The organism is Leptospira sp. WS58.C1, from assembly GCF_040833995.1.
GTDB classification, from domain to species: Bacteria; Spirochaetota; Leptospiria; order Leptospirales; family Leptospiraceae; genus Leptospira_B; species Leptospira_B cinconiae.
The window spans coordinates 3,398,487-3,513,829 of the sequence record NZ_CP162137.1 but is presented as its reverse complement, the minus strand read 5'-3'; the positions used below and the strand labels follow the sequence as shown (position 1 = coordinate 3,513,829).

General features: G+C 41.8%; 113 protein-coding genes and 1 riboswitch (2 of these 114 cut by a window edge). Of the genes, 62 read left to right on the top strand and 51 right to left on the bottom strand.

Going from position 1 to position 115,343, the window contains the following annotated elements; translation table 11 throughout:
- The 5 genes from AB3N61_RS16185 to AB3N61_RS16165 form a co-directional block, all read right to left on the bottom strand.
- Positions 1-2,117, bottom strand: the 5' portion of a protein-coding gene (locus AB3N61_RS16185) for an ankyrin repeat domain-containing protein (protein WP_367898089.1). It extends 274 nt beyond the left edge of the window; the window shows 2,117 of its 2,391 coding nt (coding positions 1-2,117); the start codon lies at positions 2,115-2,117; its stop codon lies beyond the left edge, outside the window.
- Positions 2,118-2,121: 4 nt separating this feature from the next.
- Positions 2,122-2,634 (bottom strand): TlpA family protein disulfide reductase, encoded by a 513-nt coding sequence (locus AB3N61_RS16180; RefSeq protein ID WP_367898088.1) that lies wholly within the window; start codon positions 2,632-2,634, stop codon positions 2,122-2,124.
- Positions 2,635-2,752: 118 nt separating this feature from the next.
- Positions 2,753-3,187 carry a hypothetical protein gene (locus AB3N61_RS16175; protein WP_036089320.1) on the bottom strand — a complete coding sequence of 145 codons (435 nt, stop codon included), beginning with the start codon at positions 3,185-3,187 and terminating at the stop codon, positions 2,753-2,755.
- A gap of 56 nt (positions 3,188-3,243) precedes the next feature.
- The gene (locus AB3N61_RS16170) at positions 3,244-4,509 is read right to left on the bottom strand and encodes an acetyl-CoA acetyltransferase (RefSeq protein ID WP_020769382.1); all 1,266 of its coding nucleotides are present in this window, start codon (positions 4,507-4,509) and stop codon (positions 3,244-3,246) included.
- A gap of 18 nt (positions 4,510-4,527) precedes the next feature.
- Positions 4,528-5,838 carry a 3-hydroxyacyl-CoA dehydrogenase family protein gene (locus AB3N61_RS16165; protein WP_367898087.1) on the bottom strand — a complete coding sequence of 437 codons (1,311 nt, stop codon included), beginning with the start codon at positions 5,836-5,838 and terminating at the stop codon, positions 4,528-4,530.
- Positions 5,839-6,239: 401 nt separating this feature from the next.
- On the opposite strand from AB3N61_RS16165, the gene amt reads away from it, so the two are divergent.
- From amt to AB3N61_RS16135, 6 genes are all read left to right on the top strand, one after another.
- The gene (gene amt, locus AB3N61_RS16160; protein WP_036089243.1) at positions 6,240-8,339 is read left to right on the top strand and encodes an ammonium transporter; all 2,100 of its coding nucleotides are present in this window, start codon (positions 6,240-6,242) and stop codon (positions 8,337-8,339) included.
- 148 nt (positions 8,340-8,487) lie between these two features.
- Positions 8,488-8,751 (top strand): hypothetical protein, encoded by a 264-nt coding sequence (locus AB3N61_RS16155; RefSeq protein WP_020769024.1) that lies wholly within the window; start codon positions 8,488-8,490, stop codon positions 8,749-8,751.
- Positions 8,752-9,924: a hypothetical protein gene (locus AB3N61_RS16150; RefSeq protein ID WP_367898086.1), complete on the top strand. Its 1,173-nt coding sequence runs from the start codon at positions 8,752-8,754 to the stop codon at positions 9,922-9,924.
- A gap of 12 nt (positions 9,925-9,936) precedes the next feature.
- Positions 9,937-10,473 carry a metal-dependent hydrolase gene (locus AB3N61_RS16145; protein WP_367898085.1) on the top strand — a complete coding sequence of 179 codons (537 nt, stop codon included), beginning with the start codon at positions 9,937-9,939 and terminating at the stop codon, positions 10,471-10,473.
- 90 nt (positions 10,474-10,563) lie between these two features.
- Entirely contained in the window at positions 10,564-12,078 is a 1,515-nt protein-coding gene (locus AB3N61_RS16140) for a hypothetical protein (protein ID WP_367898084.1), read from the top strand.
- Positions 12,062-12,271, top strand: coding sequence for a hypothetical protein (locus AB3N61_RS16135; protein ID WP_036089242.1), 210 nt, complete (start codon positions 12,062-12,064; stop codon positions 12,269-12,271). Before AB3N61_RS16140 ends, AB3N61_RS16135 begins: the two co-directional genes overlap by 17 nt.
- 83 nt (positions 12,272-12,354) lie before the next feature.
- On the opposite strand, the gene AB3N61_RS16130 is transcribed toward AB3N61_RS16135, so the two are convergent.
- The 3 genes from AB3N61_RS16130 to AB3N61_RS16120 all read right to left on the bottom strand — a co-directional run bounded on the left by AB3N61_RS16130 (position 12,355) and on the right by AB3N61_RS16120 (position 16,341).
- Entirely contained in the window at positions 12,355-14,361 is a 2,007-nt protein-coding gene (locus AB3N61_RS16130; RefSeq protein WP_020769415.1) for a M48 family metallopeptidase, read from the bottom strand.
- Between the two features lie 166 nt (positions 14,362-14,527).
- Positions 14,528-15,397 (bottom strand): heme o synthase, encoded by an 870-nt coding sequence (gene cyoE / locus AB3N61_RS16125; protein WP_020769244.1) that lies wholly within the window; start codon positions 15,395-15,397, stop codon positions 14,528-14,530.
- A gap of 5 nt (positions 15,398-15,402) precedes the next feature.
- Positions 15,403-16,341, bottom strand: a complete 939-nt coding sequence (locus AB3N61_RS16120) for a COX15/CtaA family protein (protein ID WP_367898083.1) — start codon at positions 16,339-16,341, stop codon at positions 15,403-15,405.
- 324 nt (positions 16,342-16,665) lie between these two features.
- Here AB3N61_RS16120 and AB3N61_RS16115 point away from each other — a divergent pair, with 324 nt between their 5' ends.
- The 10 genes from AB3N61_RS16115 (at position 16,666) to AB3N61_RS16070 (ending at position 26,044) form a co-directional block, all read left to right on the top strand.
- Entirely contained in the window at positions 16,666-16,827 is a 162-nt protein-coding gene (locus AB3N61_RS16115; RefSeq protein ID WP_020769045.1) for a hypothetical protein, read from the top strand.
- Between the two features lie 58 nt (positions 16,828-16,885).
- Positions 16,886-17,695 (top strand): SCO family protein, encoded by an 810-nt coding sequence (locus AB3N61_RS16110; protein WP_367899108.1) that lies wholly within the window; start codon positions 16,886-16,888, stop codon positions 17,693-17,695.
- A 26-nt stretch (positions 17,696-17,721) separates the two neighbouring features.
- Positions 17,722-18,747 (top strand): cytochrome c oxidase subunit II, encoded by a 1,026-nt coding sequence (gene coxB, locus AB3N61_RS16105; RefSeq protein ID WP_367898082.1) that lies wholly within the window; start codon positions 17,722-17,724, stop codon positions 18,745-18,747.
- Between the two features lie 11 nt (positions 18,748-18,758).
- Entirely contained in the window at positions 18,759-20,342 is a 1,584-nt protein-coding gene (ctaD, locus tag AB3N61_RS16100; RefSeq protein ID WP_020769330.1) for a cytochrome c oxidase subunit I, read from the top strand.
- Positions 20,329-21,108, top strand: a complete 780-nt coding sequence (locus AB3N61_RS16095) for a cytochrome c oxidase subunit 3 family protein (protein ID WP_020769383.1) — start codon at positions 20,329-20,331, stop codon at positions 21,106-21,108. The genes ctaD and AB3N61_RS16095 overlap by 14 nt, the downstream gene beginning before the upstream one ends.
- A gap of 157 nt (positions 21,109-21,265) precedes the next feature.
- Positions 21,266-21,925: a hypothetical protein gene (locus AB3N61_RS16090; RefSeq protein ID WP_367898081.1), complete on the top strand. Its 660-nt coding sequence runs from the start codon at positions 21,266-21,268 to the stop codon at positions 21,923-21,925.
- Positions 21,926-22,037: 112 nt separating this feature from the next.
- Entirely contained in the window at positions 22,038-22,601 is a 564-nt protein-coding gene (locus AB3N61_RS16085; protein WP_008593510.1) for a CarD family transcriptional regulator, read from the top strand.
- A 41-nt stretch (positions 22,602-22,642) separates the two neighbouring features.
- Positions 22,643-23,911: a PIN/TRAM domain-containing protein gene (locus tag AB3N61_RS16080; protein WP_020769422.1), complete on the top strand. Its 1,269-nt coding sequence runs from the start codon at positions 22,643-22,645 to the stop codon at positions 23,909-23,911.
- 125 nt (positions 23,912-24,036) lie between these two features.
- Positions 24,037-25,635, top strand: a complete 1,599-nt coding sequence (gene pckA / locus AB3N61_RS16075; RefSeq protein WP_020769306.1) for a phosphoenolpyruvate carboxykinase (ATP) — start codon at positions 24,037-24,039, stop codon at positions 25,633-25,635.
- A gap of 142 nt (positions 25,636-25,777) precedes the next feature.
- Positions 25,778-26,044 carry a phasin-related domain-containing protein gene (locus AB3N61_RS16070; RefSeq protein WP_020769229.1) on the top strand — a complete coding sequence of 89 codons (267 nt, stop codon included), beginning with the start codon at positions 25,778-25,780 and terminating at the stop codon, positions 26,042-26,044.
- A 61-nt stretch (positions 26,045-26,105) separates the two neighbouring features.
- Here the strand turns inward: AB3N61_RS16070 and AB3N61_RS16065 are convergent, their stop codons facing one another.
- From AB3N61_RS16065 to AB3N61_RS16050, 4 genes are all read right to left on the bottom strand, one after another.
- The gene (locus AB3N61_RS16065) at positions 26,106-26,822 is read right to left on the bottom strand and encodes a hypothetical protein (protein WP_367898080.1); all 717 of its coding nucleotides are present in this window, start codon (positions 26,820-26,822) and stop codon (positions 26,106-26,108) included.
- Positions 26,823-28,661: a CHAT domain-containing protein gene (locus AB3N61_RS16060; protein ID WP_367898079.1), complete on the bottom strand. Its 1,839-nt coding sequence runs from the start codon at positions 28,659-28,661 to the stop codon at positions 26,823-26,825. It abuts the gene before it with no gap.
- Between the two features lie 74 nt (positions 28,662-28,735).
- Positions 28,736-29,476, bottom strand: coding sequence for a hypothetical protein (locus AB3N61_RS16055; RefSeq protein ID WP_020769387.1), 741 nt, complete (start codon positions 29,474-29,476; stop codon positions 28,736-28,738).
- Positions 29,477-29,515: 39 nt separating this feature from the next.
- A complete protein-coding gene (locus tag AB3N61_RS16050) occupies positions 29,516-30,421 on the bottom strand; it encodes a sigma-70 family RNA polymerase sigma factor (protein ID WP_020769274.1) in 906 nt (301 codons plus the stop codon).
- Between the two features lie 34 nt (positions 30,422-30,455).
- Between AB3N61_RS16050 and AB3N61_RS16045 the strand changes: the two genes are divergently transcribed.
- Together AB3N61_RS16045 and AB3N61_RS16040 are read left to right on the top strand one after the other, a co-directional pair.
- Positions 30,456-31,364, top strand: a complete 909-nt coding sequence (locus AB3N61_RS16045; protein ID WP_367898078.1) for a M23 family metallopeptidase — start codon at positions 30,456-30,458, stop codon at positions 31,362-31,364.
- A 145-nt stretch (positions 31,365-31,509) separates the two neighbouring features.
- On the top strand, positions 31,510-32,574 hold the full coding sequence (locus AB3N61_RS16040) for a histidine kinase dimerization/phosphoacceptor domain -containing protein (RefSeq protein ID WP_367898077.1): 1,065 nt from the start codon (positions 31,510-31,512) through the stop codon (positions 32,572-32,574).
- Between the two features lie 3 nt (positions 32,575-32,577).
- Here the strand turns inward: AB3N61_RS16040 and AB3N61_RS16035 are convergent, their stop codons facing one another.
- Together AB3N61_RS16035 and dnaE are read right to left on the bottom strand one after the other, a co-directional pair.
- Positions 32,578-33,120, bottom strand: coding sequence for a GNAT family N-acetyltransferase (locus tag AB3N61_RS16035; RefSeq protein WP_367898076.1), 543 nt, complete (start codon positions 33,118-33,120; stop codon positions 32,578-32,580).
- A gap of 38 nt (positions 33,121-33,158) precedes the next feature.
- Positions 33,159-36,680 carry a DNA polymerase III subunit alpha gene (dnaE, locus tag AB3N61_RS16030; RefSeq protein WP_367899107.1) on the bottom strand — a complete coding sequence of 1,174 codons (3,522 nt, stop codon included), beginning with the start codon at positions 36,678-36,680 and terminating at the stop codon, positions 33,159-33,161.
- A gap of 528 nt (positions 36,681-37,208) precedes the next feature.
- Here dnaE and AB3N61_RS16025 point away from each other — a divergent pair.
- The 4 genes from AB3N61_RS16025 to AB3N61_RS16010 all read left to right on the top strand — a co-directional run bounded on the left by AB3N61_RS16025 (position 37,209) and on the right by AB3N61_RS16010 (position 40,614).
- Positions 37,209-37,679: a GNAT family N-acetyltransferase gene (locus AB3N61_RS16025; protein ID WP_367898075.1), complete on the top strand. Its 471-nt coding sequence runs from the start codon at positions 37,209-37,211 to the stop codon at positions 37,677-37,679.
- A 148-nt stretch (positions 37,680-37,827) separates the two neighbouring features.
- Positions 37,828-38,637, top strand: coding sequence for an efflux RND transporter periplasmic adaptor subunit (locus tag AB3N61_RS16020; protein WP_367898074.1), 810 nt, complete (start codon positions 37,828-37,830; stop codon positions 38,635-38,637).
- 10 nt (positions 38,638-38,647) lie between these two features.
- Complete coding sequence (locus AB3N61_RS16015; protein WP_020769027.1) at positions 38,648-39,901, top strand: ABC transporter permease; 1,254 nt, start codon at positions 38,648-38,650, stop codon at positions 39,899-39,901.
- Entirely contained in the window at positions 39,898-40,614 is a 717-nt protein-coding gene (locus AB3N61_RS16010; protein WP_020769385.1) for an ABC transporter ATP-binding protein, read from the top strand. Before AB3N61_RS16015 ends, AB3N61_RS16010 begins: the two co-directional genes overlap by 4 nt.
- Positions 40,615-40,644: 30 nt before the next feature.
- Here AB3N61_RS16010 and gatB read toward each other — a convergent pair whose 3' ends face one another.
- Entirely contained in the window at positions 40,645-42,102 is a 1,458-nt protein-coding gene (gene gatB / locus AB3N61_RS16005) for an Asp-tRNA(Asn)/Glu-tRNA(Gln) amidotransferase subunit GatB (RefSeq protein ID WP_367898073.1), read from the bottom strand.
- Between the two features lie 116 nt (positions 42,103-42,218).
- Between gatB and AB3N61_RS16000 the strand changes: the two genes are divergently transcribed.
- Genes AB3N61_RS16000 through AB3N61_RS15985 form a run of 4 tightly spaced genes read left to right on the top strand, consistent with a single transcriptional unit; the run spans position 42,219 to position 44,673 of the window.
- Positions 42,219-42,977: a ParA family protein gene (locus AB3N61_RS16000; RefSeq protein WP_020769041.1), complete on the top strand. Its 759-nt coding sequence runs from the start codon at positions 42,219-42,221 to the stop codon at positions 42,975-42,977.
- On the top strand, positions 42,967-43,698 hold the full coding sequence (locus AB3N61_RS15995) for a hypothetical protein (RefSeq protein WP_367898072.1): 732 nt from the start codon (positions 42,967-42,969) through the stop codon (positions 43,696-43,698). The genes AB3N61_RS16000 and AB3N61_RS15995 overlap by 11 nt, the downstream gene beginning before the upstream one ends.
- Positions 43,699-44,385, top strand: coding sequence for a toxin-antitoxin system YwqK family antitoxin (locus AB3N61_RS15990; RefSeq protein WP_020769406.1), 687 nt, complete (start codon positions 43,699-43,701; stop codon positions 44,383-44,385).
- A 6-nt stretch (positions 44,386-44,391) separates the two neighbouring features.
- Entirely contained in the window at positions 44,392-44,673 is a 282-nt protein-coding gene (locus AB3N61_RS15985; protein WP_020769417.1) for a hypothetical protein, read from the top strand.
- Here AB3N61_RS15985 and AB3N61_RS15980 read toward each other — a convergent pair.
- A complete protein-coding gene (locus AB3N61_RS15980; RefSeq protein ID WP_367898071.1) occupies positions 44,629-45,675 on the bottom strand; it encodes an LIC_10230 family protein in 1,047 nt (348 codons plus the stop codon). The two genes, AB3N61_RS15985 and AB3N61_RS15980, sit on opposite strands and share 45 nt — an antisense overlap.
- A 79-nt stretch (positions 45,676-45,754) precedes the next feature.
- Positions 45,755-46,771 (bottom strand): hypothetical protein, encoded by a 1,017-nt coding sequence (locus tag AB3N61_RS15975; RefSeq protein WP_367898070.1) that lies wholly within the window; start codon positions 46,769-46,771, stop codon positions 45,755-45,757.
- A 135-nt stretch (positions 46,772-46,906) separates the two neighbouring features.
- On the opposite strand from AB3N61_RS15975, the gene AB3N61_RS15970 reads away from it, so the two are divergent.
- The 7 genes from AB3N61_RS15970 (at position 46,907) to mtaB (ending at position 55,081) form a co-directional block, all read left to right on the top strand.
- Entirely contained in the window at positions 46,907-48,280 is a 1,374-nt protein-coding gene (locus AB3N61_RS15970) for an ABC transporter permease (RefSeq protein WP_020769282.1), read from the top strand.
- Between the two features lies 1 nt (position 48,281).
- A complete protein-coding gene (locus AB3N61_RS15965; RefSeq protein ID WP_020769332.1) occupies positions 48,282-48,974 on the top strand; it encodes an ABC transporter ATP-binding protein in 693 nt (230 codons plus the stop codon).
- A 6-nt stretch (positions 48,975-48,980) separates the two neighbouring features.
- Positions 48,981-49,805 carry an ATP--guanido phosphotransferase gene (locus tag AB3N61_RS15960; RefSeq protein WP_367898069.1) on the top strand — a complete coding sequence of 275 codons (825 nt, stop codon included), beginning with the start codon at positions 48,981-48,983 and terminating at the stop codon, positions 49,803-49,805.
- 114 nt (positions 49,806-49,919) lie between these two features.
- The gene (locus AB3N61_RS15955; protein ID WP_020769333.1) at positions 49,920-52,460 is read left to right on the top strand and encodes an ATP-dependent Clp protease ATP-binding subunit; all 2,541 of its coding nucleotides are present in this window, start codon (positions 49,920-49,922) and stop codon (positions 52,458-52,460) included.
- 74 nt (positions 52,461-52,534) lie between these two features.
- A complete protein-coding gene (locus tag AB3N61_RS15950; protein WP_367898068.1) occupies positions 52,535-52,960 on the top strand; it encodes a hypothetical protein in 426 nt (141 codons plus the stop codon).
- Positions 52,961-52,992: 32 nt separating this feature from the next.
- Complete coding sequence (locus AB3N61_RS15945) at positions 52,993-53,781, top strand: tetratricopeptide repeat protein (protein ID WP_020769006.1); 789 nt, start codon at positions 52,993-52,995, stop codon at positions 53,779-53,781.
- The gene (gene mtaB / locus AB3N61_RS15940; RefSeq protein ID WP_367898067.1) at positions 53,762-55,081 is read left to right on the top strand and encodes a tRNA (N(6)-L-threonylcarbamoyladenosine(37)-C(2))-methylthiotransferase MtaB; all 1,320 of its coding nucleotides are present in this window, start codon (positions 53,762-53,764) and stop codon (positions 55,079-55,081) included. Before AB3N61_RS15945 ends, mtaB begins: the two co-directional genes overlap by 20 nt.
- Positions 55,082-55,152: 71 nt before the next feature.
- Here the strand turns inward: mtaB and AB3N61_RS15935 are convergent, their stop codons facing one another.
- Positions 55,153-55,815, bottom strand: coding sequence for a class I SAM-dependent methyltransferase (locus tag AB3N61_RS15935; protein WP_020769297.1), 663 nt, complete (start codon positions 55,813-55,815; stop codon positions 55,153-55,155).
- 177 nt (positions 55,816-55,992) lie between these two features.
- Here AB3N61_RS15935 and AB3N61_RS15930 point away from each other — a divergent pair, with 177 nt between their 5' ends.
- Together AB3N61_RS15930 and AB3N61_RS15925 are read left to right on the top strand one after the other, a co-directional pair.
- The gene (locus tag AB3N61_RS15930) at positions 55,993-57,630 is read left to right on the top strand and encodes a hypothetical protein (protein WP_367898066.1); all 1,638 of its coding nucleotides are present in this window, start codon (positions 55,993-55,995) and stop codon (positions 57,628-57,630) included.
- Complete coding sequence (locus tag AB3N61_RS15925) at positions 57,627-58,778, top strand: tetratricopeptide repeat protein (RefSeq protein WP_020769062.1); 1,152 nt, start codon at positions 57,627-57,629, stop codon at positions 58,776-58,778. Before AB3N61_RS15930 ends, AB3N61_RS15925 begins: the two co-directional genes overlap by 4 nt.
- Before the next feature lie 6 nt (positions 58,779-58,784).
- Here AB3N61_RS15925 and AB3N61_RS15920 read toward each other — a convergent pair whose 3' ends face one another.
- Complete coding sequence (locus AB3N61_RS15920) at positions 58,785-59,750, bottom strand: metalloenzyme (protein WP_367898065.1); 966 nt, start codon at positions 59,748-59,750, stop codon at positions 58,785-58,787.
- A gap of 74 nt (positions 59,751-59,824) precedes the next feature.
- On the opposite strand from AB3N61_RS15920, the gene AB3N61_RS15915 reads away from it, so the two are divergent.
- Genes AB3N61_RS15915 through AB3N61_RS15895 form a run of 5 tightly spaced genes read left to right on the top strand, consistent with a single transcriptional unit; the run spans position 59,825 to position 64,343 of the window.
- Positions 59,825-60,868, top strand: coding sequence for a hypothetical protein (locus AB3N61_RS15915; protein ID WP_367898064.1), 1,044 nt, complete (start codon positions 59,825-59,827; stop codon positions 60,866-60,868).
- Positions 60,865-63,102 carry a hypothetical protein gene (locus AB3N61_RS15910; RefSeq protein WP_367898063.1) on the top strand — a complete coding sequence of 746 codons (2,238 nt, stop codon included), beginning with the start codon at positions 60,865-60,867 and terminating at the stop codon, positions 63,100-63,102. The genes AB3N61_RS15915 and AB3N61_RS15910 overlap by 4 nt, the downstream gene beginning before the upstream one ends.
- A 31-nt stretch (positions 63,103-63,133) precedes the next feature.
- The gene (locus AB3N61_RS15905) at positions 63,134-63,727 is read left to right on the top strand and encodes a tetratricopeptide repeat protein (protein WP_367898062.1); all 594 of its coding nucleotides are present in this window, start codon (positions 63,134-63,136) and stop codon (positions 63,725-63,727) included.
- Positions 63,727-63,930 carry a hypothetical protein gene (locus tag AB3N61_RS15900; RefSeq protein WP_036089237.1) on the top strand — a complete coding sequence of 68 codons (204 nt, stop codon included), beginning with the start codon at positions 63,727-63,729 and terminating at the stop codon, positions 63,928-63,930. The genes AB3N61_RS15905 and AB3N61_RS15900 overlap by 1 nt, the downstream gene beginning before the upstream one ends.
- Positions 63,927-64,343 carry a hypothetical protein gene (locus AB3N61_RS15895; RefSeq protein ID WP_020769186.1) on the top strand — a complete coding sequence of 139 codons (417 nt, stop codon included), beginning with the start codon at positions 63,927-63,929 and terminating at the stop codon, positions 64,341-64,343. Before AB3N61_RS15900 ends, AB3N61_RS15895 begins: the two co-directional genes overlap by 4 nt.
- Here the strand turns inward: AB3N61_RS15895 and AB3N61_RS15890 are convergent.
- From AB3N61_RS15890 to serC, 4 genes are all read right to left on the bottom strand, one after another.
- On the bottom strand, positions 64,305-66,185 hold the full coding sequence (locus tag AB3N61_RS15890) for a hypothetical protein (RefSeq protein WP_367898061.1): 1,881 nt from the start codon (positions 66,183-66,185) through the stop codon (positions 64,305-64,307). The two genes, AB3N61_RS15895 and AB3N61_RS15890, sit on opposite strands and share 39 nt — an antisense overlap.
- A 22-nt stretch (positions 66,186-66,207) precedes the next feature.
- Positions 66,208-66,642: a ribose 5-phosphate isomerase B gene (gene rpiB / locus AB3N61_RS15885; protein ID WP_020769363.1), complete on the bottom strand. Its 435-nt coding sequence runs from the start codon at positions 66,640-66,642 to the stop codon at positions 66,208-66,210.
- 79 nt (positions 66,643-66,721) lie between these two features.
- A complete protein-coding gene (locus AB3N61_RS15880; RefSeq protein WP_020769259.1) occupies positions 66,722-67,297 on the bottom strand; it encodes a hypothetical protein in 576 nt (191 codons plus the stop codon).
- Positions 67,298-67,315: 18 nt separating this feature from the next.
- The gene (serC, locus tag AB3N61_RS15875) at positions 67,316-68,407 is read right to left on the bottom strand and encodes a 3-phosphoserine/phosphohydroxythreonine transaminase (RefSeq protein WP_367898060.1); all 1,092 of its coding nucleotides are present in this window, start codon (positions 68,405-68,407) and stop codon (positions 67,316-67,318) included.
- Positions 68,408-68,564: 157 nt separating this feature from the next.
- Between serC and AB3N61_RS15870 the strand changes: the two genes are divergently transcribed.
- Positions 68,565-70,238, top strand: coding sequence for a P83/100 family protein (locus AB3N61_RS15870; RefSeq protein ID WP_367898059.1), 1,674 nt, complete (start codon positions 68,565-68,567; stop codon positions 70,236-70,238).
- A gap of 82 nt (positions 70,239-70,320) precedes the next feature.
- On the opposite strand, the gene fliE is transcribed toward AB3N61_RS15870, so the two are convergent.
- From fliE to flgB, 3 genes are read right to left on the bottom strand one after another with little or no spacing between them, the layout of a single operon-like run.
- Positions 70,321-70,701 (bottom strand): flagellar hook-basal body complex protein FliE, encoded by a 381-nt coding sequence (gene fliE, locus AB3N61_RS15865; protein WP_020769365.1) that lies wholly within the window; start codon positions 70,699-70,701, stop codon positions 70,321-70,323.
- A 12-nt stretch (positions 70,702-70,713) separates the two neighbouring features.
- Positions 70,714-71,175 carry a flagellar basal body rod protein FlgC gene (gene flgC / locus AB3N61_RS15860; RefSeq protein ID WP_020769017.1) on the bottom strand — a complete coding sequence of 154 codons (462 nt, stop codon included), beginning with the start codon at positions 71,173-71,175 and terminating at the stop codon, positions 70,714-70,716.
- A gap of 37 nt (positions 71,176-71,212) precedes the next feature.
- On the bottom strand, positions 71,213-71,644 hold the full coding sequence (gene flgB / locus AB3N61_RS15855) for a flagellar basal body rod protein FlgB (RefSeq protein ID WP_020769034.1): 432 nt from the start codon (positions 71,642-71,644) through the stop codon (positions 71,213-71,215).
- 109 nt (positions 71,645-71,753) lie between these two features.
- Here flgB and AB3N61_RS15850 point away from each other — a divergent pair, with 109 nt between their 5' ends.
- The 3 genes from AB3N61_RS15850 to AB3N61_RS15840 all read left to right on the top strand — a co-directional run bounded on the left by AB3N61_RS15850 (position 71,754) and on the right by AB3N61_RS15840 (position 73,649).
- Positions 71,754-72,044 (top strand): STAS domain-containing protein, encoded by a 291-nt coding sequence (locus AB3N61_RS15850; protein WP_036089317.1) that lies wholly within the window; start codon positions 71,754-71,756, stop codon positions 72,042-72,044.
- A 100-nt stretch (positions 72,045-72,144) separates the two neighbouring features.
- Entirely contained in the window at positions 72,145-72,549 is a 405-nt protein-coding gene (locus tag AB3N61_RS15845) for an LIC10301 family lipoprotein (protein WP_232420979.1), read from the top strand.
- Positions 72,546-73,649, top strand: a complete 1,104-nt coding sequence (locus AB3N61_RS15840) for a tetratricopeptide repeat protein (RefSeq protein ID WP_367898058.1) — start codon at positions 72,546-72,548, stop codon at positions 73,647-73,649. Before AB3N61_RS15845 ends, AB3N61_RS15840 begins: the two co-directional genes overlap by 4 nt.
- Here the strand turns inward: AB3N61_RS15840 and AB3N61_RS15835 are convergent, their stop codons facing one another.
- From AB3N61_RS15835 to AB3N61_RS15810, 6 genes are all read right to left on the bottom strand, one after another.
- Positions 73,650-74,108: a YbaN family protein gene (locus AB3N61_RS15835; RefSeq protein WP_052005209.1), complete on the bottom strand. Its 459-nt coding sequence runs from the start codon at positions 74,106-74,108 to the stop codon at positions 73,650-73,652.
- A 49-nt stretch (positions 74,109-74,157) separates the two neighbouring features.
- Positions 74,158-75,567: an NAD(P)(+) transhydrogenase (Re/Si-specific) subunit beta gene (locus AB3N61_RS15830; RefSeq protein ID WP_020769001.1), complete on the bottom strand. Its 1,410-nt coding sequence runs from the start codon at positions 75,565-75,567 to the stop codon at positions 74,158-74,160.
- A gap of 7 nt (positions 75,568-75,574) precedes the next feature.
- A complete protein-coding gene (locus AB3N61_RS15825) occupies positions 75,575-75,856 on the bottom strand; it encodes an NAD(P) transhydrogenase subunit alpha (RefSeq protein ID WP_020769315.1) in 282 nt (93 codons plus the stop codon).
- A 64-nt stretch (positions 75,857-75,920) separates the two neighbouring features.
- Positions 75,921-76,628: a 7-cyano-7-deazaguanine synthase QueC gene (queC, locus tag AB3N61_RS15820; RefSeq protein WP_020769242.1), complete on the bottom strand. Its 708-nt coding sequence runs from the start codon at positions 76,626-76,628 to the stop codon at positions 75,921-75,923.
- 3 nt (positions 76,629-76,631) lie between these two features.
- Positions 76,632-77,009, bottom strand: coding sequence for a 6-carboxytetrahydropterin synthase QueD (queD, locus tag AB3N61_RS15815; RefSeq protein WP_020769321.1), 378 nt, complete (start codon positions 77,007-77,009; stop codon positions 76,632-76,634).
- A gap of 115 nt (positions 77,010-77,124) precedes the next feature.
- Entirely contained in the window at positions 77,125-77,274 is a 150-nt protein-coding gene (locus tag AB3N61_RS15810; protein WP_008594055.1) for a hypothetical protein, read from the bottom strand.
- 300 nt (positions 77,275-77,574) lie between these two features.
- On the opposite strand from AB3N61_RS15810, the gene AB3N61_RS15805 reads away from it, so the two are divergent.
- The gene (locus tag AB3N61_RS15805; protein ID WP_367898057.1) at positions 77,575-79,536 is read left to right on the top strand and encodes a methyl-accepting chemotaxis protein; all 1,962 of its coding nucleotides are present in this window, start codon (positions 77,575-77,577) and stop codon (positions 79,534-79,536) included.
- Here AB3N61_RS15805 and AB3N61_RS15800 read toward each other — a convergent pair whose 3' ends face one another.
- Positions 79,537-80,478 carry a cation diffusion facilitator family transporter gene (locus AB3N61_RS15800; RefSeq protein WP_412758415.1) on the bottom strand — a complete coding sequence of 314 codons (942 nt, stop codon included), beginning with the start codon at positions 80,476-80,478 and terminating at the stop codon, positions 79,537-79,539.
- A 93-nt stretch (positions 80,479-80,571) separates the two neighbouring features.
- Here AB3N61_RS15800 and AB3N61_RS15795 point away from each other — a divergent pair, with 93 nt between their 5' ends.
- The 3 genes from AB3N61_RS15795 to AB3N61_RS15785 all read left to right on the top strand — a co-directional run bounded on the left by AB3N61_RS15795 (position 80,572) and on the right by AB3N61_RS15785 (position 83,473).
- Positions 80,572-81,183 carry a uracil-DNA glycosylase gene (locus AB3N61_RS15795; protein ID WP_036089315.1) on the top strand — a complete coding sequence of 204 codons (612 nt, stop codon included), beginning with the start codon at positions 80,572-80,574 and terminating at the stop codon, positions 81,181-81,183.
- Between the two features lie 148 nt (positions 81,184-81,331).
- Positions 81,332-82,288: a YjgN family protein gene (locus tag AB3N61_RS15790; RefSeq protein WP_367898055.1), complete on the top strand. Its 957-nt coding sequence runs from the start codon at positions 81,332-81,334 to the stop codon at positions 82,286-82,288.
- Positions 82,289-82,309: 21 nt separating this feature from the next.
- Positions 82,310-83,473, top strand: a complete 1,164-nt coding sequence (locus AB3N61_RS15785; protein ID WP_367898054.1) for a M48 family metallopeptidase — start codon at positions 82,310-82,312, stop codon at positions 83,471-83,473.
- 139 nt (positions 83,474-83,612) lie between these two features.
- On the opposite strand, the gene AB3N61_RS15780 is transcribed toward AB3N61_RS15785, so the two are convergent.
- The 3 genes from AB3N61_RS15780 to AB3N61_RS15770 form a co-directional block, all read right to left on the bottom strand.
- Positions 83,613-84,539, bottom strand: a complete 927-nt coding sequence (locus AB3N61_RS15780; protein WP_020769073.1) for an alpha/beta hydrolase — start codon at positions 84,537-84,539, stop codon at positions 83,613-83,615.
- A 14-nt stretch (positions 84,540-84,553) separates the two neighbouring features.
- Entirely contained in the window at positions 84,554-85,618 is a 1,065-nt protein-coding gene (locus AB3N61_RS15775) for an alpha/beta hydrolase (protein ID WP_020769012.1), read from the bottom strand.
- Between the two features lie 78 nt (positions 85,619-85,696).
- Positions 85,697-86,410 carry a fatty acid desaturase CarF family protein gene (locus tag AB3N61_RS15770; protein ID WP_367898053.1) on the bottom strand — a complete coding sequence of 238 codons (714 nt, stop codon included), beginning with the start codon at positions 86,408-86,410 and terminating at the stop codon, positions 85,697-85,699.
- 225 nt (positions 86,411-86,635) lie between these two features.
- Here AB3N61_RS15770 and AB3N61_RS15765 point away from each other — a divergent pair, with 225 nt between their 5' ends.
- Positions 86,636-89,020 carry an ATP-binding protein gene (locus AB3N61_RS15765; RefSeq protein WP_367898052.1) on the top strand — a complete coding sequence of 795 codons (2,385 nt, stop codon included), beginning with the start codon at positions 86,636-86,638 and terminating at the stop codon, positions 89,018-89,020.
- Between the two features lie 3 nt (positions 89,021-89,023).
- Here AB3N61_RS15765 and AB3N61_RS15760 read toward each other — a convergent pair whose 3' ends face one another.
- From AB3N61_RS15760 to msrA, 3 genes are all read right to left on the bottom strand, one after another.
- Complete coding sequence (locus AB3N61_RS15760) at positions 89,024-89,569, bottom strand: TetR/AcrR family transcriptional regulator (protein WP_020769320.1); 546 nt, start codon at positions 89,567-89,569, stop codon at positions 89,024-89,026.
- Between the two features lie 3 nt (positions 89,570-89,572).
- Complete coding sequence (locus AB3N61_RS15755; protein ID WP_367898051.1) at positions 89,573-89,956, bottom strand: hypothetical protein; 384 nt, start codon at positions 89,954-89,956, stop codon at positions 89,573-89,575.
- 137 nt (positions 89,957-90,093) lie between these two features.
- Positions 90,094-90,627: a peptide-methionine (S)-S-oxide reductase MsrA gene (gene msrA, locus AB3N61_RS15750; RefSeq protein ID WP_020769121.1), complete on the bottom strand. Its 534-nt coding sequence runs from the start codon at positions 90,625-90,627 to the stop codon at positions 90,094-90,096.
- Positions 90,628-90,746: 119 nt separating this feature from the next.
- On the opposite strand from msrA, the gene AB3N61_RS15745 reads away from it, so the two are divergent.
- Positions 90,747-91,184, top strand: coding sequence for a DUF1564 family protein (locus AB3N61_RS15745; RefSeq protein WP_020769349.1), 438 nt, complete (start codon positions 90,747-90,749; stop codon positions 91,182-91,184).
- Between the two features lie 7 nt (positions 91,185-91,191).
- Here the strand turns inward: AB3N61_RS15745 and AB3N61_RS15740 are convergent, their stop codons facing one another.
- The 4 genes from AB3N61_RS15740 to AB3N61_RS15725 all read right to left on the bottom strand — a co-directional run bounded on the left by AB3N61_RS15740 (position 91,192) and on the right by AB3N61_RS15725 (position 93,657).
- On the bottom strand, positions 91,192-91,617 hold the full coding sequence (locus AB3N61_RS15740; protein ID WP_367898050.1) for a cyclic nucleotide-binding domain-containing protein: 426 nt from the start codon (positions 91,615-91,617) through the stop codon (positions 91,192-91,194).
- A 4-nt stretch (positions 91,618-91,621) separates the two neighbouring features.
- Positions 91,622-92,155, bottom strand: a complete 534-nt coding sequence (locus AB3N61_RS15735; RefSeq protein ID WP_020769184.1) for a Crp/Fnr family transcriptional regulator — start codon at positions 92,153-92,155, stop codon at positions 91,622-91,624.
- Positions 92,156-92,256: 101 nt separating this feature from the next.
- Positions 92,257-92,637, bottom strand: coding sequence for a hypothetical protein (locus AB3N61_RS15730; RefSeq protein WP_367898049.1), 381 nt, complete (start codon positions 92,635-92,637; stop codon positions 92,257-92,259).
- 312 nt (positions 92,638-92,949) lie between these two features.
- Positions 92,950-93,657, bottom strand: a complete 708-nt coding sequence (locus tag AB3N61_RS15725) for a universal stress protein (protein ID WP_020769286.1) — start codon at positions 93,655-93,657, stop codon at positions 92,950-92,952.
- 94 nt (positions 93,658-93,751) lie between these two features.
- Positions 93,752-93,879: riboswitch (cyclic di-AMP (ydaO/yuaA leader) on the bottom strand.
- A 203-nt stretch (positions 93,880-94,082) separates the two neighbouring features.
- Between AB3N61_RS15725 and AB3N61_RS15720 the strand changes: the two genes are divergently transcribed.
- Complete coding sequence (locus AB3N61_RS15720; RefSeq protein ID WP_367898048.1) at positions 94,083-94,973, top strand: GNAT family N-acetyltransferase; 891 nt, start codon at positions 94,083-94,085, stop codon at positions 94,971-94,973.
- Positions 94,974-95,027: 54 nt separating this feature from the next.
- Here the strand turns inward: AB3N61_RS15720 and AB3N61_RS15715 are convergent, their stop codons facing one another.
- Positions 95,028-95,342: a pyrimidine/purine nucleoside phosphorylase gene (locus AB3N61_RS15715; RefSeq protein ID WP_367898047.1), complete on the bottom strand. Its 315-nt coding sequence runs from the start codon at positions 95,340-95,342 to the stop codon at positions 95,028-95,030.
- Between the two features lie 281 nt (positions 95,343-95,623).
- Here AB3N61_RS15715 and hrcA point away from each other — a divergent pair, with 281 nt between their 5' ends.
- The 8 genes from hrcA to AB3N61_RS15675 all read left to right on the top strand — a co-directional run bounded on the left by hrcA (position 95,624) and on the right by AB3N61_RS15675 (position 102,912).
- Entirely contained in the window at positions 95,624-96,652 is a 1,029-nt protein-coding gene (gene hrcA, locus AB3N61_RS15710; RefSeq protein ID WP_020769009.1) for a heat-inducible transcriptional repressor HrcA, read from the top strand.
- A gap of 12 nt (positions 96,653-96,664) precedes the next feature.
- Positions 96,665-97,336 (top strand): nucleotide exchange factor GrpE, encoded by a 672-nt coding sequence (grpE, locus tag AB3N61_RS15705; RefSeq protein WP_020769206.1) that lies wholly within the window; start codon positions 96,665-96,667, stop codon positions 97,334-97,336.
- A gap of 99 nt (positions 97,337-97,435) precedes the next feature.
- Complete coding sequence (dnaK, locus tag AB3N61_RS15700; protein WP_020769113.1) at positions 97,436-99,370, top strand: molecular chaperone DnaK; 1,935 nt, start codon at positions 97,436-97,438, stop codon at positions 99,368-99,370.
- A 7-nt stretch (positions 99,371-99,377) separates the two neighbouring features.
- The gene (gene dnaJ / locus AB3N61_RS15695) at positions 99,378-100,499 is read left to right on the top strand and encodes a molecular chaperone DnaJ (protein ID WP_020768993.1); all 1,122 of its coding nucleotides are present in this window, start codon (positions 99,378-99,380) and stop codon (positions 100,497-100,499) included.
- A 21-nt stretch (positions 100,500-100,520) separates the two neighbouring features.
- Entirely contained in the window at positions 100,521-101,480 is a 960-nt protein-coding gene (locus AB3N61_RS15690) for a Gfo/Idh/MocA family protein (protein ID WP_036089227.1), read from the top strand.
- A gap of 9 nt (positions 101,481-101,489) precedes the next feature.
- Complete coding sequence (locus AB3N61_RS15685) at positions 101,490-102,044, top strand: YqgE/AlgH family protein (protein WP_020769251.1); 555 nt, start codon at positions 101,490-101,492, stop codon at positions 102,042-102,044.
- Between the two features lie 4 nt (positions 102,045-102,048).
- Entirely contained in the window at positions 102,049-102,558 is a 510-nt protein-coding gene (locus AB3N61_RS15680) for a DUF2721 domain-containing protein (RefSeq protein ID WP_367898046.1), read from the top strand.
- A gap of 57 nt (positions 102,559-102,615) precedes the next feature.
- Positions 102,616-102,912 carry a hypothetical protein gene (locus AB3N61_RS15675; RefSeq protein ID WP_367898045.1) on the top strand — a complete coding sequence of 99 codons (297 nt, stop codon included), beginning with the start codon at positions 102,616-102,618 and terminating at the stop codon, positions 102,910-102,912.
- 68 nt (positions 102,913-102,980) lie between these two features.
- On the opposite strand, the gene AB3N61_RS15670 is transcribed toward AB3N61_RS15675, so the two are convergent.
- Positions 102,981-105,521: an ABC transporter permease gene (locus AB3N61_RS15670; protein WP_412758377.1), complete on the bottom strand. Its 2,541-nt coding sequence runs from the start codon at positions 105,519-105,521 to the stop codon at positions 102,981-102,983.
- Positions 105,518-106,237: an ABC transporter ATP-binding protein gene (locus AB3N61_RS15665; protein ID WP_020769294.1), complete on the bottom strand. Its 720-nt coding sequence runs from the start codon at positions 106,235-106,237 to the stop codon at positions 105,518-105,520. The genes AB3N61_RS15670 and AB3N61_RS15665 overlap by 4 nt, the downstream gene beginning before the upstream one ends.
- Before the next feature lie 302 nt (positions 106,238-106,539).
- Between AB3N61_RS15665 and AB3N61_RS15660 the strand changes: the two genes are divergently transcribed.
- Both AB3N61_RS15660 and leuS read left to right on the top strand, forming a co-directional pair.
- Positions 106,540-106,728 (top strand): hypothetical protein, encoded by a 189-nt coding sequence (locus AB3N61_RS15660; protein ID WP_033271995.1) that lies wholly within the window; start codon positions 106,540-106,542, stop codon positions 106,726-106,728.
- Positions 106,729-107,011: 283 nt separating this feature from the next.
- Positions 107,012-109,600: a leucine--tRNA ligase gene (gene leuS, locus AB3N61_RS15655; RefSeq protein WP_367898044.1), complete on the top strand. Its 2,589-nt coding sequence runs from the start codon at positions 107,012-107,014 to the stop codon at positions 109,598-109,600.
- A gap of 138 nt (positions 109,601-109,738) precedes the next feature.
- Here the strand turns inward: leuS and AB3N61_RS15650 are convergent, their stop codons facing one another.
- The 5 genes from AB3N61_RS15650 to AB3N61_RS15630 all read right to left on the bottom strand — a co-directional run bounded on the left by AB3N61_RS15650 (position 109,739) and on the right by AB3N61_RS15630 (position 114,643).
- Positions 109,739-110,824 (bottom strand): LIC10486 family protein, encoded by a 1,086-nt coding sequence (locus AB3N61_RS15650; RefSeq protein ID WP_367898043.1) that lies wholly within the window; start codon positions 110,822-110,824, stop codon positions 109,739-109,741.
- A gap of 38 nt (positions 110,825-110,862) precedes the next feature.
- Positions 110,863-111,597, bottom strand: a complete 735-nt coding sequence (locus AB3N61_RS15645; protein WP_020769003.1) for a hypothetical protein — start codon at positions 111,595-111,597, stop codon at positions 110,863-110,865.
- A 99-nt stretch (positions 111,598-111,696) separates the two neighbouring features.
- On the bottom strand, positions 111,697-113,049 hold the full coding sequence (gene thrC, locus AB3N61_RS15640; RefSeq protein ID WP_367898042.1) for a threonine synthase: 1,353 nt from the start codon (positions 113,047-113,049) through the stop codon (positions 111,697-111,699).
- 3 nt (positions 113,050-113,052) lie between these two features.
- Positions 113,053-114,045, bottom strand: coding sequence for an SPFH domain-containing protein (locus AB3N61_RS15635; protein WP_367898041.1), 993 nt, complete (start codon positions 114,043-114,045; stop codon positions 113,053-113,055).
- A 58-nt stretch (positions 114,046-114,103) separates the two neighbouring features.
- Complete coding sequence (locus tag AB3N61_RS15630; protein WP_052005213.1) at positions 114,104-114,643, bottom strand: LIMLP_15305 family protein; 540 nt, start codon at positions 114,641-114,643, stop codon at positions 114,104-114,106.
- A 166-nt stretch (positions 114,644-114,809) separates the two neighbouring features.
- Here AB3N61_RS15630 and AB3N61_RS15625 point away from each other — a divergent pair, with 166 nt between their 5' ends.
- A protein-coding gene (locus tag AB3N61_RS15625; protein WP_367898040.1) for an acyltransferase family protein crosses the window boundary here: on the top strand, positions 114,810-115,343 show its 5' portion. Its footprint extends 657 nt past the window's final position; the window shows 534 of its 1,191 coding nt (coding positions 1-534); its start codon is at positions 114,810-114,812; its stop codon lies beyond the right edge, outside the window.

Here is a 115,343-nt window from a genome sequence, read left to right as displayed (position 1 = left end):
TGGACAGCCAAATGTAAAGGGGTCATTCCGTCATTTCTCGTCGCACTCGGATCTGCACCTGATCTTAAGAACAATGCACATAACTCGTAGAAACCATGAAGAACCGCTCTATGCAATGGAGTTTCCCCTTCTCCGTTTTTGGAATTCAATTCCGCTCCTATCTGTAAAAGGAAGGCGGATACTTCATAGTATCCGAAACCGGCTGACTTGTGCAAAGGTGTATTGTCCAAATAATCTTTCGTATTCGGATCGGAGCCTCTTAGTACGAATCGATTGATGTCATCTATCTTTCTTTGGCGCACTGATTCAAAAAAATCCGGATCCAAACTTGCGTCGGTTTTGAGGGAACTTCTTACGATCTTTAAGGAGTCCGAGCTGATCAGGATCATATCGCTTTCCGCTAATCTTTGGGCAGCGTTTTTTCCCGAATCCGAATGAGTAGAATTCGGATTTGCCCCTAACTTGATGCAGGTATCCACCTGTGTTTTGGATTTTTTATCGATTCCTTCATGAAGAAGAAGGTCCGCTGTTCCCTGGTCGAATAAATTTTTACCAACCTGAGGAGCTGCTTTTGTCCGGAAATGATTGAAATATTTGATCTGTTCTTCCGAAACAAATTCGGATCTGGCTAAAATTTCCAGGATCTGTCTGAAACCTTCTCCAATTTTTTCGATATGATTTTTTTTGCGTTCCGGGTCCGATTCCAATGCTTCCGCTAAAAATGATCTTTCCAAACTTTGGTACAATCCGGAAAGTTTACTTTGCAAATACGATCTTCCGGTAGTTTCGGAAGTGAGGATCTTTCTTTCCACTCTTGCTTTTAATGCGGAGGATTCGGGCCCTGATCTTAATTTGATAAGCTCGTTTCGAACGGATTTATAATTTAAGATAGCGCCGCTAAAATCGAAGTCCGCATAAAGTCTGTCCCCTTCCTTCTCTTGGAGACCGAAGATCAGAAAATTCAGTTTTTCGATCCGATCATCTAATGCTTTTTCAAATTCTGCCAATCGGAAAGAAGAAGGTGTTTTGGTTATGTATTCTTTTTTGAGCTGTGTATATTCTTCGCTTAATCTCTTTAAAAAAGAGACCTCTCCTCCTTTCTGTGCGGATGAGTCTATTTCTGAGAATTTATCCTTATATATTAGAAAATATGAATTTGAAATTTTGCCTCTGATATTTTTTAGATAGTCGGACATCTCCGATCTGGATCTGTCCGAAAGTCTTTGTTCTAAGGCGTTTAAGGTTTCCCCGTATTCCAAAATCGATTTCTCATAGAGTTTTTCTTTTACCAGGTCGTCCGCTTTGGAAAGTTTAGGCCGGATCGTTTCTATAAAATTTTTCGCGCTCTGGTCCTCTATTTTGAAATTTAAAACATTAATCTCTCCGGTTTTATCATCTTGGACCTTAAAGCTGGGGAATTCTACCTTCTCTACTATTCCAGGGAACGCCGCTGCAAAGTTGATTGCGTATCTTGGATCGATCAGTTTGCGACCGGCTTCCGAGGAATAATAATCGATCTGGTATTCGGGAAACTCCAAATCGAAAGAAGTTTTGATCGAATAAGTGAGCGCCACAGAATCCCTTTTTTGGGATCTTAGATTGATCTTATACCCTTTATTTGAAAGAAAGATAGAACCTGAGATCAGTTCGTCCGCATCGATCGCATCTGCGATCTGTTTCATACAGATCTCGTCGTTACAGTTCAATTTTTGGCTTAGCTCAACTTGTTTTAGAAGTGCCGCCAAAGAATCATCGTCGGCTATATTGAATTTTCCTTCAAAATTTTTTAATATGGAATTGATGATCCCGTTCCTAAATCTACTCTCTAGATATTTTGGCACACCGTTTTCTAATTTCAGTTTATGGACATAGATCTTCCGGACCGAATTTTCTTTCGAAAAAAGTTCCGAACCAGAGAGAAAGAAAATTAAAAAAATACAAGCGACTTTTATAAGGGTGGGCTTAATAAATTCGTTCTTTGTTGGAATTCCAACATTACAAAGATTCAGAATGAAGCTGATCGTTTGAACTTCTACAGGATAAGATTCCCGATTGGAATCCACGATGGTGTTTGCCGTTATTAACTTGGGCCCAGGCTTTACGGAATCGTTTTCCAAAGGATTACCTCTTGTTTTCCAGAATGGAAATCATTTTGGACCAGTTTTCCCGAGTGTATCCGTATTCTTTGAATATTATTTTTTTCTTTTGGACCACCATGCTGGTCGGAGTTCCTGGGAATTCTAAAATTCTCATGCTAGTTTGTAGGCTGTCAAAATATAAAGATGTTTGTTGTTTGATACCAAGTTCGTTCGCTAATTCGGAAACGGAACCTGGATCATCTCCTACAAAAATGATCCAAAGATGTAGTTTTCTTTTTGGATAAGAAGCGTTCCATTTTTTAGAATATTCCAATAAATTAGGTATTTCTTCTTTGCAGGGAGGGCAATCGGAACTGGTGAAATTTAAAATCACTAGATCTTCATCGGGGATTTGGTCGAGTTCTTGGTATAATGTTTTTCTTTCCAAATCCAAGGAATAGAGGGGAATATTGCGGACCTCGCTTTGGTCATTGGGGTCTGCTGCAAGACTCCCGAAAGAAAGTAGTGATATTAGAACCCAAAGGATCGTTTTCATACAATTATTGAAAAGAGGATCTCTCTTTGAAGATTGGACCCTGGCAGGTTAGGATTTACTCCCAAGGTTTTTGGATTTGGAATGAAGTTCTAAAAATTCGGAATGAAACCGGGTGCAGTCAATCTTCTTCGCTTGAGAACGTAAAAACGAAACAAGATAATATGCTTAGAACGGATTGATAGAATACCCAAAGCCAAACCAGTTTTACCGGAAAAGCGCCGGTGAATTGAGAGATTGCTAGAGCAGGGGCGGCAAAAGCGGCAATGGAAAAAATGATCCCTGCAAGAAGTCCGCCAATAAGCCCGTACGGTAATGCCGGTCTAACGAGAGATATTAATATTCCAATGAAGAATACTTCTAATATGTCTGCTACGATGGGTCCGATCCAAAAGACCTGCGACATAGGAACGAAGAAGTTTTTTAGATTCGGATCAAAATAGAAAGTGGAGAATAAAAGAGTTCGAAGAGAAACGGAAGCTACTTCCCAGAAGCCTAGAGCTACGAAGAACCTGAGTAAAAATTGATTCCAATCTTTTGCCGTGCGTAAACCCATATAAACGAAAAGCCCGGGAATACCGGGCTTTTCCATTCTTTTTTTGTAGAAAGAATTTATTTTCCGACTACGAACACGTAATTGGTGGTTGCTGATCCGCCGATATTGAGCATCAGTCCGTTTTTCGCGCCTTCTACTTGGTAATCACCTGCGGTTCCGGTAACTTGTTTGTAGATGTCTAACATCATTCTCACACCGGAAGCACCAACAGGGTGTCCCGCTCCGATAAGTCCACCGGATGGGTTGATCGGTTTTTTACCATGGAAGTCGATCACTCCGTCTTCGATCGCTTCATGTTCCTTTCCTGGTTGAGTGATCCCGAATGCGGAGATCGCTGCATACTCGGAAGAAGTGAAACAGTCATGAGTTTCGAAAACGTCGATGTCTTTAGTGTTCAGACCGGAACGATCGAATGCGTCTTTCACGGTTTGGCGAGTCCAAGGAAGAACCCATTTATCTCCTTTGGATTCGGCAACTTTCGCTTCGAAAGTGATGGGAGCTACTCTATGTCCCCATCCTTTGATCTTAGGATAAGCAGAAAGTTTAGTTCCCTTTTTCTTAGCGAATTCTTCCGCATAATTTTTGTTAGCAAGAACCACTAACGCAGCGCCGTCAGTTACTTGAGAACAGTCGGTGATTGCAAGACGTCCACCCACTGCCATATTGAATTCTCCACCTCTTGCGTTTGCGTGTTCATTGTTCATGAACCAAGAACGGGTTTGAGCTTTAGGGTTACGTTTTGCGTTTGCGTAATTAATTCTGGAAATTTCCGCAAGAGCGCCCATATAACGTTTTTCATCCAACTTATAACGCTCTAAAAGGACGTCTGCGAGTTTTCCGAAAAGTTTAGGGAATGGGAATTGGACTCCCTTCGCTTCTTTTTCGTAATATGCTGCGGTTCCTAAGAAGTCTCCCCCTACGGAAGAAGAAACAGTCTTCATGATCTCCATACCTACAACAATCGCTACATCATAATCTTTGGAGCGAAGTTTGGTTTGAGCCGCATCTAAAGCGACGGATCCGGAAGCACAAGCTGCTTCGTAACGAGCGCCTGGAACTCCGAAGAAACAAGGATCAACTTCAGTTAAAAAAGCGCCCAGATGTCCTTGGACTGCATATTGTTCCGCGTCGAAGTTTCCTACGAAAACACCGATACGATTTTGTTTGTTTAACTTTTTGATTTCGTCGGGAGTAAGACCAACTTTTTCTAGTCCGTCTTGAACGGCTTCCCTGAACAAGGACATGAAGGTTTTTCCTTCTTTAGTCCAGTTACGTTGGAAGTCTGTTTGTTCTCCGCCGAGTACGTAAACTGCATCTTTCATGTAATCTTTCCTCCCTTATTATCCTTTAAAAAGAGAACGAGCGTCTAAAACGTCTTTCAGTTGATAGAAAGGTTTTCCCGCTTTCGCTTTTGCCAATACATCCGGAACAGGAAGTTTAGCCTTAGTGATTAGACTGATTGCTTCTTTTGGTCCGCCTAAGAAGTCTACGAATGCGGATGCTGGAGCCCAGTTAAATCCGGTTCCCATTGCAAGGTCGCTCATTTCTTTGGTTTCTACAACTTCTCCCACGATAGAAAGAGAGTAGCTTACGTAACGAGCTATAAAGTAACGAGCAATGTCCGCTTCCAAACCTTTCGCTTCTTTTACGATATTCATTGCGCCGATATAATCAGCTTCGCCGATCCTGCGGTTCGCTTCTTTGATAAAAGGAATATCGAATTTAGGCACCGGAACATACAGGTCACCTTTGATATCGTAATATAATTTTTCCTTTTTACCGTCAGGAGTTTTAGTCATTTTATAAAGACCTTGTCCGGACTTTCTTCCTAAGTCGCCTTTATCGATCAACTTCTGGAAATAATCGGGAAGTTTGAAGGTAGAATGTGCAGCGTCTTTAGTCATCTCATAGAGGTTGTCTACGATCGCCTTGTGAACATCCAGACCGACGAAGTCCGCAGTGTCCAGAGGAGCCATTGCTCTTCCGGTATAACCGCTCATGATCGCGTCGATAAGTGCAATACCACCTTTGTCGGAATATTCTTCCGCTTTGATAGCAGCTTCGTTGATTAACTGGAATCCGATCCTGTTACCTGCGAATGCCGGAGTATCATTCGTATAAACGACGGCGCGTCCCAGAGTTTTATCCAGGTATTCTCCCAGTTTTTTGGTAACTTTTTTATCGTTTCCTGCATGAGTTACCAATTCGCAGAGGATCATTTTATACGGAGGGTTGAAGAAGTGAGTTCCGTAATAATGTTTTTTACCGTCTTCGTCGAAAGCATCCGCTAAACGAGCGATAGAAAGACCGGAAGACACAGTGGATACGATCGTGCCCGGTTTACGAGCCTTAGCGATCCTTTTGTTGATCGGTTCTTTTACTTCATAACTTTCTGCAACAAGCTCGAAAACCCAATCGGATTCGGAGACAGCTTTTTCCAGGTCTTGGTCATAAGAACCGGGAATTAATCTAGGACGGATTGTGTCCGTTTTGATGGAAGAAATAGCTTTTTCGATCCCTTCTTTAGCTTTGTTAACGTCACGGGCTAACATATAGACTTTTGCCTTACCAAAAGCTGCCACGATAGCTGCGGATCCGGCGCCCATTGTCCCATTTGCGCCAAGAACGGTTACGGTTTTGATTTCCCTCATGGAATTATACCAACATCTCGGTTTTTGTAGAGTTAATCCTTGTTTAAAACAGGCTTTTTAGAGGGAAAGGCTTTTTTCTCCTTCGAAGCCCCTGCTTTAGCCGTTATCTATAAGACTTTGTAGAACGGTCGTTACGTTCGAAATAAACACTGTTCTTCGAAAAAAACGAATTTTCTCTCGAATTTTAAGAAGTTTCGGGGTTTGGAGAAGGGCCCGTAATGCCTTTTACGATTAAAACTCATTTCAGTGGGGGAGGATTTTTGGGGTATTTATCATCCTCTTTGTTACATTATTATGAGTTTTCCCGCTTGCGTCTTGTTAGATTAGATTAAAATGATTCCGATAATTTAGATTAATAAGCGAAACAATTGTAGCAGGAATCATTCGGGGGAACCTTTTCTATGATCTTAGAAAAGAGCTTACTAGATATACTTTGGGTCTTGGTATGTTCAGGACTGGTACTCATTATGCAAGGCGGTTTCCTTGTATTAGAATCCGGACTTACTAGAGCCAAAAACTCAATTAATGTCGCCATTAAAAATATTGCGGACTTCGGAGTAGCCACTCTCCTTTTTTATACGTTCGGATTCGGGCTTATGTTCGGAGTCACATGGAACGGTCTCATAGGAACTTCTTTATTTGCTCCTGTGTTTCCGGAAGGTAAGGCTTGGCCTCCGACTTTTTTCTTATTCCAGCTAGTGTTCTGCGGAACTTCTGCGACGATCGTTTCAGGAGCAGTTGCAGAAAGATTAAAATTCCATTCTTATTTATTCGCCACAGCTCTGATCTCGGGTTTGATCTATCCGATCGCCGGTCATTGGTGTTGGGGAGGAAGTATGACGGATGAAAGTCTTGGTTGGCTGGCTGCTAGAGGATTTCATGACTTCGCAGGTTCCACTCTCGTCCATAGCGTGGGTGGTTGGGTGTCACTTTCTCTTCTGCTTGTAGTGGGTGCTAGAATAGGAAGATTTCCGGAGAATGAGGAACCCAAAGCAGTCACCGGAAGTAATCTCCCAATGGCGATGTTAGGTGGAATTCTCCTTTGGTTCGGGTGGATGGGATTTAATGGAGGGAGTACTTTAGCTTTTAATGAAAAAGTTCCGGGCATTATACTGAACACTATCATCTCTTCCGGATTCTCCCTTATGGTAGCGATGTTATCTGCTTGGTTGATTAAAGGATTTCCGGAAGCGACTGCCCCATTGAACGGTTCTTTGGCCGGTTTAGTCGCCGTCACTGCGGGAGCGGATTGTTTTACTCCGATTCAATCTGCGATCATCGGTAGCATAGCGGGTTCCTTAGTTCTTCCTGCAGAAAAACTTTTAGATAAACTGAAGATAGACGATGCGGTGGGAGCTATCCCCGTCCACTTGATCGGAGGGATTTGGGGAACGATTGCTGTGGGAATTTTTGCGGATCTGAACCTGATCGGTCATAATGTCACAAGAACTTCCCTTCTTCTTACCCAAGTATTGGGTATACTTTCCGTGGGTGGATTTGCATTCGGACTTTCTTTGCTGATCTTTTACCTGATTAATAAATTTTTCCCTCTCCGGGTAGATGGGGACGAAGAAAGAATGGGGCTAAACATTTCGGAGCATAAGGCTACTACGGAGCTGATCGATCTATTCTTAGCCATGGATTACCAGAGAAAGACCGGGGACTTGGCAGTGGATGTTCCTGTGGAACCGTTTACGGAAGTAGGTCAGATCGCTGAACGTTATAATTTAGTTTTGGGAACAGTACGTTCTACACTTGCCGACAATGAAAAAGCAAGGGCGGAAATTGCGGACGCGTATGAAAAGGTGCGTATCGAGCAGGATAAGGCGGAAAAATTACTTCTGAATGTCCTTCCTCACTCCATCGCACAAGAGCTGAAGGCGAATGCCGGGCTTATCGCGGACAGTTATCCGAAAGTTTCTATTCTTTTTGCGGATATCGTGGGTTTCACTAAACTTTCCGCAGTGATGAGGCCCGAGTCCGTAGTACGACTCTTAAACGAAGTGTTCTCTCACTTCGATATTCTGGCAGAAAAGTACGGTTTGGAGAAAATTAAGACGATTGGAGACGCGTATATGGCGGTAGGGGGCCTTCCTCTACCGAATGAGGCGCATCCTTTGCTTGTCGCTCATATGGCTTGGGATATGAAGGAGCTTCTTTCCAAATTCAAACTCAAAAAAATGGGTACGAAACTGCGTATGAGGATTGGGATTAATACGGGTCCAGTAGTTGCAGGTGTCATCGGTACGAAAAAATTCATCTACGATATCTGGGGAGACGCAGTAAATCTTGCCAGTCGTATGGAATCTCACGGTGTTCCGGGAGAAATTCAGGTTACAGAGTCCACTGCAGAACTCATTCGATCCGATTTTGCTTTAACGGAAAGGGGAGAGATCAATGTGAAAGGAAAAGGTTTAGTCAAAACCTTCTTAATCAGCCATCGACTACGTTCTCCTGAAGAGAGATTTACCGATCTAGGATACTCATTCAGCGCAACTTAGAGATAGAAACGAAACATTATGAATCGTTTTAGATTGCTTTAACGAAAGAAAATGAAAAAAGGTTTTACTCTTTTGGCTCTAAGTCTTACGAGTGGAAATTTACTCTAGGAATAACGGAAAGATTCCCCAGATACAAGGAGTATCTACCATGGTAGCTAAGAAGAAAGCAAAGAAAAAAGCCGCACCGAAGAAGAAAGCGGCAAAGAAGAAAGTAGCGAAAAAAAAGGTCGTTAAAGCCACTAAGAAAAAAGCAGTTAAGAAGAAGACTGCGCCTAAAAAGAAAGTAGTTAAGAAAAAAACTGCTCCGAAACCGGCGCCTCGTCCTGCTGCTCCAGTTGCGACCCCAGAACCTACGCCTGCACCAAGCCTGTTCCCAACCGGCGGTTCCGGCGAAGGAGGGAGCAATATCTAATTGCTCTTTTTTCTGAGAAAACTGGTCCCGCTCCCTATTGGGAGCGGGATATTACTCCGCCTTCTACTTTTATTCCTATTTTCTAGTTCCCTATTCAGCCAAAACTCTCCTCCGGTTTACGCAAAAGTACTCTGCGTTAACTCTTCGGAAGGTTGTGAATGTAAGTTTCCTGAAAAGGAGCAAAGTATCCGTGTATTTCACGGAGAAGCCGTTATTTTAGAAGATCCATTCATAAAGTCCGAACAATCAAAGATACGTCGCTCTAAGGATTCCTGTATCTATCCAAGGGCAAATTTGAAACCCCTTGCTTACCAACATACATTTCGGCCCATGCAGACCACTTTGGATCATTCTCCTAAACCTTTAGAAAGGTTTCTCTCCCAAGAAGACCTGGAACGTTTGTCTGAATTCCAACCTACAAGTTTAGGAACCTATTATCCTACCTATTATCATTTGGCATTGGAAGAAGCTTTTCCTGGAACGGAGGTAGCGGCTTATTCTCCTTCCGGAAAAGAGATCGGCAGAGCGTCCGCTACATTCTTAGAACAAGTGCGCTGGGAAGGAAGTGGGATCGCAAAGGATGGAAAGAAGTACCATTTCGCAGGAGAGGGAAAATACGAGCTCTACGATCTGGAATGGGGTTGGGGAGCAGGATACAATTATCAGGTGTTTCCTTACAGAACCTTGGCAGTAAGTTTTAAGGATCTTTGCGAGAAAATCGGGTCTAAAATTTTTTCCTGCAATAAGTCAAAGGTCATCGGCGCGTTGGCGTTTATTCCCAGGATCAAAGAAAAGAGGATCAAAATGCAGAATGGTAAAAGCCACGACGGTTATTTCTGCTTGAATGATACGGGATCACCTCTGTACATCCGAGACGATAGAATGGATATGTTTGTAGGAGTTCACGGAGGAGGAAGTCCTTACCAGCCTCAGGAACTCTCCAGGAACCTGTTCTTAGACGCAGGCATCCACCCTCTTTATCCTTCCGATTGGAAATTATATAGTTCCGAAAAGGAAAGATTTTGGTGTCCTAAGGAAAAACTTCCCCGAAATCCTTTCTCACCTTCCGAATCGGAATGCAAATTGGATTATCATGCCCAGGCTCCTGAGAAGGGAATGGAGATGAGGATCTTTTTCCGTAAAGACGGGAGTTTGGTCCGTTGTAGGACTTGAAATAGATTAATAATGGCTACAATCTTTTCCCACCCAGCGGTTCCAATTTCCCTTTTCTTCTTTTTCGGAAAAAAAAGAATCCCGGTCTTACTTGCGATTTTTGGAATATTTTTCTCTGTTCTTCCAGATTTTGACGTAGTCGCTTTTAAATTCGGGATCCCGTATGAAAGCGATTGGGGCCACAGAGGATTTACTCATTCTATTTTATTCGCGCTGGTAATGTCCTGCATTGTGGCATTCTTCAAGATCAAACTGAAAGTAAGCTGGCTTACTCTCTTTTCATTTCTTTTTGTATCTACGGTCTCTCATGGAGTGTTGGATGCAATGACCACAGGCGGTTTAGGAGTCGGATTTTTGATACCTTGGAGTTCTGAAAGAACTTTCTTCGAGTTCAGGCCGATAAGAGTTTCTCCAATCGGCCCTAGGAATTTTTTTACTGCAAGAGGATGGGTTGTGATCCAATCGGAACTTTTGTATATTTGGGTCCCGGCAATTTTGGTTTCAATTGTGGGAATTGGAATAAGGTGGTTTATTAGAAAAACTGAATAAGAATTCCGATCTAATCGTAAAAAATAGCTTTAAATTTTTCAATTACGGGCGATATTTTATTAGAACGTTATTCGTCCTTTTAATATCTCTATGATAAAGCTGAAATCTTTTTCTTTAAATGACTGGAAAGCACAATTCAAGACTATTATAACAGATTACCCTGGTTTTTCGGTTGGCGATTTGAATGTAAAACAAGGGTTTGAGCGTTTGGAACAGCTTTGGCTGGAAATTAAAGATGAAGCGATTGTTGTCTTTGAATATCCTTATGTAGACCCCCTTTATAGAGATAGCTATTATACATATTATTCCGCAAAACATAGAAGATATGAAAGAGATTGCATTAGGATTCATTTCTTTAATTCTTCTTCAGTCTCAGATCCAGCTGACGGTTCTAAATCATATTTTGGCTTTGTTGTATTGCGACCAACTCCACATCGTTTATTGGGGAGAAGCCATATATCTCCGGAGCTTATGAAACGGAGAGAAAATGCAGAGATATGCTTATCCGAAGTGAAAGTCCAAGTGAGAGGAAAAATTATTTCAAGCGTAGGTTTTCCTTATTCTTCACAAGATTCTCATACTCATACTTGTGCAGAAACTTGTATTTGGTCGGTAATGGAATATTTTTCTCAAAGATATAGAGATTATATTCCAGTCTTGCCTTCTAAAATTCGGAAGGCCCTTGAATCTACGTATCCTAGAAGAAGTCTCCCTTCTGAAGGTCTTACCTCATTACAGATTTCTCGTGCACTGAAAGAATTCGGCTTTGGCAGTATGATTTATAGTATTGGAAGTTCTGAAAATCAAAAGAAAGTCTTTTATGAAACCATATATACTTACGCAGAATCCGGCATACCGCAAATATTAACTGTAAATAATGAAAATATATCTCATGCAGTTGTTTTAATTGGCCATGAAGTTAGATCAGTCGATTCAATTAATCATGCAAACTCCGAAAAATTAAATTTATATAATGGCCAAGAAGTGGATATAATCGACACAGCAAGCATTCCCGGAAAATATATTTTCCAAGACGATAATCATACTCCTTACCAGTTTGCAATGATTGAAAATCCGTTCGAATATTATCAAAGTAATAGTCAGTTTCAAGGAGCGCATGTAGTAAATACTGTAGTTCCTTTGTATCCGAAAATTCATTTGGATGCGATTCGGGCAAGGACTCTTGCAAAGGCAGTTTTAAGGGATAGACGATTTGGTCTTGAGCCAATAAAAGAGCAAGGCCCATTTACTTTTCGATTATTGCTGACGTCCTCAAAATCATGGAAGGGCTTTTGGTTTCCTTTAAAGGATAAATTCGGAAAGTTAGGAAAAGTGTTTTTAGAATTAGCTTTACCGAAGTTCATTTGGCTTGCTGAAATTGGCCTTAAGGAACATTATATATCAAATTCTGATTCGGTAGTAGGCCGAATTCTTATGGATGCTACAGGAGATGAATCATTGAGATCCGTTCTAGCAATACAATATACGAATTCATTATTTTTACTTGACGACCCTTCAAAACCTCAAAGGCTTGAAGAGAGTTTCCCTCCTTCCGTAATGTATCGGAATAATCTTAAAGGAGCTTGGAATGCCTGGAAACACTGATCCAATGGATATGCTTTTTACTAGCGTTATCGAAGAAGCCAAAAATGCCGGAAAGATTAAGGATATTGAACTGGAGGAATTATCCTCGTTAGCTTCTTTGATATATAAAGATATGGAAGAATCTAGAGCTGAATATAAAAATTATTTATCCGAGTCAGAGCGTTCTGCTGGCTCAATAATCATAAATTCTTAATATTTAAAATTAAGAATTTATGATATAGTAAAGCCAAGCCTCGAAAACCTTTCGAGGCTGATTTTAAAAAATCTAAATCAACTTCACTGAACCACTAAAAGGTCAATCTTTCCCCGTTTATTATACTTCACGAAAGCTTTTCCTTTTTCGTAGTAGTCGTGATATTCGCCTTGTTTTCTGAATTTAGAACCCAAAAGTTTTTCCGCAGCAGGTTTAGAAGCGCCTACCGTGATTCCTTGTCCTAAACCGGGGCTAGCATCTCCGACTACATTCACTTGCACTACCGTTCCCATATCTAAAATAAAAGCGGTCTCTTTGTTATCGTATTCGAAATATTCCAAACCGCTTTTTTTATCCGTTTTGATACGTGTAGGTTTTCCCCAGTTTTTTAGAAGATCTTCTAACTTGTCTCCAGGGCCGACGCCACCCACTTTAAACGCATTCACTTCGTTTGCAGGAGTAGGAGCGGTCAGTTCGATGGAATGGATCTTTGCTAATACTTTTGCCCAACCGGAAGTGGAATCGTAATTGGTAAGATAATAATTTGCAAGTCCTTTGGATTTGGGATCCACAGCCGAATAAGATTCTACCAATGCGATATTCAAGATTGGAGTAAAGTTCTCATAGATATAATCCGGATCTACTTGTTGTTTCTGAGCGGTGGATTGCCCGATCGTTCTTAAATACTGAGCGATCTGAGGATTGTTTCCGCTCTGAGAAGCAAGAGTTCTGATCTTTTGATCGATGGACAAGGCGAGACGATTAAAAAGTTCTTTAGCTTCTTCCTTTTTGTCCGTCCAGAATAGAACGACACCCAAGTTATTTGCTAAGGAAACGGTTCCTTCGGCTTGGAATGCTTTGTTGGCAATGCTAACAGCTACGTCTAGATCTTTTTCGTCGGCAGAATACGAAAGTAATACTGCATAGTTGGAGAGGAAGTACGGATCGTCCGTTTTTACGATCACTTCTCTGTATGCTTTGAGGGCACGATTATAAGCGGCCTCGTTTCCCGGAATGATCCTCATAACTGCACGTTTACTCTTATCCGGAGGAAACACCATATTATCTCTGAAAGACGGCATGTCCAAAACCGGTTTTAATTTTAATTCTTCATTGGAAGCGGTTGCCATCCAGATCTTATGCATACAAACTGCGAGTGCTTTACTTAAATAAGTATTTTCCGGAAACTTTTTAAGTCCGTCTTCTAAATTCGATCTGGCATCGTCTAAATTTCTTCCCAGTTGAATATCATCGAAAGTTTTTTCCATCTTAGCCAAGAAGCTGTACAGTTCTTGTTTATCCGTTTTGAGTCTGGACAATCTCTCATTCGGAGAAGGGTGGCTGGAGAAATAATGAGAGCCGATCAATTCAGGTCTGGTTTTATCCGCTTTAGAAGCTGCTAATGCTTCTTTATAAGATTGTTCCACTTCGTTCAAAGTTTGCAGAGTGATCAGCATAAAGTCTCCGCCGTAACCTGCCTTATCCAGTAGAAACAAGCCCGTTTGGTCCGCATCCAACTCTTGCTCTTGTGAAAATTTGCTATTTTCTAAGAATGCTTTTCCGGACGGTTCATCCTTGAGTGCATAAAACTTTTTTACACTGTTAAAAACATGTCTGTTATAGAAGTGAGCTAACTCGTGGGACAATACTCCTGCTATATATCTTTCTCGATGGAAGTCCAACTTTTGAGCTGCATCCGCTTCTTTTTGTTTGATGATCTCATCGAGTGAATCTAATGCACCTGAATGAATACAAAATTGCCCGCCCGCCATGGCAAATGCATTGAAACTTCCTTCCTTTACGATTTTGTAAACTAAAGGAAAAGGAGGGTTGCCGGAATTTTTGGAAAGTTTGCCGAACGCTTTGTCAATAGGCTTCTTCCATCCTTTATGATCCGTAAGCACAGTCTTTGACTTGATCAGATTTGTAAACTGCACGTTACTTTGTCTTACTAACTGTGCATACAATTCCGCGTCGAATTCTCCCGGTTTGTTCTGAGAAAAAATCGGAGAGCCCGAAAGTGAAACTAAACCTAAAACAGCCAAAAGTTTCAGGACATAAGGACGAACCGAGTAAGAAAGATTGATCATGGGAAAAACCTCTGAGGAGAGAAAACTATACGCTCTTAAGCGACTGTCAACTCTGAAAGGTTTAAAAAACGGAGTGAAATTTTTTGCTCGAAAATGGGGGTTTAAAGTAAAGGAAATTTTCTCCTAAATAAATTATATCCGAACCGGATTTGGAAAACTTCTAATTTTAGGCAGGGATGGAATGATCGATTAGGATCAAGATATTGATTAAAAATAAATGCAGAATGCTGAAAAAGAAAAATCCTCTGGCGAATTTAGGCTCAGGATTCTGGAACAATTTTACGGAAAGATAAAGTATAGATATACTCAGCGCCACGGAAGAGACCATATACAACCAACCCATGGAAGGTTCCGCCCAATAGAACGCGATCACGGAGCCGACATACAGAACGGTGTAAAACAGAATAGAGCGTCCGGTCTCCTTCACACCTTTTACAACCGGTAGCATTGGAAAATTTGCGTCGCTATAATCTTCTTTTAAAAAGATGGCAAGAGCCCAGAAGTGAGCAGGTGTCCAAAGAAAGATCATTAGAAATAAGATCCAAGCCGGCAAAGGTAAAGAATTACTAACGGCTGCATAACCGATTAGAGGTCCTACACAACCAGCCACTCCCCCTATTACGATATTCTGATGTGTTCTGGGTTTTAATAATATGGTATAAAGAAAAACATAAGCGAGAAGCGCCGCAAATGCGCATATCGCAGTCAGAAGATTTGCAAAATAATACAAGATCCCGAACGCAGCAAAAGTCATCGCGAATCCCACGATCCAAGCTTGAGTGCCGCTGATCCTTCCTGCAGGGATCGGACGATTTGCAGTCCGTTTCATTTTAGCGTCCCTATCTTTTTCCAAGATCTGGTTGAAGATAAAAGATGCGGAAGACATCAAAAAGGTCCCAAGCATGGTCATAAAAACCAGAAGGGTGCTCGGAGCCGAAGAAGAGCCAAGATATAGACCAGGCACAGCTGTTGCTAACACTAGGGAAGTAACCCTAGGTTTGATCATCTGATTCCAGTCTGAAAGAAAATTATTCATTCTATTTAAGAAACCTTACTCTTAGAAAGCTCGGAAGCTCTTTGGACCCAAACCGCATAAACGGATAAGAAAAGAAGAATGGCCACTCCGGTATGTGCAGCAGTCACTAATTTCGGGAGTTTCATATAGACGTTTACAACTCCCAAGCCGATCTGTATGATCAGAAGAACGATCGCCGTTTTCACGTATTTTTTGGTCTCTTCCGAAAATCCCTTGAATATTCCATAAAGGTTTATTAGAAGAACGTAAAATGCTACTAGATATGCACCCAATCGATGTTGCACTTGGATTTGTATTTTAGGTTCTGGAACGGAAGGGATCCATTCTCCGTTACAGGTCGGGAATTCCAAACAAGCAAGACCCGCGTAGTTGGAACTTACTCTTCCTCCCAAAATGATTTGGAAGAATATCAATAAAACTCCGATCAATAGAGGGATCTGGTCCTTTTGCAATAAACTTTCTTTGGTTAGAAATTCATTCGAATTTGGGAATTTTGTAAGATTGCGAGCCTTGAACGTAGCTGTAACGATACAAAGTAAGAACAGAATAGCATTCAATAAGTGAAGATTTACGGTCGCAGGATCCAAGGAAAGAAGAACAGTCAAACCGCCCAAGGTTACTTGAGAAGCAATCAACAAGATCCCTAGTATAAAATAGCCCAGGAAAGGTTTCCTTAATTCGGGAACGATTGCAGTCCAGATCGTGCCGGCGATAAGAACAATTCCTAAAAATCCGGAATAATATCTATGTCCGACTTCCATAAAAATATTAAAATCGAAGTCCGGAAAAATTTTACCGAAACAAAATGGCCAATCGGGGCATGCGAGTCCGGAATCAGTGGCTCGGACAAGCGGACCATACAACAAGTTTAGAAAAATTAAAACCGAATAAATGACGAGAAAGAGAGAAAACTTTCTAAAATGAGAATAAGTAGAGGCGATCATTCTGTTTTTTCGGAGAATCCGAGCTCTCCTTTACCATACTTGAGCGCGACTGATTTGGGGCAAGAGATTTGATATTTGAAAATTGAAAGGTTCCATTTTGATCTGAGACTAATTCTCATGCAATGTACATTCGATGATTCTAAAGAACGAGCGTTCTGCTATCCCGACCTAAGGATAGAAGCTTTTTATGTCGGTTCTAAACGTCTGAAAGGTCTGAAAAGCAAAAACGCTTTCAAAAAAAGGACAGGTCTCCAAAACTGGTTGGTATCTTTCGCTTTTAACAGAAGTGAAACGTTTTTTTTCTGATACTTTAGGAGTCATTCCATGAGCCAAAACGGAGACCATTACAACAAGGCAGGTTTTTGGACATTCGTGGTCGTATTGGCCGCAAACATTCTTTATTTCGTTTATCTTTCTGCGTTCCACAAAGGTGTTAAAGATTATAACGAAGTAGTTCCTTCTAACACTTCGGCAGCAGCGAAGTAAGGAAAGAAGCCGGGATAGAACGTTGTTCTCCTCCAATCATCCGCAGCATTTTTCTAAAATAGCTGCGGCTTTAATACTTTTATTACCATTCCTATCCGTTTTATCCTTCGATACCGAGAGAGAGTTGCCTGCTCATGCGGTCCCACCCGAACTAGAAGGCGTTGGTCTGGAAGAAAAGTTAGGGAATTATATCGATACCAATCTATCTTTCGTGGATGAACAGGGAAAACAAGTCCGCATCGGCGATTACTTGAAAGAAGGAAAACCTCTTCTTCTTACCTTAGTTTATTATAGATGTCCCACACTCTGCAGTCTTTATTTAAACGAGATCTCAACCGCGCTCAAAGAATTAAATTTAGAAGTTGGAAAAGAATTCAATTACGTAGCGGTGAGTTTTGATCCGAAAGAAAAACCGGATCTGGCAAAAGCGAAAAAAGAAGTATATGTGAAAGATTATGGAAGAGGGGACGGTTCCGGCTGGAGTTTTTTAACCGGAAATGATCCAGAAATAAAGGCATTGTCTTCCAGCCTGGGTTTTACGTACAAATGGAATCCTTATAATGATCAATGGGTGCATGTTTCCGTAGCCTATGTGATCACCCCTGATGGACAAATTTCCAGGTATTTAAAAGGGATGCCAATGGATGAAAGGACCCTGAGATTATCTCTCGTAGAGGCAGGAAACGGTAAAATCGGCGATTTGACTGACAGTGTTGCCCTTTTTTGCTTCCAATTTGATCCATCCAAAAATAGGTATACATTATACGCATTCAATATCATGCGAATCGGCGGTTTTCTTACCGTCCTCGTTCTTGCAGCGTTCTTATTCCGCTTTTGGAAGAAACAAAACTCGTCTAGTACAGTATAAAAAAAGGAAGGAGTGATTTCGATCCGATGAACTGGTTCTCTTTTATTACGGCGACAAGCTTCATGCCGGTTCCAGCGACTAAAGAATCGGGAGATGTAGATAACCTCTATATCTTCCTTCTTGTTTCGGGCCTTATCTCTTTTATCATTCTCATTGGGGGAATGGTAATATTCATTTTCAAGTATAGAAGAAAAACGGAAGATCAGAAAAGTGCGTATATCACGCACAATACTCTTGCTGAGTTCCTTTGGTCATTCATACCTTTCGTGATCATGATGATCATCTTTGCTTGGGGATGGAGTGTATTTCATGATCTTCGCAGAGTCGGAGAGAAAGGTGATGTTGAAGTTCACGTGACGGCTCGTCAGTGGGCTTGGACTTTCAAATACGCAAATGATATCGAGATCAATAGCCCCAGCGACAAAAAGTTAGTGGAGAATGATCCGGACTCTACTCTTCTCAAACCTGAGGTCGTAGTGGTTCCGGTCGGTAAGACCATTCGTTTTATTCTTACTTCCGATGACGTTCTGCATAGCTTCTATGTTCCTGCATTCCGAAACAAAATGGATGCGGTTCCCGGCAGACGGACCACTTTCACTTTTACTCCGATCGAGAAAGGTGACTTCACGGTTTTCTGTACTGAGTATTGCGGAACAAAACACTCGAACATGATGGCTACGATCCGTGTGGTAGATGGGGAGCAATTCGCTCTTTGGCAGTCTGAAAAACTCGCCGGAATGGCTGGCGCTAGTAACAAAGGACCCGCGGAAAGAGGAGAAGCTCTTTTTAAAGGAAGCCTTGGATGTAGCGGATGTCACTCGATCGACGGATCCAGGATTGTTGGACCGACTTTCAAAGGTCTTTACGGTAATAAGAGAGACTTCGCAGACGGATCTTCCGTTGTTGCGGACGATGCTTATATCAAACAATCCATCCTTGTTCCGACTGCGAAAATCGTCGCTGGATTTCCTCCTGCAATGTCTTCTTTCCAAGGAAGGATCAAAGAGGACGAGATCAAGGACATCATCGAATTCATTAAGACGCTTAAATAGGATTACGGACAATGGCCCACGAGCAACATAATTACCTGAATCACCAGAAGGGGATTTGGTCCTGGCTTACGACCTTAGATCATAAGCGTATCGGGATCATGTATTTTATCGCGATCATGAGCTTCTTCTTTTTAGGAGGAGTTTTCGCTCTATTAGTTCGCGCAGAATTATTCACACCCGGAAAAACCCTTTTTTCCGCAGACGTTTACAATAGAATGATGACCTACCATGGAGCCATTATGGTGTTCATGGTAATCGTTCCAGGGATTCCTGCAATTTTCGGAAACTTCGTTCTTCCGATCATGATCGGAGCAAAAGACGTAGCTTTCCCAAGATTGAACTTGATGAGCTGGTATATGCTGATGATCGGTGCTGCGATCACCGGTTCCACTCTCTTCTTAGAAAACGTAGATACCGGTTGGACATTCTACACTCCTTATTCTTCCATTAAAACCGGAATGGGAGTGATCCCGATGGTTCTTGGAGTATTTATTATCGGATTCTCTTCAATCCTTACGGGTCTGAACTTCATTGTAACCACTCATAAGCTGAGAGCGCCTGGAATGACCATGAACAGAATTCCTCTCATGGTTTGGGCCCTTTACTCTACAGCGATCCTGCAAGTATTGGCAACTCCGGTTCTTGCGATCACTCTACTTCTGCTGATTGCGGAGAAAACTCTTGGAGTAGGGATTTTTGATCCTCAGTTGGGAGGAGATCCGGTGCTATTCCAGCACTTCTTCTGGTTCTATTCTCACCCTGCGGTTTATATCATGATCCTTCCTGCGATGGGAGTGATCTCCGAGTTGGTAGCGACTTATTCACGTAAGATCATCTTCGGATATACTGCAATCGCTTACTCTTCCTTAGCGATCGCCGGGGTTTCCTTCTTAGTTTGGGGACACCACATGTTCGTTTCCGGACAATCCGAGTTTGCCGGGGTTCTATTCTCCTTCATCACGATGTTAGTAGGAGTTCCTACAGCGATCAAATTGTTCAACTGGATCGCAACCATGTATAAAGGAAGTATTCGTTTGGATGCTCCGATGTTGTTCGCGATCGGGTTCATGTTCTTATTCACCATCGGTGGATTGACCGGAGTGTATCTGGCTTCTACCGGTATGGACGTTCACTTCCATGATACTTACTTCGTGGTAGCGCACTTCCACTATGTGATGGTTGGTGGAACTCTGATGGCTCTTATGGGAGCATTGATCTACTGGTTCCCTAAAGTGACCGGAAAAATTTATAGCGACTTACTCGGAAGAATTTCCTGGGTCTTTATTTTCTCCGGATTTAACGTAACCTTCTTCCCTCAATTCATTTTAGGAAATATGGGAATGCCTCGTAGATACTACGATTATCTTCCTACATTCACCGAGTTGAACCAAATGTCCACTTTTGGATCTTGGTTGATCGGAACAGGATTCTTGGTCGGACTTTTCGGAGTGTTTCATGCACTTATGAAAGGAAAAGAAGCAGGAAACAATCCTTTCGGAGGAAAAACTTTGGAATGGACCATTCCTTCTCCTCCTCCACACGAAAACTTTGACAAGACCCCAGTACTAACCGGAGGGCCATATGAGTACCGCTAATCACACAGGTGGTTTTCATCACGCACATCATTTCGACAGCGCAGAACATCAATACGAGTCTTCTAAACAAGGGATCTGGTTATTCCTTGTTACGGAAATCCTAATGTTCGGTGGATTATTCGTAGGATATTCCATCTACCATTCTTTGTATCCTCAGGTTTTCCATGCGGGAAGTAAGCAACTTTCCGTTGTGTTAGGTGCGGTGAACACAGTAGTTCTTCTATTCAGCTCCTTCACTATGGCGCTCGGGATCAACTATGTGCAAAGAGGGCTGAAAAATAAGGCGATCATCGCTCTTGCGGTGACAATCGCTTGTGCGGCGATCTTCATGGTCGTAAAATTTTTCGAGTACACTCACAAGTTCCACGTAGGCACAGTTCCCGGTAAATACGCTTACACCGAAGAATTAAACGCTTCCGGTGAGAAGGTAACTAAAGTAGGTGCATTACTTGCAGAAGCTAACAAACTTAGCGTTGCAGAAAGAGAGCACAAACTTCATCTGGACGAAACTGAATACGAACATCTTACCCTTTTAGAAAGAACCAAAAATTGGCCTTTGTTCTTCGGATTCTATTTCGTAATGTCCGGGATCCACGGTTTGCACGTTCTTGCAGGTGCATTTCTTATCTTCTGGGTACTTTTGAAAGTGATCAAAAACCAAGTCGGTCCTGAATACTACACTCCTGTCGAAGGAGTCGGGCTTTTCTGGCACGTGGTCGACTTGATCTGGATTTACCTCTTCCCTCTTCTTTATTTAGTGGGATAAGTTAGAATCAAAAACTGCGATTGAAAGATCGTTGCGAAAAGCCGGGGTTTTTCTCCGGCTTTTTTATTTTTCTCCACAAGACCCGGCTCAAAAAAACTGCAAAGAAACGGCGAATCCTGCCGATATTTGAAAAGAGACTAGTTTTCCCGGACACAATATGCAAAATATAGATTATTCCAGAAGACTGAGACAATCCGGAACCAGAGGACCGGCTCCGCGTCAGGGTGAATCTTTCCCAACCGTGCAAACCATCCAGCATGTGAGAGGGGGAAATTCTCCCATCCGCTCTTTTCCGAGCTCAAGATCCATCTTTCTGGTTTTAGTAGGGGCTATTTCTCTTTTTACGGGTGGGGTAGTGGTCGGTCTCAGATTGGATCAGAAAGAGCAAGCCTTTGCTCAAAACGAAACTCAGTCTTTTTATAATACAGGGAAAAACGTAAGAACCGAGCAATCGGTGGAAGAGAGAGAAAATTCTTCCTCCGAAAACACGAATTCTAACGCAAGCGAACGATCTGCTGAAACTTCCTCTTCCTCCACTTCTAATCGGAATCCAGGACTCAAATATCCCGCTAGATCGGATAAGGAAAATTATTTCCTATCTATCCCGACCGAAGATTCGGTAGAAGCGATGGAAATTGGAAAAAAATTGCTAAGAGCAAGACCTGAGTTCCAAGGAAGATTTTTCAGATCCAAAGACGGAGAATTATTCCTAGGATATTTTTACGGAAAAGAAGAAGCCACCAAGGCTCTGGAATCCATTCGTCCTCTGAATGATCCGATTTTTCACAAAACTTCCATTCACAAACTTCAATTTTGATCCGAATTTTCGGATAAAGTTCAGTCTTGAGCGTTTACTCATTTTTTCCTTGACTTTGCCTCAAAATTTGCTATATTTTTGAGCAGAGTTTTAACGGAAGTCTTAATACTAATTGGCTGGCAAAAAGAAACAATCTGGCTACGATCATGGCGTAGGCGACTACGTCGTATATCCGATCCACGGGGTAGGTGAAATCACCGAAATCGCTAAAAAGGTTATCCTGGGAAAGAAAAAAGAGTGCTACGTAATGGAAATCCAGGGTAGCAAGATGAAGGTGATGATCCCGGTCGATAAAGCAAAGCAGGTCGGAATTCGACCCATTATCGACAAGAAGGATATTAAAAAAGTCATCAATCTACTCAAGAAAGACGAGGTCGATACTGAGGAGGACTGGAAGATCAGGTACCAAAACAACCTGAACAAAATAAAGTCCGGATCGATCTTCGAAGTGGCGGATGTGTGCAGGAATTTATTCCGCAGGGCAAACGGTAAAGAACTGTCCATCATGGAACGTAAATTGTACGAAAGCGCGTACAATCTAGTTAAGATGGAAGTCGCCCTAAGCAAAGGAGTTTCCCAAGAAGAAGCAGGGAATCTCGTGTCAGATGTTCTAGCTAGTACATTCGCTCCGGGAGAAAGAGTTCCCGTGGCAGCAGTCGACATAGACGAAGAATAATTTCCGATAAAACTCGAATCTATTATCAAAGGATTTGAGTTATGGCGTATTTTTATAAAGGTCTAACGGCCGTCCTACTCTCCTTAGTGTCGTTCTTTGTGACGCAAAAACAAACCCAAGAGTTTGTATTCTCAGGCTCCAGTGCGGGGCTTGTACTCGTAATTTCTCTCGTACTTTTGTTCGGTGAAACTAAACTATTTCCAAAACTTCGCGGAGACGTTATTTTTTGTGTAGGAGTGGGTGCTCTTTTGGGCTTCGCACTCGCTTGGTTTATTGGAACGATTATTCGTTTTGAGGAATTGAATCTTGCATTGTATCTGATCCTAGGTCTTTTCGGAGCTAGAGCAGGTAAGTCATTCGCTAAAGAACCTGGCCTTTCCATATTCGGCGGAGGCGGGGGTGGACCTACTTCTCTAGTAGATCCATTCGGCGTGGCTTCCATCGGCAAAGACGAAGTACGGGACAAAATTCTGGATACTTCTGTCGTGATCGACGGAAGAATATTAGATATTGCTGATACACATTTTATCGATGGTCCTCTCATTCTGCCTAACTTCGTGTTAAGAGAGATCCAGCTTATCAGCGATTCTTCCGATCCGATCAAAAGAGCCAGAGGACGTCGCGGTTTGGAGATGTTGAACAAACTCCAAAGAAAAGGTTCCATCGAAGTTAAGATCACATACAAAGATTATTCGGACACTAGAGAAGTGGACGCTAAGTTGATCAAACTTGCTAGAGACACCGGGGGAAAGATCGTGACCAACGACTTTAACCTGAACAAAGTCGCGGAACTCCAAGGAGTAAAAGTCCTTAACCTGAACACTTTGGCAAACGCATTAAAACCTGTCGTTCTTCCTGGAGAAGAATTGGCTATCCAAGTCATCAAAGAAGGAAAAGACGAAAACCAAGGTATCGGCTATCTAGAAGACGGAACAATGGTAGTGATCGAGAACGGCGGACACCTAGTCGGCAAAGAAGTGAAGGTTACTGTCACTTCTATCATCCAGACTGCTGCCGGAAAAATGATCTTCACCAAGGCTAACGGAAACGGTGGTGGCGGTAGCTTCGATAAAGGCGAGAGAGCTCCCGAAAAAGAAAATCGCGGTAAAGGCGATCGTGGCGGAGAAGATCGTGGAAACAGATACGATCGTGGGGACCGAGGAAACGAGGAAAGAGGGAATCGTAAAGATTACCAAAACAAAAACCAGAACCGCGGTAATTACCAAGAAAGAGGCGATCGAAACGAGAGTAGAGGTGAAGATTTCGGGAATCGTAAAGATTTCCAAGATCAGCAGCAACAACAGCAATAAGCGGTCGCTAAAGAGACAGAATGCGGGTCGTATTTAGGAATTGCCTCAAAATTCGACCCGGTTCCGAATTGACGGTATCCTGACCCGAAAAAAAATTGAAATACGATCTCAATAAGGAGAGCCAAATGCAGGCCCAGACGCAAGTGAAGGGACTGAAGGAGCTCGGTATAGAGCCCTCCGAAGTCTTCCATAACCTTTCATACGACGAAATTTTCGAACACGAAAAGAATAACGGGGAAACGGTCCTTTCCTCTAACGGAACCATGATGGTGGATACCGGTATTTTTACCGGACGTTCTCCAAAAGATAAGTACTTCGTAGACGAACCTTCTTCTAACAAGAATATCTGGTGGGGTCATATCAACTTTAAAGCCTCCGAAGCGGTTTTCGAAGAGCTTTATCAGAAATGTGTAAATTACCTGAGCGGAAAAAAACTCTATGTATTCGACGGATACGCTGGAGCAAACCCTGAGACCAGGATCGGTCTTCGTGTAGTTTCCGAAAAAGCTTGGCAGCACCATTTCTGTACTAACATGTTCATTCGTCCAACCAAGGAAGAGTTAGCAAATCTTCTTCCTGAATTCACTATCATCAACGCTTGCGGAGTGAAGAACGAAAAATACAAAGAGCATGGCCTGAACTCGGAAGTATTCGTAATCTTCAACCTGGCAAAAAAACTCTGCATCATCGGCGGGACTGAATACGGCGGAGAAATGAAAAAAGGTATCTTCTCCGTAATGAACTATAAGTTACCGTTGCAGGGAATCGTTTCCATGCACTGTTCCGCGAATATAGGGAACAAAGACGGAGACACCGCGTTGTTTTTCGGGCTTTCCGGAACAGGTAAGACTACTCTTTCCACTGACCCTAACCGTAAACTGATCGGAGACGATGAGCACGGCTGGGACGATAACGGAATTTTTAATATCGAAGGCGGTTGTTACGCGAAAGTGATCAACCTAGATCCTAAAACGGAGCCTGAAATTTTCGAAGCGATTAAAAGAGACGCTCTTTTAGAGAACGTGGTTTACGACGAAAAAACGAAAGTTGTAGATTATACTTCCGCCGCTAAAACCGAAAATACCAGAGTTTCCTACCCGATCTACCACATCAAAAACATCCAAGTTCCTTCCAAAGGTGGCCACCCTAAAGTGATCATCTTCTTGACTTACGATGCATTCGGAGTTCTCCCTCCTGTTTCACGTTTGTCTATCGAACAAGCGATGTATCACTTCCTTTCCGGTTACACTGCGAAAGTTGCTGGAACTGAAAGAGGTGTTAAAGAACCTACCGCTACCTTCTCCGCTTGTTTCGGAGCTGCGTTCATGACACTACACCCAACCGTTTATGCTAAGTTGTTGGGAGAGAAGATGCGTAAACATAACGTTCGCGCATACATGATGAACACAGGACTTGTTGGCGGAGCTTACGGAACAGGTAAGAGGATGAATCTTCCTTCTACCCGTAAAATTATCGACGAGATCATGAACGGAAACATCGACAAGTCTCAGTTTGTAAAACATCCGATCTTCCAAGTAGAATATCCTAAAACCGTAGAAGGTGTGGATAGCGCTATTCTGGATCCTCGTGAGGCTTGGGCTGATAAAGCTGCTTATGACGAGTCTTCTAGAAAGCTTGCCGGCATGTTTATTGAGAACTTCAAAAAATATGTAGAAGGTTCCAAAGACTTCGACTTCACAGCGTTTGGACCTCAGTTAGGCTAAGATCTTTAAGAAGTCGGATTTTGTCCGGAGGAGTAAGCGGGATTTCCCCTTACTCCTTTTTTATGCCCGCGGTGTTTCGGGAAGTTGTTGACAAACCGTTGTGCGGCGCATAATCATCATAGAATATATAGGGATCAAAAGCATGGAAAAGGAAATCAAAGAAGCACTGAATTTCGCGATCGGAGCGGCAAAAACCCTGAGAGAACAAGCGGACAGTATTCTTTTAAAAGTGGAAAAAGAATTTAAAGAACTCTCCGCAAAAGGTTCTCAAGACCAAAGCGAAGTTGCAAATAATCTTAGAAAATATATCGAAGACGCATTACGTTCCGTGGAAGGACTAGCCGGCCAAGTGAACTCTAAAGTAGAAGAAGCAAAAAAAGAATTCGGTAAGAAAAACTCTAAGGACTGAGAATCTTACTATATTTCGTTTTTAATCTTCCTCACCAATCCAAATCGATTTTCAAAATATATTAAAGCCTGGGATCATCCGATTCCAGGCCCAACCATTTCGCTAATCTTTCCTTATAAGGGAACGGAGGCGGGCTTTCCATATCCAATTCGAAAGAAGTATTCCACAAGGAGATATTTTGTTCGAATTTGATCTTCAGGATCTTTATAATAGTCTCCCTAAAGTTAGTAAACCATTCGGAAGAAGGGATCCCTTTTTCGGTTAGATAACCTTCTATCAGATCTATACTTCTATAATCCGAAGAAAGGGCCGAATAAGAAAAAGAATCATCGGAAAATTCGGAGAATACACTCTCCCATTCATCCGCGAAACTCCTTTCTTTGTTCCTACAATCGTAGGCTTGGCAGATCGATGCTCCATAAAAGGAATAATTCTGGCTACGTGGATCTCCCGTATAAACCGGATGGATCATACAACCGATCCTACTTCTGACCTTGGTCTCAGGAGAATGGCCGTTTACTTCTTCCGTAAGCATTCCTAAAAAAGGACAGTTGTAGGTGAGAGGATCTTTCTTAACAAAATTTTTTTCCGCTTCTTCTCTTACCTTTCTGAATTCCGCCATCGTATAAGGTTTGGAGAAGTCCACTGATCCTTTAAAAATCTCGGTTCTTTCTTTTAGGAGAGTCCTGAATTGGTCGGGTTTTAATTCTAGATTGAATAATCCGCAGCAGGCCCCGCAGGAAAAAGGAACGTCTGCGGAGGGTTGGCAAAGACCCACTTATAAACCGCCGTGAGGCAGATTCCCGGGTCTAGAAGGAAGAAATCCTAAGAACGCGAGTTCTAATTCTTTCGTCGCTGGATTTTCTACAATATTACAGTTCAGAGGGAAGATCTGCAGTCTATCTTCGTGGAAAACGATTACCTTTCCTCTATACTTTTCGATCTGTTCTCCTATAAAATCCTGTTTGATCATTGGAGCAGCGACTAAGGAAGATTCGGGCTTTATACCGCGGAAGAATAGATGATTGTTCGAGTTAGTAGAAACTAAGAAGATACTGATCCTTTCCAATTCTTCCAACTCCGTTAGAAGGTTTTCAAAATAATACTGGAATGTGATCAGATATCCGTCCGCTGACTCGGGTTGGATCTGTCCTTTGGAATACAGATCGATCCATTGGATCATCTTCGAGATCGTATCCTTGTTTGCAAAAAGTATTTCAGGAAGGTCCGTAACGACAGGAGTGATCTCCAGTTTTCTGAAATCATGAAGGCATTGGAACATCAATTCCCACCATCTTTCCGTATTATACGCGTCGTCCGGATTGTTCGGGATATATTTTCCTAAAGAGTGATTCTGGTGGTCGCTGAAAAGGATCCCTCCGATCACCTTGGAAAATTCCTCGAAAGCGAAGATCAAATGTTCCATTAACTGATAGGAAGTGAGTGATTCTTCTTTTTGTTTTTCAGTGAATTTGTAATAAGACGCCGCGATCGGGTTCGGATAAAATTTGAATATTAAAGAAGGATTAATGATCTTATGGACAGGTTTTCCTTTTGTAGGATCGGAGACAACTCTGATGATCGGTTGTCCATGAAGACTATAGTTAGTCCAAGTCAGATCGCTCGGATCGTAGTTCCTTCTGGCATGTTCCTTTGCTAAATACAAGGACTCGCCTATACTTTTATCCGCGAATAAATTCGTATAAAATTGGATCGTGAAGTCGATCGTATTCTGATTATCCGCGATTTCCCAGTTGGTCCCGATAAAACTTTTGATCCCGGACATCAAAAAGGAGCCCGCAAAATTATTCATCAGATCTGCGTTCAGATTTCTAGTGGTGCTTTTGTTGGATTGGCAAGAGTTTGAAAATACCATATCGGTATTAAATCCCGAGTTTTTAATCTCTCTTGCTTTTAGGATCTTTCCCTCGGAGATCAGCCATCCGTTTTCCAATGGATCATCGGAAAAATACAAATGTCCTGAATAATGGATGATATTCTTTCCTTTGATGAGAGAAAGAAGTTTTAATTTAGTAACTTGTCGTCCGCCTATAAATTCGATCTCTAATCTGGAGCTAGGCACCTTCTCACTTAGAACGCGGAAAATCTGCTCTCCTTCTTTTTGGGCCCATTCTAGATCCTCAGTCGGATCGGCGATTATGAGCATTCGGAGCTTCTCCTTTTCTTTGAAGGCACCGCCGGAGGATTCTCCTCGTACCGTTTTTCCTATATAGAATTTATCGGAAAGAAAACAGGTACCGTCATGTAGGAGTTCCCACGGGATCACTCCTAATTTAGGGTCTATATTAAAGTGAAGGTATTTTTCCGTAGTAAGTCTGAGTTTTTCTTGGATAGCTGCAGGAAAGAACTGATCGTAAAAAGTCTCTCCCAGGATCTTTAGATCATGAAGAATGTCTGTTTCTAATGTCGGAGTTTGTGCCGATTTTTGGTGGATCGCGACGGAGACTCGGACTAAGTTTTCAATTTCCTTAATATATTCTAGGATTAGATCTTCGTCCATCGTGGACTGAAGATGCGATTCGGATCCGCTGCCGGAACTATCTAGAATATTGAATACGTTTACGGCACCGACTCTGTCTATGATTAGGTTCAGCATTGGATCTAAAAACTGCGCCTAAAAAGTTCCCTTGCCGTGACATAAGCGCAGGAAGGAAACTGATTACAACGCTCTTAATCCAAAAGGATAAAGAGATCTATGGATTTAGACAAGTCTTTTCCCTGAAACTCCACTGTGTACTTTCCTTCTCTCAGTCCGGAGAAATTAGTGATCCCTTCGGAATTGAATTGGTTGGAAAGTATGAATCTTCCGTCCTTAGAAAGATTTACTCTTTGGAAATCTTCCGGTCTCGGACATTCGATTTTGACACTTAAGTAAGCGGTTTCGTCGGTTTCTTGTACGACTTGGTAAGTGAACTTGCAGTCCTTATCCATTTTTTCTTCAAAAACGATGAACTCGGAAGAAGACGGCGATTTTGCTACTGCGGAACGCATAGCAGGCGCATAATCTACACGAGTGTTGATTTGAAGAGTTTCAATCAGGCTTCCGAAAAGTTGTGCTCCGGATTTTCCTAATTTAACTACGATGGACTCTTTTCCTTGTGCCTTACGGGCTAATTCCATTTCCACATATCTTTTCAGATATTCAGGAAACGGTTTCGCTTGCCATCCTTCGTTTAGTTCGGCCTTATTCAGATCCAGATCCTCCTGGAAGGATTGGAAAGAATGTTTACGTGAAGCTGAATCGAAGTAGGACTCACCGGCAGCCTTTAGGCTAGCCTGGAGCGCTTCTTCCATTCTAATAAGTTCGTTTTGTAATTCGGCGTCTTTTTCTAGTTTAGTCAGTATTTCTGGTTTCCCTTCGAATAGTGACTGGATGATTTCTGACACCGGGTTTTCGTGGTTGGATTCCATTTGAGTAAGATTCTCCAATAGGTTTTATGACGATTCTTTCTACTCGGACAATTCGGAAAATTTGAGTTTTTTTTGTATTTTTTCGATCAATCTGAGTAATGTAACGCTCACATTTCCCTCGGTTATCCCTAAAAGGTCTGCAACCTCTCTGTACGGGGTTCTTGCAAGGAAATGGCCTTTTTTGCGCTTTTCTAAGAGTTTTTTCCGTTGTTCGTATTTCTTCTTTAGAGCTTGGGAAGTTTTATCTATTTCTTGAGGAAGTAAAGGGGCTTTTTTAACAGTTGCCGTCTGCTTTTCTTTCAATTCCAGAATATTTAAATATAGAGACGTAATCTTATCTTCCATACGGATATTCTCTTCTTCCCGCTTGGAAAGTTCGGAGCGAAGACCTAAAATTTTCTTTTTTAAATCCTCTACACTTAGATTCGTTTTTTCGACTAGGAATTGGATCTCCCCTTCGTCGAGGTTAAGATAATATATATATGAAAGTTTGAAAATTACCCTCTTCTCAACTCCAATATCCCCTAAAACTTGGTGGAAATGTTTGGTAAGCTCCTGGGCTTCTTCCACTAAATCCGGACGAAGATCCGGTTCGTCTTCGATAGTGGCGTATTCTTTTCCTTCTTTATTGACCTTTCCAAGGTTGGTCATCTTTAGCTCTCTCTTGGTTCTTTGCCAATCGATGAGCATATTACGTAGAACGGAATAAAACCATGTTCTAAAACTTGATTTACCTTTGAAGCTGGAAAATCTAGCACCGGTTTTCAATCTTTCGAACGCGTATAAGAAGAAGTCTCCGGCATCATCTTCACTGAGGTGGAAAATCTTCATCGGAAAATTGTAAATATCTTCGGAATAGGACTCGAAGAATAACTTGAGAGCGGCCTCGTCTCCTTCCCCGCATCGGGTAACTAGGTCGAGGGTTTTATCCTTTGACAAATTCATTCTTTATTTAACCTTGCACCTGAGAGCCAACGATATGAGACGTAGTTTATCCCTCGGAATTATCTTGGCCGCGTTCCATCTAAGCACCTTTGCGCAAAACGATAAAGTAATAAATTTTCTTTTCCCGGTGAAAACCGACGGAATCGAGAATAAGGTTACCTCTGTGTTCGGAGAATCCAGGGGGGACCATTTTCATAACGGAATGGACATCGCTTCAACGGGAGAGCCGGTTTTGGCGATGGCGGAGGGCAAGATCCTCTATTCACGGTTTGGTGAAGACGATCCTTTTGGGGAAGAATTCGGGACGGGTAACTCAGTTTGGCTGGATCACGGAAATGGGACGTATTCCTCTTATTACCATTTGAAGGATGGTCGTTTTCCGGGACTTTTAGAAGAACGTCTAGTCGCCGGGGGAGAAAAGATCGCCTATACAGGGAACACGGGTCACTCTAGCGGCGCCCACTTACATTTCGTTTTATTAAAAGACTTCGGAAAGACTATCCAAGATCCTATGAAGGTTTTGCCTATCGTGGACGACGAAAGCCCACCAGTGATAGGAAATTTACTCATCCATCATGATGAATACAAATACAGCCAGGTAAATGACGGAGATAATATCAATATTTCCAAGGCTTTTCCTGTGACTGTAGGGATACAAGATGCAGGTAAAAAACCGGGTCAGAGAAGGGGCGTTTCTCAGATCCAGATCTCCCTGAATGGGCAATTATTAAAGAAGGCAAGTTTCTCCAATTTACATTATGAAAAAGGAGAATGGAAAAATTCGGAAGGTTTTCCATTTTCAGAACTATATTTTAAGGATCAATATCTGGTTGGTCATTTGGATTTTCGAAATGGAGAGAATGTGATCAAGGTCCTCGCATGGGACTTTCGTCAAAATCTTACCGAAAAAACGTTCACTTTCTACGTAAGCCGAATCCGTTAGTATATCTTTAACGGTTAATCGAATTATAAAAATTAGATTATTCTTTATTTCCGAATTCCAACTTAAATTGCTTTGTTGCGGATAAAAAGTCTGCTCCGTCCAATAGGCTATTCTATCCGGTCCTTTCGGAAGATTAGGTGTCTTTATGTTTGAAATCGTGGATATTCCGGGGTTACCTCGGAAAAAATATCTTTTAGGGATCGCGATAGTCGTCGGTTTAATGTCCGCCGGTATTTTAGGTTTCGAGTTTTTAACTGGCAATCATACATTTCGTCCGGGATATACGGTCACTGGGATCAGTTCAATACTTTGTTGTTTTTTATTGTATAAGTCCCGATACAAAGAAGCGGTTTATCTCTCTTCCTTTATGTTTGCTTTGGCATTGGGACTAGGCGTTGTTTTTGGTCCTGGAGTTAAGAATGCCGCGGTCTGGTTTCCTGTTTTAGTCTTTTTCCAACTTTATTTTTTCAATCGGAAGATGGCGATAATAGCCATGTTCTATTGTTTAGGACTTATTTTTTGGAAGACGGGTGTCTCTATCGGATCTAACGGTAGTGAAATTTATACGGACTCCATTGCATCCCTTTGCGTTCTTACCTTATTTGCGATTCTGATAGGTGCAAATCTGAACAAGTTGATCTCGGATAAAGATATTCTTTTGAGGGAACTGTCTCATAGGGTCAGAAATAATATGCAAGTGATATTGGAGATGGTTTCCTTTCTCAAAGATTCTGAAGATTCGATGGAAACGAGAAACGTTTTACAGATTTTAGAGAGAAGAATACTGGCCCTCGCGTCCGTTCATACAGTTTCACTAGATGCCGAACATATCCAGAGTGTTTCAATCGGGGATGTGATCGAAAATTATTTGAATCGTATCGTTTCTAAATACAAAGCACTTCCTAACTTGGATCCTATCGCGAAACATTATCAGTTAGATGTGAAAGAAGCGAACCTTCTGCTTTTAGTTTTGGGAGAGATCGTATCGGCAACTTCCGAATCCGTTACGAATCATGTAGAAGATCTGAAGATCAGTTTTCGAAATCCTTCGATTAGAACATTAGAATTACAAGTTGAAGGGGCAAGTTTGGTGGAAGGGGATTGGAGCCGTTTTTCTAGGGACCTATTAAGTCATTCTGGCGGAGATCTAAAAGTGGATCCGAGCGGGATTGGAAAAGTTTCGGCTAGTTTAGTGACTCTGAAAAGGTAATGTTTAAATTCTATTGTTCCAATCTTCCGAACTGATCCTGTATAGAACATGGGTCCTAAGTGAAGAACCTTTCTGAACTCTGGGATGCTCGAATTCTCCAGAATAACATAATCCTATACTATTCATCACTCCTCTGGATGGATGATTGATCCTAGAAGTAAAAGAAACGATCTCTTTTGAAAGGGAATTTTCAAATCCGAATTTTAAAGCTGCTGTCGCTGCTTCTTTTGCGTATCCTTTTCCCCAAAAATTTTGATCCAATCTCCAACCGATCTCCAATGCTGGCGTGAAGAAGGAATTAAAATTCGTATACATTAAGCCGGTGAATCCGAAAAATATCCCGGATAACTTTTCTTCTAAGGCAAACAATCCGAAACCGAATTTTTCCCAATGTCGGTTTATCCTAAGGGTAAGTTTTTCAGTTTCGGATTTGTCGAGTAGTTTTGGAAAAAATTTCATCACGCTCGGATGGGAATTCATTCTGGAAAAAGGTTCCAGATCTTCCTTTCTCCATTTTCTTAATAGTAAGCGGGATGTTTCCAGCATCTGTGATTGAGAATATAAAATTTGAGCGCGGTTGGAAATTACATCTTAACCGCTTGTTTGGTCCCATTGTTTCCATAGAGTCTGACATTGTCTCCGAAACTTTCGAAAACGGTATCTTCTCCCAATAAAGTAACCAATCGATTCATCAATTCAGGATTCGGCTGCACTGAGTAATGATTATGAGCGCGGATCACCTTCTTCTCTTCGTCTCCTGAGATTAGATGGAAATAAACTTGGGAGTTCCCTTGGTATGCAGCGAGTAAAGTATGCAGCTGACCGATGATATCCGGCATTTTTCTATGGCGCTCTCCTAACTTGATGTGAAGCGCTTTTTCCATCTTGTCTTCAATGGTTGCTTCGTTCAAGATCTCAAAGCTGTTTACTTTGATCTGCCCCCTGAGTTCGGATTCTCCGGCTTCTATCCTGTCTAGATCTCCTTTTAGGAATACTGCTTGGTCTTCTTTGATGAGTTCTTTGAACTTTTGGTACACTTTAGGAAAGGCCACACATTCTATTTCTCCCGTGCGATCCTCCAGCTTAAAGTTTACGAATTCTTCCTTTTTTTTAGTGAATTTGATCTTTAAAGAAGTAAGAATCCCTACAACTTCTACTTTATTACCTGCTTTGATATTGTCCAAGGTTTCGATCGGAACGGAGTTCAGACTTTTTAAGTGACCTTGGTATTTGTCCAAAGGATGCCCTGAAAGAAAAAGACCGGTGATCGATTTTTCTCTTCTGAGCCTATCTTCCATTTCCCATTCGTCTGCGTCTTTAGGGAGTTTTAATTCATAGCTGAGGCCGCTGTCTCCGAAAAGGGAGAATTGACCTTCTCTAGATCTTTCCTGTTCTTTTTGTGCGAAGGAAACCAGACTGTCCATGGACTCGAATAGACATTTTCGAGTGTAGCCGAAAGAATCTAAGGCGCCACCTTGTACCAATGCTTCGAGTATCTTTTTGTTCAGTACTCGAGTATCTATATTGGTCATAAACTCGGTGATCTTTTTGAAACCTCCGAGGTTCTTTCTTGCTTGGATTATATTTTCTGCCGCACCCTCTCCTACACCTTTCATTGCAGAGATCCCGAATCGAATCGTATGGTCATCGATTACGGAGAAGGATACATCGGACTCGTTTACGTCCGGAGTCAAAACGTTGATCCCCATTTCGCGAGCATTATTGATATATTTTACAATGTCGGTCGTTTTGGAATGATCTCCTGCGAGTAATGCAGCCATGTACTCGGTCGGATAATTTGCCTTCATATATGCGGTTTGGTAGGTGACTAACGCGTACGCTACTGAGTGCGATTTGTTAAATCCGTATCCTCCGAATTTTTCCAACTGGTCGAATAGTTCTTCTGCGAATTTTTTTGCGTGGCCTTGTTTTTGCGCGCCTTCGATGAACTTGATCCGCAACGGATCCATGAGTTCTTTTTTCTTTTTTGCCATGGCTTTTCGGAGCATATCCGATTCGCCCATTGTGTATCCTCCCACAACTCGGGAGATACTCATCACCTGCTCTTGGTATACGGTGAGTCCGAAAGTTTCCTTTAAAATTACTTCGCAAGAAGAATGTGGATAAGTGACCGGTTTTTTGCCACTCTTACGTTCCAAATATTCCTCTAACATCCCTGATTCCATTGGACCGGGACGATAAAGTGCGATCAAGGCTACGATCTCGTCAAAATTGGAGACCTGGCTTCGAGCGACAAGATCCGTAATACCGGTGGATTCTAATTGGAAGATACCAAGTGTATTGGCTTTTCTTAATAATGCGTACGTGTTTGCATCATCCAGAGGGATTTTGTCCAGATCTAAGTCGATCCCTCTTCTTTCCTTAACAAGTTTGATCGCATAGTTTAGGGTCGTTAAGTTTTTGAGACCTAAAATATCCATCTTGATCAGGCCGACGGATTCCAAATTGTTTTTTTCGTATTGGGTAACGATAGATCGAACGCCCGGCTTGTCCTTCTCCGCAACAGTGGAAAGTGGAACTACATCTTCCAAGGGAAAAGGAGAGATTACTACGCCCGCAGCGTGGCGTCCCGGTTGCCGATGGTTCCCTTCTAAACGTTTTGCGATCGCGAAAATCTTTTTGTTTAAGTCGTCTTTTTCACTGGCTTGTTTCAAGTCACCGGACATCGCCAATGCTTCGTCTATTGTGATACCTGGTTTGCTAGGACAATAACTTGTGAGTCGATTTGATTCTTCGAAAGGAAGATTCATCACTCTGGCAACGTCCTTGAGCGCTGCCTTGGCGCCCAAGGAACCGAATGTAATGATCTGACCGACTCTATCTTCTCCGTATTTTTTGCGGATATAATTGATCACTTCTTCTCGGCGTTCCACGCAGAAGTCCGTATCGATATCCGGCATGTCCTTTCTGTCCGGATTCAAAAATCTTTCGAAGAGTAGATTGAACTGTAAAGGTTCTACGTTCGTGATCCCGAGTGCGTAAGCCACGATGGAACCTGCTGCGGATCCTCTTCCTGGACCGACTGGGATACCGGTTTTTTTGGCGAAGTTGATATAATCCTGAACGATCAAGAAGTAGCCTGCGAAGTGCATGTTCTTGATCGTGTTTAGCTCGAATTCTACTCTTTCTTTGATCTCGGAAGTAACTTGAGGATAACGCTGGCGTATTCCTTCCCAAACCAGTTTTTCCATAAAACCGTATTCGTCGAAACCTTCCGGAACAGCAAACTCAGGCAGAAGATAATTGCCGAACTTTAATTTAAGATCTACTTTATCACGAACTTCTAATGTAGAATAGAATGCCTGAGGGATTTCAGGGAAAAGTGCTTTCATTTCCGCAGGGCTTTTTACGTAGAAGTGCTGGTTGAATCCGAACTCCATTTCGTCTTCGATCGTTTTTCTCATTCCGATACGAAGAAGAATGTCCTGGGCTTCCTTATCGTCTTTTTTTAAGAAGTGAGAATCGTTCGTTACTACTAATTTGATCCCTGTCTTTTGAGCGAGATCGTATACACCTTTCGCGACAATATCTTGTTCCGGAATCCCGTGGTTTTGGATCTCTAAGTAGAAGTCTTCTTTATTAAAAATTTCGTTTAGTTTCCCCGCGAGTTGGAAGGATTCAGGAGTTTTACCTTCTAAAATTTTGCGGTTCACTTCTCCTGCTAGGCAGGCGGTAAGACAGATTAGACCTTCGCTATTTCTATCCAGAAGATCGTAGTCGATCCTTGCCTTCTTATAAAAACCTTCGGTATACGATTTACTTGCAAGCTTTATTAGATTTTTGTAACCTACTTCGTTTTTAGCGAGAAGAATGAGATGGTATGCGTTTCCGTCCGCGATCTTAAATTCTTCCGTTTCCGCCTTTCTGTTGGGAGAAACGTAAAATTCGCAGCCGATGATCGGTTTTATCCCGGCTTTGGTCGCCTCATTGTAAAATTCGATTGCACCGAACATATTCCCATGGTCCGTCATTGCCACGGAGCTCATACCAAGCTCCTTGACATGTTGCATTAGCTCTTTGATGCGGATTGCCCCGTCGAGCATAGAGTAAGTTGTGTGCAGATGAAGGTGGGCAAAGTCTTCCATAACAAGGGACATAATAGAAAGCGGGACCTGTCTCCGTCAAGCGGAGTAGGCCGAAATCTTGAAAACCGGGTGTGGATTTTCCATACCGAAATACCAGAATTTCTCGAAGGCTTTCCTTGAGAATCATAATGGCAAAAAAAGATAAAATCCATCTTTTCTGAACAAACGATGTAATACTATGTAAGTAAGTCTTAGCCGCCAATCTATTCGAATTCCGCTTTTCTGAACCTATCTCGAAAATACTCTAAGAGTAATTTTAGCAGCGAATTCATTAGCTTCTCCTTTACCGGCACTTTTATTGCAAAACTTCGGGGATCACTTTGCCATTTTGGCTTGGCTCTTGGTCAAAGGATTCACTACATTCTATTTAGTATTATTTGAAGTATGTTCTAACGATTGTTGCTGCCTATCGGTGGGAAACGTTCGAAAGGTGGAGAAAGTCCAAGAAATCGGATAGGAAAAGATATAATTTAGAAAATCGAAATAGACTTTAAAGCATGGATTGTTTTGCTCTTTCTTAAAACAAATATGCAAACAGAAAAGTCCATCAGTATAAGGATCGCCAGCCGCTCCGACTTAGAAGAGCTTTCGGAATTATTCGACCTTTATCGTAAGTTTTATGGGTTTGTTTCGGATCCTGTCGGGGCAAAAAAGTTTTTAGAAGATAGACTTTTACATAAGGACTCAGTCTTGATCGTAGCAGAAGGCGTGGGAGGCCTGTTGGGTTTCGCACAACTTTATCCCGTCTTCTCTTCATTATCCTTAAAAAGAGATTATATACTCAACGATCTATACATTAGAGAAACGGAACGTAGAAAGGGAACTGCTAAAAAGATCCTGAGAGGAGTGGCAAATCATATCATTGAACACGGAGGCAAAGGGATGAGTTTGGAAACTCACCCTGATAATCGCCACGCGAGACATCTCTATGAACGTTTTGGATTCAAATTAAACGAGGAATTTTTACATTACTACTGGGCAGTCCCTAAGGAAAAATAGAGAAGGCTATCCCGGCTTAACAAAGAGAACTTTTTCCCTTTAACTGGACTGATTATCGGCTGGATTCCCCTTTTGTCCCATCTCCTGTTGACATACTGCGCTTAAAATCGTAGAAAATAGTGGAGATAAGATAGATTGGGAAATCCGAATGAGCAAGTTTCTAGCTTTTATAAAATTATTATATTCTTCTAAAAAGCGAAGATTTGCGGCAGCCGGAATCTTCTTAACTTTGTTCTTGTTCCTTACTTATGCGTATATGAAAGGAAGAAAAGAAGAGATCTCCCCAAAGGTAGGATCGATCGTTGAATTGGTCTATTCCCTTGGAACGGTAAAATCCGAAAGAGTTTACCATTTAAAGTTAGGCGTTACCTCTTCCATCCGAAAGTTATATGTAAAGGAAGGTCAGGAAGTGAGAGAAGGTTCCGATCTACTCTACACGGATACCGGCACCCTATTTAAAGCTCCTTTTTCCGGAACTGTGACAACACTTTCATTTCAAGAAGGAGAGGTGGTTATGCCGGGCACTCCTATTCTTAAGATCATGGACCTGAAAAAGACCTACATTTTACTTTCCTTGGACCAGGATTCAGTATTAAGAATGCGACCAGGGCAAAAAGCGGAACTAAGTTTTGAAACCATCCGTGGTAATAAACTTACCGGAAAGATCGATCGAGTATATCCATCCGATGGACAATTTTATGTGACGGTAGATGTAGACTCTATGCCGGAAGGGGTCTTGCCTGAAATGACTGCGGACGTAGCTGTCGAAGTGGCTAAAAAAGAAAAAGCTCTTTTGGTCCCTGTGAAATCCATCATAAAAGGAAGGATCCATATAATAAGATCCGGAAAAAAACTTTGGGTAGATGCGAAAGTGGGAGCGGTTGACGGTGAATGGTGCGAGGTATTGGAAAATTCCGTCTTAGAGACCGATTCGATTCTGATGAACGGAAACCCCTAAGGAGATCGGAATGTTTTTTTTAGCAATCCGGCAATTGATCAGTCGTCCACAACAAACTTTCCTTACCTTTTTCGGGATCCTTTTAGGAACCGCAGGCTACGTTGTTTTTTCCGGGATGATGTTGGGCTTTCAGGAATATATCACTGATCAGTTGGTGAATAACGATGCACAGATCAGGATCTCTCCTAGGGACGAGGTCTTAAAAGAGGAAAGTTTTGAAGGAGTTTTTTTTCCGGATTCGTTCGTTCGTTGGATCAAACCTCCATCGGGAAAAACCGATTCAACTCAGCTAACGAACGTTAAGGGTTGGTTCCTAAAATTAGATCTTGATGAGAGGGTGGAGGCTTACGCTCCCCAATTGAATCGGCAATTGATTTTCAAGTTCGGAAAACAAACTCTTCCCGCCAAACTGTTCGGGATAGATCCGGTCAGACAAACGAAAGTTACCACAATCGGGAACTACGTCGAAGAGGGAAATTTGCGGGATCTGGACCGGGGTGGCGACGTAATTTTTGCAGGAGCCGGGCTCATAGAACGATTGGGTGCCGAAGCGGGAGATATCATCCAAGTAGTTTCGACGAATGGAAAAATTTCAAACGTAAAAGTGGAAGGAGTGATTCGGATCGGAAATCGTATGATAGACGAGAGTTCAGTATATGCATCTATCCGAACAGTTCAAAGACTTACTCAGGCAAACGGGATTATTTCGGAGATAGTAGTCCGATTAAAAGACGTTTCAATGGCGGCGGATGTTGCGACCGAATGGTCTTTTCTGACAAGGGATAAGGTACAAAGTTGGGACCAAGCATACGAAAGTATCCTTTCGGTATTTAAGACCCAGAACATAGTACGGAATACGACTACATTTACGATCATTCTGGTTGTAGCATTCGGAATTTATAATGTACTAAATATGGTCGTGAACCATAAGAAAAAAGAGATAGCGATCTTAAGATCTCTCGGATTCGACGAGAATGATACGATCCGTCTTTTTATTATCCAAGGATTATTATTGGGGTTCCTGGGCGCACTTTTGGGACTTTTGGTCGGAGCGATTGCTTGTTATTGGTTGGATGGTTATCCGATCGGAGGAAAAACCACAAAAGGTCCGATGATGACCAACGTAATGAAGATCTCTTGGAATTACGGTATCTATATCCAGGCTTTTTGCCTTTCCGTCATTACTAGTGGGATCGCTGCATATATTCCGGCCAGATCGGCATCTAAATTGTCTCCTGTAGAGATCATTCGGGGAAGCGCATGAATTACGATCCTCATATAATTCTTAATTGTGATTCTCTCGTAAAATCTTTCGGAGAACCGGCTACTTTAGCAATACGTGATGTTACTCTTAGCATAAAAAAAGGGGAATTCGTTTCTCTTACCGGTCGATCAGGCTCCGGAAAGTCCACTTTACTTTACATGTTGAGCGGATTGGATACTCCAAGTTCCGGTAAAGTATATTTGGAAGGAAAAGATCTTTTCCAAATGGAAAGTAAAGAAGCTCATAGTTTTCGGAACAAAAATATCGGATTCGTTTTTCAGTTTCATTATCTTCTTCCCGAGTTAAGTGCAATCGAGAATATATTGATGCCCACAAGAAAAATTGGAGAAGAAGGAAAGAAACGAGATTATGCTCGCAGCCTACTGAAGGACTTCGGGTTGGAACATTGTAAGGATAAATATCCTTCGCAAATGTCCGGCGGAGAACAACAAAGAGCTGCGATCGCCAGAGCGCTAATAATGGAGCCGGGATTGATCTTTGCGGACGAGCCCACAGGAAATTTGGATACGGCAAACGGCGACAAAACGATGGAGATCTTTAAGCAACGGAATAAAGAGAACGGCACAACGATCCTGTATGTAACTCATGATCCGGAATACGCAGCCTTAGCCGACAGAAGGATCAATATGGTTGACGGACAAATAGAATCGGACCAAAGGCAGAATTCCACAAAAAGAAAATCGAAATCCTAAGGTCGACTAAAGTTATGTAAAGATCTTGTCTTAACCTTTAGGAGGCAAAGGCCCTAATTTATCCAGTAACATCTGATTTACCAGATTCGGGTCCGCTTTTCCTTTGGAAACTTTCATCACATAACCTACGATTGCACCGAGAGCTCTGTCCTTTCCTGATTTGTATTTTTGGACGGCGTCTTCGTTTGCAGCGATTGCCTCGTCTACAATCCTTTCGATCTCTTTATCGTCTCGAACTACGATCAGATTTTTTTCGGTCACGATTGTTTCCGGATCTTTGTCGGTCCCAAGCATTTCTTCAAAGACGGTTTTACCGATCTTACCCGAAATTTTTCCGTCAGCGATCAGTTTTACCAGTCCGCCTATTCTTTCCGGTCCAACTTTAAATTCGGAAATCGTAATACTTTCTTTATTAATAATTCCTAATACTTCGTCTTTGACCCAATTGGAAGTTTTTTTAGGGTCTCCGGAGACTTTAAGAGCGCTTTCGTAATAATCGGCAATCTCCCTTTCCGCAGTGAGTACTTCCGCATCATATTTGGGAAGTCCTAATTTTTCTACGAATCTGTCTCTTCTTGCATCGGGAAGTTCCGGAAGGGATTTGCGGATATCTTCTACGGTTTCTTTTGTAAGAATTACGGGAGGAAGGTCCGGATCTGGAAAATATCTGTAGTCGTGACTCATTTCTTTAGTTCTCATAGTGAGAGTCACGTTGGATGCGGAATCCCAAAGTTTGGTCTGTTGAGGGAATGTTTTTCCCTGAGAATACATATCTCTTTGCCATTCTACCTCGTAATCGATAGCGGCTTTGACTGCTTTGAACGAGTTCAGGTTTTTGATCTCTACTCTTGTGCCGAATTTGTCCGAACCTTTCGGGCGAATGGAAACGTTTGCATCACAACGGAGGGAACCTTCTTCCATATTACAATCGGAAACTCTAATATACCTGAGAATAGATTTAAGAGCTAAAAGATAATAGTAAGCTTCGTCGGAAGAACGCATTTCCGGTTCGGAAACGATCTCTATCAATGGAGTGCCTGCACGATTTAAGTCTACGTAAGACTGAGGGATCTTGGGATCAGCGGAGTGTATTAATTTTCCGGCATCTTCTTCTATATGAATGCGGGTGAGGTTTACGGATCTAGGTTTATCTTCTCCCTTAACGGTAAAGGTGATCTTACCTCCTTCACAGATAGGTCGGTCGAATTGTGAAATTTGGTACCCTTTGGGAAGGTCCGGATAAAAATAATTTTTTCGATCGAACTTAGTATGTAGAGTAATATTGGAACCGAATGCCAGACCCGCCATGATCGCCTTGGTCAACGCTTCTTCGTTTAAAACCGGCAAAGAACCGGGAAGTCCCAAACAAACCGAGGAAACCTGGGAATTGGGAGCGGCTCCGAATTTAGAAGGGCTATCGGAGAAAACTTTGGAATCCGTGTTTAATTGAGCATGTACTTCCAAACCGATGATTACTTCGTATTCCATTAGGGCTCCCTTGCCTCCTTCTCCGAAAGACCAGGAAATTTTTCCTTCTCCTTGAAATTTTAGAGGCCTATGGAGTTATTCTTCTAAGAGGACCAGTACCGGCAACGGATTTTTGAATGAAACAGACTCTTTGTATAGCCAATCAAAAAGGGGGAGTGGGAAAGACCACCACGTCCGTCCATCTTGCCGTGGGCCTTGCGAAAAAGGGAGAAAGGGTTTTGCTCATAGACCTGGATGCCCAGAACAATGCGAGTTCCGTGTTCCCGGAATCTTCTTCCAAGAACGGTAAGGACTCTTTTTTACTTTTTAGCGAGAAGGTCCCGATTCGCGAACTCATCTCTCCGACCAGGATTCCCGGTTTGAGTTTGCTTCCTGCGTCTTCTAAACTTTCTCAGATCGATGTTCTTCTTTCCGGAAAAATGGACGGCTTTTTTGTTCTGAAGGAAGCCTTGGAAACGGTTCAGAATGATTTTGATTGGGTGGTGATCGATTGTCCGCCTAGCCTTTCTTTGATCACTATGAATGCATTTGTCGCCGCGACCGGACTCATCGTTCCGTTGCAGATCTCTAAATTTTCTTTGGATGGGATAGAGGCGATCTTAGAAGCTAAAAACCATACCGTTAAAAGGTTTAACCCCGGATTGAAAATTTTAGGAGCATTATTGACCTTATTCCAACAAAGGACCACGATGTCTCAAACGGTAGTTCCTATGATTGAAGAACATCTTCGTCTATTCGAATCGAAAATCCCTCCTTCCGTTGCAGTGGAAGAGGCGCATCTTTTAAACCAGTCTTTGTACGAATACCAGCCCAAAAATAAAACAACCAAGGCTTACCAGCAATTCACAGACGAGGTCTACTCTTTTGGCGGGTAAGAAGGACTTATTAAAAAAAGCGGCAGGGGCGGCCGTCAAAAAAACATTAGGCGGAGAATTTTCCGCCGAAAAAAAGCCGGATCTAAAGGTGCCGGAAACGCCGGCGGTTTTAGAACCGATTTCCTCGACTCGGGTCCCTTCTGAGGAGACTGGTTTCGTTTCGGAACCCGGTTCCAAGTCGGAGATTGATTCTACTCCTTCCGAACCGCCCGAAAGCCGGGAAAAACAATTGCCCAAAAAAGAGCCCATTTTCAAGCTAAACAACGGTATGAGGATAGAAGAATACACACAAACGGGACTCCGCGATTCTAACGGAAATAAAAAATGGATCCGCATTCTCGGTGTCTTCTTGGTATTGATCTTTGTATGGTGGCTATGGCCTTCTAAACACGAGATCTATATGGACGTGGATAAAATGACCCCGGACAAGGTTTCCGGAATGGGTTCGGAAAAAGAGTATCATTTTACTCACGGACAGGACTTTTTCATATATTATAAAAGAGGCGGTTGGTTCTCTCCCGATAAGATCAAACTTACGATCTATAAGGTGGATGAATCCAGGGAAGAGGTCAGCGTTCAGGAGAAAGAGTTCAAACGCAGATTCGATAAATTCCAAACCTACTACGACGATTCTTTCTTCGACGAAGAGGGCGCTTACGAAGCGGAGATCAAGGACGAGAACGGAGAAATTCTCGTGACCAAAAAATTCACCATCGATTAGATGAAATTTTCAAAATTTATAATATTCTTCGTCTGCTCCTTTTTATTCTTTTGTGAATCTACGGAAAGGCCTCATGGTCTACCTGCAGGCGCAAAATACGACAAGAATATGAACGCGTATATTCTGAACGAGCCGGGGCTTGCCAGAATATATTACGATAATGGGAAGTTATACTTCGAATGTCCTTTAGATGAGAACAAACTCTATCATGGACTATGTAAATCTTATCTCAGATCCGAGGAAGGGATCTCTTCCCAAGGAAAATACGAACACGGTTCCAAGGTTGGGGATTGGGTTTGGTATTTTGCGGATGGTAAACCCTATATCAAACAAAAATTTGGAAGCCAGATCAAAGACGAGTTCGCTCAAATTAACGGTGACGAAGGAAACGAAGAAGGTCCGTACGAAAGATATTATCCGGAAGGAACTCTGGAAGTAAAAGGAAATTATAAGAACGGACAGAAGTCCGATTTTTGGCAGAAATACTTCAAAGACGGAGAATTGGAATATTCAGGTTATTATTCCAAAGGAAAAAAGATCCGCACCTGGTTCTATTATTTTCCGAACAGGCAAACAGAGTCTGTCGAAGTTTTCGATGAGAATGGCAATTTTTTATCCAGGACTATCTTTTCTCCGACTGGAAAAGTTCTTTGTGAAGTTCAGAAAAAAGAATCTCGTTGCGGATAATCCCTAATGGATCCCAGACATCTCAAACTGGAAAAGTTTGCAGCCTGGGGATTTTTCATCATTACGGTTTACTTAAGTGTTTATCTCACTCTGAATCATTATGCGGGAGAAGGTTTTATACTCTCCTTGGTCGTGACCCATCTCGGGATATTTATCGCATTTAGAAGAGTGTTGGATAGATTGAGCTATTCTGTTTTAGCTTTTTCTCATATTGTTCTTTGTTATTGGTTGGGAAAGAACGCTTTAGAGATTTTGTCTACTGTCGATGGATGGAAACAGGGATTCTAAGATCCCGAAGTTGATCGTAAGTAGATTGAATAAGAACAGGATAAATACGACCACCAGGACCAAAACCAAAAGTATCATCAAAGCGATCCTGATAAATCTGACCTGTAGATAACTGATCCCTAAGGCCAAGTTTTGGTAGGTACTCAACTCCGAGCTTTTTCCGAACTTGAGATAGTTGCGGATATAAAACGCAGAAATCACGACGACTGCCCCTGCGATCAAGATCCCGAAAGGTTCCGAATAATTTTTTTGGAGAACGAACAGCGGGATATAAACGATATTTCCGATCAATGTTCCCAAAGCTACAATTCCCAAAAAATGGAGAAGTGCGGTAGCAAAAGAATGGTTCCGATTACTTTCGGATCTAAATTCAGATTCGTCCTCTCTCAAGTTTTTAAGAGAAGAAAAGCGATCTGCGTCATCCCTTGAAAAAAGTTTTCCGATGGTAAACATCAGATAGACCATACCTATGATCCAAGCGAACGCAAAAAATAAAGAAGGGATCACCCAAAAAAGATCTTCCGTTCTTCCGGAACTTGCTCCAGCTAAAGCGATATTCGGCATACTGAAAAGTCCGTGAATAAAGCCGAAAAAGTACAATATTCTGTTTAAGAACGTGTAGAAAAATGCCCTGAAATAAAGAGAAAGAAAAGAAGTCAGGGAGAGGATCGCTAAAAATACATAAAAGAAGATCTGCAATCTTTGTCCGAGTAATACTCTTCCTAATCTGTTTTTGATCTCTTCGGGTTGGGAATCGTTCGGAAGACTTGGATCTTCTATCTCTTTTAGGATCTTTTTGGTCAGCATCATTTGAGAGATCGCTCCACCTTGGAAATAAAATCCGGAGATAGGCTCTCTCGCAGTCCCGTCTAACAAAGCTTCCATTGTTGCGGTGTCATTTGTATTTAAGAAAGTAGGTTGTAAAAAAAGTTGAAACCCGCTGACCAATAGAAGAACGAATGGAATAATGTAAGTGATAGTCAATTTAATGCGAGATTTCATATCGTAATCCGTCTATAGGGCTATGATTTTACTGAGCTGGATTCTCTCCATCCAAAAAGTTGTGAGAGAAAGACCTGACTTAAAGTAAGAATACAAAAATCGCGATCATTCCAATTCCCACAACCCCTAATGCGATCAATACAGTCAGAAGTAGACTGGATTCTCCCGCTTCCAAGGAAGCGTTGGAAGTTGAAGAGGCGCTGCTCGGGCCGCCGGACTTAGAAACCGGTTTTTCTCCGGTATAAAGACGGACCTTGATGGAATTTTCTTCTTCGTAAATTTTGCCGAAGACATCGTTCCCTATTTTGACAATGGTTTCATTCTCAACACCTTTATTCTCAGTGGCGACAACCGTGGCCGGAATAGGTTTAATACTTCCGTCTTCCGTTTTGAGTTTCATAGAGTCTATGATCCCCAAAGTAGTAGGATCGTTTCCGATCAATTGGACTACGATCTGATCCCCTGGTTTGAGTTGATTGACCGGGATGCCGGAAACAGGAGAAAGAATAAATTTGAACTGAACTCTTGAAGCGGTAGGAGGAATAGAAGCATCTATTCCTGTCGGAACTCCAATTGGGATTGTAGGAAGTTCTTCCGGTGCGGATTCTTCATGGACTTCTTCCGCCGAATCCAACGTTTCAAAGGAAGTTTTCCCGGAACCGGCTTCCTCGATCTTATCTCGATCGATTAAGGAATACCAAAGACTGATATCCGGTTTGGAATTTCCCATTGCTTGGTTTTGGATCTGATTGATCAGGTATCTGATCTTTTCGTCCTCGCGCTTATTGATATAATGAATGAGCTGCTCCATAAAATCGTCGGAGCGTCCGCTGTTTTGGAATAGTTCCTGAAGTTTATTTGTGAGATTTTTAAGTTGTTTGCCTTCGTATTTGATCTTTTGGCAGATATTGGTGACATCCTTAAAGGTTGTTCCGGATAACGGAACGTTGATCAACTCGCTATTTCCCACGGCAACTACTTCGAATCTATCGATCCGACTGGAAACCGGATCGACGATTCCCCCAAATAGGATGTAAAGAGAGGAAGCCCCGTCCCTAGACTGAAATAATAAGGAGTATACTTGTTCGGATGGCATATAATTTCGAATGAGAGACCGATCCTACTATGAGGCTAAATCGGTATCGACTTTTTTTTGACATCCTGCATCGGAATCTGATAATTGTCAAACTAAGGAAATTTGCGAATTTGTTTAATTTCAATCGCCAAACTGATGAATTTCTTCTTTCATAGATCCCCCCTGATCCTACTTCTCACTTCCCGATATATCCGAGGATCCAGAGTTACAGGACTCCTTTCGATCAAATCCAGGATTTCGTTTATCGTTATGGCTGTCGGAGTCGCCCTACTTATCGTAGTGCTTTCTATCTTCAACGGATTTCAAAGGCAACTTAAGGAATCTCTGTGGCAAGGTGGAGAACATATTACAATTGAAAGTAGTTCCAATGGCGGAGAGATCCGGGACTACCAAAAAATCATCAAATATATACAAAACGATCCTGATCTCAAAGATAGGATCATTTCCGTCGAAGGTGGGATCCAAAGTCACGGGCTCATCCAGAGATATAACGTATTTTATCCGGTTCTAATCAAGGCGGTCGCAGTCCCAAGTGTGGATGCGCTGACAGAGCATAAACTTCATAACTTTCCAAGACTTGTCCATTACGATAGAGAAGAGCTGGGTCATCTGAATCGAGAGAACTACATCATCTTGGGAAAAGAGATGGAGGATCTTTACAATTTCAGTTTGGGCAAACAGCTTACTTTGGCAGTGCCGGGAGGAAGATTCTCTCTTGGAAAAGGGGTGGAAGTAAGCGTTCAAAACTTCAGAGTATCCGGATTTTTTAAAACAGGGAACTATAAGTTCGATTCCAGTTTTGTTTATATGGCATTGCCGGTAGCGCAGAAATTTTTCAAGATGAAAGATTCCGTGAACCAGATCACGATCAAAGCGAAATCCCTGGATGATCTTGCGATCAGCAAGCGGAAACTGTACAAACTTTTTAATAGTTTAGAGTTCGAACAGGAAATAGATGCTGCTTCTTCTTTATCCGTGAGAACGATCGCAGAAGAGCAGGAAAATCTTTTAGCAGCTCTACAATTGGAGAAGACGATCATCTCTATAATCGTTTTCTTATTTATTATCTTAGCCGCGCTTGGGATGGTCGCTTCCGTTTATTCTCTAGTTCGTGCCAAACGGAAATCGATCGGAGTGCTCAAGGCTCTCGGGCTCCCTGCTTCCGATATACTTTTGATCTTTACGTTGAATGCGATGCTTGTAGGGATCTTAGCATCTTTGACCGGCGGAGTTACGGGAGTATTCTTAGCAAACTCACTCGATACGATTATAGGTTATGTAGAAGAGATCATCAATATGCTCGGACCTTCTTTTACCGGCTCGGATTGGACTCCTGTGGAATTAGTTCCTAAACGGATCTATTATTTTGATAAACTTCCTGTGGATATCAATATACCTTTTATTTTTATGGTGACCACTGCGGCTACCATACTTTCCGGAATTGCCGGATACTTCCCTGCAAGATGGGCGGCAAGCCTGAATCCTGTCGACACCATAAGGAACGACTAACGTGAGTATTATTAAGATCCGAAATCTGGTTAAAAAGTATCATATCCTCGAAAAGGAATTTTCCGTACTAGATGGATTGGACATGGACGTGGAGGAAGGAGAGATTTTCTCGATAGAGGGAAAATCCGGGATCGGAAAATCCACTCTTCTAAACATATTGGGAGCCATGGACGGTTTCGATTCCGGCGAAGTGGAAGTTTGCGGAATTAATTTAAGCGAGATGGACGAGAGGGGAAAAGAAAGTTTTCGTGCGGAGAAGATCGCATTCATCTTCCAACATCATCTTCTTCTTCCGGATTTTTCCGCTTTGGAAAATGTGAGCATTCCACTTTTGATCAAAGGTTATTCTACTTCTAAAGCGGAAAAGGAAGCAATTTCCATGTTGGAAAAAGTAGGACTGAAAGAAAGAATTCATAGTCATCCTTCTCAACTTTCCGGAGGTGAAAGCGCTCGTGTGGGTGTGGCAAGAGCGCTTGTCGCAGGAAAAAAACTCATACTCGCCGACGAGCCTACGGGAAACTTGGACAGAGAGAATTCCAGAAATCTAATGGGTCTAATCCAGGAATTACAAAAGGATCTTCGATTCAGTCTAATACTAGTAACCCACGATATGGAACTGGCGGCTCTTGCACATAAAAGAAACCAGATCTTCCAAGGAAAATTGAAACCCGCAGTCATCCCGCAAACGGTGTAAACAATTATGGATGGCTGTATTTATTGCGGCTTATCCCTACTCGACTGGAAAAATCGGGGAAAGATCGGATGCGCTCATTGTATCCAATTTTTGGGAGAGGAATATACCAAGTTTATTCCGATCCAAGCTCCTTCCGATTGGGAACCGCCTTCTCATTTTCCCGCAATTTCCGTCTGGGAAAAATTCAGAAAAACGAATTGGGAAGAAGGTCTATCATATATAGATTCTCATCGTTTACCGTTTTCATACAGATTTCGTATTGCCAGAAACCCGAAAAATTCCACATATACCGAACGTTCCGAAAAAACGGACCAATTTCTAGATTCGTTTATAGGAAAGAATGATTCCAAGACCAAAGATCTAAATTCGGGAAAAAATCGACTGATCCCGGAATTAAAACAAAGAATTCCTTGGGAATCAGGGACATTAGTAGTGGGAGACGAGGATCATATTCGCTGGGAATATGTGACTGATTCCCTTCTTGAGTTAAACTCAGTCCTAAAATCCGATTTTTTAATAAAATTCGAGGCAGAAGATAAGTTTGATTTTCAAAAAGGGATCGGATTCATCAATTCCTGTCCTACCAACTCCGGTTTTGGGGACAAACTTTCTGTTTCCATTCCGGCAAGACTTGCGGACTCGGGAGAGTTAAAGGATTTCCGATTGCCTACAGACTGGGGCTTCTATCGGGAAGAATTGAAGGGTAGATTGGTTTTTTTCCGAAAAAATTTCGGTCCAAATCGAAAAAATTCCTTTTTCAATTTGGTTTCGTATTTAGCCTTACTGGTAATAAGCGGAAAAGACGAGACAAAAGCCTCATTTGAACCGTAATCCTTTTTGGTTAACTAGTCCGATATATTCTTTAAGGGAGATTCCGGCTCCCAGTTGGAAATTGGATGCGAATACAGTCTAACCTACAGAACCCATCAGGAAGGGCGTGCAATTATGTTGGAATTTACTAAAAGAGCAAAACGAGTAATCAACGAGATCGCGCAGGACGAAGCAAAACGTCTTGGTAGCGAATTTATAGGCCCTGAACATATCTTATTAGGTTTGTTAAAGGAAGAAGATTCGGTCGCGATAAAAATACTGAATAACCTGAACATCAATCTGAACGAACTTCGTAAAGAAGTAGAGCGAAGGACCAGGGAGAACTCCGGCACATTGTTGATGGACATGGCCCAAGGGCAGGATCGATACCAAAAAATTATCGAACTCTCCAAGGAAGAAGCCAAACGTCTGAAACACAACTATGTTGGAACGGAACATATTCTTCTAGCATTATTGCGGGATAATAATAATATCGCAGGTGGAGCGTTATACTCCTTTAGCGTGAACTATAATGTGATCAAAGGAGAGATCTTGCGTCTTTTAGGCGCTCCTCCTACAAGCACAGTGGGAGTTTCCAGCCAGCCAACCGCTCAGCCTGGAACTCCTCGCGCTGAAAAAACGAAAACTCCGATCTTGGATGAGTTTGCAAGAGATCTTACCCAACTAGCCAGAGATAAAAAACTGGATCCGGTCGTGGGAAGATCCAACGAGATCCAAAGAGTGATCCAAATCCTTTCTCGTAAAACTAAGAACAACCCGGTCCTCGTTGGAGAATCCGGAGTCGGTAAAACGGCAATTGTCGAAGGTCTTGCGCTTGCGATCGTAGAGAAGAATGTCCCGGATCTACTTTTCGAAAAACGTGTACTTTCCCTAGATCTAGCAAGCTTGATCGCTGGAACCAAGTATCGCGGAGAGTTCGAAGAAAGATTGAAGAAGATCATGAAAGAAATTTCTTCTTCTAATAATATCATCATATTTATCGATGAGTTGCATACTCTGATCGGAGCGGGTGCGGCAGAAGGAGCGGTAGATGCCGCAAATATCCTGAAACCTGCACTGGCAAGAGGCGAGCTGCAATGTATCGGAGCTACGACCAGTACCGAATACCGCAAGTATATAGAGCGTGATTCGGCATTGGAAAGAAGGTTCCAAGTCGTAAAAGTTGCAGAACCTTCCGTAGACGATGCGATCCAAATCCTTACAGGACTCAAAAAAGCGTATGAAGCTCACCATAAGGTGCGTTACTCCGAAAGAGCTTTGGACCAGGCAGTTAGATTATCTCATAGATATATCAATGATCGATATCTACCAGACAAGGCGATTGATATCATCGACGAAGCGGGAGCAAAAGCGAGACTTGCGAACTGTGCCCGTCCTCAAGCAGTAAAAGATTTGGAAGAAGAGATCAAATCACTTTCCCAAAAGAAAGAAGATCTAGTTCGCTCCCAAGAATACGAAAAAGCTGCAGGAGTTCGCGACGAGGTAAATCGTAAAAAACAAGTTCTGGAAGAAAAGATCAGATCTTGGCAGGAGAAACTGGACGATTTCGCGGTTTCCATCGACGAAGACGATATTCTTTCCGTGGTTTCTCAATGGACCGGAATTCCATTACAAAGAATGGAAGAGAACGAGTCTTCTAGACTTCTTCGTTTGGAAGAGGAACTCAAACTAAGAGTGGTCGGTCAGGACGAAGCGATCGAAAAAATCGCAAAATCCGTTCGTAGAGCGAGAACCGGATTTAAAGCAGAGCGTAGACCTACCGGATCCTTTATCTTCCTCGGACCTACAGGTGTGGGTAAAACCGAGCTTGCTAAAGCGTTGGCTGAGTTCTTATTCGGAGACCAAGATGCAATGTTGCGTGTCGACATGTCCGAGTATATGGAACCGCATGCGGTCAGTAGATTGATCGGTGCTCCTCCAGGTTATGTTGGTTACGATGACGGCGGACAATTGACAGAGTTCGTGCGTAAAAAACCGTATTCTATCATCTTGTTGGATGAGATCGAAAAAGCTCATCATGATATTTTCAACGTTCTTCTCCAAGTAATGGAAGAAGGGAACCTGACCGATACCAAAGGTCGTAAGGTAAACTTCAGGGATGCGATCATCATCATGACTTCTAATATCGGTGCTAAAGAAATTTCTAGCACGGTTCGTTTAGGATTCGAAGATCGTTCCGGAGAGACAGACAAGTACAAGTCGGACCAAGCAAGAGAGCAGTTGAAAAAACATTTCAATCCGGAGTTCTTGAACCGTGTGGACGAAGTGGTTTACTTCAAACCTCTCAGAAAAGAAGAGCTAATGGCGATTATGGATATCATGATCAAAGACACCAATAAGAGATTATTGGATAAGAAGATCAAGATAGACCTGACTCCAGAAGCGAAGGACCACTTCATGGATATAGGCTACGACGAGAAGTTCGGAGCACGTCCATTGCGTAGAGTGTTCCAACGTGAGTTGGAAGATTATATGGCTGTCCAAACCTTGAAAGGGGCTTATAAAGAGCCTACCAAGATCACAGTATCCTTTAAAGAGGGAAAACTGGACTTCTTGGAAGAAGTTTGGACCGATTATAAACCTGCGGATCAAGGTTCCGACGGAGGAAATTCTCCAAACAATCCGGAGCGTTCCGAAGAACCTGCGCTAGTGTAATAGATCTTTGCCCCCTTACGGAAACGAAAAGGGGGCTTTTGATCTAGAAAGGGAGACTTTATTGGAGAGGGTGTATGCCGTACCTGATTCCCATCATATTTGTGCTCCTTTACCTTTTGGTCCGTCAGGTATGGTTCCATTTACGTAAGATCAGAACCGTTGCAGGGATCGAAAAAATTTCCCTATGTGTTTTCCAGCCTGATTTATTTCTTCCCGAGGTACGCGTCCTCTACAAATACTACTTCCAAGGCGGGGTCTACTTCGGATCCGGTTATATGCTGTTGACGGATTTCCTCGACCAAGAGGAATACGAGATATACAGAAACTTGGACGGTTTACCTGTTTTGGAAACCGGGGATTTTCAGATCGTATCTGAGGAAAGAATAGAACATTTCCTTTCCATACGATATCCGAGTATAATCGTTTTCATCGACCCGGTGGAGCCATTTCATTCCTTAATTGATTGTCTAAATACAAAATCAATGGGGGTCCCCACCTAAAATTTTTCCCGCCTATAAAAAGTGACCAAAAGATGCACAAAGGAAAAATACTCCTACTTACACTGATACTATTTGTATCTTCCGCGGGGAATATTATCGCTCAAAGCGAACCGGATTACCAAACGGCATTGGAAGAATTCCAAAAAGGAAATTCCGAAAAAGCTTTAGAGATCATTCGTGTACTTCACGAACAAGGAAAAAGATCCTACGAAACCCATTATTTGGCGGCTTTCTGTCATTATAATGCGGGAAGAAATAAATCTGCAGCCACTCATTGGTCCGAAGCTTTAAAATTAAAACCCGGAGATCCGGCCGTTAGTATCGATTTTGCCAGATATCTGATCCAAGTAGGTAGAAATCCCGACGCTTTGGAGATCATATATAATTCTTACCAATCCAATCCTAAAAATAGAGAAGTAAGATTATTATACGCGACTTCTTTATTATATAATAATAAAGCGAGAGAAGCATTATATATTATCGAAAAACTAAAAGCAGAAGATGGGAGCGATTACCGTCCTTTAGTTCTGGAAGCTCAGGTTTATTTCTATTTAGGAAGCGCGGAAAAAGCGGAAGTCAGTTTGAAATGGGCTCAGTCTTTAGTTCCGGATAATCCGAATGTGTTGAATAATTTAGGGTTAGTTTACGAAAAAGCGGGAAACCAAGAAGCAAAAAGAGGGAATATCAAAAAGGCCCTCGAACAATTAAGAAACGCTAAAGAACAATTGGAATCCGCACTTAAGTTAAAACCGGACGACGAAAAAATAAAAGGTAATATCAGAAGAATAGAGGCAAGGATCAATGCCCTTTCCGCCGGCTGAAAAAAAAGTATTATTCCATACCTTAGGCTGTAGGCTCAATTTTTTTGAGTCGGACGGTTTATTCTCTTCTTTGAGTAAACACGGATATTCCGTAGCCGGTGCGGAAGATATTCCCGATGTGGTTGTGGTCAATACATGTACCGTCACTAATAAAGCAGATTCAAGAAATCGTAATATTATTCGCAATGCCATCAAAAGATATCCCGGCGCTCAGGTTTGGGTAACAGGTTGTTATGCTCAAACCGACAAAGAATCCATAGAATCCATTCCTGGGATCGCAGGTGTGATCGGTAACGAGAACAAATCGGATCTGCCTAGATTGATCTTAGAAAAAGAAGGAGCGGATCCTTCTTATATTCCAGTCGTTTCAGATCGATTTGCATATTCGGACGTTCTACCAAATGGACATACTAGGGCTTATTTAAAGATCCAAGACGGATGTGATCGTCAATGTTCTTATTGTAAAATTCCCCAGGCCAGAGGAAAGGGTGTCTCCCGAAATTGGAAGGATGTACTGGATCAGGTTTCCTTTCTTCAGGACAACGGAGTAGGAGAGATCATACTTACGGGTGTGAACCTGGGATGGTATAGGGACGCAGAAGGCAAAAAGGCATTTCCTAAAATGCTCGAGGCAATCTTAAATAAATTGGAATATTCCAGGCTCAGACTTTCTTCCATTGAGCCTCCGGATGTGGGTGTGGAACTTGCGGAACTTCTTACCCATCCTAGATTTACTCCGTTCTTGCACGTTCCTTTACAAAGTGGAAGTAAAGAGATCCTGAAAAGAATGAAACGCAGTTATACTCCGGAAACTTTCCGTAAAAGGATAGAACTCGCTAAGTCCAAGATCCCTGATTTATTTTTAGGAACGGATGTGATCGTAGGTTTCCCGGGAGAAACAGAACAGGATTTTCAGGACTCTTGTTCTATTCTGGAAGAATTAGGTTTTTCTAAAATACATGCATTTCCGTTCTCCGTTCGGAAAAATACTTCCGCGGAGCAATTTCCGGAAACCGTTTCTAAGGATACTAAAAAGGAAAGAGTTCATTCTCTTATGGATCTTTCTCAAAGGCTGCATCGCAAATATGCAGAAAGCCAATTCTCTAAAAGCAGAGAGGCCGTTTTGGAAAGAGGCGGAATTGCGGTGACAGACAACTATCTAAAAGCAGTGATACCCGAAAGCGATGTGAAAAGTTTAAGCCCGGGACAGTTCTTGACTGTAGAGATCGGAGAGTATATCCCTGATGTTGCCGATAAAGAAGGTAAGGTCTCCGCCAGGATACTTGCCGCGATCGGCTAATTATTTAGATTTTTCTAAATAATTAGCCGATCATCCGTTTGGACTGTTCGTCATATACAAGCTAAAGAAGTTTAAGAACGGATCAATTCTTCCGAATACATTTCTTCTTCTCTCAGATCGTAATAACCGTATTCGAATTCAGGGCCTGATTGGATTTCCAATCCGTATACGTTTTCACTGATGCGAACAGTTTTAATAATTTCTAATTTATACTGTTCCGCTAAAAACTTCATTTTATCCAAAGAGATCTTATCGTTGATCCTAGGGCCGATCGGATATTCGTTTTTAACCCAGTCTAGGACGATCAATTTGCCACCCTTCTTCATCGAACGAATGAGGCCGTCCATTGCTTGGCCTGGGTCGGCAAAAGTGGAAAGTACTAAGGATGCAAAAATAACTTCAGGAACAGGGATCCATTCCGGCAATAGGGGACGGTCCGCTTTTTCCATATAAAACGGAGTGAATCTTTGGATATTTTCGCGGTTTTTCCAATGTAATACTTCGTCCAGAAAATCTTGGTTACATTCTGCACCCCAGACCCAGCCCTCTTTATGAATGGATTTGAGAAGTGTTTCCGTCCAGAAACCAAGACCCATCCCGAAATCCACGATATTCTGCACATCCTTTAGCGAAAAATGTTTCAAAACGATTTCCGGAGGAGTAAGCTCACGTCTCTTACTAGAGAGGAGAAAATTCTGATATTCTGGGTCGTAATAATATTCTATATCGATCATTTAATTGCCGGAAGTCGTATTATGTCATATGAATGCTTTCGTTAGTCAAGACCAAACCGAAAGGAGAAGTTTCCATATATTGTGCATTTTATATTATTTTCCCCACATTCTCCTAAAAACCGAAGTAAAAATTTGCGTTGTAGCAACCGATAATCTAATTCGGAACCTCATTTCCAGATGAAAATTCGACTCCGGATCCTATCTATATTCTTCCTTTCGGTATTTGGCGGCTCTATCTATGCCCAGGACTTTCGTCTGGATAATGATAACGCAAGTGTCGCCAATTCGATCAACGTGGAAGTCCTAAAAGATGGTAGGTCCGTTCGAATCAGTTGGGAGGCGCCTAGGGAGACAGGCGAGATTATAGTGGCCCGTTCTTCTTCCATCATTGATAGTCCCGAAAAATGTTATATCTCCGATTCGTTAGGAAAATTTCCGAGCGGTGTCGCTAACGGTGTGAATCAGATCTATGATTATAATCTGAAACCCGGAACTTATTATTACGCAGTTATATTGGCTCATCACGTAAGGAAGAAGGATGTTCGATTAGTCGCAAATCGTAATTACACTACGATCCCGATTGTGATAGAGAACAATCCACAACCACAGACAAATTATCCTCCGACCAATACTCAGAATAATTACCCTCCCGCTACGAATACGAATCAGCCGCCACCTGAGGAGCAGAAGTATCTTTCGGATAATGCTAGGGTCACCGATATCTCCGTAAAAAGAGAAGGTCAGTTCCTTCGTATTTCTTGGGAACCGTATCCTAAAGGAATTCCAGGGGAGACTATTTACACGATCTATAAATCCGCAGAACCGATGTCCAGCATGACATCGATGAGAAAAGCGGAGAAGTTAGCGGAAGTTTCTCATCCGGAAAACACTTTCTTGGATCAGGATCTGACAAAGTCACAAACTCTTTATTATGGCGTTTCCGTAAAACAAGGTTTGAAAGAAGTTCTACCTTTGGTGCAGAACCAATCCTTCATTCGTCAATTTTATGTTTATGATCAAGATAAAAGAAAACCTCCTAACGAAGGAGATTCAGTAGTTACAAATCCTCAATTCGCATACGATGAAATGCACGTAAAGGATCTGAAGGCAAGTGTGGTTGACGGAGGAGTTCGTCTAGATTGGAAATCTCCCGATCGTGCGGATGAAAATACTATCTATTCCATCTACCAAGCGGGTAAACCGTTATCGGGCGGGGTTTCTACTTTCCTTGGCGGTAATGTTAGAAAATTGGGAGAAATAGCTCATCCGGATACGAACGTGATGGTGAAGATGAAAGCCTACACCGGAACCATGTATTTTGGGGTTACCGTAAAACGAGGAGATTTGGAAGATTTCACACTGACTCAGGATCAATCGTATGTGGCGATCGGTGGATCCGGTCCTACCGAGAACAATACCCAAACGGCAGAAAACGACAAACCTAGCAAAAACGAACCGACGGAAGAAGAGCAAGTTCCTCAGAATAACCAAAACGTTCAGAACGATGAAAAACAACCTTTGATCGTCGAGCAGGAAGAACCGACCGACGAAGAAATTGATCGTGTATTGAGATCGACGTATTGGAAAAACGAATACGGAGAAGCGGTAAAACAATTGGCTCCTTATGCAGGTTCTAGTGATATAGATATTAGAGGAAAAGCAAAGTTTTTCCTCGGAATGTCTTTTTATAAGAAGGGCGAATATAATAAAGCCCTAAAGTTCTTCGTTCAAAAGGATACAAAGAACTACAATCCGGAACGAACCGAGTTCTGGACCAAACAATGTCTGGCCCGGATCGGCGGAGGAAGAAGATGAACCGTTCCATCATTTTAGTCACGGGATTTTTATTCGTATGCGCAGGCCTTCTTACCGGAATATACACTGCGGTGATCCAAGACACTGATTCCACAAATAAAGGGATCATGGAAAAAGTCAGAGAAGGAGAGGAATTCCTAAAACATTCCAATCCTAAATCTTCCGAAAAGGCCTTGGACATTTTCGCTGAATTATCCTCCAAGGATGTGGGCACGGATCTTTCTTTCCGCATCCAATACGATCTGGCAACCGCTCTGGACAAGACCGGAGATAAGATGAGAGCCCTTGGCATCTTCAGAGAGCTGAACCAAAAAGAAGGTTTGGCTCGCGAGGAAAAGGCTAGGGTCGCCTACGGCCTTGGGAATCTACTTCTTTTATTAAACAGGGATGAAGAAGGTAAGGGACACTTGGAAGAAGTTCTTAGGACTTCCGGAGACAATAAGCTTAGATCCAACGCGTTATCCGCAATTGCCGATTATTATATGAAAAAAGGTAACTACGATCAGTCTAGAAAGAACTACGTATTGGCCTTACAAGAAGATCCTGAAAACGTAAAAGCGAGGGTCAGATGGGGAAAATCTTTACGTAGAATGGGTAAAGATTGGTCCGCTTACGATGTGTACGAGGATTACGTTCAGTCCGACGCTTACTTCGATCCGGACAAGGTTGCCGTGGATAAGGAATTCCGTTCCGGACTTCTCGAGAAGGGAAGAGAATTATACGTTCGCAAGGAATATTACTCTGCGATCGAAACCTTGAAAAAGGCTTTGGACATCGGTGTCAGCGAAAGAGCTAGGGAACAAGCCTGGTATTATATCGCGGAAAGTTACGACGCTTTGGGAAAATCGGAACAAGCCATCCAGTATTTGAACAAAATCCTGGAAAATTCGGACGGAACCTTGGATCAAGCCGCTATGTTCAGAAAGGGGACCATTTATTTCAGAGGCGGAAAGTATGAGAAAGCTGCTGCGGTTTTCCAAGAATCTGCGGATAGAAATCCCGATAGTCCTGTAGGTAAAAAATCGGCTGCTTGGAAAAAAGAAGCCTTGGATCAGATAGAAGACGATCTTAGATACAAGGACGGAGAAGGCGGCGGAAAAGCTAAACCTAGCGACGATGATCGTCAAGACGACGATTGGAAATATTAAGAAATTTTAATTTGCAGATGTCTGAATAAATTCTTGTTCGGACATTTGGATCTGTATCCCTAAACAATCGTAGATTGCATGAGGGATATCTTTTAAAGCGTGTATCTTGTCCTTCATTTGTTCCGTATATTTACCGTACAGAATAGTTGGCACCGGATTCACCGTGTGCACATCTACAGTCAGATCTTCCAGGTTTCCATGGTCGGAAGTGAGAATGAGCTGGTCTTGTTCAGGATCCATCGCGTCCAAAACTCCGAGTAAAAAACTCTCCAGGTCGGAGATACATTTTTCGGCACCTTTCCAGTTCATTTTATGGCCTACCTTATCCGTGATAAAGTATTCGTAGATACACAAAGTATGATCCTTCATCGCGGGAATGATCTCATTACCGGTTTTGTACGGATCTTGGATCTCTAAAACCGGATCATCCTTATCTATAAAGTCCTTTCCGAACTTCCTAAGGAAATCGCGGCTGATGTCCATATATAGACCCTTACCATCTCTCAAATCATCCATATCTCTTAAGGGTTTGTCTGCAGCCATTTGGATCAAAGTAGAAGCGGATACATGTCTAGGATGTTTTTTTATATGTTCTGCAAAACCTGGGGTATAACAGTTCAATAGATCCGCTTTAAATCCGTTCTCTTCTAAGATACGAATAATGGAATATTTTGCGATGATACGTTTTAAGGTGAATGTGGGAAATCCACTCATGTGACGGTTCAAGACCTGGCAGGCATTGATCCCTGTCCAAAGTGAAGTTTGGCCTGTGGCGCTTTGGGGAAGTCCCTTGATTCCCATACTTGCGTCCGTTTTAAGATAGGTGAGTTCTCTTAATTTGGAGGGGGAATCTTCCGGGATCGTTTTGTTGCCCAAGGGTAGAAATATCCCCTTTGCATACTTGGAGAATGGATTTTTATCCGGATTGTTTTCCCCAAAGCCTATCCCGTCTATAAATACATAAAATATCATATTGGTCCGAGAAGTATCGATTATCCCATTGAATTAGACTGATTCTTTATGAAGGAATCGCCGATACTAGAAGGGTGAACCCGCGTAAACATAGCAAAAGATCTCGAATTCTATCTCTGATACTGCTATGTATCGTATTGATTTCCATCCCTTTTTTCCCGGGCGCTTGGAAGGACGCGGTTTTCTTCTCTCCGATCCAAATTCTTAGTTTGTACCCTAAACTGAAAAAGGAATCTTTCCTAGACTCTATCCTAGAAAGATTTCAAAATAAGTACTATGATCTGGGTTATAGATTCGAATATTTGATGAGAGAATTTCCAAGACCTGAAACCGACAAGGATGCGGAAGCCTTAGGAAAACTTTTCAGTTCTTCCATTCAATTAAAACAGATCCGAATTTATGATTATAATTTCCGAACCATGTATTCTTCCGATCCGAAAGGACCGGGATTTCATAAGGGACTCAGATTACTCGGAATGCAGGTGCCGAAAGCTGGTTGGGTAGAAGATACGGATGGATTTTTATTATACAGAAATTCTTCAGGTGATCTATATCTACAGATCTTAAAAGAAGACGGCGATCGGATCGTCCAAGAAGCAAGCGGTTCTAAAAAATCCTTTTTACCGCGAGACTTCTCCGACGGGATCTTATATTGGGTCTTCAGTCGGCCGCGAGGGCTTGGGCATGATGAGACGGACTCTTCTAAAAAGAAGGAAGAAGATTTCGAACTACTGGAAACCAATCTGAATCCTAACAGTCCATTATTTCCGGATTCTGCCGGTATTTCAAACTCGGAAGAATCCAAGGTAATGATACACGCGTTGTTGGATAAAAATTCCAAGTCCCAGAATATATTACTCCGCCCAGTTTGGGAAAAGACAAACGTAGAAGATCTAGAAATTTTTCTGTCGCAACCTAGAAAAACGAGAGCGGAAGAGTTATTATTGATCTTAAGTGCATTTTCGATTTCTTTAATTTCTTTGATCTGCGGAATACTCGCCTCAAGAATACTTTTCACAATCCGAATGGAGAACCGTTTTTCCGAAAGAGATGAGGTGGTCCAAATGAAAACCGAGCTGATCCGTTTACTCGGACAATTTAGGGAAAAGGCAAAATGATCGGCTTTAAATTCAGACTTATACTCGCTTTATCTTTTATATTTTCCGTTTCAGTACTTTTATTAGAACCGTACTTCCCTTCCGGGATCTTTTATAAGTCCAGATTGGAATCCGTATTTGTTTCCTTTAATAAAGAGATCTTAGAGTTAGAAAAAAAGATCAGAGAATCGGATCCGGAAGAATTGGACGCGAACAATGTATTTCTTCCCGTAAAAAATTTTTTATCCTGGGACCCGAACCTAAAAAATACTCCGAATCTGGAATTTTCAGGGGACAAGGAAAGATATTTATTGTCCCAAGCTTGGGAAGGAAAGACGAGTCGTTTTCTTTCTTTAGAAAACGAACCTGTACTATTCGTTCCCTTATATACGAAGTCTGTCGCAGTACTTGCCGTCTTAGATAAGGAAAAATTCAAAATTTCCTTGGACGATAAGGTGGAATACTTCGTTCCTGAACCAAGACTAGGCACTTTCCAAGATTGGGAAGAAAATGGGGATAAAACGGATCCTAGAAAGGTTTCGGAAGAAGTTTTGAAATCTATGAAAGATGGAGGAACCGACTTTAAAGAGATCCGTTTAGGAGATAAATTATACAGGGCATATTACGCTTTTTATCCGGAAGATAAGATAGGTTTTATCCAAGGGATTTTGCTTTTAGTACCTTTCGAACGTAATATTTTCTTAATATTGTTTCCGGTTTTTTTCGGCTTATTGCTCCTATTGGATGCTTGTATCCTTTTTGTCCGCAAAAGTAAATCCTCTTCTTCCTATTCGAAATCGGATGTTTCCAAACTCATTCAAACTCTTTCTAAAAGGATAGAAGAGACCAATTTTAAACAGATCGAAGCGGCAAAAATGCAAGAGTTACCCGATCTTCCGGAAATCGTAACGATCCCTCCCGTTTTGGAGACTAAACCTAGTGCTAGCGGGACATTCTATGTTCTACCTTTCGATCTGCCCGGGGATTCTTTTTTAACTCCTAAGTTTTTGAGAGAAAAGAAAGAGCCAATCCATATAGAAAGTGAAGTGGCTTCCGCTCCTTCGGCGGTATCCGTCGTGGAAATGCCCGAAGCTCTTCAGAAAAAGAGAGATTCTATTTTCACGGACGAATTAGCGAGACTTGTGGATAAGGTAAAATCCACTTCTCCAGAAATTCCTAAGATCCAAATTTTAGATCGTCCAAAAGATTCGGGACTATTAGCAAAAGCCCTGAGAGTAACAGGACTAGCGGAGATCGGTTTGAAAGCTGCGAGGGGGCTTGCTCCTCAGCATAAATCCAGATTTTTTCTTTGGGCGAGAGCTTGGTGGGGAATTCGTAAAACCGATCCGAACGAGGAACTTCCCCTTTCGGAAAAATTCAGAAGCTGGTTGGATAAACAACCGATCCGTGAAAAAAGGAAAATTTTAGAAGTTTTAGATGAGATCCACCAGGGTTTGGATGCTCCCGTTTCTTCTTTATTAAAATATTATCTTACGATTTTTTCCTCTCTTCATCTGAAATCTTTCAGTATTCATTTTTATGATAGAAGAAGGGGAGCTTATCTTCCTGTTGTGTCCTACGGTTTACAACCTTATAGCCGTCAGAATATGATCTTTTTATACGGAGATCAATTTTTAGGGAAAGAAACGGGAGATGTTTCCATCATTGACGTTACTGAAGAAAGGCGTAACGATCATTTTTTCCGTAAAAAATTCGACTCTGCGGATTTGGATGGAGTGATGAGAATTGTTTCTTTTCCACTTTTTAGATCCGGTTTGGATTTTAGATTTTTCCTAATGTTCCCGGACCCGCCTAATAACGATCTGGCGGATCAGATTAAAGAGAATGTGGAAAATTCCATAGAACCCGTGGAAGATGCATTTTTACAATTAGAGATAGAGCAGGCTTCGCATGCCATCCAGGACAAAAGGGATTTGGTCCAGATCCAATTTTTACTTCTTCGTTGGGCAACTCACGGTGAAAGAAGCAGATGTAATTTATACAAGATCAAATGTACGGGCGACTTGGATTATTCTGCCATTGACAAATGGAGAAAGGAAGTACTTGAGGAGGTCCAACCTAGACTCGGAGCGGAAGATTACGGGTTTGGAGTCTCTCCTTCCGAAATTTTCGTTTTGTCCAGAGAGGAAAGAGAATCGGAACTTAGAATGATCTTGGATTCGATAGGAAAGGAATATCAGATCACTCCACTTCCTTATCCGGAAAACGGAAAAAATTTGTACACATATATTTAATATTTTTCTGTCGGATAAGATTGAATCGAAAATGCGCTCTCTCTTATACATCCTTCTGATCTGTTCCAGTTTTTCTCCTTCTTTTCCTCAAGAAGAAAATAGAAGAGAATGGAATAAGGCGGCAAAACAGAAAGTTTTACTTCTTCACCAAAGTGGAAAAGAAGCGGAGAGCCTTCCTTTCCTGGAAGAATACGTTAAAAAAAATCCGAATGAGTTGGTCTATAAACTCTATTTAGCCCGGGCACTTTTTTGGAGAGCCGACTTGGAACTGCCTGGTCATTCGGAAGATGTGTTTTCTAGAATGGAGAAGGTCCGAAAGATCCGGGATAATTACTTGAGAGCAGCCAGTCTTTTCGAAGAGAATGTCGGATATTTAGCAAAGGTAAGTCCGAGAGATCCGGATTTGGGAAAGTGGACCTTTTTATGGGCCATGTCCGAATGGTATGCGGGCAGGGAAGACCGAGCTATTCAGCTATTTAAGAAGTCTTTTAAGCATGATTTTCGTTTGAATCAGGCAAATTACAATATTGGGGCGATTTACGAAAGCCTTGGACAAATCCTAGATTCTCAAATTTATTACGGAACCTACTTGAAAAACGAAAAGGAACTGAAAGAAGAGGAGTAATGGCCCGTGTCGAAAGAAGATTTCAGATGCTCCTCACCGAGGAAGAATTCGAATTATTGAGGACTGAGGCGGAGAAACGAGACCTCTCCGCTTCCGAACTACTTCGCTCCTGTTTTCGGAACGAAGTGTTTAAATCGGATTCTTATCAAAGATTGGAAGCCTTGAGAGAATTATCCAAAATTTATCCGGAAGCAAAAGTTTGAAATTATTAGTTTCTTCCGATTGTTTCAGGGATTTGATGCTCGGAAATTCCGCTTCTCGTCGCTCCGTATCGAATGCGATCGAATCACTTACCAAAAAAAATCATATCTTCGTTTTGGCTCTTCCTAGTTTGGATACGGTTCTTGCAAAAGAGCCCGATCCTTTAACAAGGGAGATCATCTGGAACCAATCCAAAAATTTATTCTTGGATTTTCTCACCATAAGAAAGGAAGAGATCTCGCTTGCGATACGGCTTTCTGCTTCTAAAAATCTGGATTGGAAAGAATGGTTGGAGATTGCGACCGCTTCTTTGGCGGACTTGGATGGGATCTTATGTACGGATCCTAAATGGAAAGAGCAGAATTTAGTAAAGATCTTACTCGCTCAGGAAATAGACCTCGACGGGGTCGCTTAATGGACTCAGTTGGTCCGGACCATTTTCCGGATCGTACAAAGAGTTATAAGCCGCAACTTTGAAATAATACGTTAATCCTTTTTGAAAGAATAAAAGTTTTTTATCGTAAGGGTCCTTACGAGGTTTCTTCTTTTTCTTTTTGGATTTAGGACTATCATCTTCGTCGTCATTTTCTTCCGGCTTTTCCGCGTTCAAAGAAATGAGCCGATTGTCTATACACTGACAAAGTTTAGGCCCGCTCATGTCGTTTCTTTTAGGACAAGTGGAATCATCACCCAAGATCGGATCCAAATACTCGCTCATCGGATGTTTGGTTTTTCCCTTGGTGGATAGAACCGGCATTTTTCCTTTTTCCAATTCTTTGCTGGTGCCTTTTAAGATCCCGACCATACGGTTTGGACCGACCCCATAATGGATAACATAACCGCCTTTTTGCTGCACATTCTTTTCCGGGTTTTGGGTCCAGCTCAAACAAACGCGAGGACTTTGTGCTTCCGGATCATAATCGTCAAAGTTCACTATTTTTAAACCGGCGGGTTTGACTGGAGGAGTAGTTTCTCTATAAGAAAAAGTTAATGCTTCTAATTCAGGGCTGGACTTTGAACCTGAATCGGTCTTAAATTTGACCTTTACTTGGTAATATTTGAAATAAGAGAGTTTGTTTCCCCAGATTTTATCCAGAGGAATACGATAGCTGGAAGATTTTCCTTTTGGAGAACTTTCTTCTTCCGTTTCCCTATATGGATCATCTTCTTTGAATTCTTCTTCTATCTTTCTGAGATCGATCGATTTCCAGGAAGGGTATTCTTCCGTTTTGGAGAAAATTTTAGGAGATGATCTGAAATATAACTCGAGCACGGAAGATTTGGGTATATTCGCTTTTAATAATATTGCTTCCGGTAGAGAATTGGAGAACTTGGTCTTGTAAACGGGAGAAATTGCGGTCCCGAATTTCGCATCCGCAGTAAAGGAAGAAGGATCGTATTTTTGCCCGTCGTATTGTGTGGATAGGACCTCAGGATCAGGGCTTCCTTTAGAGACTAAAAAGTCGTCCAACCATCCGTAAAAACTTTCCCCGATCTTGAACGGAGTGCTGTCCTCCGGATGGAAACCGATCCGCATAATCGGTTCCTTAGAAGAGACAGAAGCCCTGTCGGTTTCTTTCCCGTTAATATAGAATACAATTTCTCTTTGAGCAGGCTTGAAATGGATGATAAAATGATTCCAATCCGATCTGGATAGTCTCGAGTTCCCTGCAAGTTTCAAAGATAAATGTGTTTTGTCCGTTTTTTGGAAAAAATTACGAAATTCTAATATCGGTATTTCGTCTTTTATCCTAAGGTCCCAGCCGAATTTTTTTCCTCGAGTATACAGCTCTTTGGAGAGTAGGACGGCTTCCTTATCCAGATTTCCGGGCAATATAAAAAAGGAGATATAAAATTCCTCCTTAATGTCGGAACTTGTAAGTATTCCTTTTGTTTTTCCGGAAACTTTGATACCCGATCTTTTACCGACGAAATCTGCGGATCTTTTTCCGGAATGTGCCTTTGCCGAATCGGGAAGATAAGAAGAGGATAATATTCTGTAACCTCCCGCTTTGTCGTTCAGGTCCGAGGCTTCCTTCTCCTCGAAATCTAAAAATAGATCGGAACCTTCTTTACGATCGCGGGGACTTAATTCTAATTTGGGGGCTCCGTTTTCCGTACTTCCCAAACGAACATATTTGAGAACGAATGCGCTTAAAGAAAATGAATTGGATTCGGCTGAGATGGAGACGGAGAAAAAAGAAACAAGACCGACCAAACCTAAGAGATAGACCGGATAAAGGATCTTGTTTCGCATTCTTAAAAGTTATATTCCGATTTTAAACGATGGTGTCTAACTGACCCACTCTTCTTTCATGGCGTCCCGCTTCGAAAGAAGTATTCAGCCATTTTTGAGCGATTCGGGCTGCCAGGTCTTTACCTAAAACTCTTCCGCCTAAAACCAATACGTTTGCATTGTTATGACGGCGGGACATTTCCGCGGTGAACTCGTCATGGCAAAGAGCAGCTCTGATCCCCTTATGACGATTTGCTGCGATAGAAGCTCCGATCCCTGTCCCACAAAGTGCGATCAGTCCATCCACTTCTTTAGAAAGTACTTTTTTGCAAGCGTCTGCAATTACTAAAGGATAATCCACAGAGGTCTCATCCTTTGTGCCTAAGTCCAGGATCTCAATCGAGTCCGCCAATTCTTTGCGAAGGTATTCTTTGAGTTCGAATCCACCGTGATCGGAAGCGATGCCAATTTTTTTCATGTTCTATAGGTACCGTACCTACGTGAATTCTCCGATTCAAGCAATTTACAGCAAGGATCGGAAAATAAGGAAAAGTTTCTTAATCGAAGAGACCTTCTTTCAGGAAATCGGGAGCGGTCTGGTAGAATTCCCAATGTTGGACGAAGAGGGCCATATAGGTATTTTGGAAAGTGGATAAGGGAAGAAGCTTTTCCGATAAGGATTGGTACTCAGCCTGGTGAAGCCTTGCTAAAAGTTCCTTTTTAGCCTCTAAAAAGTTACGTAAGTTTTTCTCTTCAAAAGCGGACAAACGAATGGTCTTTTCGTCGGAGAGTAAAAAGTTTTCGTAATAAGAAAACATAAGTTCTTTGGTTTCTCTATGACGAGAATGGTCGGCGAGTAAAGTCACTTGTTCTTCTTTAGAAAGTCCGGACATACGGATACATTCCAAACTTTGGTAAGCGGATTTAGCTTCTTGTAAGGCGAGATTTTCGGCGATCTTGGTCCTCTCTTCCGGAGAGAGTTTAGAAGTATAAAATTCCTTTAACTCTTTTGAGCCAGAGCCTTGGGATAAACAATGGCCTACTTTCAGTTTTGTAGGAAAAAATAATGGAGAAGCGGATATCCGGATCATACCCGCGCACACAAGAGTGAGGATCAGAAGAATGTGTTTCATTTTATCCTTCCGAAAGATTTAAACCTTTTTCTCGAATTCCTTCATGTATTCCACTAAGGCAATTACACCTTCTTTCGGCATGGAATTATAGATAGAAGCTCGTAAACCGCCGACTAACCTATGACCTTCTAATCCGTGGAGTCCTCTTTCTTCTGCTCCAGCCAAAAACTTAGATTCTAAATTTTTATCTTGCAAAGTGAAGACAACGTTCATTACGGATCTGGAATTCGGTTTTACGGGAGCATTATAAAAGGAAGTTGTATCCAAATAATCGTACAGGATTTTAGCCTTCTCCTCGTTGATCTTTTCGATCTTCTCCACTCCGCCTAGATCTTTTAGCCATTCAAACACAAGTTTGGACATGTAGATGGAATAAGTAGGAGGAGTATTATACATGGATTTATTTTTTGCTGTCAGAGCATAATCCATCAATATAGGAACGGTTCTTCCGGAACGACCGAGCAGATCTTTGCGGATAATGAGAACACTGAGACCGGAAGGTCCGATATTTTTCTGGGCTCCCGCAAATATCGCGCCGAACTTACTTACGTCTATTTTTCTAGAAAGAATTTCGGAAGTCATATCCGCGATCAGTGGAGCCTTGGTGATATCCGGAATATTCGCATAACGAGTTCCTAATAAAGTATTATTAGAAGTAATGTATACGTAAGCCGCTCCCGGATTTACCATGGAGTCGTTTAGTTCCGGAGTCTCGGTATACTTATGATCTTCTCCGTCGTAGATCTTTTTGACCGGATTGAATCTGAGAGCTTCTTCCATAGCCTTCTTCGCCCAGATACCTGTGACTGCGAAGTCGGCCGATTCCCCTTCCTTTAGAAGATTTAAGGGGAGGGCGGAGAAATGAAGGCTAGCTCCTCCGGAAAGAAACATAATTTCGTAATTTTCCGGAATAGATAATAATTCTCTGATCAAGGAAAGGGATGTATCCAGGACTTCTTCAAAAAGTTTTCCCCTATGGCTGTCTTCCATAATGGACATACCGGATCCGCGATAGTTCAGAAACTCGGATGCGGCCTTTTCCATGACTGGAGTGGGAAGCATCGCAGGACCTGCGCAAAAATTGTAGATTCGGCGCTCAAATTTGCTCATGAGGTTAGGGTAAAAATCAGGTCTCGGGAGGCAACTTCTTACTGTTCCAACATTCTGGAAGAATTGAAAAATCCTTGGCAGAGTCCTAACTAGAATCGTAAGATAGCCAATCGTCTCACCCGATTTCGGGAGATTCGTATTTGTAAGGAGTTCCATAATGTCACGGATTCGACTGGCCGTATTTCTAATCTTCCTCGGAAGTTTTAGCTTTCCGATCTTCGCCCAAGAGGGGCCCAAACTTGGAGAAAAGGAAGTTCGTTCTACCGGAAAGGTGAACTTCATCAATAGATCCGCTGCAAGAGCCGACGAAGAGACAAAAGGAAGTAACGCCAGAACCGGTGCCGGTATCTCCGAAGCATTAAAAAAAGATCCTAAATCTCCCGCTTCTGCGGATGGGATCACCGCGATCCGCATCCTTCCCGACGAGAAGGAAAAAAAATTCGGAGCCGATCTGATTAGCATCGGTAAAGACGCCGACTACGGACATATCAACTCCATCCAAAGGATCCTTTCCGGATATGTTAAGGCAAATTTCGGATATTCCGAAGCGAACTCGGATACATTAGCGACTTATATACTTTATTACAATGCGATCCATCGTAAGAGTGCGGATTATATCAAACGTAAGTATAATACCGAAGTTGTGAAAAACGCGCAAAAAGACAAGATCGGTATCGGTAGACGTTATACGGAATGGCCTGGTAAAACACAGATCGTAATCCCAATCGTATTTAATATTCTTACCGACGACGGAAAAGATCTGGATACCGATGAGCTAGAAAAAGAAGTCAATAAGGACCTGGACAAAAAGAAAGAAGGCCAAGACGATAAAAAAAGAATGAACGACCTTCAAAACGAGAAGGCAGACGAAGAAAAACGTAAACTCCAGGACAAAAAAGAAGAGAATAGAAAAAAACAAGAAGAAGCTTCCAACAAAGAAAGAGAAGCTGAAAGAGAGATCCAGGAACTGAACAAAGATCCTGTTAAAAACAAACAAAAGATCACTCAAAAACAAGAAGAACGTAAACAGGCCCAACAAGAACAACAAAAGGCCAAAAAAGAAGAGCAACAATTAAAGGAAAAAGAGAAAGAAATCGCTAAAAAAGAAGAATCCCGTAAATCGGATTCTAAATCTTCCTCATCTTCTTCCGATTCCAAAAGTTCTTCCTCCGGAGACTCAAAAAAATCCGAGGCTAAGTCCGATGATAATAAGTCCAAGGAAGAGTTAAAACAAGAACTGAAAGAAACTAAAAAGGAACTGGAAACGGTTAAAGAAGAACAGAAGAAGAAGGAAGAATTCGACAAGAACGTTGTCGGAGGAAAAATTCTATTCTTAAAAACCTTAAAGTACACTTCCGACGGACATTATAGCAATGAGTTACACGCGTTAGATCCTACCAAGGACGATACGATCTTCAAGGGTGACTTCAATAAGATTTGTGGACGTACCTTCGAAGTAGTGGATGGAAAAGCACTTGTGGTCGGTTACGAATCCGATCACTCCGCTGCCCACAAATTGATACTGATCGATCAGGAAACATTAAAACCTGCGATTTGGTCTGCTGATTCGGTATTCTGGCGATCTCCAATGATCATCAAAGGAGAAGAGATCTACGCCTTTGAAGAGAGAAACGGAAAATATTATTTAAGCCGTTACGACAAAGCCTTAAAGAAAACTGCGGGAAGTGAAGAGGAGATCAGCCCGAACTCCAATGTGACTTTCTTCGGTGAAAAAATTTACGTAACCGGCAAGGAAGAAGGTTCCGGAAAAACCGAAATTGCAGTGTTCGGCAAAGCCGATCTGAAATTAATCAAAAAGATCAAACCGTAAGATTTGGCTTTGGTTTATACGGAAAAGGCGGGTCTCCACCCGCCTTTTTTTATATTAGGAATAGATAATCGAATGATGAAAATTATCTCATGGAAGTAAGATCTCTGTAAGCTCTTACTACACCATCCGCTAGAGTTTTAGTGAATGTGAGTGCTACTCTTGCTTTTTCGGAAGCGACCATCACTTCGTGAGCGTCCACACTATTCGGATCATATACCATTTTTTGAGTGAGTTCGTCCGCTTCTACTTGTAGATCGTTTACTGATTTGAATGCGTTTCTCATCGCTTCCGAAAAACTTTCAGCAACATAGTCCGGAGCAACAGGCTCTTTCACATCTCCGTAATGACGTTGGTCTTCTATCTTTACGGAAACCTTGTCTCCTTTAGGAGAAAGGGGATAACGAGAATCGGAATATCCCGAGTTATAGGTGTACCAAAGTTTGGAATTAAAATCTACGTTCATTCTTCTCTCCTATTAAGCTCTTCCGATCTCCAAGGCCTTGTTGAACATTGCCTTAGATCCGTTGATCATCTGGACGTTTGCCTCGTAGGATCTGGAAGCAGAGATCATGTCCGTCATTTCGGTGACTATATTTACGTTCGGCATTTCTACATAGCCTTTTTTAGGTCCAATCTGGATCGCATCCGGGTGGGTAGGATCGTAAGTTAATCTTAAAGGACTCATATCCTTCTCGATCTTCATCACTTTCACACCCTTACCTTCTCCGGGAGAGAGACCAAAAGGATAAACTGGGCTTTTCCAGCGGGTTCTTAGATTTACGGGAGTCAGTATCACTCTGTCCCTACGGAAAGGACCGTCTCCATTCGTATTTCTGGTAGTGGTTGCGTTCGCGATATTGTTCCCGATCACATCCATTCTAAGTCTTTGTGCCGAAAGCCCGGTGGCGGAGATATTAACTGCGCTAAATAGTCCCATCTTCTTCCTCTAAATCTTAGCTATGTCTCTATCGAGATTAAGCCAACCTCATTACGTTCTTCAAATCACGGAAGTTCGCATTCAGTCTTTCGACCATCATCATGTATTGCATTTGAGAATTGGATGCTTCCATTACTTCTTTTTCGGGATCCACGTTATTTCCATCGGCTCTGACTGTGGTCAGATAATCTATGTTAGCCTTTGGCTTTACGGATTTATAATCTAATGGTGTAAAAAAGGAAATATGACGTTCATCTTCGATCCTGGTCGGGATCGCCTTAGAAGCTTCTATCTTTTCGGATTCCAAGGCTCTTTTGATCATGGATTCGAAAAGTACTTCACTTCTTTTAAAATGGGGAACATCCGCATTCGCGATATTGTCCGCGAGGACTTTTCTTTTCATAGAGGCAGCGTTCATTCCTCTCTCGAGCAAGTCCTGAGTCTTCATGAAATGTGTTTTTTGGAACATAAAGCTCTCCCGAATAAAATTTCGGTTGAATTTCAAAATTCCCAAAGATAAAAAAAGAAATCCGGCCAAAAATTTCTCAGAAAAGGCCAAAAAAGGACTCAAATCGAAAATGGGTGAAAATTCGGAGATTATCGAGATCAAACCGGAGCTAACTGCCCTTTTTAACGACTATTACGCATTTCGAAACCAGTTAATGGATGCGATCGCCAAAAAGCCGGTTAAAATCGTCTTGGATCTGGGCAAAATTCCCGTGATGAATTCCATTTCTATTAGTTCCTTGGTTTGGTTCTGCAAAAACGCTAAGTTAGAAGGGATCGAGATCGATATTAGGGAAATACATCCCGACCTGATGAAAACATTTGAAGTGCTCAAGATCGACGAGTACTTTCAGCGAATCTAAAATTCGCTTAGAGCCTCACTTTATTCCTCAAATCGCTTTAGGTCCCCGGGGGCTCGGGAATTCCCTGGACATCCTTACTATAGGATATAGCTTGGCTTCCATGAAAAAAATTCTTTTTTCCTTAGCGATCTTATCCTTATTTATAGGCTGTCAACCTCCACTACAAGAGAGAATTTTAGGTATCTGGGAAAGAACCGCCGTTTGTGCAGCCGACGGACAGTGTAAAAATTCGGATCCGGGTAAGGCTCCTAAACTTTCTATCTTTAGACCAGGACTTGCGATCTACGAAAACCCGGAAGATCCAGAAAATCAGCGCAGAATAGAATACGAGTTTTACGAGAAAGAAACCAAGTCTAGAGAGCCTGAACTTATATTTAGGTTTTTGAATCTAGGATTCGATATTCGTTATATAGTGAAAAAAGCGAATAAAGAAACTTTAGAACTACTCAATCCGGATCTGAACAATACCGAAGTTTATAAAAAGTTAGGTCCTGCTCCCGAATGATCTTCTGTCGGAAGAATATTTCTGCATTACTCCTAGGTTTTATATTTTTATTCGGAACGAACCTAGGATCAAAGGAAACCGAACTTTCCGACGAAAACCAATCGATAATTGCCCCTTCTCCGGAAGGGGAATTACCTCTTCCCCCTCAACCGACCGACCAAAGCGAAGTTTCTAGAAGAAAATACCAGATCCTTGCCCTCAATACGGAGACCATCAATCTCTTAAGATCCAATGCTTTAGCAAGAGCCCAAGCGAATATAGAACGTTTGAAAAAGTTGGATCCGGATTGTTTGGAGTATCATTATCTGAACGGCGCGTATCTGTACGTAATAGGAAGATATCCCCAATCTAAAAAAGCGCTTTTAAAAGCGGTAGAGATTAATCCAAGTCATGATCCATCCTATTACCTTCTCGGAATGATATTTGTAAGAAGAAGTAAATGGGAATCTTCCGTCCCCTATTTCCAAAAAGCGGTAGAGCTTGCGAATTATAACCCATTTTACAGATTGAATATGGCTCTGGCTTATTTCGAAACAGGGCAATATCTAAAAGCAAAAGCAGAAGCGGAGAAGGGAATAGAGCTCAAGCCGAATTACAGGAATTTAAAACTCATATTATTAAAAGTGAATTTTCTTTTGGGAAATAAAGCCGACGCTCTTGCCCAATGTAAGGAATTCGCGAAAGAAGGTTTTGTTCACAGGGAATTCGCTTATATTTACGCACGTCTTACGATGGATATAGATAAAAATTTCCGTAAGGCGATCAAATTATACAATCAGTTCCCTGATCTTCCTTTTAACGAAAAAAGATTTTTGGCCCATGCTTACTTTCACACTTCGAATTACAGGGCTTCTGCAAACGTGTATTCTATCATTTCGGGTTCTAAGATCCTCTCGGAAGAGGATCGGATCAACTATCTCAGATCTTTGGTGTATATTAAGGATTATAGAAGATTGGAATCTTTCGTAGCTTCCTGGATGTTGGAAGAACCTGAAAAAAAATTAAAGATCCAAGAAGCATTGGATACAGCGGAACTTTTGAGAGAGAATGATCCGAAAGTGTATCATATGCTTCCTTCCCGTTCACCGTATAATAACTGATTATTCGGAAACTTCTTTCTTTTTAGTCGGAAAGCGGAGAATATAATAGATTACGCATACACCAATCACTGCCATTCCGATCCTAACTTGCAGGATCGGTGCGAATATCGCGCTGATAGTCATTGTGATCACGATTGTGGAAACGGAGATGATCTTTGCTCTTAGAGGGATCGCTTTGTGTATCCTCCAATCCCTAATAAAACTTCCGAAATATTTATTATTCATCAGCCAGTTATAGAATTTTTGAGAGGCCCTCGCATAACAAGCTGCGGTTAAAAGTAAGAACGGAGTAGTAGGTAAAACCGGGGTAAAGATCCCGATAATTCCCAGAATTAAGGATATGGTCCCGATTATGATCAATAGATAACGAACGAATCCATATCTGTGAAGTTTTACTTCATGGCTATAATCCTTTTGTTCTGCCAACGGAATGCTCCTACATAAAAAAAGGGAGGCCATAGCCTCCCTTTTGCAAGGATCATTTCCGATATTTTTCGGAAAAACCTTCTTAGGTATCCTTGAGTGCAGTCACGATCTCTTGGGTGGCTTTTTTACCATCTTGGAAATACATGAGACAGTTTTCTTGGATGAAAAGCGGGTTAGGAACCCCTGCAAATCCCGGGCTCAAGGAACGTTTGATCACGATAATGGTTTTTGCTTTGTCCACGTCTAGGATCGGCATTCCAGCGATTGGAGAACCTGGATCCGTTTTTGCCAGAGGATTCACGACGTCGTTTGCACCGTTAATGATAACTACGTCCACAGTGTTGAAAGTAGGATTGATCTCGTCCATTTCCTTCATTTTGTCGTAAGGAATATCAGCTTCCGCCAATAGAACGTTCATGTGACCAGGCATCCTTCCAGCAACCGGATGGATTGCAAATTCAACTTCGATCCCTTTATCTGTAAGTTGGTTGTAAAGTTCGCGAACTGCGTGTTGTGCTTGGGCAACCGCCATTCCGTAACCGGGAACGATCACCACTCTTTGAGCCATATCCAGTAACATAGCCACTTCTTCTGCGGAAGTAGATTTTGTTTTTCCGGCGTAGATGTCCCCGGAATCCGCGGAAGACGTCGCTGCTCCAATTCCTCCGAAAAGAACGTTTGGAAGGGAACGGTTCATCGCCTTACACATAATTTGAGTAAGAAGGATCCCGGAAGCTCCAACAAGAGATCCGGAGATGATGAGTACGTTGTTTCCTAAAACGAATCCTGTAGCGGAAGCAGCAAGTCCCGAATAAGAGTTCAGAAGAGCGATTACCACCGGCATATCCGCTCCACCGATCGGAATTACTAACAGAACTCCGAGGACGGAAGCGACTAATACGATGTACCAGTACCACTCGATCTTAGTAGGCTCGGTTACGTTCAAATAACCTAAGTAAAGCGCACCGATCAAAAATAGAACTTTAACGATCTGGTCTCCGAAGTAGCGAACGGCTTTCTCGGAGATCAAACCTTGCAGTTTTCCGAATGCGATCAAACTTCCTGTAAGAGTTACGGCTCCGATAATACCGGTTGCCGCAGTGGAGATTGTGAACTGGAAATCAGCAAGTTGTTTTGTATCATGACCTGGTTGTAGGATCTCCATCAAGGAGTTTCCACCGACTAAGAAGGAAGCGAGTCCTCCAAGTCCGTTTAGAAGGGCCACAAGCTGAGGCATTCCTGTCATTTCTACTTTAAGAGCGATAAAAGTTCCGATTGTGGTCCCGACTAGGATCGCCGCACCGATAATGATGATATCACTTTGGTTGATGGTTCCATATTCGAAGAATACTCCCACAACCGCTAGGAACATTCCGAATGCTCCGGTAAAATTTCCTCTCACCGCAGTTTTAGGGTGAGAAAGTAACTTTAATCCAACGATAAAAAGGATACTGGAGATAAGATAAATGAGGTTGATATACGCTTTTTCCATTTATGGTTTAATCCTTTTTCTTGAACATTCCCAACATACGGTGAGTTACTACGAACCCTCCGATCACGTTGACGGTTGCCGCAACAATTGCTAGAAATCCTAATACTTGAATGATCCAATGATTGGTAGTATGAAGAGTTAGGATCGCCCCGATGATCGTGATCCCCGAAATGGCATTAGAGCCTGACATAAGAGGGGTATGTAATAAAGGAGGAATACGGTTGATGACCTCGATTCCTACGAACACTGCGATTAAAAATATCGTCAGGTAGCTTACGAACTGTTCCATATTAGCTTCCTATGGACGGCGGCGGGAAAAAATCCTCAAAACCGATGCCTTAAATTCTGTTCGTTCACTTTTCTGGGACGCCTGCTTCCTGAAAACCCTTTTTTCGAAGCAGGCAGGAGTCGCATTTTCCGCAAGGTTTGCCTCCGACGGGATCGTAGCAAGAATGAGTCATGGCAAACGGAACGCCTAATTTAGAGCCTAATAACACGATCTCTTTTTTATCCAGGAACTGCAAAGGTGTGCAGATCTCAAGAGGATGACCTTCCGCTCCTGTTTTGGTCCCGAGACGGATTGCATCAGAATAAACTTTGATAAATTCAGGTCTGCAATCCGGATAACCGGAATAATCCAATGCATTCACGCCAATATAGAGTCTCTTGGCTCCGATACCTTCTGCCAGAGAGACTCCGAAAGATAAAAATAAAATATTTCTTCCTGGAACGTAAGTGTTTGGGATCTCAGAATGCCCCAAAGAATTTTTAGGTACCTTGATCTTCTTTTCAGTAAGGGAAGAACCTTGGAAAAATTCAGGATTCAATTTTTGGATCAGATGAGGTATATCTAAAAGTTTTGCGATCTTTTTGGCCGATTTCAGTTCTTGTTTGTGTTTTTGATTATAGTCGAAGGAAAGAGCTATAGGAGAATAACCGTCTTGGATTGCTTGGAACAAACAAGTAGTGGAATCCAAACCGCCTGAGAAAAGAACGACTGCCTTTGGATCTTTAGAATGAGATTTCGTTCGAACGCTGTTCGACTTAGCAGAAGGACTCATCTTTTATTTCTCGGAAGGTCCGTTATAAACACATGCGCTAGTACAAGTTTCGTTTAAAGTGATCTTGTATAAAAGAGGAAGCTCAGGTCTAAGTTTTTTCCACAACCAAATGCTGATATTTTCGCTGGTAGGATTTTCTAGACCTTCGATCTCATTCAAAAGATAATGATCTAGATAGTTTTCGAGAAGCGGTTTAACAACCTTACTAACTTCTGCGAAGTCCATCAACCAACCTGTTTTTTCGTCTACCCTACCTTTCAGATGTAATTTGAATCGAAAACTATGTCCGTGCATCCTTCTGCACTTATGACCTTCCGGAACATTCGGAAGGAAATGTGCGGCATCGAAACGAAATTCTTTGGTAAGTTCTATTTCTTCCATTTAGATGTTGGATGAGTGGTTGGTTCTGGAAAATGAAAGCCCGGTTTCGGAGAACCGATCCGGGAATACATGGACCGACTTTGTGAATCCGGTCTTAAGAAGGCTCAGTAGCGGATTACTTTTTAACCAGTTCTTTCAGGATTTCCTGTTTTTTTTGGTCCTTCTGAAATTCGTTTAATACCAGCCACTCACGTTTGATCTGTTTCTCGTTAATACCTTTTGCTTCCGCGTATTTTTTGAGAAGTTTAGCTGTTTTTTGGTTCATACCAACCAAAATCCGGGTCGTTTCCGCCCTGTCAAGTATAGAAGGTTTGTTCAGGAGTATGGAATTGAAACATGTTCAGGAATATTCGAATGAAAAAGAAAACCAATTATGTCCAAAATAAGCCTGAATAATAACCGCAATAACATAAGTCCCAGCGAAAAATCCACCAAAGGAGAGATACTGTCCCCGTAGGCCTATATCGAATGTTGATAATTTTCAACCTCTGTGTTTGTTAATTTACTCCTTTTGTCTCGTCAAAATCAATCCAAAAGCGTTAGGAACGTTAACCGGTAGAGAAAAATGAAAAATTGGAAAATTTGGCAGAGGATTTTATTTTTATCCGTATTTCTTTCATTACCTTACCCATTCATAATCTATTTTTTAGTCTCGGAACAAAATATACGAATCGAGTTCGCTGAAAAGGAATTATCCGGTGTTCATTTATTAAGAAGAGTTATGCACCTATGGAAGGATCAAAAAACGGATTGGTCTACAAAGATGAAAACTTTCGATCACGAATTCAGAAATTCAAAATTAATAATAGAACTTTCTCCCACTTTGGAATTATTCAAAAAGGAAACCCCTAATCAAAAATCTCCCGAATTATCTGAAAGGGAAATCAATAAACTTTTAGAATTGAATAACAGAATCGGAGATGTTTCAAATCTCATTTTAGATCCTGACTTGGATACGTACTATCTGATGGATATCGTACTCATACGTATACCTATACTCTATAAATTATTGGAAGAGATAAATCGTATGAATCAAGAGCGGGGGGGAAATTTCGAAAGTTTCCAAGTAAGGCTAATTTCCAAATCCGGAGTGTTAACAGAAACGATTTCTGGAATGGACCGAGGCATCTCAGTGATTCTCGAAACTAATTCTGATTATAATAATCGATTACTTACTCCATATTCCAGGTTTAAATCCGGTCTGATAAATTTAAATAATCTAATATCGAATGTAAATGGAACAGAAGATTATCGGAAGCAATTATCCGAAGAATTGTTAAATATTTCGAAATATACAGAAGATCTGTATCAAGCATCTTCTGATTCTCTTGAACAAGGTTTAATAAATAGGATAAGCAGTTTAAAAATTCGTAATTATTCGATTCTGGGGTTCATTTTTGTTTTGTTAACGATTCCTGTCGTTGGTATCGCGATTACATTGTTTAAATTATCTTCCCAATTCGGGAATGTCGTTAAAAGGATGGAAGGAATTGCCGTAGGAAAAGGGGATCTTACGAAACGATTGGATGAGAATGCCGGTGCGGAATTCGGGGAGATAGCGGTCGGTTTTAATACGTTCGTCGAAAGAATTCGTTTGGTTTTGGCGGACGTAATTCAAGTGACAGAAGGATTAAAAGAGATAGCCGATTTGAACGTCTCCGTTTCGGATACATTAGAAAAGACTTCGAGCAATAATTTTTCTTCTATTCAGGAGTTGACTGCGACAACGGAAGAAATTGCATCTTCCTCCGAATTTGTTACCAATACCGTTGAGGCAGAGATTGAAAGTTTATCTTTTCTAACGGAAAAAGCCGGGGAACTCTCGATTCTAATAGAGAGGATCTCTAATGGGATCCAAGTAGTAAAAACTTCAATGGAAAGAATGAAACAAGTAGCGAATGAAAGCGAAACGAATCTAGGGTCTCTTGTGAAGACTATCGATGGTATTTCTAAAAGTTCGGACAAAATCGGTAAAATTGTGGATATCATTAATGAAATCGCCGAAAAAGTGGAATTGCTCGCAATCAACGCGTCCATTGAATCTGCAAGGGCCGGAGAGGCAGGAAGAGGATTTGCAGTGGTGGCTTCCGAAATTACTAAGTTAGCCGAACAGACTTCGCAGAGTATATTAGAAATACGCAAAATAGTAGTTAATAATTCGGAAGAAGCCCAAGCCGGTAAGTCTGCAGTAGATGCCTCAGTAAATTCTTGGAGATTGATCACCTCCGGAGTGGATTCTATTTTTGATGGGTTAAACGAAATGACTCTACTTCTTCCGGAGGAAATGAAAATAAAGGAAAAATTGGAAGCTTCTATTACTACTATAAAGGAAAGATCTTTGTCCATCAGCGCAAGTACGATTGAACAAAAGAATGCGTTGCAAGAGATTGCTTCTAAAGTATATCAGATCAATGAGTCGATCGAGGAATCGAACGGATCCACAAAATCATTAAAAGCCCGCACTTCGGAAATGAATTCGAAGACGAACCGACTTAGGGAATTAGTGGATTCCTTCAGGATCCACTGATCAGCATTCCTGATACGGACATTCCGCACCTGCAGGTTCTAATTCCACAGTTGCATGAGGGATATGGAATTCTTTAGTGATATTACGGATCTTCTCCTTTAATTTCTGAGCTTGCGCGATGGAAGTTTCCTGAACGCCGACATGAAGTGTAAGAACATGATAGTCTCCATCCATAGACCAAAGATGAAGATCATGAACTGAGCGAACCCCCTTTAATTTCAAGATCCGATTTTCTAATTCTTTGGTATCGATCCCTTCCGGAGAAGATTGCAGATGTAAAAGAAGTATCTTTCTAAGATTGCGGAATGATTGGATGCCGACCCAAAGAGAGATTGCTATGGATAAGACAGGATCCACCCAAGACCATTTGAATAACAATAAAGCGATACTTCCGAAGAATACCGCGACCCATCCTAACACATCTTCTAAAAGATGAAGGAATGCAGTCTTTGCATTTAGACCGGAGCTGTTTTTTAATTTGAATAACGCAGCTCCGTTTACGATCACACCTAATACGGAAAGTCCTAACATTCCCCAGCCGTTTGGTGAACCTGGTTCTTTCAATTTGGAAATAGCAAAGAATAAGATCCCGAAAGATCCTAAGAATAGAACAAAAGAATTTACTAATGCGGCGGAAAGACTAAGTCTTCGGAACCCGAATGTGAACGTTTGGGTCCTTGGTTTTGCTGCGATCTTTTGAAAGATCCAAGCAAGAGCTAAAAATCCGCTATCTCCCAGATCATGGAGTGAATCCGAAAGAATGGCCAAACTATCGAAAAAATAACCGCCTACAAATTCGATCCCGGCAAATCCGAAGTTCAAAAGGAACGCGAATAAGAATGCACGGGAGTTTTCAGGCATAGAAGTCGAATGCGGATCGCCCGAATGAGAGTGAGAATGTTCATGATGATCATCGTGAGAATGATGATGATGTTCGTGCATGGATCTAAGATAAAGAACGGTTCGAAATCTTCCAGTCACTTTTTTAGAAATTGGTTGCAGGATAATAGGTTCTCTTTATCGATAAGGGTAGGTATGAGTGAAACTTCGAAAGAACAAGAGTTGGAGATCATCGCAAGAGAAGTGGCTCCTTGTGTTCGATGCAAATTGAGTAAGACTCGGACTCAAACCGTGTTCGGAGAAGGTAATCCGAATGCGGAAGTTATGTTCATAGGAGAAGGTCCAGGGAAACAAGAGGACCTGACAGGCAGGCCCTTCGTAGGAAAAGCGGGAGAATTATTAACTAGGATTATTGAAAGAGGGATGGGAGTTTCTAGAGACAGCGTCTACATCGCGAACATCACAAAATGTAGACCTACAGTAGATCTAAAATTTGAAAAGGACAGACCCCCCGAAGAAGATGAGGTGATCGCATGTTCTCCTTTTTTACTAAGGCAAATTTCGATCATACAACCTAAAGTGATCATTACCTTAGGAAATCCCTCTACTAGATTTATTTTGAGAACAAAAGAAGGGATCACGAAACTTAGGGGAAATTGGGGAGACTTTCACGGGATCCCTGTCATGCCAACTTACCATCCAAGTTACGTAATCCGCAATGGTGGAGAGAATAGTCCCTTAAAAAGAGACGTTTGGGAAGATATAAAAAAAGTCTTGGAACGACTGGGTTGGAAACGTTCCGGGTAGTATAAAATAGATCCTATTCCAATGTAAAAGGAAATCGGTTGGAAATTTGTTTCTTGCAGACGGGAAACGGAGATCTAATCTGACCCTCTGTTTGTAAACTTTTGCGTAATCCTTGATTTACGAATAGGGAATCTTTCAGGAGAATGAAATGGAAAATTCAACGACCCGGGCCAAGTTTGATGGGACCGGATGGGAATTGCTTAAATTATATCTTTTTAATGCTTTAGCTACCATCAGTACTTTAGGGATTTATTCATTTTGGGCAAGGGTAAGGGTCGAAAAATACTTAAGACAACATACCGTTTTTTTGGGACAAAGGTTTGATTTTCACGCCACCGGTCTGGAAAGATTTTTAGGATTCTTAAAAGCGGCTCCGATCGCAATTATCCTATTCTGTGCGATCAAATTTCCGTTACAATGGTGGGTCTTTTCTCCGGAATTTGAACCTCTCTCCAACTTGATCCCGATCTTCCTTCTTTTATATATATTAGGACCTTTTATTTTCGTAGGAAGATTGAGATTTCATTTAAGTAGGACGTCTTACAATAATATCCGATTTCATTTCGCGGGAAGAGTACTGGAACTTGTTAAAATTTTCCTAATCGGCCTTCCGCTTACGATTATCACATTCGGATTTTATTCTCCCTGGTTCACGATACGTCTGAAAAGGTTCCAGATAGAAAATACGTATTACGGGAACGCAGGGTTCAAATTTGACGGTAAGGGGGGATCTTTATTTTGGATCCATATAAAAGGTTTCCTTCTTCTTTTGCCGACATTAGGATTTTACACTTTTTGGTGGCAGGCAAACGTTTATAACTATTTTTGGAATCACACCACGGTAAACGGGATCAGATTCAAGTCCAATTTAAAGGGAGAAGATATACTGGTTTATACCATCCTTTCCTATTTGGCGATCTTGTTCTCTTTAGGTTTGGCATTTCCTTGGATTGCAGTGATTTGGTACAAACTATTTTATGACGCGATCTCTCTGGAAGTGGAACCGGATCTTAGCCAGATCCAGCCTGAATATGACAAGGGAGCTTCCGCATTGGCAGAAGGATTTGAAAGTTCTCTGGAAGCATTAGCGGATATCTTCGACTAATACTAATCCGAGAAAATACACATGAAAGATAAACTATACGACGGAAAAACGGCTGTCCCTTTTCAGGGGAATCTGGTCTCGGAGGAAGACAAGATAATCTTTCTCTCGGATCAGAAAACCGTTAGTTTCCAATATTCCGATATTCTAAACTTAGATCCCGTCGGTCGGGAATTTAGATTAGAGATCCGAAATCCGGAAAATCCAACTCATAGTTTTATAATCGTATTTTATTCGAAAGAAAGTTATGCCTCGATTCTTTTGGGAAGAAAGTCCCTGAGAAAGTTACCTTTTTTAGATCTTTGGCAGAATGCCAATTTTGGTGTTAAGATCGGAGCCTTAATACTTACCGCAATATTGGCTTTTTCAGTTTATAATACGGGGCTTTCTTACGCATATTTTTTTGTCCCGACCAGTTACGATAAAAAACAATCACAAGTAATGTCAGGATGGGTCCGGGATTATTTTTCAGAATGTTCTTCTCCAAGTTTAAAATCTACCATGACGAAGATCGGCAAAAAGCTGAAGGATGAGGACGATCCCTTTGATTACGATATTATAGTGATCGATGACGATGTGTTTAACGCATTTGCTATGCCGGGTGGGACCATAGTGGTTTTTACGGAACTTTTAAAAAAGACGGAAACTCCGGAAGAACTCGCAGGAGTATTGGCCCATGAAATGGCCCATATTCACAAAAGGCACGGAGTCCGAAGGCAGATCCGCTCTGCGGGGAATGTAGTATTATTGTCCTTAGGTATCGGTTCCGGATTTGAGGGAGTGGACATGTTGGAAAATATGGACTCTCTTTACGAAGTCTTAAGCGTAACTATATACGACCAAAAATTCTCCAGAGAATACGAATCCGAAGCGGATGAGATCGCATTGGAAAAATTAAAAAAATCGAATCTAACCGGAGAAGGTTTTTTGAATTTTTTTAAAAGGATCCAGGAAGAATACGAAGTCCCAGTAGAAGGGGAAGAAGAAAAAGACACTGTCAATGTCCCGGATTTTTTAAGTTCTCATCCTGCTACTCAAGAGAGAATAGAATATGTGAAAAATATAATCTCTCATCCCGACTATCCAAAAGGAAAATTAGGGATTTCGAATAAAGAATGGAATCGTATCCGCGGGCTTTGTTCTCCTATTAAACCGAAAAAGGAATTTAAGAATCCACTGGAGTTGTAATCTTTCTACAACCCCTTCTAACATTTTGTTGAAACTCCTACAAGACCAGGAATTTACAGTTTACACGAAGTTGGAATTCCAACATAACTTTCGACGTGCGGTTCGGAGCTTTACTGGAATTCCTGCATCGCCGTCCGAATTACTCTCCTTTCTTCTTAGCCAACCAATCCGCTATTTTTTGATAAATATCGGAAGGAGCTGATTCATGTGCAAATAAGGAAAGATGGTCATAGTCTATCTTTCCTCCATTGTCCCTTCCTACTTCGAAAAACTGAGAAAATCCTCTTTTTCTACGATATACCGGATGGATAGATTCTGAAGTTGCAATATTGTCCAACTTACCTGCGACAAAAAGAGTAGGAAAATCCATTAATTCGAAATCGGTCCAAACCTTCGGATTTTCTTCCAATGGAGGGAGATAGTTCCACAATGTTTGGTAAAGATATAAAGTAGTCGGATTATCCTCGTCCAAAGAAATAAATCTAGAGCAGAAACTATCTTTGTTCTTGCAGGAATTGGAAAGGTCAGTGCCGAATCGTTTCTCTTTTTTCATATCATCCAAAAAACTATCGTTGTATTTATAATCCATTCCGGTCCCTAAAAAGAAAACCTTTGAGATTGCAGGATCTTTTTTGAATCGTATATAATGAAGAATTGCCTGACCTCCAACGGATACCCCGCCTAAAATGTAATCTTTTCGATTGCTTAAACCTTGGACTTGAGAGACGGCTTGTGGGAGTAGTTTTTCTCCGACTTCTTTCAGATCTAAACCGGGATACACTTCGAAATGTAAAAGGAATACCGAGAATCCATTTCCGCTTAGTACCCCGATCAATCCGTTATAATCACCCAGGTATAAGGACTTTTTATTCACTAGGATAGGATCCAATAGTAGGATAGGCGGATAGTCCGAGCTATGTTTTAAAAAGTTTGTGAGATATACGTTAGACGCAATATTTGCCGTCTGATTTTTAAAAGTTTCTTCCGTGATCACTGCGTATCGAGTGCATGAGAGAAGCAGAAAAATGGAAAAAAAGAAAAATATGATTTTGTTTTTGAATTTCATTTTATGATCCGGAGTTAATTTCTTTTGTTCAGCCACTGGATGATCGTCGGGAATACTTCGTCATCCGCCTTTTTTCCTACCACTAGGTCCGTATGACCATAGTCCTCTGAGAAACCTTTCCCTTTAGAAAGTACGAATAATGTTTTATCGGTAGAACCTAATTGGTCGTAAACGTATCGGAGAGAATATGCGAATCCTAGTTTATCCCTTCTGCCCGCTACGAGTAATACGGGGATCTTGATATTTCCAAAACCTTGGGTGTAGATCAACTTACCGTCTTCGGAACGGAATTGTCCTGTTTCTACGATCTTATCCATCTGTCTTGCTTCTCTTTTAGATACTGTTGCGATAGAGTCAGTAAAGATCCCAGATACAATTTTCGGTTCTATATTCGGTTGGTGCCAAAAAACTTCTTCGAAACTTTTTTTAGGAAAGATCGGGAGTCCCGTTCCTCCCCGGATGCCAGACCAGGTTTCCGTCGGGACTGCCGGCCAAAGGTTCATAAGCCAAGTAAAACTAGACCATAATTTTAACGCGTCGGATGGGGGATCCATGATTGCGGGAGAACCTATCGCTACGAAGTTAGCGACTCTATTTTCTCCTAAACTTCCGAGTCTTGCGTATTGGAGCATTCCTCCCATACTATGACCGATCCAGTTCACCTTCTCCTTGCCGGTTGTTTTAAGAACATATTGGATCGCTGCATCCGCATCTTGTTTTATATAATCATCTATGGAATAATCGAAAGTTTTATCTCCCCAAAATAAAGATGGAGATCCGGCTTCTTGTTTTCCTCTTAGGTCCAAAAGCCAAACGTCGTAACCTTCTTTTTGAAGATGTGCGACAATCGACGACTTTTCATTGATCTTAAGATAGATACGATTCGCTATGAATCCATGACAAAGAATCACAGGATATTTTTTTTGTGAAGTTCCTTGTAGAGGAGGAAAATGTTCCAGAGTCAGATCCCAACCGTCGGAGGTCTTAGGATGAAGGATCTCACCTTTTAACGCGATATTCGCGGAACAAGAAACGATTAGCGGTACGCATACGAAGAATGCGGAGAGAAAACGAAGCATACCCGCGATCCTCCTCCTTGCCGAAATGGAATCAAGGAAAATTCCAAATCAAAATCGAAGTAAAGAACGATGTTCGTATTATCGGATGTGTAGAAGATCTAGAAAGGAATTCACAGACTTCTTCACTGCCGGAAAAAATCGTATCTTGTGCAGTAACGGATTCCACCAACCGGTGGTAATACAAAAATACGTATCGTATGGAGCGGTATGATGTATTTTATGGTGTTCAGGAGAAAGTATCCAATGTTTTTTTTGCATGTATCTAATGAACGTATTGGGCTCATCTTGGTGGGCCCATTTATGGATCTGGTTCGTGAAAAAGATCCCGACTAGAACTAAGGTCCAAAATGTTCTCATCCAAGGAAAATCCCCGCTTTTTAAAGGAGCAAAAAAACAATACAGAAGGATCGGAAGAGAAACTAGACAATTATTTCCGTTCGTTTCTACGAAATCATGTCTTGTGATCCCTTTCGGGTCTACATGATGGTCCCTAAAAGGAAAAATGAAAGCTGGACCGATATAAGGAGTGAATTCGTTCCCGAAACTATCTCCTAAAAAATGAACGAGGCCTGAAAGAAAATCAGCAGCAATATAAGCTAAGAATAAGAGAGCTAAAAGTTTGGAAAAGAAGATCCGCGGAGAATCCTGCAAAATCGGCAAGGACATCTTTGCAAACTGATACAGGCACATTCCTAAAAAAACTAAAAATAAAAGTATGCTTAGAACTTCCACGAGTCTGTGGATCTTAAAAGGAGAAGGAAATAGATTTTTCAGGAAATTCATGATTCTCATTTATACCATGTCACCCGGTTTGCAAAAATTTTTTTACAAGATCTGTTTATACGGATAAAAAAAGATCCCTTCAAAACCGATACATAAGAGACAGATCGACTAAAAATTTAGATCTTTCGGATTAATGGAATGTTCTGATCTTACTTGAATTTTATAAGGATCATTAAATCCCGCTTTTCAATCTTGTGCAAGAAATTCTAAATTGGCAAGTCAACGGCATTAAGAATGATTCTGCGACGTCTTAAAAGATTAATTTATCCTCCACTGTCAGCAGACGCCGAAAAAGAGGTTTCGATAAAACTTCTTTATGGTCTGATGTATGTCACCTTTACCGTTGCGGTCCTCTATCGTATCATTCATCCGCTCATTTCTGAAAAACCTAAGAATGTTTATTATTCCTTTTATATCATTCCTACTGCGGTGATCCTGTGCCACCTTCTTGCCAAATCGGGGAAGGTAAAACTAGGCGCCCATCTCATGATCTTTTTAGAATGGCTTGCCCTTTGTATCGTGTCATTGAGAGAAGGCGGAGTTTATGCCATATCTTTCTCTCAGTTTATGATCATAATTGTTCTCGCTTCTTTGATCCTGGGGAAAGCTGGGGCTTTATTTTATACATTATTGTCCTTCTTTACCGGACTTGTAAGCATCTATTTAAAATCCAAAGGGATGATACCTGCGCCAAATTATCCGGTGGGAGAATGGTCCGTCTTCATTGGAAATTCAGTAGGTTTGTTTATGGCCTGGATCCTGATGAAATTCGGACTATCGGGATTATCTAAAATACGAGAAGAATTATCCAGGGCACAGATCGATGCTAAGTTAGGCGGAATTACGATAAATTTGGAAACTAAGGAAGTGACCTTATCAAAAGAATATCGTATCATGTTGGGGGATAAAACCGCCAAAGGAGCCATAACGATGCTTATGGATCAATTTTTGGAAAAATACGTAGAAACGGAGGATAAGGAAAAAATTATTTTTACACTTTCCGAAGGAGCAAAAAATTTCAATGATCCTTCTTTCTCCGTTGAATTTATTTTTAAGGCCAAGGGTGACGACGGGAGAACCAGATATATTTTAGCAAAGGGGAAATATAAAGATTCCATAATGGGTTATGGGACCGGCCAGGATATTACCGAAAAACATATCGCCGGTGAAGAGATTAAAGCGAGCCAGGAATTATTTTCCAAAGTTTTCAAATTAAGCCCTTATGCTACATCCATTTCCAATTTCGAAGATGGAAAATATGTGGATATCAATGACGGATTTACCGAATTATTCGGTTATACAAGAGACGATGTAATCGGTCGCACTAGCGTGGAGCTTGGTATCTGGTTAAATTCCGCTGAAAGGGAATACTTTAAGGAAAAGATCAAACGGGACGGATTCTTACATAACGAAGAAGTAATATTCCGAGCCAAAGATGGACGTATGATCCAAGTTGAATTTTCCACAAGATTCGCAGTGATCGACGGAGAAGCCCGTATGATCAATATGGTAAAGGATATTTCTTCCAAAAAAGAGGCTGAAGAATTAAGGATTTTGAACAATGAGATCTCCGCTCAGAACGAATTGATTGCAAGACAAAAAACGGAATTAGAGTCCACACTTGAGTATCTTCAAAAAACTCAAAATCAATTGATACTTTCCGAGAAAATGGCTTCCTTAGGTCAATTGGTCGCCGGGATTGCACATGAGATCAATAATCCCATCGGAGTGATCCGAGCGGCGAACGAGTCCGTCAAAAGCCATTTTGATCGTGTATTGGATAGAATGCAGGAAGCTGCTTCAGTTTCGGAAAATCTTGATAACGAAGCCAAATTGGAATTCCAATCTTTATTAAAAAAAGGAAGAGCCTACCAAGAAATTATTCCACCAAAAGAAGTGAGAGCCAAAACAAAAATTTTAGAATCTCGACTTAAGGAACTTGGGATTTCAGAAGCTAGAAATATAGCGGAAGGTTTGATAGAAGCAGGATTAGAGGCCGCACTAGAAGAATTCCCGAAATTATTTATCGGAGAAAAGGTCCATCAAATTATCCAATATGCCTTGGATGAGATCCAAGCAAGCAGAAGTTCCAAATTAGTGGATATGTCCGTAGACAGAACCTCTAAGATCGTGTATGCGCTTAAAAACTTTTCCCATTTTAGCAATGGTGGACCTAAAACTCCTGTGAATATCAGGGAAAGTATAGATACCGTTCTTACTATTTATCAAAATCAATTGAAGGCGGGCATTGAGATCATTAAAGAATATGATGCAGGAACCTCGATTGTTCCGGGATACTCTGATGATCTGTTACATGTTTGGACCAACCTTATCTACAACGCGGCACAAGCGATGAGCTTCAAAGGAATTCTAAAAATTAACGTAAGCACCGGGAAAGGTAAAGATCATATCTGTATTAAGATTTCGGATAATGGACCTGGGATCCCGGAAGCTATACAAGAAAGGATTTTTGAACCGTTCTTCACAACCAAAGCCCCCGGAGAAGGATCCGGATTAGGCTTGGATATCGCAAAACGAATCGTGGAAAATCATGGGGGATCTATAGGATTCGAAACCTCTCCCCAAGGTACTGCCTTCTTAGTGATCCTGCCGATATAATCCTCATCTTTTTTTGGATGTATTCGGATACGTTTCCGGAACAATATCTTCGTAAATTTTCACCAGATCTTTTTTCGAAATAGAAGAGAAAGCTAAAGTGTAGCTTAGAAAAACGGAATGGATCACTTTCGCTTTGAGTTCTGCGATCTTTTCGGAATAGGTTTCAGATAATAATTTTTTTAAATAATCGATTCTCCATTCATCTACTTCTTTCTGGACTTTTGCTGCGATTGGATCTCTAAAAGACCAGGCTCGGATCGCTCTTTCTGGATTGGATTCTAGATTGCGAGTTAAGACGGTAAGTCTCGCCAAAGCATTATCCGAACTATTTTTTTTAGAAGAAATACGGATCACTTCTAACGTGTTTTTATTTTTCCAATAATTTAGAAGTTGGGAACAATAATCTTCTCTTCCGGAAAAATGATGATAGAAGGAGCCCTTGGTCCTGGAAAGCCCTTTACAAAGTTCTTCGATCACCAAAGACTCCGGTCCTAATTCATACAAGATCCTAAGACCTTCTTTGATCCAATCTTCTTTTCCTGATTTCAATTATTAGATCCCTCTAAAGAACGGAACTGAATATAATAATGTTCCGAGTAAAAACAAAACGGACAATACATGTACCATAACTCGATTCACTCTTAAAAATATGAATTGTTCCAGAAATCTTGCCGCCCAAAATAAACCAAAAAAGAAAAGGACAGTTTTGCCTAATGCAGAACCTAAAAGTTCTCCTGAATGGAACCAGGAGATCCAGCCCATCGCGATAAATACTAGGATCAAACATAGATTGAATATCTGGATAATCGCGTAGTTGGCTCGGCTCATTCGTTTGGATTCCTTCTTCCATTCGAATAATTTCCAAAAGAATAAATGGAATACCGCAAATCCAAGATTAAATACGGCGCCTGATCTGATTAAAATTTCGGAGTCCATATCTCCCTCCTTTTTTCTCAACCTAAAGATAAGCTTTTTCCGGAGTTTGTCAATTTCATACCATACAGTATGGTATGTTTTTTGTTAAAAATAAAACCCGAAAATATCCGAGTTTTGTCCCAATAATTCGTACGGTTTCAGGCAGAAGTTTTCTTTTTCAGGAATTTCTCTATCTTAGGGCGGATCACATAATGACAGTATGGCTGTCCCGGATTCAGTCTGAAGTAATTCTGGTGGTAATTCTCCGCCGGAAAAAACTTCTCTAATGCAACAATCTCCGTCACGATAGGGGAAGCAAACTTAGGACCTGCTTCCGCTCTGGAAGCTTCCGCAATTTCTTTCTGAGTTTGGTTTTCGTATAAGATGATACTTCTATACTGAGGACCTTCGTCGTTGCCTTGTTTGTTCCTAGTAGTTGGATCATGCGCTTCCCAAAAGATTTCTAAAATGTTTTTGTAGGAGATCTTATTTGGATCGAATCCGACTCGGATCACCTCCGCATGTCCCGTCAGTCCGGTGCAAACGGATCTATAATTGGGCGCAGGATCATGACCTCCCGCATAGCCGGAGACAATGGATTCTACTCCGTCTACCAATTGGTAGATCGCTTCGACGCACCAAAAACATCCCCCACCTAAAATTGCATATTCCAGATCTTTTTGTTCCGACATTCCATCCTCCTTTCTTATTAGATTTGATTCCGGTCGGAAAGTAGGGTCCCGGAAACATTTTTCCGGATTTACGCGGAAAAAAACGTAAGCGTCGGACCGGAATAGAGACCGGGACGGGTATGAAGTTCAAACTAATATTAAACCCAAAACCCATCAAAAGTAAATCTTGGAAGGCAAAGTCTCCCAGAGAATCTATGCCGGTCTGTACGTTGATCCTGCCGGATAAGTTATTTAAAAATTATCTGAAAAACTGGAGCGGGTCTAGGTCAGGAGCCAGATGCCTAAAGGATTTATTGGAATTGTACGGTCCCGATCTACATTTTCAAGAAAAACTAAATCCGGACTCCACTTTGATGTTGTACCAAAAAAAGGAAGAAGGTAAACAGAAAGACTGGAACCGCCTGAATTTTAGGCCGGATCTAGACGATTGGAACCTTCTAGGCAACTATGCAAGAAAACACGGAGTTTCCAAGTGTTACTTATTTACGTTTTTGTTAAGTAGATATTTTTCGGAAACTCCTTCTCCGGAAGTTTCCGAAAAGAAGAAGGTAGCTTGATCGGAAATTAATCCTTGTTGCGGATCGGATGGATAGGTTGTCCTGAACTTAATTTTGCGATTTCGTCTTCTACGGAAACCAATCTATGGATCGTAGTATTGAGAAGCAGTGAAAAAAATTTAGGATTCGTTTGTCCGATCCGATAGAACATTTCCTGGTCCAAGATCCCTATTTTAGCTTTTTCAGTGATCACTCTTGCGGTTGCAGCCCTTGGTACATTGTTGATCAATGCAATCTCTCCGAAAAAAGCTCCAGGTTCCAAATTTCGGATCACTCTTTCTTCTCCGTCATAAGACTTTCTGATCTCTAAAGCTCCTGTGAATACGAAATACATCATACCGTTAGAAGGATCTTTTTCTTTAAAAACTTCTTCTCCGGCTAGATAGGTTTTAACGGAAACGTTATTAATGAATTCTAAAATATTAATTCCCATCTGATCATTCCTTATTTCCTGTCGCTTCTGCGGGAGTTTCGTGGAAGGTACCGGAATCGATAACTTCGGCATTTTCCGGAATTACCGCTTGGTTCTCCGTAATGGGCCCAGCTGCGGTTTTGGATTCTTCTTCCTTTTTATGGATTTCCGCGTATAGGGATTCTAGTTTCATCTCTGCTCGATTCAATTTTTCAAAAGTGTTTTTAAGAAGTAAAAGTAGGAATTGAGGACTTGTTTTTTCCAGTTTTTCAAAAACACCCTTGTTCAGGACCCCAACTTTTGCGGAAGGAGAAAGAACTTGGACGGACATAGCTCTGGCTCTTCCGGATATCAAAGCGATCTCTCCGAAAAATTCTCCCGGAAAAACTTCTTTAATGGATTTATCTCCTTCCTCCGGGCGATTCTTGCTGACCATTAAATGTCCTTGGAAAAGGAAATACATATTTCCGTCGGATTCTTCACCTTCCTTAAAAATGAAGGAATCTTTGGGATAAACTCGAGTAAAAACGCTATGAACGAAATCCAGAATGGTCGGCATTTCATGTAAGACGGGAAAAAAAACGGATATCCGAAACCGGATCCGATTTTTTTCAAAAATCGAATTTGATAAACCGTTCTAAAACACCGTTAGACCGGGTTTTAGTCGAATCCGTCCAAACTGGCTATTGTGAGAAAAGAGAGCATGAAACTTATATAAACTATAATTTGGAATACTGCGGTTAAGATGAGATAAACGGATCTGAATTTTAGGGCAATCGTTTTGGTTAGAAAATTTTCCCAAGTCGCTACAAAGACGATAGGAAAGATCATGAGAAGTTCCGAGCTACTGATCTCAGCCTTAAATAAACTACCAAGTTTAGATCCGATTAGAAATAAAATAAGGCTCACAACGCTAAAAAACAAACCTTTTGCAGTTCCTAAACTTTCTCGGGTCTCCGAAAATTTTTCCAAAAATAGGTTCCGAAAAGAAGCTAATCCCGCATTATATAAAATTAATATAGTAACTACCAACCAGATCAATCCCCCAATTTCAGTGTTAGTTGCGGACGTTTGACTTCTATTAATAGGGGAAGAATAAGTCGCGACAAAAATAAATATCGATATGGCGGAGATTATGGATAGAATGAAAAGAATTAGAACAGGATTTAAAATTTTGGATTTCAAGTGCGCCTTCCGATTTCGGGAAGGATCTAACGCTTTGTTCTTTTAGGCAAGGAAAAGATAATATTATAAAAAAAGACCGCCTGTTTTCAGTAAGGCGGCGATTACAAATAATGCTGCTAAGAAATTGTTATACGGAGAGTATAATTTTCCGAAACTTAGACTATTATTTTAATTTCCCTTTCTTAAGATTAGAAAGGAGAGTCCTTTTCTATCCAAAAGAGCCGAGTGAAAAGATTTATAGGTCCCGTAATCTAGGATTGCCAAATTTTTGGTTTGGTCCGCGGCTGCGTTCAAAGAAAATGGGATCCAAGGTTTAAATTGATTGGATTGGTTCAACCCGAACTCCGACTGATTGACGCCAGAAAGGACAGGGATCGGTTTTTCTATAAAAGCAGAAAGACCGGTGGAGAATGGAAAAAGTGGAGCCGAATCCAGACCTGGAGAATAGATAATCGGCTCGATCGGAGCGACTAATCCGTTATCCGCAAGTACTGCGATATCCAGATCGGACAATTGTCTGAGCACATCTCCTACTTTTCCTCCTAGCAGATCTTCGGAGAATAACGAACGCGCTGCACCTAATAGAAGTAAATCGATCTGTTTACTTTTTGCGATCTCGACAATACCCGGCACTACCCAGTCGGAAGGAAATCCAACGGTTTCAAAATCGAATTCGGAACCGGCAGCTTCTTCTCTTACTGCTTGGAAAATTTCGTCTTCTTCTAATATTGGAAACCCTTCCGATCTAGATTCCACTGAAACGACGTGTAACGCTACTATGGAAAGGTTTTCGCGGGACTTTGAGAATAGTGCCCTTGTTAGCCCGAAAAGTTTTGCTCCCATCTTGGGATTGGCAAAAGAAATTAGGACTTTCATTTTCGCCTCCTAGGTTATAATTTTCCCGGAACTATTTCGTTGGATGAAAAAATCCCGAGGTCAGAATGAGCCGGGAAGATTGGGAGGGAACTCCTGGTCTTCTCTCCATGCTTACGAAGTTAGCTGACGGGCTAGGAAAGAGAGATTTCCCCCGTGAGAACGGTTAGCCCCAAAAATTGGTTCCTCCGCTCCGATTTCTGTCGGATTAAGCAGACTCTAAACGAAGTGTAGCTTGGAAAACGAATTTGTCAAGTAGTAGAATAGAAGCTAAATGTTGACAAAATACCTTGGTACATACAGATTAAGACCAGCCATGACTCCAACCCACCTCTAAAATTTTCCGAAACAAATCTAAGTCACAAAATGCGCATTCTAATCATCGAACTGCGCCGGTATATGTATTGTCTTTAAGAAAAGGAAAACTTATGAACAGAGGTGTATCCACGGTCTCGAGTTATAGAGACAGATCCGACCTGAGAGAAAAATATTTCGAATTTACTCCCCAGGCTTTGTATGGGGCTGACTTTCGTCCTTGGTTCGAAAAAGGAGGTTGGTCTGAAAAGTACCATCCCAATTCATTGATCGATCCGGAGGGAAAAATCCTATCTAACGTTTCCGTAATGGAAATGGACGTTCTTCTTTTAGGAGATAGAAGGAGCGCAATTCAACTCGGGGCAGTAGGAACTCTCCCCGATTATAGAAAACAGGGTCTGTCCGCAAAACTGATACGAACCGTTTTGGAAAAGTATTCGAACAGCTTGGTATTTCTTTTTGCAAACGATTCCGTTACCGATTTTTATCCTAAGTTCGGATTTCGAAAAGTGGAAGAAATTTGGTTCAGAGCGGCATATCCTGAAAGTATTTTAGGGAAAGGAAAGAAAAAGCATTACAGAATTCTAAATCCAAATTTTGCACAAGATGTGGAGATCTTGAAAAGGATCTCATCTTTTTCGTTGCCTACAACGGAAATTTTCGGGGCTATGGGATACGGTTCGATCCTACTTTTTTATTTTTTAGCGGGAGAATCTTTTCAGTTCCTATACGACGATTCGGAAAATTCGATCTTAGTTATTGGGAGGGAAGACAAAACATTATGGATTTATGATGTTTTGTGCGATAGAAGGCCCGATCTTGAAAAACTACTTGCTTCTTTAGGAATACCTGAGGCCGCCGAGATTCGATTCGGTTTTTCTCCGGAAAAATTCGATATTCGTTGCGAAAAATTCGAGGCGCCTTTTGAGTCACCTCTGTTTGTGAAGGGAGAATTTCCGGTTCCAGAAAAGTGCTTTAAATTTCCGATTTTAGCTCAAACCTGAAATCGATATAAAAGGCCGTTTTCGTTCGGATAAGACGAGAACGGCCAAATAGATTTATTTAATATAGGAACAGCAATAATCGCTCAGCTTATTAACGTTTAGTTTAAATTTGGAATTTGCAGGAACCTCGAAAGATTGTCCACCTTTGATCTGCTTCCAATCCGTATTTCCCGGCAGTTGGACCAAAAGATCTCCTTCTAAAATTTCCATAATTTCTTTTTCGTCTGTTCCGAACTCGTACTCTCCGGGCATCAAGATACCTAGCGTCTTTTTTTCTCCATTGGAGAATAATACGGTTCTGCTGGTAACTTTGCCGTCAAAGTATACGTTTGCTTTTTTGATTACTGTTACGTTCTCGAATTGTTGCATTTTATAGAATCAAGCTCCGAAACTAAAATTTAGAACGGAGCCTAGAGCGATACCAAATAATCGCTTGGTTCTTCCTACTCATGCCACCTCAAAGGAAACTAAGGTTTCATCCACTTGGCCTTTTAATTTTATCCCTTATGGGATGTATTTTTTCCAATTTTTTCTGTCAGACTAGCTCTGGGACTGCTTAAAATCCAAAATTCTTGACTTTTTTTTGAGCCGTATGGAAACTTGAGAGGTGATTTGGCACTCTAACTTGCAGAGTGCCAATAAGAGTAGATATGGAACTATCCCAAAGACATAGGATGATCCTTAAGGCAACGGTGGACGAGTTTATCCAGGAGAACCGTCCAGTTGGCTCTAAAACATTATTCGACAAACATGATATAGGTTTGTCCCCGGCTTCTATTCGGACCGTTTTAAAGGAACTGGAAGAGATGGGTTATCTCGCTTCTCGGCATACTTCGGGGGGAAGGATCCCGACAGAGATCGGTTATAGATTCTATGTGGATTCGCTGGTAGTTCTTTATGAGTTAACCATCAAGGAAAAACAAAGGATCCAGGAAGAATATCTGAAGATGCAGTTCAAACTGGATCAAATCCTGAAGGCGACTGCAAGTGTTCTCGCTAGTCTTTCCAATTCTGCGGGAGTGGTTTTAGGACCGGCTAAAAGTTTGGACACTCTGAAACACGTGGAATTGATCCATGTGCATGGGGACGAGGTCCTGATGATCATGGTAATGCGTTCCGGAGCTGTCCTGAACCGAAACGTATTTTTGGATCGAAATTACAGCCAAGAAGAGTTGTATCAGATCTCAAAGTATCTGAACGATAACGCGAAAGGTTACGATATGTTCGAGATCCAGGAGAAGGTTATCCCTTCCCTTTTGCTGAGAAAGGATGGACCATTAGATTTTTATAAAGTGTCCGGAGTGATCTCCGCAGCTATGACACCCGATAATTCGGAAGTGTCTTTGTATATCGACGGTCTCAAGAATTTATACGGAAGATTTAAGGATGAAGAGGAAAAACTCAACCAGGTTCTCTCATTGCTGGATGATAAAAGATTCCTCACCGGAATGTTCGGAGAATATTCCGAACACGACGGAGTGTATACCGTTATAGGAAAGGACGGAGACGGAAGAATGGGCGGGGTGAGCATCATTACGTCCGGATATAGAATGGGAGAGAAAAGGATAGGCGCTATGGGAATTATCGGTCCTCAAAGGATGGATTATCATAGAGCGCTTCCTCTTGTGGATTTTACCTCGAAATTAGTTTCGGAGATGATCACACGGATTAGTAAATAAAGGGAGAACGACGTGGAAACCAGAGAGGGTAATAACTTTCAAAATAGGACCGACGCCGCTCCGGATAACGCGAGACCGGAGCCCGAAAATACGCGTACCGAAAATATTATACAAGGAAACGACAAAGAGATGAGTCAGGAAGAAGCGGTCGCAACGCCTGCCGGAGAAAATCCGGAGGATTCCAAAAAACCGGAAACGGCAGAGGAAACTTTACGTAAGGAATTAGAGGCTGCGAAAAAGGAGATCGAATCCCTAAAAGATTCCTGGACCAGGGAAAGAGCCGAGTTTCAGAATTATAAGAGAAGATCTGCACAAGAATTCTCTAATATAAAGAGGGAAGCAGTCAAATCTTTGGTAACGGAGTTTTTGAATCCTATCGATAATTTGGATCGTGTAGGTTCCGGTGTAAACGTCACGGAAGAGGTGAAACCTTTCGTGGACGGGGTCGCCATGATCCTGAAGGAATTCTATTCCGTTTTGGAAAAGTCGAATGTGTTTAGGCAGTATCCTCAGGGAGAACCTTTCGATCCGACTTTGATGGAAGCATTGTCTTCGGAAGAAGGGGATCAGTATAAGGAAGAAACCGTGATAGAAGTCTATCAGGCGGGATTTTATATTAAGGAAAATGAAGATAAGTTTTCCTTAAGACCCGCTAGGGTGAGGATCGGAAAACCAAAGGTATAATACTTTGGTTGTTAGGCGAAATATCGCCTTGAATAGAGCGAAATATATCTTGAATAACCGCTGGCGGGAAATCCCGAAAAAGCGGAAGGAGAAACCAAAATGTCAAAAGAGAAGATTATCGGGATCGACTTAGGGACCACCAACTCTTGCGTTTCCGTAATGGAAGGTGGGGATCCGGTAGTAATCCAAAACTCCGAAGGAGCGAGAACCACTCCGTCGATTGTGGCTTTTACCGCTAAGGGAGAAACTTTGGTTGGGCAGTTTGCCAAAAACCAAGCAATTACTAACGCAGTAAATACCGTACGTTCAGCAAAAAGATTTATCGGGCGCCGATTTAACGAAGCGGAACAAGAAATGAAACACGTTTCTTATAAAGTGATCCGCAGCGGTAACGACGGCCTGAAATTCGAAACTGCTTCCGGAGAGTTTACTCCTCAGGAGATTTCCGCAAGAGTTCTGCAAAAGATGAAACAAACTGCGGAAGATTACCTGGGCCACAAAGTAACCAAGGCTGTGATCACAGTTCCTGCCTATTTTAATGACGAACAACGTCAGGCTACGAAAGACGCAGGTAGGATCGCAGGTTTGGACGTGGAAAGGATCATTAACGAACCGACCGCTGCCGCGCTTGCTTACGGATTCGATAAAAAGAAGACTAACGCAAAGATCGCTGTCTACGACTTAGGAGGAGGGACCTTCGATATTTCTATCCTAGAATTGGGAGACGGAGTGTTCGAAGTTAAGTCCACCAACGGTGACACTCACTTAGGTGGGGACGACTTCGATATGGTCATCATGGAATGGATGATCGAAGAATTCAAAAAACAATACGGGATAGATATCTCCCAAGATAAAAATACCGTTCAACGTTTGAAGGAAGCAGCGGAAAAGGCGAAGATAGAACTTTCGGGTACTATGTCCACCCAAGTGAATCTTCCGTTCATCACTGCAGACGCAAGCGGACCAAAACACTTGGATATGAATCTTACCAGAGCTAAGTTCGATCAGTTGACCCGCAACTTGGTGGAAAGAACTCGTATTCCATGTGAGAACGCGCTGCGCGATGCTGGCTTAAAGGCCGCCGACATCGACGAAGTGATATTAGTGGGAGGATCCACTCGTATCCCGGCGGTCCAGGAACTTGTAAAAGGAATTTTCGGAAAAGAACCGAATCGTTCCGTAAACCCTGACGAAGTGGTAGCAATCGGTGCCGCTATCCAAGGAGGAGTTTTAGCGGGAGAAGTTTCCGATGTTCTTCTTTTGGATGTTACTCCCCTTTCACTCGGTATCGAAACTTTGGGTGGTGTAATGACTAAGCTGATCGAGAGAAACACTACGATCCCGACTAAAAAATCCCAGGTGTTCTCAACTGCTGCGGACAACCAAAATGCAGTGTCTATCCATGTTCTCCAAGGAGAAAGGGATATGGCGGCAGGTAACCGTACACTCGGAAGATTCGATCTGATCGGGATTGCGCCGGCACCAAGAGGAGTTCCTCAAATCGAAGTTACATTCGATATTGATGCGAACGGTATCGTCCATGTTTCCGCAAAAGATCTGGGAACAGGTAAAGAGCAGAAGATACGTATCGAATCTTCTTCCGGATTAAGCGAAGATGAGATCTCTAAAATGGTAAAAGATGCGGAGGCACATGCCGCTGCGGACAAGGCCGCTAGAGAACTTGTGGAAGCTAAGAACGAGTTGGATACGATCACTTATTCTTTGGAAAAAGCGGTGACCGATGCCGGGGATAAACTTTCCGACAGCGAAAAACAGTTGGCGAATGACGAGATCAAACGTGCAAGAGAAGCGATCGAATCTGGAGATATCGGTCGTATCAATGCTGCGAAAGAGTCCATCACGAAAAGAGCTTCGGAAATAGGTTCCAAAATTTATTCCCAAGGAGCTCCAGGGCAAGAAGCAGGTCCTGGACCTAACGGTGCCGGAGCAAGCGAAGGTGCCGACAATTCCCAAGCAAAGGGAGAAAAGGTCGTGGACGCGGACTATACCGTAGTGGACGATGAGAAAAAGTAACTAAGACATGAGTGACAAAAGTTACTACGATATCCTCGGTGTTTCCAAATCCGCGACTGACGAAGAGATCAAGTCCGCGTATCGGAAGTTAGCTATCAAATATCACCCTGACAAAAATCAGGGTGATAAAGCTGCTGAAGAGAAATTTAAGGAAGCTACCGAGGCTTACGAAGTTTTAAGGGACGCTAATAAACGTCGCATGTACGACCAATACGGCAAAGCCGGAGTGGGTGCAGGCGCCCAAGGCGGATACGGAGGAGGAGCGTATACCGACTTCTCCGATATTTTCGGTGATTTCGGAGATATTTTCGGCGACTTCTTCGGAGGAGGAAGAGCCGGGGGCGGTGGATCCCGCAGGTCCGGTCCTCAACGCGGTTCTGATCTTCGTTACAATCTAGAAGTTTCTCTCGAAGACGCAAGCTTAGGTAGGGAATATAAGATCGAGATCCCAAGACTTGAAACCTGCGTAGATTGTGGAGGTTCCGGTGCGAACAAAGGAAGTACACCTTCTACTTGTCCGGACTGCGGAGGCTCAGGGCAGATCCGTAGATCTCAGGGATTCTTCTCCGTAGCAACTACCTGCGGTACTTGTCGGGGAAAAGGTACTATCATCTCCAATCCATGCAAGACCTGTCATGGACAAGGTCTGGTAGAAAAAAGACGTACCATCAATATTAAGATCCCACCCGGTATCGAATCCGGTAGCAGACTAAAAGTTTCCGGAGAAGGGGAAGCAGGACCTAACGGTGGTCCTCATGGCGATCTATATGTGGTAACACATATTAAAAAACATGAATTATTCGAACGCCAAGCGAACGACTTGATCTTAAACAAAAAGATCAGCCTAACACAAGCGATCTTAGGCGGGGACATAGAAGTCCCAACCATAGACGGCAAAAAGGTGAAGATGAAAATTCCGGAAGGAACCGAGTCAGGCCAAGTGTTTCGCTTGAAAGGTCATGGTATTCCGTATTTAGGCGGATATGGAAAAGGGGACCAGCATGTGATCGTTCGCATTGAGATCCCTAAAAAACTGACTAGAAGACAAAGAGAATTGATCGAAGAATTTGCTCGAGAGTCCGGAGAATCCGTTTCCGGTTCTAAGGGTAAAATTTTTACGAATAAGTAATATCCATAAAAAGGAAGTTTCATGACTAATAGAGTCAAGATCGGAGTAATCGGAACTGGCCATATGGGCCAATACCACGTAAACGTGGCAAAAACATTAAGCGATGCGGAGCTGATAGGCATTTACGACTCCGATTCCGAAAGAGCGTCTCAGATGGCGGAAAAACACAAAACCTCCGCCTTCTCCACCGTAGACGATCTGATCAAACATACTGATTCAGTTATCATTGCGGTACCAACTTTCCTACATCATGAAATCGCTAAAAAGGCGCTTGTTGCTGGTAAACATGTTTTGGTAGAGAAGCCGATCGCGGAAACTTTAGAACAAGCAAAAGAACTCGTGGAACTTGCTTCTAAAAACAATCTGGTCTTACAGGTAGGTCACGTTGAACGTTTTAACGGAGCCGTTTTGGAACTCGGAAAGATCGTAACCGAACCTCTCTTAATCGAATCCAGAAGATTAGCCCCTTTTAATCCTAGAATTAAGGATGTGGGTGTAGTTCTGGATATGATGATCCATGATATAGATATCGTTTTGAATCTAGTAAAATCTCCCGTCAAATATCTAAGTGCAGTGGGGACCAAAGTGGTTTCCGGTCACGAAGATATTGCTGCCGTTATTCTTCATTTTGAGAATGGCGCGATAGCAAATATTTCCGCGAGCAGAAATACACAATCAAAAATTCGGACCCTGAATATCACACAAAAAGACGTGTACATAACATTGGATTTTAGCGATCAAGAGATCGAGCTTCATCGACAAGCAACTTCGGACATTCTACTCAGGACCGGAGAGATCAAGTATCGCCAAGAATCCATCGTAGAAAAGATCTTTGTTCACAAGGACAACCCTTTAAAACAGGAACATGAACATTTTGTAAAATGTATCCTGAAAGAAACGGAACCTTTAGTGGATGGAAGATCCGATATCCAAACCTTGGAGATCGCCTACAAAATTTTGAGTGAGATACATAAAAACTGATCGGGTTGTATGGAAAACGGATTTGGCGGAAAAGTATTAATTTCTAATTCATCCATCGTAACGGATTATTTCAATCGTACCGTGATCCTCATGGTCGAACATGATCATGCAGGTGCGTTCGGTCTTGTGTTGAATAAAAAGATGGATGTTGCCCTAAGCGATGTGATCCAAGGAATCCCGGAGGGCATAGACGGTTCTTATCCGATCTATTCCGGCGGCCCTGTGGATCCTACATTTGTCTCTATCCTTCACGATAATCCTAAGTTGAAACAACCGGGGATCGAAGTTATTCCAGGTGTGTTTTTAGCCAGAAGTTTCGAAGCTTTGGTGGAACTATTAGAACATCCTGATAAAACGAAGTTTAACGTATACCAAGGATATTCCGGCTGGGGAGCTTCTCAACTAGAAGGAGAAATGGAGCGTAAATCTTGGGTTGTTCACGATCCGAATGCAGAGTGGATCTTTACGGAAGATCCGGAAGCAACTTGGCAAGAAGCCTTAAAGAGTAAAGGCGGATTGTATAAGTATTTTGTGGAACACACAAAAGATCCGATGCTGAACTAGGATTATGCTCTCTGCTTTGACCGGAACGGAAATTTTAGCAGGTATGATCGCTCCGGCCGTTTTGATTTCGGCAACCGCGAGTTTGATCTTTTCTACCGCAAATCGATTGGGTAGAATATTCGATCGTGTGAATTTACTGAAAAACGAGATAGAAGGAGTCGTGGACGGAAAACTTTCTTTTCCGGAAGAGAGACTTGCCTATCTCAGAAGACAATTAAAAGTTCAAAAGAAAAGAGCGAATTTGATCCAAAGGTCTATGGCAGCTCTTTATACAGCGACTTTGTTTTTTGTATCTTCCAGTCTGAGTTTGGGGATTATAGTTGCTATATCTAGTTCCGCATCTTGGGTAGCCACAGGACTAGCTTTGATAGGCGGGATTTTCTTGTTTATTGCGAGCAGTCTTTTACTGTACGAAAGCCGTTATAATTTGAATTTTATCCAAGGTCAGATAGAATTTGCGGAGTTTCTAGAAGATAAGGTGGAGAAGAAGTCGGACACCTCCATAAGTAAATAAAAGCCAGGTTCCCAATGCGATATCTTACAATCGGGATCTAAGGTTAAGGAGTTTTATTTGAAAAAGATATTATATTCACTTTCTATCATATTCTTTTTAGGTTACGTTGGTTTTACAAAAGGATTGTCCGCTGACGGTTGTTATCTTTGTTCCGTAAATAGTTCAGACGCTTGTAGGGATTATTGTAGATTTTCCGGATCTGATTCTTTCGATACAAGGAAACGTTGCGAGAACAAAGGATGTAAGATCACCGGAACCGCGGCCTGCCCGACCGCTTCGAATTATAAGGTTTGTTCCGCGAAATTCGATCCGAAACCGGAAGATCTTCTTGCCCGCATGACTCGCACAAAATAACATTTCATCATCCAGATTTATTCGGGCGTCCGCTCTTTTTAAATTCTGCCAGCATCGGTTCGGCTAACTTACACTTCCTTCAGATATAGAGTCGGACTTCTTTTCCATTCGTTCCGTAAGGTTCCGAAATACATTCCTACAACCGCCAAGTTCAGAGAAACATAAAAGATCCCTATCTCCAACCAAGGAACACTTGCTTGTATCTCGAAAATCATTTCCGACATGTAGGAAGAAACTCCCCAAACTAAAACGAACGCCAATACGAAAGAAAGATTCGCGAGAAGTAATGATTCCGCTAGAAAGTATTTTCGTAAAAAGGTTTTAGTCCCGCCGATGATCCTGAGAAGGGAAGTTTCTTCCAATCTTTCCTTTCTACTCAGTTCCAAAGAAGAAAGTATCAACAGTAGAGAAGACAAAACGATAAGCCCGGTCATCCAACGGATGGCAAAGGACATCTTTTCTAAAATCCCTAAGAAGGATTGGACCGCCTTTTCCGTGTCTACAATGGTGAGATTCGGAAATTCATTTGATAATTCTTTTTGGAGAGAATATCTAGAGTCCGAAGATTCTAGCAAAAACGAACTTAAATAGAATTTAGGAGCTTTTTCCAAGATCCCTTTTGAAAATAGGATTACGAAGTTCGGCCTCATGTCCGACCAGTTGACTGTCCTGAAATTCCGGATGGTTCCGGTGACTTCTACCCCGCCAATCGAGAAAGAAAGTTTATCTCCTAAGTCCACTTTTAAGTTTTTGGAAAATTCTTTTTCGACGGAGATTTGGTCTTCTTCTCCTTTTCTCCAAAAATCTCCGTCAGTGACCTTTTCAGTCGGATATACATTTTCTCTATAAGATAAGAAATATTCTCTGGTCCTTGCCGTGGATCTCCAATCTCTTCTGAGAGCGGAAAGTTCCATATCTTCCTTTTTAACGAGTTCACCGTTCACTCGTGTGAGTCTTGCTCCGATCACCGGTGAAGTTAAAAGTTTTTCCACATTATACTTTTCCGCCGTTTGTTGGAAACTTTCCAGTTGTTCCGGTCGTATATCCAACACGAACATATTCGGTCTTCTTTCCTTGTCCTTTGCTCCGCTGTATTCCAATAAACTATCGCTTAAAAAAATACTGAGCAATAGAACGAAAACGGAAGAACCAAGTCCGACTGAAACCCAAGAGAGTCCCGTTCTAGGTCTATCTAGTTTTCGTAATGCCATTCTTACACTTGCGGAAAATTCGGATCTTTGTAGTAAAAACCGGATCACAAAACGAATTCCTAAAATTCCGAGATAAACAACCACGGGTAAGAAAAGAAGAGTTGCACATAAGATCAATCCTTTGATCCAGTCTCCCGTTTCCCACCAAGCGAGTATGAAAAATAATCCGAATACAGCAAAAAAAGAAACGGACTGTTTTAATTTTAGTTTGGGTACGGAAGAAAGTTCATTTGCAAAATCCGATTTAAGTGCGTACATCGGACTTAAATTTCGAGTAGCAGAGAGACTTTCCCAAGCGGAAACTAACGGAACTACCCAAGCTAAAACGAATGCCCAGAAAAACGCTTTTAGATCCGGAACGAGCTTAGGTTCGAAAAGAAATTCCTTATCCGCCATATTCGGGATCTGAGTTTGTAAAAAGCTTCCGAATAAAAATCCGAATACGGCTCCTATCGTGGATAGTATTAAAAGTTCCGAAAGTACAAGACCTAAAACCAAATTCGGTCCGGCCCCTAAACATTTATAGATCGCGAATGTGTTCGATTTAGCTCTTACGACAGCCCTGCTTGTAAGAAGGATGGAGATCCCTCCCAGGAAGAATGCGCATAATGCCAATAAAGAAAAGAAATCCAATGTGTTTGTAAGGAATTTTTGAGATCCTGAATTTGCTTCCGTACTTTCGAATAAGATCAGATCATTCTTGGCGAATTCGGAAAATTTACTTTTTTTGAATACGTTTGCGTCTGTTCCGATAGGAAGAAGGATCGGGACCTGGTAACTTATACGCGAACCTCTCTGTTCCAGACCTGTTTCGGCCAAAGATTCTTTTCGAATGATGGAGCTTGGAGCCATGGAGAGGAAGTTTCCTGCCATTCCCGGTTCTTTTAAGATACTTCCTCTTAGGACAAAATTACTTTCTCCTAATTGAACCTTGGAACCTACTTTAAGTTTTAAGTTTTTGATCAGCCCGCTTTCTAAGAGTATTTCTCCTGGTTTTAGTTTGCGAAAAAGGCCTTTTGGTTCCGTTTCTATTTCTCCAAAATACGGATATTCTCCTTGGATTGCCTTGATCAAGGAAAGACTGGAATCCTGGGAATCAGGGTTTCGGATCATGGAAGGGAACTGCACTAATTGCGATAATTTGCTTCCTTTTGGCAATTCCTTCAAAAGAAACGCTGTTTGTTCGGAATTTAATGGAGTAGGGCTCGTAACAACAAGATCCGAACCCATAATGTTTTTAGCCTCTTTTATGATAGAAGCCGTAAATTGGTCCCTATATGAGTGAACTGCAAGAACAGCGCCTGTTCCGATCGTGATTGCCAGAATGATCTGCAAGGAAGAAGTCTTTTTGGAAAAAATCTCCCGGAACATTACCCTTAAAAAGAATCTGATATTCATTTTTTCTTCCTAGATACTTTCTTTTTAACGCCCACTTTGGATTTTGTTCCGTTTAAGATCACTCCATCTCTCATTTCTAAGATCCTATCCGCCATTGACGCTACTTTCGGATCATGAGTAACAACTAATAAAGTGGATTTTCGATCTCTATTGAGTTGTTTAAGAAGAGACATGATATTCTCTCCATTCTTCTTATCTAAGTTCGCGGTAGGTTCGTCGGCAAAAAGAAGTTTAGGTTCGTGTATAAAGGAACGTGCTATCGCTACTCTTTGTTCTTCTCCGCCAGAGAGTTGGCTCGGAAAGTTGTATGCTCTGTGTGCGATGCCTACCTTCTCCAACCAATACATCGCTTTTTCATGTATCACTTTTTCCGGAAGGTTTGTCGTCAAAGCAAGAGGAAGGGAAACGTTTTCCAAAGCGTTTAACGTCTTAATCAGTTGAAAATTTTGGAATACAAAGCCGATTTGTTCTCCTCTGATCTTTGCCAATTCATCTTCAGTCTTTTCAAATAGAGATATTCCATCTAAAAGCACTGTTCCTGAATCAGCTTTGTCTAATCCTGCCGAAACTGCGAGTAATGTAGATTTGCCTGAACCGGAAGGGCCGATAACAGCAACGAACTCACCGGACTTTACCTGGAATGAAACATCTTTTAGTACGTTAAATGTTTGGTCTGCAACAGTGTAAGACTTATTTAAGCCTGATATAGATAACAAATGATCACCTTCTTTTTGATTTGACTGACGTAAACTCGGCACTTGATAGGAAATTTATTTTTACCTGAAAAAACCGCACTTGAAAATCTATTCCAAATAAAACCGCGCTTAGAAATTTTTTTTAAAAAAATTGCGGTCATTTTCACAAACTTCCAACCTAATTTTTTTTGACTCTAGAGTGAGCCGATTTTATAAAGTAACTCTCGACGTACGGAGAGAAGTTCCGAAAACACTTATCAATCTTCGGACTTATTTACACTCCGTAAATAAAAAGACATTCAATGGAATTTTCTGGGAGCAAAATGCAATTATTAGCAGTGACGGATTTGAACGAAGAAGAAGCGGAACTTACCCAAGCGCAAAGTAAGCAATATACATGTAAAGGATGCGGTAAAGAAACACCGAATCTCTTTCAGTACGACCTATGTCGAGATTGTTTGAACCAAACATTTCGACGATTGATCAAGGTTATTGACTCAGTACGTAAATAAGTCAGATTCTTATCCAAATTTTTTGTCCGTTTTCTAAGCAAGAGCTTAGAATTTCACTCCCAGAGAAAGCCGGTTTCCCTCCGGCTTTCTTCATTTCGGACCCGAAATCAACTCTTTGGTTCCCGATTATTTAAAAACACTTCTTATAGTAACAAATCTGAATCCCTTTTTTCTTCCTAAAAGGAAAGAAACCTTTCTCATTCAAGATTTTTCACCCCTATAATCAACTTCCAGTATCACAAAAAAGAATTGGATTCTAGGCCGGAGGAAAAAACTTCACGGTATGGACTATCCGTTTCGGAAAATTGAATCAAAATGGCAAGACTACTGGGAAAAGAATTCTTCCTTTCGAACGGATCTGCATTCTTCTAAACCGAAGTTCTACTGTTTAGATATGTTCCCTTATCCCTCAGGCGCGGGATTGCACGTCGGTCACCCGGAAGGTTATACGGCTACAGACATTATTTCTCGTTACAAGAGAATGAAAGGTTTTGAGGTTTTGCATCCTATGGGTTGGGATGCGTTCGGTCTTCCTGCAGAAAGATACGCAATGCAGACAGGGATTCATCCTGCTATCACTACAAAGCAGAATGTGGACAATTTCCGAAGACAGATCAAATTGATCGGTCTTTCCTATGATTGGGACCGGGAAATCTCCACCACAGATCCGAAATACTACAAATTTACCCAATGGATCTTCTTGAAATTATACGATTCCTGGTATGATTTTAAGGCTTCTAAGGCAAAACCAATCCTCGAATTGGTCCAAATCTTCCAATCTAAGGGCTCCGAAGGATTTGAGGATCTCGAGACCTTCTCCGCAAAGGATTGGAAAGAATTTTCTAATGCTAAGAAAGAAGCCATTCTCTCCGGATTCCGTCTCGTATATCAGGCGGAAATCCCGGTAAACTGGTGCCCGGGTCTCGGAACAGTTCTTGCGAATGAAGAAGTAGAAGAATGGGTTGGAAAAGGGTACGAAGTAGTTCGTAAACCTATGCGACAGTACATGATGCGGATCACTGCATACGCAGAAAGGTTGCTAGAGGATCTGTCTTTAGTCACTTGGCCAAGTTCTACTTTGGAAATGCAGAAGAATTGGATCGGAAAGAGCGAAGGTTTGGAGCTGATATTTCCTTTTGATCCTTCTTCTCCGCAAAATGGGATCAAAGTATACACCACTCGTCCCGATACCATATTTGGGGTAAGTTATATGGTGCTTGCTCCGGAACATCCTTTAGTGGATTCCATAACTTCCAAAGAACAATGGGAGAAGGTGCAAGAATACAAAAAGTCTTCCGCTTTAAAAAGTGATTTGGATAGAACGGAACTTTCCAAAGAAAAGTCAGGTGTATTCACAGGCGCTTATGTTGTCCATCCTGCGGATCCTTCTAAAAAGATCCCGGTGTGGATCGGAGATTACGTTCTCTATGGTTACGGAACAGGGGCTATTATGGCGGTGCCTGCTCATGACCAACGAGACTATGAATTTGCAAAAGCTTTCGGGTTGGATATCCTACTTGTGATCGAAGGAGATCTTTCCCAAGGAGCTTTCGATTCTAAAGAATCCGTCTGTATCAATTCATCTTCATCGGAAGTTTCTATTAATGGTCTCAAATACAAGGAAGCATTTTCTAAAATTGCGGATTGGGCAGAGAAAAAAGGGATCGGAAAGACGAAAACCCAATTCAAACTCAGAGATTGGTTGTTTGCTCGCCAAAGATATTGGGGAGAACCTATACCTTTGGTACATTTTCCTTCCGGAGTTACAAAGGCCATTCCTGAGTCCGAACTTCCATTAGAACTTCCTAATTTATCGGAATTTAAACCTTCCGGAACGGGAGAATCTCCGCTTGCTTTAGCGGGAGATTGGTTGAAATACAAAGATCCTGAAACTGGTGAGATCGGTACCAGAGAAACGAATACTATGCCTCAATGGGCGGGTTCTTGTTGGTATTATCTGCGTTATATAGATCCGGAAAATCCGGACAAGTTCGTGGATGTAGATTTGGAAAAAACTTGGATGCCGGTGGACCTGTATGTGGGTGGTGCGGAACATGCGGTTCTTCACTTACTCTATTCTCGCTTTTGGCATAAGGTATTATTCGATCTAGGATACGTAACGACCCCTGAACCTTTCAAAAAACTGGTCCACCAAGGTCTGATCTTGGGCGAAGATAAAAGAAAAATGTCCAAGTCTTTAGGGAATGTGATCAATCCCGACGAAGTGGTTACGAATTTCGGAGCGGATAGTTTACGTCTTTTCGAAATGTTCATGGGACCTTTCGAAATGGTAAAACCTTGGAGCACTAGAGGTGTAGAGGGTGTTTTCCGTTTCTTGAACCGTGTATGGAGATTATATCATTCAGGTGCGGAAGAATCTTTCCGTTTGGAAGATATCGAACCGAACGAAGACGAATTAAAGATCCTTCATAGAACCATTAAAAAAGTGGATGATGATATTAATAATTTCTCATTCAACACTGCTATCTCTCAGTTAATGATCTTTGTGAACGAGTTAACTCCAAGCCAACGCAGACCTCGTAAGATCCTGGAACCATTCCTACTTTTGATCGCTCCGTTCGCTCCTCACTTGGCGGAAGAACTTTGGTCTTTAGCAGGAAAATCCGATTCTTTGACCTACCAAGCTTTTCCGGGTTATGAGGAGAAATATCTGACCGACGACGAGATCATGATCGTGGTCCAGGTAAACGGAAAGTTAAGAGCTGAATTCAAAGCAGCAAAAGAGATCGCGGGGGAAGAAGCGATTAAGATCGCAAAATCCTTAGATAAGGTACAGGTCTTTTTAGACGGAAAACAGATCCGAAAAGAGATCTATGTTCCTGGCAAACTGGTGAACCTAGTGGTCGGATAGAAGATCCGAGATTACACCGATCAAAATTTTCAGAATATGCGATGTAGGAATTCCTGCATCGCGGATTTGCAGATAAACGATAAAGTTTTATAAGCTCCTACATCCCGGTGACAAATACGCGAGTGCAGGGTAGACATGCTATTTCAGAAGAATAAAAGCTAATAGCCCCACCAACAACACGACACCAACCAGGATAGCGTAGTTAAGAGTATTACTTCCTTCGGATTGTTTTGCACCCATACCTGCTGGACGAGGAGCGTTAGCAGCGGTTTTAGGCCTGGCTAAACGGACCGGTCTTTCTTCGAATGCTTGTAAAAGAACTCCTGCCGGACCTTTTGCAAAAATATGATATTCGTTTTTACCGGAAGCGATCGCTACGAAAGTACCGACCACCGGTTTTACGTTCCCGTCCTTATCCATAGCGCCTAAAGTTTTGGCCAATGCTTTTTCTTCAGGAGAAACGGAAGGAAGTTGTAATAGGATCTTGTCGCCTTCATTCAGGTCATCAAAATCGACCCCGTTTACAGGAGAAAGGATCGTCTTTGCTTGCACCACTCTTCCGAAACCTTTTCGAATGGTTTCAATCTGGCGCATGACTGCCGCTTTTTCCGGATCTAAATTTTCTACAGGAACTACTCCGTCTGCGGGTTCTTCAGGAGGTTTAGGAATGGATTGGATGATACCTGCAAAAAAACTTTTACCCCTACATTTCAAGCTGGATACGTATTCTACGTCTGCTTGAACGCGGATCATATTGATCTTCATAGCGCTTTTGATCTGGTTCTCCAACATGTTTACCAGAGCAGCGGTATCGTTTCGATCCCACATAGGATAATATTGTTCTAATATTTGTTTTGTTAATTTAGTGTGAAGAATTCTTCCTACCTGGTCCGACAAACCCGGATCCGGAGCTTCCTGTCTAGCTGCTTCTGCGATATCATGTGAGATTTGACCGAAATCTTCGAAGGTCCTGATTTTTCGGATCATGGAAGAGTTGGAAAATAAGGAATACAATTCCAAAAATTCGTTTTTATATCTGGATAAAAGCCCTAGGACCACACCCGCTTTGTTCTCAACATCGATCCTTAATTTTAAAAGATAGGCGTCTTTGATTTTTCCTTGGATAAGTTCGATTGCTTGTTCTTCGGTATGAACGGATTCCAAGGCAAGGTTCATCTGGTTTGCCTGTTCTTGGAGTTTACTTGTCTGAGGATTCTGTTCCATATTGCAAAAGACCTAACCGTCGTAAGGAGAACTTTAGGTCATGTTAAGCCGCTAGCCTTTTCTTGTAACCATTTTTGGTATCTTTGTCTTCTAGGCACATAATTCTGATCCAAGGGGATTTCAACTCTCGCAACGGTTTTATTCTCCGCTTGGCGGCTATAGATCGTAAACAAATGGCGGTCATAGCCGCTTTGGGCTACCAGAATTTCCACCATAGTGATACCCATACCTGCACCTTCCGTGGTATCACCGTATTTCATATAGTATTCGAATAGATTGTCAAATTCTTTAGAATGTACGAACTTTTCCCGGATCCGTTTCTCTTCTCGGACTGCGAGTGTGAAATTATTTTGTACGAATAGAATGATCCGGTCCGAACTGAAACTGAGGGTGACTTTTACAAATAGACCATGCTCTTTCATTTTCCTACGATAGTAGGGAAACTTTCTACTGACTAGATTTTCCTTAAAGGATTCCATACCCAAATCGTACTGGGATGGATCAGCGATATTCAGTCCTAGTTCTTTGAATAGAACCCGTTTAATAGCCGCTTTGGTCGCATTTACGATCAGCTCTTTTGCGGAGGTAAATATGAGTTCCGTCAGATCCACTCTTTGGTATTTGGAAAGGACGGTTTGTATGATATGTTTGAGCTTATTTTCGCCCCGGGTACTCAGGACGTAGGTAATGATAGAAATTGGCTCTTCTTTTTTTACGGCCGTCTCGACCTCGAAGAGGAATTCTTGGGGGAGTTCCTCGATTCCCTCGTACATTTGGATTCTCGATTATATGGACCCCGGCGCGCTTACGAGAAAAAAACGAAAAACACCCGGGAAAAAAGAAGGGTTATTTCGAGTCGAAAATGAAAAAATTTAATCTTTCAATTGTAGGAAACCGCCGATTTCGTCCATGACGGCCCCTACTTCCGGTTTGCAGGATCGAATAACGTTAACCAATTTAGGGTCGGTTCCCTGGATCTTTCCCTCATGGAATTTGAGTTTGAATTCGGTAAATTTTAGTCCGTGAGCAGTGGAGATCACGACCACCTGATCACCTTTGGCAATCGTTCCTTTAGCCATTAGTTTGTAAAGAGCAGCAAGCGCCACTCCGGTATGAGGGTCATTGTACAATCCAAATAGGTCGGTTTTGGCAGAAGCTTCCGAAAGTTCCGCTTCGCTTGCTTGCTCCACGATCCCATTGAATTTTTTTAATGTACGAATTGCTTTTTGGACTGATACAGGATTTCCGATCTGGATTGCAGAAGCAAGAGTAGGCTTCGCGTCAACAGGATTGAATTCCTCGAAATTTTTCAGATAAGAAAGATAGAGCGGATTTGCATTCTCTGCTTGAGCTAAAACGATCCTTGGAAGTTTGTCGATCAGTCCCAACTCTTTTGCCATCTCGAAACCTGCTCCGAGTGCGGAAACATTCCCCAAATTTCCTCCGGGAATGATCACCCAATCGGGAACTTTCCATTCCAATTGTTGAACGATCTCCGGTGCGATCGTTTTTTGGCCTTCGATACGGAGACTGTTCATGGAGTTTGCAAGATAGATGCCGGCTTCTTTGGTAACTTCTTTCACGATCTTCATACAACCGTCAAAATCGGTTTCGAGAGCGATTACCTTTGCACCGTTCGAAACCGGTTGGATTAATTGTGCTTGGGAAACTTTCCCTGCTGGAAGAAAAATGATCGCAGGGATCCCTGCCTTCGCAGCGTAAGAAGCAAGTGCGGCGGAAGTATCTCCGGAACTTGCACAAGCAACCGCTCTGATCTTTGCTCCCTGATTCAACATATGTTTTACTTGGGAGAGAAGAACGGTCATGCCCAGGTCCTTAAATGAACCTGTGTGGGAGATCCCACATTGTTTGATCCAAAGTCCCCCTAGGCCGAAATGTTTTGTGAGTCTTTCGGAATTGAATAGATGAGAAAGACCTTCGCCTGAGCTTACGATCTCTGAGTCCTCTACATGAGGAAGAACCCATTCTCTTTTGTTCCAGATACCCGAGCTGTTCGGGAATTTTACCGAACCCAATCTGGAATCGAATAGGTCCTTCCATTCCTTTCCCGATTTTTCTTTGAGAGCTCCCATATCATGGGAAACCTGGAGAAGGCTTCCACATTTACGACATTCGTATACGATATCATTCAGATCGTACGTTGCTCCGCAAGAATCGTTGATACAGCGAAATTCCGCTTTCAACTTGGTGAAGGTAAGGCTCATACTTTAGATAGAATTTAAAATGTCCTTTTTTTTGGCATCAAATTCTTCCTGAGAAATCAGGCCCTGGTCCAACATACTCTTAAGTTTTGTGAGTCTTGCTGTTGCATCGTTCTGGTTGGCATTATTACCTGCATTGTTTTGGCCCATCATCCCGGCCATCATATTGCCCATATTCATTCCCATTCCGAGTCCCATACCTGCGGACATTCCTTCACCTGCGTTCCCGCCTTCGTTCTTTGCGGCCGCTTCTCCGATATCCAACATTCTTTTTTGTTGGTACATTCCGCCCAAAGCATCGATCTCGAATTTGTCTGTGAGGATCTTTTGGATCTTTTGGAAGTTCGGATCGTTCTGATCGAAGTTGATGGATTGGACAAAAAAATCCAAAACGTCTATCCCGTATTTTGAGAAGTCCGGTTGGATTTTCGTTTTTCCTGCGGAAGAGGCCTCTTCCAAATGTTGGTTCAATCGAGTGATCGGCTCTCCCGATTTTAAAACGACTTCCGCTAAGAAATCGCTTAGCCTAGTTACGATCATCGGTCTTAGAAAATTATCCACCTCGTCTTGTGAATAAGCTCCTCTTGCACCGACCACTCCTACTGCAAACGCTTTGGAATCTACGATCTTGATATTATATGCACCGTTTGCACGGACTCCCAAAGTGATGGTGTATTTAGGATCTTCGACTTGGATGGGTGCAGGAGTTCCCCATTTTAATTGGATAAGGGCTTTGTTAATATAAACCACTTCCGCAGTAAAAGGAGTTTGTCCTCCGAAAGGAAGGTTCACTAAGTTTTCTAAAATAGGAACGTTTCCTGTTTTTAAAGTATGAGTTCCAGGTCCGAAAATATCCAGAGCTTTACCTTCCTTAAAGAAGATAGCTTCCTGGCTTTCGTTCACTACCAATTGTCCGAAGGTACTGATATCGTTTCTGGGAAATTTCCATACGATCTCTCCCGGTTTCCCTTCGTATTTTATTACGTCTATTAATGCCATAAGAACTCCTTGGAAATATATTATTCACGACTCTACATTCGGCAAATCAAAAATGAGACTATCGTTTTAAGAAGACGTCCTTTCTGCTCTTTAGCGCGGCATCGAACTCATCTAATTCCGATCTAAAACTACTGACCCAATTCCTTACAGTGTCGACCGAAACTTCCGGAGGAAAGTCCGGGGATCGAACCTTGGTGGACAATTCTTCCGCATGATGGATCAAAGAATAATCCCATTCCGCCAAAGCTTCCAACTCAGATTCGGTCGCCTTAAACCCGGTGCCCAATCCGTTTAGGCCGTAACTTGCTCCGATAATTTCATTTTTGAGTCTTTCTAAGACGGAAAGTAAGACCTCCGTAGAACCGATTAGGTCCATTCTTCTTTCTCGGACGAAATTTTCTTCGATCCTACGGATCGGTTCTTTGAGCGAATCCAATTTTTTGGCTAATTCGTTTCGAGCGATCCTATCCGCTTCGTAATACTGATGGTTCTTTAAGACTTCTCCATAAAACGGAAATGCGGATAGAAAGGATAAGATCTTTCCCTTCTCCGCTTTGAATCTGGAAACATATTGTGAGATTGGGTTGTTCGAAGTCATGGTTAGAAGAATGATCCGGAATTTCTTCCCAAGCAAGACAAATACTACTCTTTTCGTATCATATCCGTGAAATCGTAACTTAGGTCTTGGGGTTCCCCGGTTTATTTCTTGCTCGCAGATCCTTGAAAAGTTTTTAATTCAATTCAGGAAACAGAATCTTTTCATTATGAAATCCTATATATTGTCTATCTTTGCTTCTAAAAAGGGGGAAATAGAATCATTAAACGGGATCAGAGCGATCGGAATTCTGATGGTTATGACCAACCATCTCTGGGTTTCCAAACAACCGATCATGCGCGAAATGCCTTATTGGTTGTCCTGGTTCGTGGAGAATCAAACCACCATCGTGGATGTGTTTTTCGTATTGGGAGGTTTTCTGAATTACGGAGGTATACTCCAATACTATAAAAGGGAGAACAGTTTTCCCTATCGCAAATTTATCATAAATCGTTCTTTGAGAATTCTTCCCGCGTATTACACTGCATTAGCTTTTTCTTACTATTTCTTTTCTAAACAGGTAGAAGGCCTGAAAAATATACCGAATCCAAGTGCGGATCTGATCTGGTTAATAGATAAAGGCCAAAAGGGTCTGGATTACGTTTGGGCCGACAGCATCTTCTTATCCAACTTTTTTCCTAGGGTTTTGGATGTGGGTTGGTATATTTCCTTAGAGCAGCAGATCTACTTTTTGATGGTGGTT

Excerpts from the sequence above, each read along its gene's own strand:
- AB3N61_RS16180 (WP_367898088.1), bottom strand. The coding sequence starts at position 2,634 with ATGAAAACGATCCTTTGGGTTCTAATATCACTACTTTCTTTCGGGAGT.
- AB3N61_RS16175 (WP_036089320.1), bottom strand. The coding sequence starts at position 3,187 with ATGGGTTTACGCACGGCAAAAGATTGGAATCAATTTTTACTCAGGTTC.
- AB3N61_RS16170 (WP_020769382.1), bottom strand. The coding sequence starts at position 4,509 with ATGAAAGATGCAGTTTACGTACTCGGCGGAGAACAAACAGACTTCCAA.
- AB3N61_RS16165 (WP_367898087.1), bottom strand. The coding sequence starts at position 5,838 with ATGAGGGAAATCAAAACCGTAACCGTTCTTGGCGCAAATGGGACAATG.
- amt (WP_036089243.1), top strand. The coding sequence starts at position 6,240 with ATGATCTTAGAAAAGAGCTTACTAGATATACTTTGGGTCTTGGTATGT.
- AB3N61_RS16155 (WP_020769024.1), top strand. The coding sequence starts at position 8,488 with ATGGTAGCTAAGAAGAAAGCAAAGAAAAAAGCCGCACCGAAGAAGAAA.
- AB3N61_RS16145 (WP_367898085.1), top strand. The coding sequence starts at position 9,937 with ATGGCTACAATCTTTTCCCACCCAGCGGTTCCAATTTCCCTTTTCTTC.
- AB3N61_RS16140 (WP_367898084.1), top strand. The coding sequence starts at position 10,564 with ATGATAAAGCTGAAATCTTTTTCTTTAAATGACTGGAAAGCACAATTC.
- AB3N61_RS16135 (WP_036089242.1), top strand. The coding sequence starts at position 12,062 with ATGCCTGGAAACACTGATCCAATGGATATGCTTTTTACTAGCGTTATC.
- AB3N61_RS16130 (WP_020769415.1), bottom strand. The coding sequence starts at position 14,361 with ATGATCAATCTTTCTTACTCGGTTCGTCCTTATGTCCTGAAACTTTTG.
- cyoE (WP_020769244.1), bottom strand. The coding sequence starts at position 15,397 with ATGAATAATTTTCTTTCAGACTGGAATCAGATGATCAAACCTAGGGTT.
- AB3N61_RS16120 (WP_367898083.1), bottom strand. The coding sequence starts at position 16,341 with ATGATCGCCTCTACTTATTCTCATTTTAGAAAGTTTTCTCTCTTTCTC.
- AB3N61_RS16115 (WP_020769045.1), top strand. The coding sequence starts at position 16,666 with ATGAGCCAAAACGGAGACCATTACAACAAGGCAGGTTTTTGGACATTC.
- coxB (WP_367898082.1), top strand. The coding sequence starts at position 17,722 with ATGAACTGGTTCTCTTTTATTACGGCGACAAGCTTCATGCCGGTTCCA.
- ctaD (WP_020769330.1), top strand. The coding sequence starts at position 18,759 with ATGGCCCACGAGCAACATAATTACCTGAATCACCAGAAGGGGATTTGG.
- AB3N61_RS16095 (WP_020769383.1), top strand. The coding sequence starts at position 20,329 with ATGAGTACCGCTAATCACACAGGTGGTTTTCATCACGCACATCATTTC.
- AB3N61_RS16090 (WP_367898081.1), top strand. The coding sequence starts at position 21,266 with ATGCAAAATATAGATTATTCCAGAAGACTGAGACAATCCGGAACCAGA.
- AB3N61_RS16080 (WP_020769422.1), top strand. The coding sequence starts at position 22,643 with ATGGCGTATTTTTATAAAGGTCTAACGGCCGTCCTACTCTCCTTAGTG.
- pckA (WP_020769306.1), top strand. The coding sequence starts at position 24,037 with ATGCAGGCCCAGACGCAAGTGAAGGGACTGAAGGAGCTCGGTATAGAG.
- AB3N61_RS16070 (WP_020769229.1), top strand. The coding sequence starts at position 25,778 with ATGGAAAAGGAAATCAAAGAAGCACTGAATTTCGCGATCGGAGCGGCA.
- AB3N61_RS16060 (WP_367898079.1), bottom strand. The coding sequence starts at position 28,661 with ATGCTGAACCTAATCATAGACAGAGTCGGTGCCGTAAACGTATTCAAT.
- AB3N61_RS16055 (WP_020769387.1), bottom strand. The coding sequence starts at position 29,476 with ATGGAATCCAACCACGAAAACCCGGTGTCAGAAATCATCCAGTCACTA.
- AB3N61_RS16050 (WP_020769274.1), bottom strand. The coding sequence starts at position 30,421 with ATGAATTTGTCAAAGGATAAAACCCTCGACCTAGTTACCCGATGCGGG.
- AB3N61_RS16045 (WP_367898078.1), top strand. The coding sequence starts at position 30,456 with ATGAGACGTAGTTTATCCCTCGGAATTATCTTGGCCGCGTTCCATCTA.
- AB3N61_RS16040 (WP_367898077.1), top strand. The coding sequence starts at position 31,510 with ATGTTTGAAATCGTGGATATTCCGGGGTTACCTCGGAAAAAATATCTT.
- AB3N61_RS16035 (WP_367898076.1), bottom strand. The coding sequence starts at position 33,120 with ATGCTGGAAACATCCCGCTTACTATTAAGAAAATGGAGAAAGGAAGAT.
- dnaE (WP_367899107.1), bottom strand. The coding sequence starts at position 36,680 with ATGGAAGACTTTGCCCACCTTCATCTGCACACAACTTACTCTATGCTC.
- AB3N61_RS16025 (WP_367898075.1), top strand. The coding sequence starts at position 37,209 with ATGCAAACAGAAAAGTCCATCAGTATAAGGATCGCCAGCCGCTCCGAC.
- AB3N61_RS16020 (WP_367898074.1), top strand. The coding sequence starts at position 37,828 with ATGAGCAAGTTTCTAGCTTTTATAAAATTATTATATTCTTCTAAAAAG.
- AB3N61_RS16015 (WP_020769027.1), top strand. The coding sequence starts at position 38,648 with ATGTTTTTTTTAGCAATCCGGCAATTGATCAGTCGTCCACAACAAACT.
- AB3N61_RS16010 (WP_020769385.1), top strand. The coding sequence starts at position 39,898 with ATGAATTACGATCCTCATATAATTCTTAATTGTGATTCTCTCGTAAAA.
- gatB (WP_367898073.1), bottom strand. The coding sequence starts at position 42,102 with ATGGAATACGAAGTAATCATCGGTTTGGAAGTACATGCTCAATTAAAC.
- AB3N61_RS16000 (WP_020769041.1), top strand. The coding sequence starts at position 42,219 with ATGAAACAGACTCTTTGTATAGCCAATCAAAAAGGGGGAGTGGGAAAG.
- AB3N61_RS15990 (WP_020769406.1), top strand. The coding sequence starts at position 43,699 with ATGAAATTTTCAAAATTTATAATATTCTTCGTCTGCTCCTTTTTATTC.
- AB3N61_RS15985 (WP_020769417.1), top strand. The coding sequence starts at position 44,392 with ATGGATCCCAGACATCTCAAACTGGAAAAGTTTGCAGCCTGGGGATTT.
- AB3N61_RS15980 (WP_367898071.1), bottom strand. The coding sequence starts at position 45,675 with ATGAAATCTCGCATTAAATTGACTATCACTTACATTATTCCATTCGTT.
- AB3N61_RS15975 (WP_367898070.1), bottom strand. The coding sequence starts at position 46,771 with ATGCCATCCGAACAAGTATACTCCTTATTATTTCAGTCTAGGGACGGG.
- AB3N61_RS15970 (WP_020769282.1), top strand. The coding sequence starts at position 46,907 with ATGAATTTCTTCTTTCATAGATCCCCCCTGATCCTACTTCTCACTTCC.
- AB3N61_RS15960 (WP_367898069.1), top strand. The coding sequence starts at position 48,981 with ATGGATGGCTGTATTTATTGCGGCTTATCCCTACTCGACTGGAAAAAT.
- AB3N61_RS15955 (WP_020769333.1), top strand. The coding sequence starts at position 49,920 with ATGTTGGAATTTACTAAAAGAGCAAAACGAGTAATCAACGAGATCGCG.
- AB3N61_RS15950 (WP_367898068.1), top strand. The coding sequence starts at position 52,535 with ATGCCGTACCTGATTCCCATCATATTTGTGCTCCTTTACCTTTTGGTC.
- AB3N61_RS15945 (WP_020769006.1), top strand. The coding sequence starts at position 52,993 with ATGCACAAAGGAAAAATACTCCTACTTACACTGATACTATTTGTATCT.
- mtaB (WP_367898067.1), top strand. The coding sequence starts at position 53,762 with ATGCCCTTTCCGCCGGCTGAAAAAAAAGTATTATTCCATACCTTAGGC.
- AB3N61_RS15935 (WP_020769297.1), bottom strand. The coding sequence starts at position 55,815 with ATGATCGATATAGAATATTATTACGACCCAGAATATCAGAATTTTCTC.
- AB3N61_RS15930 (WP_367898066.1), top strand. The coding sequence starts at position 55,993 with ATGAAAATTCGACTCCGGATCCTATCTATATTCTTCCTTTCGGTATTT.
- AB3N61_RS15925 (WP_020769062.1), top strand. The coding sequence starts at position 57,627 with ATGAACCGTTCCATCATTTTAGTCACGGGATTTTTATTCGTATGCGCA.
- AB3N61_RS15920 (WP_367898065.1), bottom strand. The coding sequence starts at position 59,750 with ATGATATTTTATGTATTTATAGACGGGATAGGCTTTGGGGAAAACAAT.
- AB3N61_RS15910 (WP_367898063.1), top strand. The coding sequence starts at position 60,865 with ATGATCGGCTTTAAATTCAGACTTATACTCGCTTTATCTTTTATATTT.
- AB3N61_RS15905 (WP_367898062.1), top strand. The coding sequence starts at position 63,134 with ATGCGCTCTCTCTTATACATCCTTCTGATCTGTTCCAGTTTTTCTCCT.
- AB3N61_RS15900 (WP_036089237.1), top strand. The coding sequence starts at position 63,727 with ATGGCCCGTGTCGAAAGAAGATTTCAGATGCTCCTCACCGAGGAAGAA.
- AB3N61_RS15890 (WP_367898061.1), bottom strand. The coding sequence starts at position 66,185 with ATGCGAAACAAGATCCTTTATCCGGTCTATCTCTTAGGTTTGGTCGGT.
- rpiB (WP_020769363.1), bottom strand. The coding sequence starts at position 66,642 with ATGAAAAAAATTGGCATCGCTTCCGATCACGGTGGATTCGAACTCAAA.
- AB3N61_RS15880 (WP_020769259.1), bottom strand. The coding sequence starts at position 67,297 with ATGAAACACATTCTTCTGATCCTCACTCTTGTGTGCGCGGGTATGATC.
- serC (WP_367898060.1), bottom strand. The coding sequence starts at position 68,407 with ATGAGCAAATTTGAGCGCCGAATCTACAATTTTTGCGCAGGTCCTGCG.
- AB3N61_RS15870 (WP_367898059.1), top strand. The coding sequence starts at position 68,565 with ATGTCACGGATTCGACTGGCCGTATTTCTAATCTTCCTCGGAAGTTTT.
- fliE (WP_020769365.1), bottom strand. The coding sequence starts at position 70,701 with ATGAACGTAGATTTTAATTCCAAACTTTGGTACACCTATAACTCGGGA.
- flgC (WP_020769017.1), bottom strand. The coding sequence starts at position 71,175 with ATGGGACTATTTAGCGCAGTTAATATCTCCGCCACCGGGCTTTCGGCA.
- flgB (WP_020769034.1), bottom strand. The coding sequence starts at position 71,644 with ATGTTCCAAAAAACACATTTCATGAAGACTCAGGACTTGCTCGAGAGA.
- AB3N61_RS15850 (WP_036089317.1), top strand. The coding sequence starts at position 71,754 with ATGGGTGAAAATTCGGAGATTATCGAGATCAAACCGGAGCTAACTGCC.
- AB3N61_RS15845 (WP_232420979.1), top strand. The coding sequence starts at position 72,145 with ATGAAAAAAATTCTTTTTTCCTTAGCGATCTTATCCTTATTTATAGGC.
- AB3N61_RS15840 (WP_367898058.1), top strand. The coding sequence starts at position 72,546 with ATGATCTTCTGTCGGAAGAATATTTCTGCATTACTCCTAGGTTTTATA.
- AB3N61_RS15835 (WP_052005209.1), bottom strand. The coding sequence starts at position 74,108 with ATGGCCTCCCTTTTTTTATGTAGGAGCATTCCGTTGGCAGAACAAAAG.
- AB3N61_RS15830 (WP_020769001.1), bottom strand. The coding sequence starts at position 75,567 with ATGGAAAAAGCGTATATCAACCTCATTTATCTTATCTCCAGTATCCTT.
- AB3N61_RS15825 (WP_020769315.1), bottom strand. The coding sequence starts at position 75,856 with ATGGAACAGTTCGTAAGCTACCTGACGATATTTTTAATCGCAGTGTTC.
- queC (WP_020769242.1), bottom strand. The coding sequence starts at position 76,628 with ATGAGTCCTTCTGCTAAGTCGAACAGCGTTCGAACGAAATCTCATTCT.
- queD (WP_020769321.1), bottom strand. The coding sequence starts at position 77,009 with ATGGAAGAAATAGAACTTACCAAAGAATTTCGTTTCGATGCCGCACAT.
- AB3N61_RS15810 (WP_008594055.1), bottom strand. The coding sequence starts at position 77,274 with ATGAACCAAAAAACAGCTAAACTTCTCAAAAAATACGCGGAAGCAAAA.
- AB3N61_RS15805 (WP_367898057.1), top strand. The coding sequence starts at position 77,575 with ATGAAAAATTGGAAAATTTGGCAGAGGATTTTATTTTTATCCGTATTT.
- AB3N61_RS15800 (WP_412758415.1), bottom strand. The coding sequence starts at position 80,478 with ATGCACGAACATCATCATCATTCTCACGATGATCATCATGAACATTCT.
- AB3N61_RS15795 (WP_036089315.1), top strand. The coding sequence starts at position 80,572 with ATGAGTGAAACTTCGAAAGAACAAGAGTTGGAGATCATCGCAAGAGAA.
- AB3N61_RS15790 (WP_367898055.1), top strand. The coding sequence starts at position 81,332 with ATGGAAAATTCAACGACCCGGGCCAAGTTTGATGGGACCGGATGGGAA.
- AB3N61_RS15785 (WP_367898054.1), top strand. The coding sequence starts at position 82,310 with ATGAAAGATAAACTATACGACGGAAAAACGGCTGTCCCTTTTCAGGGG.
- AB3N61_RS15780 (WP_020769073.1), bottom strand. The coding sequence starts at position 84,539 with ATGAAATTCAAAAACAAAATCATATTTTTCTTTTTTTCCATTTTTCTG.
- AB3N61_RS15775 (WP_020769012.1), bottom strand. The coding sequence starts at position 85,618 with ATGCTTCGTTTTCTCTCCGCATTCTTCGTATGCGTACCGCTAATCGTT.
- AB3N61_RS15770 (WP_367898053.1), bottom strand. The coding sequence starts at position 86,410 with ATGAGAATCATGAATTTCCTGAAAAATCTATTTCCTTCTCCTTTTAAG.
- AB3N61_RS15765 (WP_367898052.1), top strand. The coding sequence starts at position 86,636 with ATGATTCTGCGACGTCTTAAAAGATTAATTTATCCTCCACTGTCAGCA.
- AB3N61_RS15755 (WP_367898051.1), bottom strand. The coding sequence starts at position 89,956 with ATGGACTCCGAAATTTTAATCAGATCAGGCGCCGTATTTAATCTTGGA.
- msrA (WP_020769121.1), bottom strand. The coding sequence starts at position 90,627 with ATGTCGGAACAAAAAGATCTGGAATATGCAATTTTAGGTGGGGGATGT.
- AB3N61_RS15745 (WP_020769349.1), top strand. The coding sequence starts at position 90,747 with ATGAAGTTCAAACTAATATTAAACCCAAAACCCATCAAAAGTAAATCT.
- AB3N61_RS15740 (WP_367898050.1), bottom strand. The coding sequence starts at position 91,617 with ATGGGAATTAATATTTTAGAATTCATTAATAACGTTTCCGTTAAAACC.
- AB3N61_RS15735 (WP_020769184.1), bottom strand. The coding sequence starts at position 92,155 with ATGCCGACCATTCTGGATTTCGTTCATAGCGTTTTTACTCGAGTTTAT.
- AB3N61_RS15725 (WP_020769286.1), bottom strand. The coding sequence starts at position 93,657 with ATGAAAGTCCTAATTTCTTTTGCCAATCCCAAGATGGGAGCAAAACTT.
- AB3N61_RS15720 (WP_367898048.1), top strand. The coding sequence starts at position 94,083 with ATGAACAGAGGTGTATCCACGGTCTCGAGTTATAGAGACAGATCCGAC.
- AB3N61_RS15715 (WP_367898047.1), bottom strand. The coding sequence starts at position 95,342 with ATGCAACAATTCGAGAACGTAACAGTAATCAAAAAAGCAAACGTATAC.
- hrcA (WP_020769009.1), top strand. The coding sequence starts at position 95,624 with ATGGAACTATCCCAAAGACATAGGATGATCCTTAAGGCAACGGTGGAC.
- dnaK (WP_020769113.1), top strand. The coding sequence starts at position 97,436 with ATGTCAAAAGAGAAGATTATCGGGATCGACTTAGGGACCACCAACTCT.
- dnaJ (WP_020768993.1), top strand. The coding sequence starts at position 99,378 with ATGAGTGACAAAAGTTACTACGATATCCTCGGTGTTTCCAAATCCGCG.
- AB3N61_RS15690 (WP_036089227.1), top strand. The coding sequence starts at position 100,521 with ATGACTAATAGAGTCAAGATCGGAGTAATCGGAACTGGCCATATGGGC.
- AB3N61_RS15685 (WP_020769251.1), top strand. The coding sequence starts at position 101,490 with ATGGAAAACGGATTTGGCGGAAAAGTATTAATTTCTAATTCATCCATC.
- AB3N61_RS15680 (WP_367898046.1), top strand. The coding sequence starts at position 102,049 with ATGCTCTCTGCTTTGACCGGAACGGAAATTTTAGCAGGTATGATCGCT.
- AB3N61_RS15670 (WP_412758377.1), bottom strand. The coding sequence starts at position 105,521 with ATGAATATCAGATTCTTTTTAAGGGTAATGTTCCGGGAGATTTTTTCC.
- AB3N61_RS15660 (WP_033271995.1), top strand. The coding sequence starts at position 106,540 with ATGCAATTATTAGCAGTGACGGATTTGAACGAAGAAGAAGCGGAACTT.
- leuS (WP_367898044.1), top strand. The coding sequence starts at position 107,012 with ATGGACTATCCGTTTCGGAAAATTGAATCAAAATGGCAAGACTACTGG.
- AB3N61_RS15650 (WP_367898043.1), bottom strand. The coding sequence starts at position 110,824 with ATGGAACAGAATCCTCAGACAAGTAAACTCCAAGAACAGGCAAACCAG.
- AB3N61_RS15645 (WP_020769003.1), bottom strand. The coding sequence starts at position 111,597 with ATGTACGAGGGAATCGAGGAACTCCCCCAAGAATTCCTCTTCGAGGTC.
- thrC (WP_367898042.1), bottom strand. The coding sequence starts at position 113,049 with ATGAGCCTTACCTTCACCAAGTTGAAAGCGGAATTTCGCTGTATCAAC.
- AB3N61_RS15635 (WP_367898041.1), bottom strand. The coding sequence starts at position 114,045 with ATGGCATTAATAGACGTAATAAAATACGAAGGGAAACCGGGAGAGATC.
- AB3N61_RS15630 (WP_052005213.1), bottom strand. The coding sequence starts at position 114,643 with ATGACTTCGAACAACCCAATCTCACAATATGTTTCCAGATTCAAAGCG.